Below are 112294 nucleotides of genomic sequence, written 5' to 3'. Positions count from 1 at the left end.
GTCGGCGCAGGGCGGCAATACTCTGTGGCAATAACTGCTGTGCCAGGGGCGGCGTGCAGATGATCCGTAAGGGCGGAGCCTGATATTGCTTGAGACTGTTGGCCAGGCGCTGGACCGGCTCGAGCGCTTCATAGACGTGGGCGATCTGGACCTGCAACTCCCGCGCCTCACGCGTGGCCTGCAGGCGTCCACGCACGCTGGAAAACAGCATGAAACCCAACTGATCCTCGGCGTCGCGAAGAATGCCTTCGACTTCGGCCACAGGCAGCTGCAGCCATTCGGCCGCGGTGCCCAGGTGACCGGTCTGCAGGAGCGCCTGGATCACTTCGATATGACGTAAACGCATGCGTGAAGTCCATGTTCAGCAGGTGAGGGAGTCAGTGGCTGAATCCTAACTCAAGTGCGCGCATATGACTTCTGCTCATAACACGCGGTTATGAGGCGACGGTGGTTTCCGGCAAGCTTCCGACATAGGTATCGGGTTCGCGAACGATGGTGACGTCCGATTGCACCAGCAAAAACTGGTTGTCATCGAGCTTTTTGACGCGATCGCCAATGGCCAATTTGTAGGTGGTGACAGGCACCGAGCCAGCAAGGCCGTCTGCCGACGGGGTGGATTCCTGGAACTCATGCACGGAATAGACACGGCCTTCCGCGTCTCTTGCATGGAACTGACCGACGAGTACTGCTGCCATCTGCTTAGAACCTCTGGAGATAAATCACTCAATATGCGGCTCTGTAGACCGTGGTTGGGCGAGGTAAGTTTTCCTACAGGAAAAAAATAGCCAGGGGCGGCGTTTTCAGTCGCCCACTGGTTGAATCGTCATCTATAACTACAAGCTCTTTCCATCGGACAGTCGAGAATCTTCCATGAGCAACGTCTATACGATCGCCGTACTGGTCGGCAGCTTGAGAAAGGAATCGATCAATCGCAAGGTTGCGCTGGCCCTGGCCGACCTGGCGCCTGCCAATCTCAAGCTTACAATCGTCGAAATCGGCGATCTGCCGCTCTACAACGAAGACATCGATGGTGCTTCACCGCCGGCAGCCTACAGCACTTTCCGGCAACAAGTCAGTTCATCCGACGCAGTGTTGTTCGTGACCCCCGAATACAACCGTTCGGTGCCAGCGCCGATGAAGAATGCGATCGATGTGGGTTCGCGTCCCTATGGCAAGAGTGCCTGGAGCGGTAAGCCTGGAGCGGTGATCAGTGCTTCGCCGGGCGCTGTCGGCGGTTTTGGTGCCAACCATCACCTGCGTCAGTCCATGGTGTTTCTGGATGTGCCGTGCATGCAGCAACCGGAAGCTTACTTGAACGGTGCCGGCTCGGCATTCGACGAGGCGGGCAAGCTGTCCGAGACGGTCAGACCGTTTTTGCAAAAATTCATCGATGCCTATGGACAGTGGGTCGAGCAACACAAGAAGTAATGACGCTCATTTAGCCACGGAGTCTATCGCGAGCAAACTCGCTCCCACAGGGATCGTCGCCAAAAGGAGATCAAATAATGTGGGAGCGAGCTCGCTCGCGAAGAGGCCAGCCCAGACGCTACAAAACTCAGCCACTGCCAGGAACGTTAGGCCAAAGATCCGCCACCAGAAACAGCCGCTCGGCTTCTTCCCAATCGCCCTTGGCGTTTTCTGTGAGTCGCACCAGCAACTGCGCAGGTGCCAGTGGCTCCAGATCGCTGAGCCAGGCATTCAGCTGCTCAGTGTTCCAGGTCTGCTCCACCGGATAGTGCGCCGGTGCCAGCCAGGCATGGCGGGGCAGGGGTTGCCAGCGACCGAATGGACGCTGCACGACAAAGTCTGCCCAGTCCTTCTGATGCAGCCAGCTACCGCGCAAATGCTGTGGATGTGCGCCGTTCGGTGGCTCGGCCGGTCCCGGCCACGGATACAGCAAATAGCCTCCCAGCCACAAATGCGCACTGAACTGCTGGATATCCAGCACCGCCAATACTTCGCGACTCTCCGGGCGTGCCGAAATCGGCAATTGATGCTGGGTCAGATGTGCCAGTTTGCGGTCCAGCCGATCGTGGCAGCCGGGGCCGAGCCACTGCGCCGTGTCGTGTCCGTCGCCATTTTGCGGGCCAAGGTAAAGTTTGATCGCCAGTTCCAGATGATGCACGCCGTCGCGATCGCGCAGCAGCATGTCCAGCTCGCCCAGCGTGTGGCCTTCGCGGCGGATCGGCATGTTGGCAGCAATCAGGTCGATACCCGGCGCGTGCCGCACGGCGTATTGCCAGAGGCGTTCGTAGTACAAGCCCAAACGCCGGGTTCTGGCCTGCGCCAGCCAGTGCAACAAGTCATAACTGTCGCGATCGAGTTGCCTGAGCCATTGCTCCAGTCGCTCCGGCGCCTGCACCCAGTCGCTTCCGGCCAGTGGATGACGTTGCGGCCACGAGGTTTCCCCGAGCATCGGCGGAGCGAGGATGACCCACGCCAGATCGCGCACTTCCGGGTGGCGCAACTGGTGGGGTAACTGCAGCAAATCTGGAAATAGGATCATCTTGCGAGCATAGCCCTAAACATGAGTACATCCTTGTGGCTGAAAGGATTTTGTCTATCCTGCGCTTTCGCCCATAATCGTGTTTTTCGCCGCCGCGCAGGAACCCCATGGAGCAATTTCGCAATATCGGCATCATCGGTCGCCTGGGCAGTTCTCAGGTGCTGGATACCGTCCGCCGACTGAAACGGTTTCTGCTCGATCGTCACCTGCACGTGATCCTCGAAGACACCATCGCCGAAGTGCTGCCGGGTCATGGCTTGCAAACCTCGTCGCGCAAGATGCTCGGCGAAGTGTGTGACATGGTGATTGTGGTCGGTGGTGACGGCAGCCTGTTGGGCGCCGCCCGCGCGCTGGCCCGCCACAATATTCCGGTGCTCGGGATCAACCGTGGCAGCCTGGGCTTCCTGACCGATATTCGCCCCGATGAGCTGGAAGTCAAAGTCGCCGAAGTGCTCGACGGCCACTATCTGGTGGAAAACCGCTTTCTGCTGCAAGCCGAAGTCCGTCGCCACGCCGAGGCCATAGGTCAGGGCGATGCGCTGAACGATGTGGTGCTGCACCCCGGAAAATCGACGCGGATGATCGAGTTCGAGCTGTACATCGACGGCCAGTTCGTCTGCAGCCAGAAGGCCGACGGCCTGATCGTCGCCACGCCCACCGGTTCGACTGCCTACGCGCTGTCGGCGGGCGGGCCGATAATGCATCCCAAGCTCGACGCTATTGTGATTGTGCCGATGTACCCCCATACCTTGTCGGGTAGGCCGATCGTGGTCGATGGCAACAGTGAGCTGAAAATCGTCGTGTCCAAAGATATGCAGATCTACCCGCAAGTCTCCTGTGACGGGCAGAACCACTTCACCTGTGCGCCGGGTGACACCATCACTATCAGCAAGAAAGCCCAGAAGCTGCGGCTGATTCACCCCCTCGACCACAACTATTATGAAGTCTGCCGGACCAAGCTCGGCTGGGGCAGTCGGTTGGGTGGTGGAGGCGATTGATGCTCGATCCCGCGCGTAGCTACGACCTGATCGGTGACGTGCACGGTTGCGCTCTGACCCTTGAGCACTTGCTCGACCGGCTCGGTTATAAAAAACACGGTGGCGCCTGGCGGCACCCGTCGCGCATGGCGGTGTTCGTCGGCGACATCATCGACCGCGGCCCGCGGATTCGCGAAGCGCTGCACATCGTTCATGACATGGTCGAAGCCGGCCAGGCGCTGTGCATCATGGGTAACCATGAATTCAACGCCCTCGGCTGGAGCACACCGGCGCCTCCGGGCAGCGGCAAGCAGTTCGTGCGTGAACACACCCCGCGCCATGCCCGCTTGCTGAACGAAACCCTGACCCAGTTCGAAGACCATCCGGCTGACTGGCATGACTTCCTGCAATGGTTCTATGAGATGCCATTGTTCGTCGATGCCGGGCGTTTCCGGGTGGTGCATGCCTGCTGGGACTCGGGACTGATCGAACCGCTACGATCACTGTTCCCCAACGGTTGCGTCGACGAGCACTTCCTCCAGACCTCCGCGGTGCCGGGCAGTTTCGCCTGCACCGTGTTCGACCGCTTGCTGCGCGGTACCGACATGCGCTTGCCTCATGGTCAGACCATGACCAGCGGCGATGGCCTGACGCGTTCGTTTTTCCGCACCAAGTTCTGGGAAGACGACCCGCAAACCTACGGAGACATTGTGTTCCAGCCTGACGCCTTGCCCGAACCCGTGGCCCTGACGCCGCTGTCGTCTACCGAAAAAAACACCTTGCTGCGCTATGGCATCGATGAGCCTTTGTTGTTCGTCGGCCACTACTGGCGCAGTGGCAAGCCGGTGCCGATCCGGCCGAACCTCGCCTGTCTGGATTACAGCGCCGTGCTCTACGGCAAACTGGTCGCCTACCGTCTGGACCAGGAAACCCGTCTCGACCCGCACAAATTTGTCTGGGTCGATGTCGAGCGTCCGGAGGTGCTGCGATGAGTGCCGTTGCCGTTTTACGTCTGCCGCTGGCGGCGGACTTGAGCGGGTTCGTCAAACTGTTGCAGCGCATGCAGGTGCCGCATCGGGTCAGCGAAGAGGCGGGTGAGCAGGTGCTATGGGTGCCGGCCAACATCAGCGAAGACGTGCGCTCGTTGTACGAACGCTTCCCGGCCGGCGATCCCGATCAACAGCTGGACATTCCGGTGGCGAAAACCATCAAGCGCCCAAGTTTCGTCGAGCAACTGCGCCACGCCAAGGCGACAGCGTTCGTGTTGCTGCTGAGTCTTATAGTCGGCGCGGTGACGCTGCTGGGCGAAAACCTCGACACGATGCGCTGGCTGACCTTCCTCGATTTTCGCATTGTCGGCGAGTACATCCATTTCGTGCCCTTGGCCGACAGCCTGGCGGCGGGGCAGTGGTGGCGTCTGGTGACGCCGATGCTGATTCACTTCGGCATCCTGCACCTGGCCATGAACGGCATGTGGTATTGGGAGCTGGGGCGGCGCATCGAGTCGCGCCAGGGCAGTATCAACCTGATCGGCCTGACCTTGCTGTTCGGCCTGGTCTCGAACTACGCCCAGTTTGTTTTCAGTGGTCCGACCTTGTTTGGCGGGTTGTCCGGCGTGCTGTACGGCCTGCTCGGGCATTGCTGGATCTTTCAGCTGTTGTCGCCAAACCCGGCTTATCGCCTGCCGCGCGGCGTGCTGGTGATGATGCTGGTGTGGCTACTGCTGTGCCTGTCCGGGCTGGTCTCGATGATCGGCTTTGGTGAAATTGCCAATGCGGCCCACGTCGGTGGGTTGCTCGTCGGATGCTTGACCGGTTTGTTGGGCGGTTTGTACAACCGCCGTAAACTGGCCGCCTAAATTAGTGATGTAAGCGCGGAGCCCTTGATGTCCTCTTTTAACGAAATGATCCAAAACATTACACCCGATATCTACCAGAGCCTGAAACTGGCGGTGGAAATCGGTAAATGGTCCGACGGTGGCAAACTCACCGCCGAACAACGCGAACTGTCGCTGCAAGCGATGATCGCTTGGGAAATCCAGAACCTGCCTGAAGACCAGCGCACCGGTTACATGGGCGTGCAGGAGTGCGGTTCCAAGTCGATCACCGTGCCGAACATCCTGTTCAAGTCGGATGCCGTCCATTGATCGAGATTGGCCGCGGTGCAATCAGCAAAATGTCGGCGCGCCTTGACGGGCCGAACGTGCAGTACGCGTTTCGTCTGGATGACGTCGAGGTCCCGGTCAATCCATTGATCGGCACCACGGTGCGTCTGGAGTACCTGGGGGCGATTCACTGCTCCCATTGTGGACGCAAGACTAAAACCAGTTTCAGCCAGGGTTATTGCTACCCGTGCATGACCAAACTGGCCCAGTGCGACCTCTGCATCATGAGTCCGGAGCGCTGCCACTATGAGGCTGGCACCTGCCGAGAGCCGGAGTGGGGCGAGAAGTTCTGCATGACCGATCACATCGTGTATTTGTCCAACTCTTCGGGGGTGAAGGTCGGGATTACCCGCGCCACTCAACTGCCTACCCGTTGGATCGATCAGGGCGCCCGTCAGGCGTTGCCGATCATGCGCGTTTCGACCCGTCAGCAATCGGGCTTCGTCGAAGATCTGTTCCGCAGTCAGGTGGCAGACAAAACCAACTGGCGTGCTTTACTCAAGGGCGACGCGGTGTCGGTGAATCTGGCCGAGGTTCGCGATCAACTGTTCGACAGCTGCGCCGAGGGTTTGCAAGGTTTGCAGGAACGATTCGGCCTACAGGCAATCCAGACTATTGCCGATGTAGAAACGCTCGAGATCCGCTATCCGATCGAGCAATACCCGGCGAAGATAGTCAGCTTCAACCTGGACAAGAACCCGATTGCCGAAGGCACGCTGCTAGGGATCAAGGGTCAATACCTGATCTTCGACACCGGCGTGATCAACATTCGTAAATACACGGCCTATCAGCTCGCCGTGCATCAGTAAGGACTCCAGCATGCGCACCGAACAACCGAAGATGATCTACCTGAAAGACTATCAGGCGCCTGAGTACCTGATCGACGAGACGCACCTGACCTTCGAGTTGTTCGAGGACCACAGCCTGGTCCATGCGCAACTGGTAATGCGCCGCAATCCTGAACGTGGCCCGGGCCTGCCGCCGCTGGTGCTGGATGGCCAGCAGCTTGAATTGCTGTCGGTCACCCTGGCCGACAGCGAGTTGACCGCCACCGACTATCAATTGACGGACAACCATCTGACCCTGCACCCGACCAGCACCACCTTCACGGTCGACACCAGCGTCAAGATCCATCCGGAAACCAACACCGCGCTGGAAGGCCTGTACAAATCCGGCACGATGTTCTGCACCCAGTGCGAGGCCGAAGGCTTCCGCAAGATCACCTATTACCTCGACCGTCCGGACGTGATGAGCACGTTCACCACCACGGTGGTTGCCGAGCAGCACAGCTATCCGGTGTTGCTGTCCAACGGCAACCCGATTGCCTCAGGTCCCGGCGAAGACGGCCGGCACTGGGCGACCTGGGAAGATCCGTTCAAGAAGCCTGCCTACCTGTTCGCGCTGGTGGCCGGTGATTTGTGGTGCGTCGAAGACACCTTCACCACCATGACCGATCGTTCCGTGGCGCTGCGCATTTATGTCGAGCCGGAAAACATCGACAAGTGCCAGCACGCCATGAACAGCCTGAAGAAGTCGATGCGCTGGGACGAAGAGGTCTACGGTCGCGAGTACGACCTGGACATCTTCATGATTGTCGCAGTCAACGACTTCAACATGGGCGCCATGGAGAACAAGGGCCTCAACATCTTCAACTCCAGCGCCGTGCTGGCCCGCGCCGAAACCGCCACCGACGCCGCGCACCAGCGGGTCGAGGCGATCGTTGCGCACGAGTACTTCCATAACTGGTCGGGCAACCGCGTGACCTGCCGCGACTGGTTCCAGTTGTCGCTCAAGGAAGGCTTCACCGTGTTCCGCGATTCCGGTTTCTCCGCCGACATGAACTCGGCCACCGTCAAGCGCATCCAGGACGTGGCGTACCTGCGGACCCACCAGTTCGCCGAAGACGCAGGTCCCATGGCCCACGCTGTGCGCCCGGACAGCTTCATCGAGATTTCCAACTTCTACACCCTGACCGTGTACGAAAAGGGTTCGGAAGTGGTCGGCATGATCCACACCTTGCTCGGCGCCGAAGGCTTCCGTAAAGGCAGCGATCTGTACTTCGAGCGTCATGACGGCCAAGCCGTGACCTGTGACGACTTCATCAAGGCGATGGAAGATGCCAACGGCGTCGACCTGACCCAGTTCAAACGCTGGTACAGCCAGGCTGGCACACCGCGCTTGGCGGTCAGCGAGTCCTACGACGCGGCGGCGAAAACCTACAGCCTGACGTTCCGCCAGAGCTGCCCGGCAACCCCGGACAAGGTTGAGAAGTTGCCGTTCGTGATTCCGGTGGAATTGGGCCTGCTGGACGCCAAAGGTGCGGCCATTGCGTTGCGTCTTTGCGGTGAAGCCAGCGCTCAGGGCACCTCACGGGTTATTTCGGTGACTGAAGCCGAGCAGACTTTCACCTTCATCGACATCGCTGAACAGCCATTGCCTTCGTTGTTGCGTGGCTTCTCGGCACCGGTGAAACTGAGCTTCCCGTACAACCGCGATCAGCTGATGTTCCTGATGCAACACGACAGCGACGGCTTTAACCGCTGGGATGCCGGTCAGCAACTGTCGGTGCAGGTCCTGCAAGAGTTGATCGCCCAGCAGCAGAAGGGCGAAAAACTGGTGCTGGATCAGCGTTTGATTTCTGCCTTGCGCACCGTGTTGTCGGACGAAACGCTGGACCAGGCCATGGTCGCGGAAATGCTCTCGCTGCCGGGCGAGGCGTATCTGACCGAAATCAGCGAAGTCGCTGACGTTGACGCCATTCACATCGCTCGCGAGTTTGCTCGCAAGCAATTGGCAGAAGGTTTGTTCGAGGCGTTGTGGCTGCGTTATCAGGCCAATCGCGATCTCTCGAAGAAAACCCCGTATGTGGCTGAGGCCGAACACTTCGCTCGTCGCGCGTTGCAGAATATCGCGCTGTCGTACCTGATGCTCAGCGGTAAACCGCAAGTGTTGACGGCGACGCTGGAGCAATTCGAGACGAGCGACAACATGACCGAGCGCCTGACGGCGTTGGCGGTGGTGGTCAATTCGTCGTTCGAAGAAGACAAGGCTACGGCACTGGCGAGTTTTGCCGAGCACTTCAAGGACAACCCGCTGGTCATGGATCAGTGGTTCAGTGTTCAGGCGGGCAGTGTGTTGCCCGGTGGTCTGGAGCGGGTCAAGGCGTTGATGCAGCATCCGGCGTTCAACATCAAGAACCCGAACAAGGTGCGGGCACTGGTCGGCGCGTTTGCCGGGCAGAACCTGGTCAACTTCCATGCGGCCGATGGTTCGGGGTATCGGTTCCTGGCGGATCTGGTGATCGAGTTGAACGGGTTTAATCCGCAGATTGCCTCTCGCCAATTGGCGCCGCTGACTCGCTGGCGCAAGTATGACGATGCGCGTCAGGCGTTGATGAAAGGTGAGCTGGAGCGGATTCGTGCTTCGGGTCAGTTGTCGAGCGATGTGTTTGAAGTGGTCAGCAAAAGCCTGGCCTGAGTTGGGGCTTGTTTCCGCAGGGGTGTATATCCATTTCTGCGGTAACGGCCACTTAGGGTTTCAAACGAGGTCCGAAGGTGCTCAAGTCCAGAGAATGGCTGGAGGGTAAGGCAGTGAATGCCCACGTGTCGACGGATCGGGTGCTCAAAGCCGCGAAAGTCAAAAGACCTTGAAGGGCTGGCTGTAAGAGCCACAGCATTACACGGTGAATGGGGGTTTGCGGGTTTCTTGATCGGTGTCAACCGCATGGCCAGGCGGGCTCTGTAGTCTCAAGAGACCGACAGCCAGTGCGCTAACCCCAATGTTCGCCGTAGCGCGGGTTGCCTTGACTCAAGGCGAAAACACCATGATCTATCCGCTGATTCTGACCTTGCACCTGTTTGCCGCGCTGATCTTCATCGGCACGGTGTTCTTCGAAGTCCTGTTCCTGGAAAGCATCCGCAAACAGTTACCCGCCAAGGTGATGCTGCTGGTGGAGCAGGGCATCGGTCGCCGGGCTCGCTCGCTGATGCCGTGGGTGCTGCTGGTGTTGTTCGGTGCGGGGCTGGGCATGGTCTGGTTGCGTTATCTGCCAGCCCTTGCCTCACCACTGGCCTCATCGTTCGGCACCTTGCTGGCGTTGAAAATCGCGGTGGCCGTGAGCGTGCTGCTGCATTTCCTGGGCGCCATGTTTTTGTTCAAAAGCGGCCGAATGAACCCGCGCTACCTTCACTTCATCCATGGCAGCCTGTTTTGCCACATGGTCGTTATCGTGCTGCTGGCCAAGGGAATGTTTTACCTGACGTGGTAATCGAGTCTGACCGGTGGTCCGTTGTGCAGACACTTCGCTTGCGCTTGATGCAAATCAAGGAGCATTGATGGTCAGACCCGCAGACTGAAGATCCGCAGCCAGTCTCGGAGACCGTCATGCTCGATTTATTTCACAATCCCGGCGAGTTGATCGCTCGGTGCGATCAAGGCGTGCTTGACCCCAACTGTCATGCCGACACGCAAAAATTTCATGACGGTATTGGCTCTCTGGATCTGCTTCGTGCACTGCGCGTCAGCCGCCAGAAGTGCCGTCCGCTGTCCCTGAACGTGCAGCTGCCTTCCAGCCTCAAGCCGTCTTCATGTTCCCCGCGCGATATCGCCGGCGAGCACAACGGTATCGAGCAGTACCTTCAGCACCTGGAGCGTGAAATCGACCTCGTCGGTTGTCACCTGGGTGCGGAGCAACGGGTCGAGCAGTTTCATCTGGGGGGCGGAACACCAACGGCTGCCCATCTGGAGCGGCTGATGAATTATCTGCGTGGCCGGTTCAACTTTCTAGAGCATGAGTGCGGCGACTACAGCGTCGAGGTAGACCTTCACCCTACCGACTGGTCGACCATGGGGTTGCTGCGCGACCAGGGATTCAATCACGTCAGTATCGGCGTTCCGGACATCGACTCCGACTGTGACAGGTCGGTGGTCTGCTACCAGAACCCGGCGCCGATCCAGTCGCTCATGGATGCCGCGCGCACCTTTGGCTTTCGATCCATCAACGTTGATCTGGGCTTTGGCCATGCCTGGCAGACGCCAGACAGTTTTGCGCTGAAGTTGGCGAGCATTATCGAGCTGGAGCCGGACCGGCTGATGGTGTTCGACTATGCCCGGCCACCACGCCGCTATCGGCCGGTACGCGGTGACAACGTCAGAGAGCTGTGCAGCCAGGGCGATAAAGGCGCGATGCGCCAGATCTGCTTTGAGCAACTGATGTGCGCGGGTTATCACTACATCGGTCTGGGGCAGTTTGTCCGGCCTGATGATGATCTGGCGGTCGCCCAGGAGCGAGGCCGGTTGCGCCGTACCTGTGAGGGTTTCTCCCGTCACGGCTATTGCGATCATGTTGGATTCGGTTTGGGCGCCATCAGCCAGATCGACGATTTGTACACGCAAAACACCCACGAGATTAAACGTTACCAGCAGCAACTGGACATGAAGCAATTGCCGACGTGCCGAGGCTGGCGCTTCGAGGCGGGGGATCAGATCAGGCAAATGGTCATGGAGCGTCTGGCGTGTGATCAGGAGCTGGATATCCGCGCCATCGAGAGGCGCTATGGGCTGGTTTTTTCAAAGTACTTCTCCGCTGTCTGGCCATTGCTGGAGCAATTGAGTCGGGATGGGTTGATTGAATTGTCAGACCGTTTCATCAGCATTCTTCCCGCCGGTCGGCCGGAAGTGGATGCTATCTGCAACCTGTTTGAAAAGGATTTGGGCGGTGCGAGGCATTAACCCCATTGCGAGTTGATCGATCATGAACACGACATTTGATTTCAATCGCGCCTTGGTCGAAAAGTACGACCGCCCGGGGCCGCGCTATACCTCTTACCCCACGGCGCCGCAGTTTCACCAGGCGTTTGCCGTTGACGACTATCAGCGTGCCGCCCGTGACAGCAATCAGGTGGCCGCGCCGAAACCGCTGTCGGTATACATCCACATCCCGTTCTGCAAAAGCCTTTGTTACTACTGCGCCTGCAACAAAATCATTACCCAGAAAACCCATCGCGCCGTTGAGTACCTGAAGTATCTCAAGCGTGAAATCGCGATGCAGGCGGCCTTGTTCGACAGCTCCCGCAAACTCACTCAGTTGCACCTGGGGGGCGGCACGCCGACCTATTTGACCAGCGAACAGCTGGCGGACTTGATGGACTGCCTGCACCAGGCGTTCAACATGGATGACAGCGATGACCATGAGTTTTCCATCGAGGTCGACCCGCGCACCATCAGCACTGAGCAGATCCAGTCGTTGCGCCAGTTGGGCTTCAATCGCCTGAGTTTCGGCGTGCAGGATTTCGACCCCGACGTGCAGGCAGCGGTCAATCGCCAGCAAAGTGAAGAGCAGATTTATGCGCTGGTGGCGGCGGCGCGCGAGGCGCAATTCAAGTCGATCAGCGTCGACCTTATCTATGGTCTGCCACTGCAAACCGTGAACAGTTTCGACGTCACCCTCAGCAAGATCATCGCGCTGCGTCCGGACCGGATTGCCGCCTACAGCTACGCGCATCTGCCGGAGATGGTCCGCGCGCAACGGCTGATTCGTCCCGCCGACATGCCGCCACCGGAGCGCAAGCTGGAACTGCTCGAGCTGACCATCCGCCGTCTGACCGAGGCCGGTTACGTCTATATCGGCATGGATCATTTCGCCTTGCCGGATGACGAGCTGGCGCTGGCCCGGGCCAATGGCACGCTGCAGCGTAACTTTCAGGGCTATTCCACCCATGCCGACTGCGATTTGATCGGCCTTGGGGTGTCGTCGATCGGCAAGGTCGGCGACAGCTACAGCCAAAGCGTCAAGGAGCTTTCGCAGTACTACGCCCGTATCGATCAAGGGTTGTTGCCGGTGCATCGCGGTTACCGCTTGAACGCCGACGACCTGCTGCGCCGCGAGGTGATCAGCGACCTGATGTGCCATGGCCGTATCGCGTTCGACAAGTATGAGGCGCGTCATGGCATTCGCTTCACCGAGTACTTTGCCGAGGCGCTGGCGCAGTTGGGCGAGCATGTGCGCGATGGGTTGCTGCAGATTCACCGCGACGAATTGGTGCTGTTGCCACAAGGGCATTTGATGATGCGCAGTGCCGCAATGGCGTTTGATGCCTATCTGGGTGGTGAACAAAAAGGCCAGTTTTCACGCACGGTCTGAGACAGCGTGTGCTCTATGGACTCAAGTTGATCTCAATCAAGGGCAGGGGGCGCAACGCTCCCTAACATGACCGAAAGCCCTTTCGAAATCAGCGAACCCATGACAATCCATCAGCCTTCGATACACGCCAACCTGCGCGCCTGGGGCGTCGGGCTGGTGGTTCTGCTGATGCTGATGCTCGCCACCTTCGAAGGAGCGCAGGCCAAGCAATACGGTGACATCGAGCAGCAGCGCATCGAAAAAACCTACCCTCAGACCGATTCCGTTTCCGCCCCCGAAGGCCGGTTCAAGGTGCGCACGCTGTCCGCCGCCGGCAAGGTCATCGGTTATGTGTTCCAGAGCCTGGACGTGGTGGATATTCCGGCCTACTCAGGCAAACCGATCAACACCCAAGTGATTCTCGACACGACCGGCATGATTCAGGATGCCTATGTGCTGGAACACCACGAGCCGATTCTGCTGATTGGCATTCCTGAGGCAAAACTTCACGGGTTCAGCGCCAAATACAAAGGGATCAAGGTCAGCCAACGGGTTGTCGTCGGCCATTCCAGTGACCCGAATGCGGTCACCGTCGATGCGATTGCTGGCGCAACGGTCACGGCGATGGTGGTCAACGAGGTCATCATGCGCGCGGCCCACGATGTCGCCGTATCTCTCAAGCTGGTCGAGGACACGGGCGGTGTGGCGCGCAAGCCCGCCACCGTGCGCCAGGACTTTTTCGAGCCCGCCACCTGGGAACAACTGACCGGCAACGGCGCCATCCGCCGCTTGAACCTGACCCGTGGCCAGGTCGACGCCGCCTTCAAGGGCACCGAAGCTGAAGGTGTCGACAACGCCCGTGCCGATCAGGTTGATGAGACCTTTATCGAGTTGTACACCGCCGACTTGAATCCACCGACCATCGGCCGCGCGCTGCTGGGCGACAATCAATATCGCTTCCTCATGCAAGACCTAAAGCCAGGCGAGCAGGCCATCGTGGTGCTGGGTCGTGGGCTGTTTTCCTATAAAGGCTCGGGGTATGTGCGCGGCGGGATTTTCGATCGGGTGCAATTACGCCAGTTCGGGAATGTCATCAGCTTTCGCGACATGGACCATCAGCGGCTCTCCGACGTGTTTGCCAAGGGCATGCCGGAATTTACTGAAATGTCGATTTTCATTGTGCGCGAACCAGCGAAGTTTGATCCGGGTTCGCCCTGGTCCCTGGAATTGCTGGTGCGTCGTCAGACCGGGCCACTCAGTGGCACGTTCAGCAGCTTCGAACTGCCTTATCAATTGCCCGAGCCGTACCTTGAACGGCCACTGCCCAGCGCCGAAGAACTGGCCGCCATCGAGGAAGCCAGCCGGCCGATGTGGTTGACCATCTGGTATCAGAAACACTTCCAGATCGCCGTACTCGGGGCTGCGTTGCTGCTGCTGACGGCCATCCTGTTCCTGCAAGACAAGTTCACCCGCCGGCCGCATTTTCTGCACTGGCTGCGCCGTGGTTACCTGGTCTTTACCGTGGTATTTATCGGCTGGTACGCGCTGGGGCAGTTGTCAGTGGTTAATGTCCTGACCTTCGCCCATGCGCTGTTCGATCATTTTCGCTGGGAGCTGTTTCTCACCGATCCGCTGATTTTCATGCTTTGGGTTTTCGCCGCCGCGAGCATTCTGCTGTGGGGGCGTGGCGTGTTCTGCGGCTGGCTGTGTCCGTTTGGCGCCTTGCAAGAGTTGATCAACGAGGCCGCGCGCAAGCTGAAAATCCCTCAATACGAACTACCGTTCGCGGTCCATGAACGGCTGTGGGCGATCAAATACATCATTTTACTGCTGCTGTTCGGCATCTCCCTGGAATCGATGTCCACCGCCGAACTGTTCGCCGAGGTGGAGCCGTTCAAGACTGCCATCACCCTCAGGTTCGATCGCCAGTGGTGGTTCGTGCTCTACGCGGTGGCGCTGCTGGTCATCAACCTTTTCACGCGCAAAGTCTATTGCCGCTACATCTGCCCCTTGGGTGCGGCGCTGGCGATTCCGAGCAAATTTCGCCTGTTCGACTGGCTCAAACGCCGCAAGGACTGCGGCACACCCTGCCAACTGTGCGCCAAGGAATGCGAGATCCAGGCAATTCATCCCGATGGCCGGATCAATGCCAACGAGTGCCACTACTGCCTCGATTGCCAGATGACTTACCAGAACGACAACAAGTGCCCGCCGCTGATCAACAAGCGCAAGAAGCGCGGCAAAGCGGCACCCGCTCCTGTGCAACTGATACCTGTCGTGGAAGTGACCGCTCTGGAATGAACCCCGCGAGCGCCTGTCCGCAGTGACCGTTTTTATCCCTTCAAGGAAAACACCTGATGAACGACACAGAATCCAAAAAAGTAGCTGAAGTGCCGGAATCGTCCGGCCTCAGCCGCCGCGGTTTCCTCGGCACCAGCGCGGTGACCGGCGCGGTACTGGCTGGCGCTACAGCCCTTGGTGGCGCAGTGTTCACCCGTGAAACCTGGGCGGCTGCGGCCAAGGACGCGCAATCGAAAACCCACGTCGGGCCGGGCGAGCTGGACGAATACTACGGTTTCTGGAGCGGCGGCCATCAGGGCGAAGTGCGGATCATGGGCATTCCGTCGATGCGCGAGTTGTTGCGTGTTCCGGTGTTCAACGTCGATTCCGCCACCGGTTGGGGCCTGACCAACGAAAGCAAACGGATCATGGGCGACAGTGCGCATTTCCAGAATGGCGACTGCCACCATCCCCATTTGTCGATGACCGACGGCAAGTACGACGGCAAATACCTGTTCATCAACGACAAGGCCAACAGCCGCGTTGCGCGTATCCGTCTGGACATCATGAAGTGCGACAAGATGCTCACCGTGCCCAATGTGCAGGCGGTTCACGGGCTGCGCCTGCAAAAAGTGCCGCACACCAAATACGTGTTCGCCAATGCCGAATTCGTCATCCCGCACCCCAATGACGGCAGCACCTTCGATCTGCAGGACAAGAACAGCTACACCATGTTCAACGCCATCGATGCCGAGAAAATGGAAATGGCCTTCCAGGTCATCGTCGACGGCAACCTGGATAACACCGACGCCGACTACACCGGCAAGTATGCCGCTTCGACCTGCTACAACTCGGAGAAGGCCTACGATCTGGGCGGCATGATGCGCAATGAGCGCGATTGGGTAGTGGTGTTCAATATCCAGCGCATCGAAGCGGCAATCAAGGCCGGCAAGTTCATCACCCTGGACGGCTCGAAAGTGCCGGTGGTCGACGGTCGAAAAACCGAGGGCAAGGACAGCGCGTTCACGCGTTACATCCCGGTGCCGAAGAACCCCCACGGCCTCAACACCACGCCCGATGGCAAGTACTTCATCGCCGCTGGCAAACTTTCGCCGACCTGCACCATCATCGCCACCGCGAAGCTGGACGATCTGTTCGACGACAAATTCAAGGACCCGCGCGACGTGGTGGTCGGTGAGCCGGAGCTGGGTCTGGGCCCGCTGCACACCACCTACGACGGCCGCGGCAATGCCTACACCACGCTGTTTATCGACAGCCAGGTGGTGAAGTGGAATGTCGAAGAAGCCATTCGCGCCTACACCGGCGAGAAGGTCAACTACATCAAGCAGAAACTCGACGTGCAGTACCAGCCGGGCCACAACCATGCGTCGCTGACTGAAACCAGCGAAGCCGACGGCAAATGGCTGATGGTCCTGAGCAAATTCTCCAAAGACCGCTTCCTGCCGACCGGCCCGTTGCACCCGGAAAACGATCAGTTGATCGACATCTCCGGCGAGGAAATGAAACTGGTGCACGACGGTCCGGCCTTTGCCGAACCCCACGATTGCATCATGGCCCGCCGCGACCAGATCAAGACCAAGAAAATTTGGGACCGCAACGACCCGTTTTTCGCCGAAACCGTGGCGATCGCCGCCAAGGACGGGATCAAGCTGGAGACCGACAACAAGGTCATCCGCGACGGCAACAAAGTGCGCGTCTACATGACCTCGATGGCCCCGGCCTATGGCCTGCCGGAGTTCACCGTCAAGCAGGGCAACGAGGTCACGGTGACCATCACCAACATCGACCAGATTGAAGACGTGACCCACGGCTTCGTGATGACCAACCATGGCGTGAGCATGGAAATCAGCCCGCAGCAGACCGCATCGATCACCTTCATCGCCGACAAGGCTGGCCTGCATTGGTACTACTGCAGCTGGTTCTGCCATGCGCTGCACATGGAAATGGTCGGCCGCATGAAGGTCGAGAAGGCCTGACCGTTGCCCATCGACAAGAGCGAAGCCATGACTGATAGCAAGGGAAACCCGGTGAAGGTCATTGCGCTTGCGCTCCTGTTGATGTCCGGCAGTGCGCTGGCGGTGCAACCCGTCACCACGCTGCCGTTGACGGTGGACGCCGATCAACGCTGGCACCTGCCGGCAGGGGAATACCGTGGCTCGTTCAGCGTTGATCAACCGATGCAGATTGTCTGCGAGCCGGGCGCGGTATTTCAGGGCGAGGGGCAGGGTAACGGGTTGATCATCAGTGCGCCGGATGTCGGCATCGAGGGCTGCACCTTTCTGGACTGGGGGCACGACCTCACGGCCATGAATGCAGCGGTGTTTATCCAGCCCAAAGCTCATGGCACGGTGATTAAAGGCAATCGCCTGCAAGGTAAGGGCTTCGGTATCTGGGTCGACGGTACGCAGGATGTGAGCCTGATCGACAACCGCATTCAGGGTGATCCGGCGATGCGCTCGCAAGATCGCGGCAACGGCATTCATCTGTATGCGGTGCACGGCGCCAAGGTCATTGGCAACCAGGTGCGCGACACTCGCGATGGCATTTACATCGACACCTCCAACGGCAACCTGCTGCAAGGCAATACCCTGGAAGACCTGCGCTACGGCGTGCATTACATGTTCGCCAACGATAACCAACTGATCGGCAACACCACCCGCCGCACCCGCACCGGCTACGCCCTGATGCAAAGCCGCAAGCTCACGGTGATCGGCAACCGTTCCGAACAGGATCAGAACTACGGGATCCTGATGAACTACATCACCTATTCAACCTTGCGTGACAACTTCGTCACTGACGTACGCGACGGCTCGACCGGCGACAGCATGATCAGCGGTGCCGAGGGCAAGGCGTTGTTCATCTACAACTCGCTGTTCAACAGCATCGAACACAACCACTTCGAGCACAGCGCCGTGGGCATCCATCTCACCGCCGGCTCGGAAGATAACCGCATCGCCGACAACGCTTTTGTCGGCAACCAGCGGCAGGTCAAGTACGTCGCCACCCGCTTGCAGGAATGGTCGGCGGATGGCCGGGGCAATTACTGGAGCGATTACCTGGGCTGGGACCGCAACAACGATGGCCTCGGCGATATCGCCTACGAACCCAATGACAACGTCGACCGTCTGCTGTGGCTGTATCCGCAGGTGCGGCTGTTGATGAACAGCCCCGGCATCGAGTTGCTGCGCTGGGTGCAACGGGCCTTTCCGGTGATGAAATCGCCGGGGGTGCTGGACAGTCATCCGCTGATGAAGTCATCCACTCAAACCCTGACCCAGGAGCCCACTTCATGAACGTCATCGACCTACAAGGAGTGAGCCAGCGCTATGGGCAGGCCACCGTGTTGCATCAGCTCAACCTCAGCCTGGCGGAAGGTGAAGTGTTGGGTTTGTTCGGGCACAACGGCGCGGGCAAGACCACCAGCATGAAACTGGTGCTTGGCCTGCTCCAGCCCAGCGAAGGACAGGTCAGGGTGTTCGGCCGTTTGCCCAGCGATCCCCACGTGCGGCGCCTGCTCGGTTATCTGCCGGAGAACGTGACGTTTTACCCGCAGCTGAGTGGTCTTGAGACCTTGCGTCATTTCGCGCGACTCAAAGGTGCCGCCTCCGCTCAGGTGGACGCGCTGCTCGAGGAAGTCGGCCTGGCGGGGGCGGCGCATCGGCGGGTCAAGACTTACTCCAAAGGCATGCGGCAACGCCTGGGGCTGGCGCAAGCGCTGCTCGGCGAGCCGCGTTTGTTGCTGCTCGACGAACCGACCGTGGGACTCGATCCCATCGCGACCCAGGACCTGTATCGCTTGCTCGATCGCCTGCGCAGCCAAGGCACCAGCATCATTCTGTGTTCTCACGTATTGCCGGGCGTCGAGGCGCATATCAACCGCGCCGCGATTCTGACCCAGGGTCGCCTGCTGGCCCTCGGCAGTCTCCACAGTTTGCGTGAGGAAGCCGGGTTGCCGACGCTGATTCGCGCCAACGGCCTGAAGCACGCCGGGCCCTTGCAGCAACGCTGGAACAACGCCGGGCACGTCACCGAACGCTGGGGCGTCGAAGGGCTTGAAGTGGCCGCGCTCAATGGCAACAAGCTCAGGCTGTTGCGCCAGCTACTCAATGAAGACGAACCGGCCGACGTGGAAATCCATCAGCCGTCTCTGGAAGATATTTACCGCTACTACATGAGCCGGGCCGGTGCGGCGCCGATCGGGGAGGCCGTATGAACGCTGTCTGGAACATGGCCCGCAAGGAATTCAGCGACGGTTTGCGCAATCGCTGGTTGTTGGCGATCAGTGTGTTGTTCGCGGTGCTGGCCATCGGCATCGCCTGGCTGGGCGCCGCGGCCTCCGGGCAATTGGGATTCACCTCGGTGCCGGCCACCATCGCCAGCCTTGCCAGTCTGGCGACGTTTTTGATGCCGTTGATTGCGTTGCTGTTGGCCTATGACGCCATCGTCGGCGAGGACGAGAGCGGCACGTTGCTGCTGTTGCTGACGTACCCGTTGGGTCGCGGGCAGATTCTGCTGGGCAAGTTTGTCGGTCACGGGTTGATCCTGGCGCTGGCGACGCTGATCGGTTTCGGCTGCGCCATGCTGGCCATCGCCGTGCTGGTGGACGATGTCGAACTGAGCCTGCTGCTCTGGGCCTTTGGCCGGTTCATGGCGTCGTCGACGTTGCTCGGCTGGGGTTTTCTGGGGCTGGCCTATGTGCTGAGCAGTGTGTCCGCCGAGAAGTCCACGGCGGCCGGGTTGGCGCTGGGTGTGTGGTTTTTCTTCGTGCTGGTGTTCGACCTCGCGCTGCTGGCGCTGTTGGTGCTCAGCGAAGGGCAGTTCAACCCGAAAGTGCTGCCCTGGTTGCTGCTGCTCAACCCCGCCGACATCTACCGCCTGATCAACCTCTCCGGTTTTGAGCCCGGCGCCAGCACCGCGGGTGTGCTGACGCTGGGCAGCGATTTGCCGATGCCGGGCTCGATGCTCTGGCTGTGCCTGTCGCTGTGGGTGGCGGTGCCATTGGGCTCGGCCTGGCTGTTGTTTCGTCGCCGGGCGACATGAATTTCCACTTTGATAGTTTTGGAGTAGTTGACGATGAATACGTTTTATCTGACGACGGTGCGCGCGGTGGCGGGCCTGATGATGTGTCTGTTGCTGACGGCCTGTGACAACCCGGCGCAAGCCACTTACAGCGACACTGCCGCAGCCTTTCATCCCAGTGATGAATGCCATGTCTGCGGGATGATCATCAACGGATTCCCCGGGCCCAAGGGCGAAGTGGTCGAGCGGGCCGGGGTCAAGAAGTTCTGCTCCACAGCGGAAATGATTGGTTGGTGGTTGCAGCCGGAGAATCATCATGGCGATGCAAAACTGTATGTCCACGACATGGGCCACAGCCCGTGGAACGCGCCGGATGATGCCCACCTGATCGATGCCAAAGACGCGTTCTACGTGGTCGGTACCCAACTCAAAGGCGCCATGGGCGTGGTGCTGGCGTCGTTCTCCAGTCGCGAGGCTGCTGAAAAGCTTGCCGCTGAACAGGGCGGTCGCTTGCTGCGCTTCAGCGAGATCACTCCGGCGCTGCTGCAGCAACACTAACGACGTCGAAATAATCTGATCGCCGTCAAGTCGTTTTTTCTTCTCCTGCTCAAAGATAGTGCTTGCTACGTCCCCAGTGCTGGCATCCGCGATGCCCAGGAGAAAATGATGAAAACCGAGTTTCAGGATCGTTTGGCGGTGGTCACGGGTGCCAGCTCCGGGATTGGCCTGGCACTGTGCGCCGCGCTGTTACCGCGCGGGGTCAAGGTGCTGGCGATGTCTCGGACCCTCGGTGAATTGCCGGCCTTGCAGCAGATCTACGGCGAGCGGTTGCAGTGGTTTGCCGGGGACGTCACGAGTCAGCAAGACCTGCGCGAGTTGGCCGAGCGTGCTGCGGCGATTGGGCCCGTTGACTATCTGGTGCCCAATGCGGGGATCGCCGAAATGGCTGACAGCCTGGATATGCAGGCCTTTCAGCGCCAGTGGGCGGTCAATGGCGCCGGGGCGTTGAATACGCTGGCGGCGTTGCGGGGTGAATTGGCGAGTCCGGCTTCGGTGGTGTTTGTCGGGAGTTTCCTGACTGGTTCGAGCTTTCTGGGGTTGGCTGCGTGCATTGCCAGCAAGGCTGCGCTGGCGGCTCAGGCACGGACGCTGGCGGTGGAGTTTGCGAGCTTTGATGTGCGCATTAATCTGGTCTCGCCGGGGCCGACTGCTACCTCGATGTGGGACAACCTGGGGTTGAGCGAGGGGGAGCTTGGCGATGTCGCCGACACGCTTGGTAAACGTCTGTTACCTGGTCATTTTCTTGATGCGTCGGCGGTGGCTAATGTGATTCTGTTTCAGTTGTCGCAGGGGGCGCGGGGTGTTTATGGTCAGGACTGGAAGGTCGATAACGGTTACACCTTGGGCTGAAGGGTAAATATTTACGCTCGGCGTACATATCCGTTTCTGCGGTAGCGGCTGCTATTGGTTCCGCTTTTACAGCGGGTCACTTGGAAAAGCGCCAAGTAACCAAACGCTCGTGCCCCTGACGTCCGGTGCCTCGCCTAGGCTCGGCATGCCCTCGCTCCGGTCCTGCTCCGTGGGCCCGCCGCCATCGGCCATCCATGGCCGGGGGCGGCTACCGCGGCATCCTTGCCGCGGTGCCCACTGCGCAGAACCTCCGCTCGGCCTTCCGACGGGGCAGATCAAGATCAAAAGCCAAAGCGAGGCGGCCTGATAGCCGACCTGATGTCTGTCAAGGTCATCGGCGGTAGACCCCTATGTCATGCCCGCCAAAAATCCAACTGTGGGAGCGAGCCTGCTCGCGAAGGCGGACTTACATTCAACATTGATGTCGACTGACAGGGCCTCATCGCGAGCAAGCTCGCTCCCACAGGGGAAATGCGTACGCTTGAAGAGACGGGCCGGTCGGTAGGCGGCCTCGCGCTTCAAGATCAAAAGCCAAAGCGAGGCGGCCTGATAGCCGACCTGATGTCTGTCAAGGTCATCGGCGGTGGACACCTATGTCATACCCGCCAAAAAATCCAACTGTGGGAGCGAGCCTGCTCGCGAAGGCGGACTTACATTCAACATTGATATCGACTGACAGGGCCTCATCGCGAGCAGGCTCGCTCCCACAGGGGAATGCGTACGCTTGAAAAGACAGGCCGGCCGGTAGGCCGCCTCGCAGTGCTTTTGCGGTAGTCGCCCCCTCGAGAGGCCGAGTGGAGGTTCTGCGCAGTGGGCAACCCGGCATGGATGCCGGGTTAGCCGCCCCCGGCCATGGATGGCCGATGGCGGCGGGCCCACGGAGCAGGACCGGAGCGAGGGAATGGCGAGCCTAGGCGAGCCACCGAACGAAAGGGGCAAAAGCGCTTTGGTTACTTTCGCGCTTTTCGAAAGTGACTCGCTGTAAAAGCCATCCCTTTCAAGGTCTTTTGACCTTGGCGGCCTTGAGCACCCTATCTGTCGACACGTGAGCATTCACTGCCTTGCCTTCCAGCCATTCCTTGGGTTTAGGCACCTTCGGACCTCGTTTGCTTTTGGCGACGGATTTGGGCGGGATGTTTTTAGCCAGCGCCAGCAAGTGCTGAGCCAGCCCTCCTGAGCGGATCGGGATGGCTAAGTGCTCTGGCGGCAAGGCGATCTGCAGGCCCTCGTAACCGCTGCGTACCTGTACCGTCAGGTGGAAGATCGATGCTTCCCAATCTTCAGGCTGGGTCTGGCGATGAGCCTGTTCGACGCTGCGCTTAAGCACGGACAAAACGTTATAAGCCAACACAGCGGACGCAAATCCAAGCAGGGCGGCCTTGGGGCTGCCCAAGGTTTCGATCTCACTGTCCAGCACCGATTCCAGACGCTGGAACATCCCTTCAATACTCCAGCGCCGACGGTACAAATCGGCGATTTGCACCGCGCTGATGGTGGCGGGCAAGTTGCTCCAGAACAGCAGCGTGGTGTCGCCGGATTCGGTGGGATTTCGCAGGTTCAGTTCGACACGCCGCCACTGGCGCCCACCTTTTACTTCGATGATTTGCTCGCGCACGCTGCCGGTTTCGACCGCGACAGGCTCCTGCCATTCGCTTTCCTTGAGCAGGCGTGGATGCTTGCTTTGTTCGCGGATGATGAATGAGGCCCCGGTCTCTTCGCAGGCCTCCATGACCGGGAGCGTGCAGTAAAGTCGATCAGCCATCCACAGTTGACCCGCGCGGGCCTTTTCCAGCAAGGGCAGCACGCTGACGCGCTCGCTGGCATAGGCATCTTCACAGGGCTGAAGGTCGACGACCTGGTCCAGATCAGGGTCATAAACCACAACGGAAAAACCAGGCCGGGCGGCACCGCGTTCACGGCGCAACGCGCCCAGACGTTTTTCGCTGGAAGGCAGGTGGTTGCCGTCAACCACCCGCAGTTGCCAGCCAGGCAAAATGGCCGAGCAGCCCAATTCTTCAATCGTCGGAGCCAGGCGTTGCGCACTGCCGACTACCAACGCACGCAGCAGCGCGGGCTCCGTGCGGCTGACCTTGTCATAAAGCGCCGCCAAGCTGACGGGAAGATCTTCCATCTGCCGCGCCGCGGCATGTAGCGAGGGTCGCAAACCCAGTGAAACGAGGGACATCAGCTCAATAATGGTCGAAAACAAAAGCTCGCGCGGGTACTGGCGCTGACGATGTTCTTCGAACACCTGATCAACCCACTCTGCCGCAACGGCCTGCTCCAAAACCAATTTGGCCATGACACTGGCCGGCGCTTTTTTCTCGAACCGCGCTAAAACTTCTGCCCACATCGTCTCGCCGTCCTGACTGGAGTTTTGAGGATTTTATCAAAGACCTTGAAAGGGATGGCTGTAAAAGCGAAACCAATAGAAGCCGTTACCGCAGAAACGGATATACACCCCAAGACTTAGTGCGAAGTCCCCTCAGCAAACTCAATCTTGTTCCCCACGTTGTACTTGCCCGAAGGCTTGTTCATCGGAATGCGTTTGATCTCCTGGAGGGTGTTGCTGTCGTAGACGATCAGCGCACCGTCTGTGGCCCAAATGCTCAACAGCAGGAAACGGCCATCCCGGGTGAACTCAACATGAGCGGCGGTTTTACCGGGCATCGGCCGCAAGGTGTGGGCGACTTCGAGGGTCTGCTTGTCAATCAGGTGGATCGCATCGTTGTCGGGCCCGAAGAACACGTCGCTCCAGGCATACCGAGAATTGACGTGACTGCGCATGAAAAATCCCGGCCCCAGGGTCGGAATTTCCTTGATCAGCTTCCAGGTCTTGAAGTCGATGACCGAGATCAGCCCCTTGCTGATATTCGGCGTGGCAAACACCCACTCACCGTTGCGTTTCCAATAAGTCCCCGAGCCCAAATGCGGCATGCCCGGCAGCGGGATGTCGGTGATCACCTGGCCGCTGTCGAGGTCGATCACCTGACCGCCCTGGGCCTTGCGCGACGTCGCCAGCAGCTGTTTGTAGTCCGGTGAAAAAGAGAAATCGTCGAGAACATCCCCGGCAGGTATCCGCCGTGGTTCGAAATCCGGAGTGCCGGCCCAGGGCAGTTCCCAGACTTCCTTCACGTCCTTGAGCGCCACGATGAAACTGTCCCGCGGCGGGGCGGAGTAGACGGCGCTGACCCTTGACGCGGTACCGTCCTGACCGATCGTGGGAATGGTTTTGACCAGCGACAGATCGCGGGCATCGAGCACCACCACGTTGCCGGGCAAGTAGTTGCCCACCAGCACCCAGCGTCCATCCTTGCTCACCGCCAGATTGCGAGTGTTGAGGCCAGCGCGAACCTCGGCGATCAGTTTCAGGTTGTGCAAGTCATACAGGCTGATCCAGCCGTCACGGGAGGCGAAGTAGACGAAGCGCCCGTCCGGCGAGAACTTCGGCCCGCCATGCACGGCGAAGTGCGAAGCAAACCGCGCCAGCACCTCAAAGCGGTCACCGTCGAGGATGTCGATGTGATGGTCGCCGGCTTCCACCACCACGAACAGGTTCAGCGGGTCGGCGCCATGCTGGGGCGTGGAGGGCAGTTTGCTGAGGTCCGCGAGCATCGAGTGACTGCCGAGAATGTCGTCATTGCTCCAGGTGGGCGGAGTGGCGGGCGGTTGCTGAAGGTAATCCACCAGCGCGTCGATCTGCGCGGGGCTGAACACATTGGCATAGCCGGCCATCTGGCTCGCGGGGCGGCCGTTCTGGATCACGCTGCGAATTTCATCGGGTTTGATCCGGCTGAGACTTTCCGGCAACAACGTCGGCCCCGCACCGCCGAGACGGTTAATGCCGTGACAACTCTGGCAATGCTGCCGATAGTTTTCCGCGGCGTGTTCAAGTGCCGGAACCGCTGCGCCGGCATGCGCCGCACTGACCCATAACACGTGGGCAAGGATCATTCGCCTCATATCGCCACCTTGGCGTGGCGTTGTAGTGCTTGGGCCGGGTAAAGCCGTGCCGGGTATTCCATCTGTTGTACGGCAAACAGATCGACCACTGTACCGATCACCGTCAGTGTCGGAATGCCCGGTGGACAATCCAGCGCCAGGGTCGGTAATTGGTGCAGCTTGCCACGGGCGACGTGCTGGTCGGGACGCGTGCCATTGCTGATCAAGGCCGCCGGCGTATCGGCTGACAGCCCGGCTTCGATCAAACGCTGAGCGATAATCCCCAGGTTCGACAAGCCCATGTAAAACACCAACGTCTGGCTACTGTCGGCGAGGCTGCTCCAGGGCAGCGACAACTCTCCATCGCGTTGCAAATGGCCGGTGATGAACCGGCAGGAATTGACCAGGTCGCGGTGGGTCAACGGTATGCCTGCGTAAGCGCTGCAGCCGGAAGCGGCGGTGATGCCCGGCACCACCTGGCAATCAATACCGCGTTGCAGCAGGTACTCCAGCTCCTCGGCGCCGCGACCAAAAATGAACGGGTCGCCGCCCTTGAGCCGGACCACGCGCTGCCCTTGATCGGCGAGGTCGGCGAGCAGTTCATTGATCTGTTCCTGGGGCAGGCTGTGGCAGCCGCTGGCCTTGCCCACGTAATGGCGGGCGCAGGTCAGGGGAATCAAGGTCAGCAGTTCGGGGCTGATCAGCCGGTCATAGACCACGGCGTCGGCCTGCATCAACAGGCTCCAGGCGCGCAGGGTCAGCAGACGTGGATCGCCGGGGCCGGCGCCGACCAGGGCAACTTCGCCCGGCCGGAACGGGGACTCAAGTGTGGCCGGTATAGCAATCGATGGAGGCATGGGACGTCCTTGGTGCTTCATCAGGTTGGCCGGCCCAGCCTTTTGTCAGGTGGTTGGCCGGACGGGCTATTCAGTGGGTGATGCAAGGGATGGTGGGTAATGGCGGTACCCCGATTTCGTCATCGCTGAGGTGGCAGCCAGGGTCCTGGCCCCACAAATCACCCTCGGCCCAGGCGCGGGTTCGGGTGTTGCCGTTGCAGATGGGTAACCAGCGGCATTGCGCGCAACGGCCACCGACGGCGCGGGGATGTTCACGCAGACGCAACAGCAGGGCATCCGGCTGGTCCAGCCACAGTGTGCGGAAGGGTGTGCGCCGGACATTGCCCACCGAGTGCTGCCACCAGTAGGTGTCCGGGTGCACTTCGCCGGTGTTGTCGATGTTGGCAATGCCGCTACCCGACGCGTTGCCACCCCAGGCGCGGAGCATGTTTTCCAGGCGCGGGTAATGCTCGGGAAGACGAAGGCCTGCCCATTGCAGCAGGAGAATGGCGTCGGCATCGTTGTTGCCGCTGACAAAATCGCTGTCGCGGCCCTGTTGGATGTCGTCCCAGGCGTGTTCGAAGATCAGCGTCATGGCCTCGCGGCTCATCTGCTGGTGTGCGTCGAGTTTGCGACTGCGTTTGCCGCGACCGCTGTAGTTGAGGTGCGACAGGTAAAACTTTTGCACGTCGTACTCGCGCATCAGCGCCAGTAATTGGGGCAGCTGCGCATGGTTCTCCTGGGTCAGGGTGGTGCGCAGCCCGACGCGAATACCCTGTTCGCGACAGAGCCGGATTGCCTGCATGGAACGGGCGAAGCTGCCTTTGAGCTGACGGAATGCATCATGGGTTGCTTCCAGGCCATCAATGCTGATCCCGACGTAGTCGAAATTCGCCGCGCTGATCTGCGCGATGTTCTGCTCATCGATCAGCGTGCCGTTGGTGGACAAGGCCACAAAGAAACCCTTGGTCCGGGCGTAGGCGCTGAGCACAAACAAATCCTCGCGCAACAGCGGTTCGCCACCGGAAAGAATCAACACCTTCACCCCGGCATCGTGCAGGTCATCGATCACGGTCAGCGCGGCGGCCGTATCCAGTTCGTCGCGAAAGACACTGTCGGCCGAGGTGGCGTAGCAGTGTTTGCAGGTCAGGTTGCAGCGCCTGAGCAGGTTCCAGATCACCACCGGCGCCCGGTTACTGCCCGGTGGACTGGTTCTGGGCGCAGGCGCCTGGCCGGCCAGCGCACGCAGGTATTGGCTGATCCTCAACATGCAACTCTCCTTGAGTCAGGGTGTGTTCAGCGCGACACGGGCGGCAAGCGCAAGCCGGTTTTTTTCAGGATGCGGCTGCTCACCAGCATCTCGTCGGCACCACACGCGTCGCCCAGCAAGTAGCGCAGGTGCTCGCGGTAGCTGTTGATTTCATCGCTGCTGCGGCCATGAACCATGGCGAACAGGTTGTAACGCCAGTCGGTTCGGCGCGGACGGCGATAGCAGTGGCTGACGAAGGGTTGCGCGCCGATCAGCGCGCCGAGGCGCGGCATGTCGGTGTCGCGCACATCCCAGACCGTCATGCCGTTGTGGCGATAGCCCAGTCGGTAGTGATTGGGCACGGCGGCGATCCGCCGAATCGCGCCCTCGGCTTGCAAGCGCTTGAGTAGATCCAGGGTGGCTTCGATGTTCAGCCCCAGCTGTTCGGCGAGCCACGCCCATGGGTCTTCCAGCAGCGGCAGACCGGCCTGGGTCAACACGATCAGACGCTGGACGAGGGTGTCTTCAGGCCGGGAAATACAGACCGACATGGTAGGTCTCCTCTTTGGGCAGGTTGAGCAGCGACAGGCCGGTCAGGGTTTCGATGTGGTGCAGGGTCTCGGCCAGGTCATGTTCAGTTGCGCAGGCGAGCACGAACCACATGTTCCAGGCGTGCTCGCGTCGATAGTTGTGCGCCACTTCAGGCAGGCCATGCAGTTGCTCGGCGACGTCTTCAAAACGTTCTTCCGGGACCGCCAGCGCGGCGAGGGTGAAGGCTCCGCCCAGCCGTTCGATGTCGAACATCGGGCCGAAGCGGGTGAGCACGCCGTCATCGAGCAAGGCATGCAGTCGTTCGAGCAGTTCAGTGCTGCTGGTCTCCATTTCGGCGGCCAATACCCGCCAGGGGTGACGCACCAGCGGCAGGCCCAGTTGCAAGCGGTTGATCAGCCGACGGTCGAGGTCATCCATGGGTCGGTGCTCCTGTTCGCGAGGGCGCAAAACGTCCGCCGCACTGCTTGAAGACCTGGATGCTGAACAGCAATTGATGGGGCAGGTCGCTCAGCAGCTGCTCTTCCAGCAATGCCTGGATCTGCGCCTCCACTTGGTCACGTTGACGCCCGTGCACCATGCAAAACAAGTTGTACCGCCACTGCGGTAAGCGCCGGGGCCGCTGATAGCAGAGGTTAATGCCGGGTGCTCGCCCCAGTCGCTGGCCGACTTCGTCGATCAGCGCGTCGGGAATGTCCAGCACCAGCATGGCGTTGGCGGTAAAGCCCAGTGCGCGATGGTGCAGCACCAGGCCGATACGGCGGAACAGCCCTTGCTCGCTCCATTGGCGCATTTGCTCGAGCACCTGGTTTTCGTCGGTGTTTATCCGTTCGGCGAGTTCCTGATAGGGGCGCGCTACCAGCGGCAATCCGCCTTCGAGGTGCCGGCGCAGCGCCAGCGCTTGTTTGGGGCTCAATCCGGGCTTCATGATTTTTCTCCCAGGGCAAAACCGAGGTCGATGCGGTAGGCGGTCAACATCGGCAGGTCCAGTGGCATGAGGCCGGTGTCGTTCTCAAGTTCCTTGAGCACACGGTCGATGTGTTGGCGATCAGGGGCGGTCAGCACAAACCACAGGTTGTAGAAATGCTCCCGTGCGTAGTTGTGATTGACCTCCGGGTACTGACTGACGCGATCGGCCACCTGTTGCAGGCGTTCGGCGGGCACGGCGAGGGCGGCGAGGGTGCTGGCCCCGGCGCGGCTGTGTTCGAACACCGGGCCGATGCGTGAGAGGGTGCCGGCCTGATCCATTTCTTCCAGGCAGGCCATTACTTGCGATTCGCGGCACCCGAGAATCCGCGCCATCTCCTTATACGGTGACGGGCACAGCGGCATGCCGTGCTGGAAGCGCTCGATCAGTTGGCGGCTGAGCAGTTCAAGGTCCATTTCAATACCCCATTTTTTGCGCGCGACTGCTGAAGAAGATGCCGCTCGGCGCACTGGCGGGCAGGGTGCTCAGCAGCTTCAGGCGGTACGGATCCCAGACTTGCACCTGATCGCCATCGCGTAACGACAGCCACAGTTGGTCACCGCGCGCGGTGAATTCCATGTGCAGCACCGCCGGCCCCGGCTTCAGATCCGCGACTACGGCATGGGTTTCGGTGTCGATGACCTGAACCCGATCGTTGTCCGGGTAGGCGAAATTGACCCATAGCTGCCGACCGTCCGGGCGCGACGTGACGAACACCGGTTGACCAGCGACCGGGATCACAGCGGTCTGCTGCCAGGTGCGTGAATCCATCACCAATACCTGGTGACGGCCAACGGCGGGCACGAAGGCCTGGTTGTCGGCAACGGCCCAGCCTTCCAGGTGCGGCATCTTGTAGACCGGGAGTTTCACCTGGCCGCGTCCGTAATCGCCGAGTACCCGTTGCACACCGCGCTCTGGATGCCAGAGGTCGAGTTGGGCCATGCCGTCTTCACCGAACAGGCCGGCCATGTAAAAGCGCCCATCGGGAGTTATCAGGGCGTCGTAGGGTTGCTCACCGATGCCGGTGAAACGGTTGATCTGCGGCGTGCTGCCCTGACTGAAATCGGCGGTCCAGATCTCGCCGGTATCGAACAGGCTGAAGACAAAACGTTGCCCCGGCGCGTCGACCAGGCCGACCACCCGGGAGCGCTTGGTGCCATCGGCCAGGGGCGTGGCCGGAATATCGGCCACCTGTTGCAGGGTGTCGGCATCGAACACCTTGACCCCACCGGGCACGTAGTTGGACACCGCGATCAACTTGCCGTCCTGACTGATGGCGCCGCCAATGCTGTTGCCACCCTGGATGACACGATGATCGATACGCCGGGTCAGCAAATCGATTTTGCTCAACCCGCCGTCGCGCCCGAACACATAGGCGTAGCGCTGGTCACGGGAGAACACCACCGAGGCATGGGACAGGTCGCCGAAACCCTCGAGTCGGGCCAGCGCGGTGTGGGTGTCGCTTTCGATGATTTGCACGCTACCGGTGGCGCGCTCCACGACCACGCCCAAGTCGCCGGTGCCGCGCAACGGTGGTTGAACGCAAGCGGACAACAACAGCCCGGTCGCCGCTGACAGCAGGATTGAACGGATCATGGAGCGGGATATCCCTGGAGAAGAAAATCGACCAGCCAACGGATGTCGTCGGGGCTGAGCAACGGGGCCCAACCGGGCATCGCGGTGCCGGGCCGGCCTTGGGTGACGGTGGCAATCAGGTTGTCCCGTGACTTGCCGGCCAGCGCTGCGCGCGTTAGTTCGGGACCCAGCCCGCCGGTCAGGTGCAGCCCATGGCAGGCGCCGCAGTCCTGGGTCAGCAGGTGTTCGAGTTGCGCCTGACGCTGGGCATCCGCAACCGCGGTTGCGCAAATGAGGAGGAGGGCCGCCAGAATCACAGCGTGTCGATAAACCATCATGACGCCCTCCAGGCGGTTATTTGAGTGTCAGTACCCAGGTCGCAAGAACTTTTGCTTCTTCATCCGTTACCGGGTTGGCCGGCATTGGCATCGGGCCCCAATTGCCTTGTGTGCCGTTCTTGATGCGCCCCGCCAGGGTATCCACGGCCCCGGGTACGCCAGCGTTCTTGGCCGCCACATCCTTGAGCGCCGGGCCGACAATCTTGGTGTCGATGGAATGACAGGCAGCGCAGGGTTTGCTCTTGAACAGCTCCAGCGCGTCTTGCGCCATGGCCGGCTGCACGCTCAGCGCAGCGGTCAGGGCGAACAGTGAGAACAGTGAGAACAGTGAGAACAGAGTATTTTTCATGGTGTTTCCTTGCATTGATGGAGCTCAATAGATGTCGTGTTGGGTGTTGTAGACGTTGAACTTCCCGGTGGGTGTGATCAGTCGTTTGTCCTTGATGACTGACTTGAGCTTCAGTGTTTTGTCGTCGATCACCACCAGCGCCGATTCGTCTGCCTGGCCGCTCCACACGGAGAACCAGACTTCATCGCCGGCTTTGTTGTATTCCGGTTGCACGACGCGCATGGCGCCTTGCTTGATGCCGGCGTATTCGGCAATGGGCAGCACGGTGTAGCCGGCGTCGAGTTTGTCGAGGTTGAACACCGCCACCGATTGGCTGAGTTTTGTATCCGGGTTGAGAGTGGTGTCGACGTACAGGTGGCGAGAGTTGGGATGGGTTTTGATAAACAGCGATCCGCCGCCCTGGCCCTTGAGCGAGGCGACCTGCTTCCAGGCGTATTGCGGGTGTTTGGTCGGGTCGGTGCCGATCAGCGAGATGCCGTCATCACCCAAATGGCTGGTGGCCCAGACCGGGCCATAGGTCGGGTGGTTGAAGTTGGCGCCGCGCCCCGGGTGAGGGGTTTTGCCGACGTCCACCAGCGCAGTCAACTTGCGCTCCTTGGAGTCGATCACGGCGACCTTGTTGGAGTTGTTGGCGGCGGTCATGAAGTAGCGGTGCGTGCTGTCCCAACCGCCGTCATGCAGGAACGGCGCGGCATCGATGTAGGTGACAGTGAGGTTTTTGATGTCCTGGTAATTGACCAGCATGACCTTGCCGGTTTCCTTGACGTTGACGATGAACTCCGGCCATTCGTGGGAGGCGATGATCGCCGCGACCCGGGGTTCCGGGTGATATTCCTGTTTGTCGACGGTCATACCGCGGGTCGAAACGATCTGTTTCGGCTCCAGGGTTTCGCCATCCATGATGGTGAATTGCGGCGGCCAATAAGAACCGGCGATGGTGTATTTGTCTTCGTAGCCCTTGAACTTGGAGGTCTCGACCGAGCGCGCCTCGATGCCCACTTTGACTTCGGCGACCTTGGTCGGCTCGACCGGCCACAGGTCGATCATGTCGATCCGCGCGTCTCGACCAATCACCAGCAGGTAGCGACCCGAGGCAGAGATCCGCGAGATGTGCACCGCGTAACCGGTCTCGATGAGTTTGACGATTTTCTTGCTGTCCCCATCGATCAAGGCGATCTTGCCGTCATCGCGCAACGTCACCGAAAACAGGTTCGGCAGGTTGAGTTTGCTCAGCTGTTTCTTCGGACGGTCCTCGGGTTTGACCAGCACTTTCCAGGTTTTCAGCGTCTCGGCCATGCCCCATTCCGGCGGCGTTGGCGGCGTGTGCTGAATGAACTTGGCCATGACCGTGATCTGATCCTTGGTCAGCGCATTGGACGTCCCCCAGTTCGGCATGCCCGCCGGCGAGCCGTAGGTAATCAAGGCTTCCAGAAACGGTTGCCCACGGTTCTGGGTAATGTCCGGTGTCAGCGGTTTGCCGGTGGCCCCTTTGCGCAGCACGCCGTGGCAGCCTGCGCAGCGCTGGAAGTAGATTTCCTTGGATGAGTCGAACTCGGCCTGGCTCATGTCGGGAGCGCCAGCGGTTTTGACCATGGGCGGATTGGCCGCAGCGGCGGCGGGCTCTTCAGCGCTGGCGGCATGACTCACCGCCAGGGCCAGTGCCGAACACAACGTGGTGAGCGTCAGGGCAAACGTTTTTCTATTGCTGATCAGCATTCCATTTCTCCTCAGGCAAGACCTTTGCGATGTGCTGAAACGGCAGCGCAGAACGCAGGTTCTTAGTGCCGTGCAAGGCTATGCCCGAGCAGGCCAATGTTCGCTTGACGACGATCAAGTTTGCCGGCCATCTCACTTGCCAGGTTGTCGCAGGGGCCCGTAGCGTGTTCCTTGAATCCGCTTTTGGAACAGGCAGCTCATGGACCGTACCCAGTCTTGCGAACACCCGATCGAACCCTTCTACCAACCGCTGAATAATGAGGAGGCGCTGTTCGAACAAGCCTGGCGACACGGCATGCCGGTGCTGATCAAAGGCCCGACGGGGTGTGGCAAAACCCGTTTCGTCCAGCACATGGCCCATCGGCTGAAACTGCCGCTGTACACCGTGGCTTGCCACGACGACCTGAGCGCGGCCGACCTGATCGGCCGTCACCTGATCGGTGCCCAAGGCACCTGGTGGCAGGACGGACCGCTGACCCGCGCGGTGCGTGAAGGCGGCATCTGTTATCTCGACGAAGTGGTCGAGGCGCGTCAGGACACAGTGGTCGTACTGCACCCACTGGCCGATGATCGTCGGGAGCTGTTCCTGGAACGCACCGGCGAAGTGCTGAAGGCGCCGCCGTCCTTCATGCTCGTGGTGTCTTACAACCCCGGTTACCAGAACCTGCTCAAAGGCATGAAACCCAGCACCCGCCAACGCTTCGTCGCGATGCGCTTCGGCTATCCGCCGGTGGCCGATGAAGAACGTATCGTTGCCCGCGAGGCTCAGGTGGACAGCGCGCTGGCGGCGCAAGTGGTGCGGCTGGGGCAAGCGCTGCGCCGGCTCGATCAACATGATCTGGAGGAGGTCGCCTCAACGCGACTACTGATTTTTACCGCGCGTATGATCCGCTCCGGCATGAGCCCGCGTGAGGCGTGCATGGCCTGCCTGGCCGAGCCGCTGAGTGATGATCCGCTGACCGTTGCCGCGCTGATGGACGTGGTTGATGTCCACTTCGGTTGAGTCAACGGGCGTTTCGCAACGCCACTTGCCGGGCGATCTGGCGATGTGGTTTTTCATTCTGGCCGAGCTGTCGGTGTTCGCCATCCTGATCCTGACGTTCGCCGTGACCCAGGCGCTCAAGCCGCAGATGTTCAGTGAAAGCCGTCTATTGCTGAACACCTCCACCGGCTTGGCGATGACCCTGAGCCTGCTCACCGCGGGGCTGTTCGCCGCGCTGGCTCAGGAGCACGTCAGGCGCTCACGGTCCCGTTACGGCGCCGTCTTCCTGCTGATGGCGTTGCTCGCCGCCAGTGTCTACGTGGTGTTGAAACTCACGGAATACCGGCACTTGCTGGCCTCGGGGCTGGGCATGGAGCACAACACGTTTTTCACGTTGTACTGGATTCTCACCGGTTTTCATTTTCTCCACGTAGTGCTCGGCATGGTCATTCTCGGATGGCTGGCCGAGCGCTGTCGCCGTGGCCTGTACGACGCCAACACGCGCAGCGGGTTTGAATCCGGCGTGTTGTATTGGCACATGGTCGATCTGATCTGGGTCATGCTTTTTCCGCTGGTCTACGTGCTGAGTTGACGAGGTTCTCATGACTGTTTCCAGGGTTTTGCTCGTCTGTTGGGCGGCGCTCGCGACGTTAAGTGTGTGCACCGTGGTGCTGGCACAGGCCGGTGCGACGTGGTTGCTGTCGATTGCCATTTTGTTGGTGGCGGTCGGCAAGGCGTGGCTGATCACCGACGGCTTCATGGAGATGCGCCATGCGCCGCGACTGTGGCGGCGGTTGATGTTGAGCTGGGCGTTGGTGTTGGCGGTGGTTGTGGGGTTGACGCTGGTGTTGGTCGGTTAATTAACCTGCAATAACTCATGCGTGATGTTTGTCGGTCGGGTTCAAGCGCTGGACCTCGGCAAAAATCTCGGTGATCGGTCGGCGCGGCTGACGTTTGTGCAGGGAGCGGACCTGTGCGCTCATGCGCAGCAGTTCTTCACTTGGCTTGGCCCATTGTTCCTTCGGTAACGGCTCGGACCATTGGCGCATCACTTCGGGTAAGGCGTGCGGGGCCATTTTCTGGAGGCGGCGGACTTCCCATTCGGTCAGGTGGTTGGGAATCGTCCATAGGGTCATGACGTGGTACAGGTACCAGAAGAAGCCGGACACTCGACCACGTTGGCCGTCGCGGATTTGCTGGTGCATGCGGGCGCGGGCGTTGTGGAAAGTGTGCAGGCCTTCGTGGGGCGGGTCGTCGGGGCCTTGCAGGTCTAGCGGGTCCTGGATGGATTTGAGGTCGTGTATTTCGTATTCCATGTAGCCGCGGATCGCTTCCCAGTGGCTGATGGCCAAGGAAAGACCGAAGCAGGGAAATTCGACGCTGGTCAGGGTCTCGCCGTGCTGGAAGCCGATGCCCATGCCGTACTGGCGGTGGATGCCGTATTGGGTCGCGCCTTGGGCTTCGATGACCCAGGCGGAGAGGGACTCCCAGGGGACGAAGACGGGGTCGGTGGCGTCTTCGGGCATGAAGCAGACTTCGCGGCGTTGGCGGTTGAAACGGGTGGGGATGATGGCGGCGCGTTTGTTGTGGGTGTGGCGCCAAGTGCAGAGGAGGATCGCCAAGGCAGAGAAGCCGGTTATCAGGGCTATTCCGTAGGCCTCATTGAAAACCCCTTCTATGGCATGAGAAATATCGTCCCACCCCATGCCGAACACAAAGAACATGAAGCCGCCAAATAGAGGTATCAAAAATGCGATCGAGAAGGCACCACTGAATGGTCCTCCTAATATGAGCTGCCATGAAAACACTTGGGGCGATCCCAAGCCAAAGTCCATGTACACGTCATTCATTTCCCCGATATGCGGACCATGCGGCGGCATCGCTGTCGGCAGTGGCAACGGCGCGAGATAAGTGATTTCCCCACTTAGAAACGGCTCTACATCTCCGGCTTTTCGGGGTTGCTCAAGGTGCGGCGCAGGCATCGGCTTATCAAGGTTGTGCGGCATGGTCGGCCAACTCCAGCAAATGGGTTTCAACCAGCAACATGGGCGGATGCTCGGTAACGGATTGAGGGGCCAACGCCGGAAAGCGGCCGTCGCCCCGAGGGTTCAGGCGGATGACCCGAATGTGGGAAACCCACGCGCCGTTGGCGTTCAAGGTCTGGATACAGACCGCCAGCTCCAACGTTTCGGACGCCGGCGTAAATTCAGCATCAGGGTCCAGCGGGTATTGCAGGCATAACACCAACCGATCTGGCTCTGCTTGCACGATGCGCAGGCTGTTTGCGACTTCCTCACTGATGACGTCCTTGCGCTCGCGCGGTACACCGCGACTGTGGAGGGGAACGGATATGCGGTGAGCGCCGATCCCCAGGCGATGAGCCGGTTGACCGCTCAGGGGCGGCTGAAAATCATTGAGCTTGAGCCCTGGCAGCACCAGATGGATGTCTTTGGGCTTGGCCTTTAACAGCAGATTTTTCAGCCAGGCGTCATGCTTGTTCGGACCCAGTTGCGTATACGGGGCGTGAAGCAAATAGGCCAGATAACGCTGATATTCATCCAGCGTATGGTTGCCGCGTGTCTCGGTGTCCAGGCTCCACGGCGTGGTTTTCAGCCATTTGTCATGGGCGCTGAGGTTGTATCGGTTGAACAGCCAGGTGCCGCCCAGTTCCAGCACGGTGAACAACGCACCGGCCAGGTTGAAGCGGAAAAACACGGTTGAGAGACGGGTACCCGCAGCGGCCCACGCGGCGGTTCTTGCAGCAGTGTTTTTTGCGATCAACACGTTAAACGCAGCACGACCGGTGTGACTCAAACCATAGGCATTGACGGTCGTCATGCCAGCCGCCCCTGCAGTCGCGAGCGCTGCACTATTCTGTGCTGCAGCATTCCCGCTACGTGTCGCCTGCTGCCAGTTCTGGTGGTGGTTGATGAGGCTGACCATTGAAGATGCAAAACCAAAAAGGTAGGTAAAGAAACCCAATCCAACATGCAGCTTCCCCATCTGCACATGCACATTCTGCAAGGCATGGTGTTGAAGACCCGCGACGAGTGCAGTGCTACGTGCCTTCAACGCGGTGTCGGAAAGACTTTGGGCCGCGGTGAACCCGGCTACACCAGTAGCCACCAAGGCGCTGGCAAAGGGAACCCAAGTTCGTTTGTCTTTAGATTGTCTTGTTAGCTCACGGGTGACCTGTACCAAATTCACACCCTGCACCAAAAACACCAACAACCCCATCCCCTCGCTTCTGATCAACTTCGCATTCGGCACACTCTGAACCCCCAGCCGAATATCCTTCAACAAACTCCGCACCTCCCGCTGTTGCGCCGGCGGAAACACCACCGTCACTCCCGCCCGAGCCTGCGTTGCGCCGTACAGGCGCGCCGACTGATCCGGCAACTCCGCAATCGGGCTCAGCGCGCCCGCCAAACGGCCTTCAAGTAGCGTCAACTCCGCACGCACCCGAACGATTTCACCCTGCAACTCCACCGCCCTCGGCGTTTTATGCCCTTGGCGGTTTTTGTTGTGGGTGAGCTGGTTACGTTCGCGGGTCAGGGTTTTCAGGTAATCGCGCTCCCTGAGCAGTTCCTTGAGGTTGGTTTGCAACGCCGCGTGTTCTGCCGGGCTGGCGACAGTAAAGGTCACGCCGGTTGTTTTTGCCGCATCGAGTATCCGCCCCGACAAGGCTTTGGGCAGACGACTGAACAGCTCGTCTAGGTCGGGGATTTTCTCTGCCGACAGGTCGAACCCTTCCAGCGCCCGGCTCAGGCCCAGGTTCAGCGCCGGGCTGAGGCTGTGCTGGGCCGCGTCCGCGACAGCGCGGGTATGCTCGGGCAGGTCGTCGAGGGCTGGCAGGTGCGCTTGTTCGATTTTCTGCAGCTCGCCCAACCAGTGCGGCAGGTTGTTGAACACCCCCATGCCGGCGTTGAACAACGTGGCGTATTGCGCGGCCCGTTCTGGCTGAAGACGCAGGGGCAAGGTGTAGAACAGTGGCCGGGTCAGTTCGGGGTGTTTCTCCAGATAACCGAGGAGGGTTTCGCTGGCGTGGTCACTGCGGCAGATGTCCTTGAGGCAGGCGTATTCGGCGGTGAAGGCCTGGTGGAGTTGCTGTTGATCCTGCGCGTCGTAGTACCAGGCCGAACGATGGTAGCGACCGGCACATACCATCATCGTACGGTCAGCGGTGATGCGTTCGAGCAAGCGGTTCCAGCGGCCAAGGTCGTCGCGATGCTGAAACAGCGCCGCGTCCATGGCGGGGCGGTCGATGAAATCGTTGACCCCGCGTTTGCCACTGAAGCTGGAACCTTCGAGCACATCGATGATGCGTTTGTTTTGCTCTTGGCCGAGTTTTATCAAGGTATCGAGGTGACGTTCGACGAAATCGTCGGGGGCAACCTTGAAATGTTGGCGAGCGTAGTAACGGCGGTCTGCCTCGTCACTGGCGCGGCTGTGGGCGGTGAAGTCGGGTGCGGCGCCCTGGTACTTGGCGAATTTGAACGCTTCGGCATGGGCTTCTTTGCGCAACTGCTCCAGTTCCGGTGGCACCGGTACGCCCGTAGGCTCGACCTTGCCGCCCTTGTTCAGGTAGTCGAGCAAGGCTTTGCGGGTGTGTTCCCGATCCGGTTCGGGCAACTGTTCCAGATCGCCAAAAAGCACCTGGACCGACGGATCGTTGCTGGCCTCGGCCAGGTTGCCGATATCGGCCGGACTGAGCTGGCTCAGGGACTCGATAAAACAGGCCAACAGGTAATCGCGTTCGTTATGGTCGGCATTGCTCCAGTCGTCGACCCAGCCGACCACGGTGTCCTGATATTCGGCCAGATCACGCAATACGCCGAGGTCGTCGTGGACCACGAGAAACAGGGTGTCGTCCTGATAAGCCGGGCGCACCCGCCCGAGAAACTCGCCAATGTGCGCCTCGCGAAAGCGCCGAGGCTGTTCCCACAGATACGGTTCACGTTCGTGCGCGGGGGCATCGCTGACGTGCACCGTCGGCATTAGAACGGCGTCCGGCGGCGACTCGGTGTCCTGTTCAGCGCGGTCTTGCGCGGCTTGCGCCTGCCGGGCCGGATCGGTCGCAATCTCCGCCAGCCACTGCTTGCCTTGCGCGACCGTCAGCAGATGCTCGCCACCGGTTTGGCAATGCACCGGGCCGAGATCGACGGCCTGCATGAAGTGTTCGCGTTCCTCGCGGCTGTCAGTGACTTGAGCGCATTTGGCCACCGTCCACTGCACTTCGGCGAAGCTCACATGCAGCGTGCTGCGTCTTGAAAACACCAGCGCAGGACGCTCTTCGATGGGCGTGCGCTGATCGTCGGCAACCTTGGCGCCCTTGTGCAGCAGGGCGCTGACCAGTCCGTTAAGTACTTGATACTCATGCAGATGGCCGGTCACGCTGTCGATAACGTACAACCAGCCATCGCGCAGCATGCGAATACCCAGCGGGCGGGTCGTCAGGGCATACGGCAGCTTCAGTTCGGCACTCGGGTCGAGGGGCTTTTCCACCAGCCCATAACGCAAGGGCAACAACTGCACATGGGTTTGCCGCAAAGGGCAGGCACCGGGTGAGCCGATGGCGGTTTTGGAGGCGGCGGCCGCAGCAAGGTTGGCAGGGTGGGTCATGGGCGGCTCCCTTGACTGGCCCAGCGCTGGGCCAGGTCGGCGGCCAACGCGATGCGCTCGCCGGGGGATTGCAGCGACGGCGTATGCAGCAATCGGTTGATGTGCGGGTGCTGATCGAGTGATGAGCCATCCAGCCAGGCCATGATGTTGGCGTAGTGGAGAAGCTCAGATTGGCCGCTCAAGCCCAAGGCGCCGGCGTCGGCCTCCAGTTGTTCAAGCATTGGCCAACGCTGAGCCACGGTTTCGCCGCCATGGCGTTCGGGAAAGTAGTTGAGCAAATGAGCGTCGAGTTCGAGCAACGCGCGGCGCCGATCAACCCGGTCCAGCGCTGCATTCAGTTCAGGGCTCAGGCGATAGGGCGTTAGCAATTCAGGGCACTCGGCCAGCCGGGGTTGGTGCTGTTGCCAATTAACCTCGACACCGTCGGCGGTTACCACACAGGACAGAGGCCCAAACAATCGCTGATCGCCGCTGCCAAACAGTGCCTGCGCCACTGCCGCATCGGCCAGGCGCAGGACCACCGGCAGACCTTCGGGCAATTCAACGGTCAGCAGTTTGCGTAAGTGTTGGGCGACGTCATGCGCAGGAGCGGTGCTGAACAGCATCACGCCCCACTCTTCGTGCGCCTGTTGCAGATAGAACTGAAAAATCGGTTCGTCAGGTTGTTCGATCGCCACCAGCAGCGGTGAGATATCCCGCAGCGCAGTGAACGGCGCACAGTCATACAGCGCAACGGAGCTCGCACCGGGGTCCAGTTGTTTCAAGCGCTCCGGCAAATTGCTCAAGGTCGCGCCGTCCAGCAACAGGAAAGCCTGTTGCTCGCTCCAGGGCAGGTTTTCAGGCAGAGAGGTCGAGAGGTTCATGCTTGGGCGGCCTCACAAATCAGGCAGCGCGAGGCGCGGGTTGAAATCAACGCATGGCGTTGCTGGACCGCATCGAACGTCACTTTCAGCAGGGGCAAGGCTCCCGGCATCAGAGGCTCGGCGGGTAGACCCACGGTCGGGGCGCCGCCCACTAGAATCGGTACGCTGCTGAAAATGCCTTCCGGCCCCAGCGTCAGCCAGTGACCGCCAGCCTGGACTGACAGGCGCGCTCCGCCATCGATGACGACTTGCTGCCCGGCGCCCAGGTGAATTTGGTGGGTGGCATTGAGCAGGTGATTGGTGGTTCGGACGTGGCGGTCGCCGTGAACCAACAGATGATCGTCCTGTTTGAGTTCCGTCAGGCAGTTGCCGTGGGTCAGGTGCTGTTCTTCGCCACGCAGGTCATGGCTGGCGATACCGCCGACCACCACGGTGCGTTGGTTATCGACTTGAATGCGTTCATCATTGAGCACGAGTTGGACGAAATCGCGCTGGGCACGCAGGGCAATTTCCTCGGCGCCTTGTCTGTCCTCGATGCGCAACTCGTTGTAGCCGCCACCACCGGGGCTGCTCTGGCTACGGAAAATGCTGCGGGTGTGCTCAGCCGGCAGATCCAGTGGCACGGGGGTTGAGGCGTTGGGCATACAGCCAAGGACGAAGGGTTTGTCGGGGTCGCCGTCGGTGAATCCCACCAGCACTTCCATGCCGACCCGCGGGATCAGCACGCCGCCATAGCGGTCATGGGCCCAACCGGTAGCGACCCGAAGCCAGCAGCTCGATTGTTCGTTGTGCTGACCCTCTCGGTCCCACGGCAGTTGAACCTTGACCCGACCGTATTCGTCGCAGTAGATCTCTTCGCCGTGCGGGCCTGTGACGATGGCATGCTGGTTGCCCGTTATTCGCGGCTTGGCGTGTTCAAGAGCCGGCCTGAATAGGACGTCCCAAGGTGTCGCGATGAAGTGGTTACGGTAGCCCTGACTGAAACCGTCCTGCGGACTGGCATCGGTGATCGACTCCTCAAGCACTTGGGGTTGCAGGCCAACATGTTCGACTTCAGTCAGAAGCCACAGGCCATTCCAGTCAGCGCGGGGGTGTTTGGACATGTCGACGAAATGGCCGCAGCGCATGGCGCACTGATCGCTGCGCCCTTCGGCTTGCTGGTAATCGGCACGGTGGCGTTCCAATGCCCGATTGGCCAGATGTTTACCGCGATCACGATGAGTGAACTGCCCTGGGAAGGCATAGTCCTCCTTGGCGCGAAATTCGAGGACCTGAAGGTCGTGGGGAAAACCTTCAATGTCGAGTTTGAAATCGACCTGCTTGGCATCGCTGAGCATCCACATGTCCCTGTGTCTATTTGAAGGCACGGGACTTTGCGTGGATCGACTAAATGGCGCAGTCAGACGAATCGATATTTAGCGTAGGACGCTTCCGGTAATCCGGATCGAGGGGAACACGTTCCTTAGCCACAGCTAAGGCGACCGGCTTCTTGAAGCGAATACCCGACCTAAACCATCTGACTTTCTTGATCGCCATCAAGCAGGTTTCAACCCTTCGCTTCCTATGATGGACGGGCCTAGCAAAGAGGAAGCGACCATGTCAGACACCTTCACCAAAGGCATGGCCAGGAATATTTACTTCGGGGGAAGCATCTTCTTCTTCCTGATATTCCTGGCTTTGACCTATCACACGGAACAGACCTTTCCAGAGCGCAGCAATGAAGCGCTGTTAACCAAATCAGTCGAGCGCGGCAAGTTAGTCTGGGAGCAAAACAATTGCATCGGCTGCCACACGCTGTTGGGCGAGGGCGCCTACTTCGCGCCTGAGCTGGGTAACGTGTTCCAGCGGCGCGGCGGAGAGGCGGGCTTCAAACCCTTCCTGCATGCCTGGATGAAGATGCAGCCACTGGGCGTACCGGGCCGTCGCGCGATGCCTCAGTTCAAGTTGAGTGACCAGGAGGTGGATGACATCGCCGAGTTCCTCAAATGGAGCTCGAAAATCAACACCAATGGCTGGCCGCCAAACAAGGAGGGCTAAGCGATGAGCATTGCTAATCCGCATCTGAAATTCGCCTCGCAATCCGTGGCCAAACCGTACTTCGTGTTTGCTCTGATTCTGTTTCTCGGTCAGATACTGTTCGGTTTGATCATGGGCCTGCAATACGTGATCGGAGACTTTCTCTTTCCGATCATCCCCTTCAACGTGGCGCGGATGGTGCACACCAATCTGCTGATCGTCTGGATATTGTTCGGCTTCATGGGGGCTGCCTACTACCTGATTCCGGAAGAGGCCGACCGCGAACTGCACAGTCCGAAGCTGGCAATCATACTGTTCTGGGTGTTCGCCGCCGCTGGCGTATTGACGATCCTCGGTTACTTGCTGGTGCCTTATGCCGGCTTGGCCAAGCTGACCCACAACGAGCTGCTGCCGACCATGGGTCGAGAGTTCCTCGAACAGCCGACCATTTCCAAGATGGGCATTGTGGTGGTCTGCCTGGGCTTTCTCTACAACATCGGCATGACCTTGCTCAAAGGGCGCAAGACCACCGTCAGCATGGTCATGATGACCGGGCTGATCGGGCTCGCGGTGTTCTTCCTGTTCTCCTTCTACAACCCCGGCAATCTGGCCCGCGACAAGTTCTACTGGTGGTGGGTGGTGCATCTTTGGGTTGAAGGTGTGTGGGAACTGATCATGGGTTCTATGCTCGCTTTCGTACTGATCAAGATCACCGGGGTAGACCGCGAAGTCGTGGAGAAATGGCTCTACGTGATCATCGCCATGGCGCTGATAACGGGGATCATTGGTACCGGTCACCACTTCTTCTGGATCGGTGCACCTGAGGTCTGGTTGTGGGTCGGTTCAATCTTCTCGGCACTCGAGCCGCTACCCTTCCTGGCGATGGTGATATTCGCCTTCAGCATGGTCAAGAACCGTCGGCGGGACCACCCGAACCGCGCGGCCACGTTGTGGGCCAAGGGCACCACGGTCACCGCCTTCTTCGGCGCTGGCGTCTGGGGTTTCCTGCATACCCTGGCACCGGTCAACTTCTACACCCATGGTTCGCAGTTAACGGCGGCTCACGGTCACCTGGCCTTCTACGGTGCTTACGCGATGATTGTGATGACCTTGATCAGCTATGCCATGCCGAAACTGCGAGGGCTCGGCGAGGCAGCGGACGAGCGTTCGCAGCAACTCGAGATCTGGGGCTTCTGGTTGATGACCCTGTCGATGGTAATGATCACGCTGCTGCTCACCGCTGCCGGTGTCGTGCAGATCTATCTGCAACGCTGGCCGGTGGATGGCGTCGCGTTACCGTTCATGGCCACTGTCGATCATCTGCAAGTGCTGTTCTGGGCTCGTCTGGGCGCCGGTCTCGGTTTCTTCGCAGGGCTGCTCTGCTACCTGTCCAGCTTCAAGCGGCGGGTGCCAGTGGGGATCACTGCGACTGCCGCATCCGCTGTTCGTTCGTGAGTCAATAACCACCTGAAGGAGGACGGCCCGGCTGGTACAGCGGGCCGTTTCACATTGGTTTTCAGAGGAAAAAAACCATGGCCTTTACCGTCGAACTGGAAGAGTGGGTTGGCAGTGTCTGGCATCGCTTTATCACCCGGCGCGCCAGCCCGGACTTCCCCGAAGCACGCGTCGAACTGGCCAGCCAGCAACGCCCGCTGGCGCTGCTGTTTCGCGCCATGGGCGGCGCCAATGGCATCGGTGTCGAAGCCGCCAGCGACCGCGATCTGCTGTTGCGACGCAACGTGCTGCAACAGATCGCCGGCACCTGCAAACAAGTGCCCTTGGCGTGGTGTGACGAGACGAACCTTCGTCTGCCGTCGAGCCTCGCGGTGTTTCCTGAAGTCGCATTGAACGAGGAACTCTATCGTTGGCTCGCGTTATTGGCAGCCCAGGCCGGCCAGATGCGGCACTGGGGGCGGGACAATCAACGCTGGACGCAACAGCTGTTGCGGCGCTATCCCGCGTTGCGTGCCCGGTACAAACGTTTGGTCGATGCCCATCTGCAACTACGCCCGGATCCGGCAACATTGAATACCGGCGAAGCGGCCCTGGAGCGGGCGTTATGCCAGGCGCTACGCGAGCCCGGCAGTGTCGAACATTTTCCCCGCAGCGAACGGGCCGCATGGCCGCTGCCGCTGTGGTTGTACCCGCCGCAAAACCTCGCCAGCCCGCAGGCTGCCGACCTCGGTGACGAGTCGGAAGAGTCGCTGACGACCCCGCCCGGTGAGCAGAAAGGCGGAAGCAAACGCGCCAAGCGAATCGATGAAGGCAGCCGTGACGGCGGGTTGTTGATCGTGCGCCTGGAGAACCTGTTCAGCTGGACCGAACACGTGGACCTGGATCGCTGGTCAGACGACAGCGAAAACCCTGACGCCGCCAGAGTCGCCGAGGACCTGGACGAGTTGAGCCTGTCGCGCACCCGTCTGCGCAAGGGTGGCGGCCTCAAGCTGCACCTGGATTTGCCGCCGGCCGATGTCGACGATATTCCCCTGGGCGAGGGCATCAAGTTGCCGGAGTGGGACTATCGCAAACAGCAGATGCAGGACGCCTTCGTCAATCTGCAAATGATGGTGCCCCGCGACTGTGAGGCTCAGCCATTGCCGCCACGGCTGAAGGCTTCGGCGCACCGTCTGCGCCGCCAGTTCGAGCACCTGCGCAATGACCGCCAATGGTTACGCCAGCAACCCCAAGGGTCTGAACTGGACATGCAGGCCTGGCTGGATTTTCACGTTGAACGCGAGCATGGCCAATGTGCGGAACGTGGTCTGTTCATGGAACAACGACAGACACGCCGCGACCTGGCGTGCCTGTTGCTGGCCGACGTGTCGATGTCCACCGACGCCCACTTGAACGATGAGCATCGGGTGATTGATGTGATCCGCGACAGCTTGCTGCTGTTCGGCGAAACCCTGTCGGTGCTCGGCGATGATTTCGCCCTGTACGGGTTTTCTTCGCTGCGTCGTCATCAAGTACGCATGCAAGAACTCAAGTCTTTCACCCAGCGCTATGACGACAACACCCGAGGTCGCATTCAAGGGCTCAAACCGGGATATTACACACGCATGGGCGCCGCCATTCGCCAGGCCACCCAACTGTTGGGCAAGAGCAAACGACGCAGCAAACTGTTGCTGCTGCTGACGGATGGCAAACCGAATGATCTGGATCTGTATGAGGGGCGCTACGGTGTCGAAGACACCCGCGAGGCGGTGCTGGAGGCGCGGCGCCAAGGGTTGACGCCGTTCTGTATCACGATTGACCGCGAGGCCGGGGATTACCTGCCTTATATGTTCGGCGCCAACGGCTACACCTTGATCCGCCAGCCCGAACAATTACCCCTGCGCTTGCCGCAGTTGTACCGTCAGCTGACCCAACCTTGATGCCGACTTCCCTTGTAGCAGCAGGCTGCGCCAGCTGCAGGGGAGATGCGTGGGATTGAAAATGGCGGTGTGGCTCAGGAAATGCTGCGTGGCAGCCAGAAAAACATTGTCACGCAGAAGAGTGCCAGGCCGATGCAGAACCACATGAATCGGCGCAGACGACGCTGCGCCGCATGTGCGGCCATTGCCGGCAGGGGCATGCCGCATTGGCGACACTCGGATTCCTGCGGTGGGTTGGCGTGTTGGCAATACAAACAGACGGGCATGTCACTCACTCGAACTGTTCCAGGCGCAGACGATCGAGAATGGCGATCTGGCGGCCGTCCTGGGTGATGATGTTTTCATCGATCAGGCGACGGATGATCCGCGAAAAGGTTTCCGGCTGGATCGACAGATGCCCGGCAATCAATTGCTTGGCCATCGGCAGCTCGAATTGGCTGTCAACGGTTTGCTGGCGCACCAGTTGCGTCAGCAAATAGCGCACGACCCGGTGGGTGGCGTTTTTCAGTGACAGGGTTTCGATTTCGTTGACCCGTTGATGCAAGCGAACGCAGAGTTTGCCGAGCAGCGCAAAAGTCAGCCGACTATTGCTCTGCAGCAGGCGCATGTAGGTGTTGTTGGATAACCGATAGAGCTGAGTCGGGCAGATCGCTTCGGCCGAGGCCACATAGTTCGGGGTGTCCATCAGCATCATCGCCTCGGCGAAGGTTTGCCGATCGCTGATCACCTCGAACACTTTCTCCTGCCCATCGGGTGTCAGTCGGTAGATTTTCACCGCTCCGGCAATGATGAAATAAAACGAGTCTGCCGGCTCACCCTGACGGAACAACGGTTCGCCTTTGTCGATGCTTAACAAGTGGCTGGTACTCATCAATTCATCCAGCTGTTCTTCGTTCAACGGCTCGAACAAGTGATGACTGCGCAGAATCTGGTGATGGACGCGATGAAGCACCATAAGAATTCATCCTGAAGGTTGAGGAGGGGGGCGATCAAGTCAAACGAGGCCCAGCGAGACGCCGCTGTCCAACGCCAGAACCGAGGTCAACACCACAAACCAGGCCAGTGGCTGGATGACTTTTTTCATGACAACTCCTGGGGATCGAGAAGGATCAAGGTTTCTTTGATTGCTGAAAGCTTGAGCAAGACGCGGGCCATGCCTGGAGGCCCTTGTTTATTGGGGTAGACAGATAAGAGGGTAAAAACGACCACGAGGTTTAGGGTTTAATTAACCATTAAAGGGTCATTTGTACCCTGAATGGATCTCTTCGATGGCGCGCGGGGCTTGGCACCGGCGCGGATCAGCATCGGGGCACGCCCCTTGCACACTTGATCTGCGACAAAGGCAATTGATCGCCAATACCCGATCATTGCCCCCGGACTTACTTCGACGCGTGCGGGTTAGCGTCAGGTCAGCAGCAAGGTAAAGGAGTGGCTTTATGCAAGTGCTCGACCGCCGTAAAGCGATGGCAATCGCGCCGTTGTTACGTTTGGCCTTTCGGCCATTTTTCCTCGCAGGCTGCCTTCTGGCGGTGCTGGCCATTCCGCTCTGGCTGGCCGCCTTCAGTGGTGCGCTTTCCGGCTGGCAGCCGGCGGGTGGCTGGCTGGGCTGGCATCGACATGAATTGTTGTTCGGGTTCGGGTTGGCGATCATCGCGGGTTTTCTACTGACGGCCGTGCAGACCTGGACCGGTCGTCCCGGCATCAGCGGGCGACCACTGGCCGCGTTGGCGTTGCTGTGGTTGTTGGCGCGCGTGGCCTGGCTGGTCAATGCGCCGTGGCCGGTGCTTGCGGTGCTGGAATTGGCGTTCCCGCTGGCGGTGGCCGCGCTCATGGGTTTCACCTTGTGGAAGGTGCGGCAGAAACGTAACTACCCGATTGCGGTTGTGCTGCTGTTGTTAGCGGCGGCCGACGGGTTGTCCCTGTACGGCCTGGTTGAAGGTCATGAAGGCTGGCAGCGTCAAGGCGTGCTGACCGGCCTCTGGCTGGTGGCGGCGATGATGGGCTTGATCGGCGGGCGCGTCATTCCGTTCTTCATCCAGCGCGGCCTCGGCAAGGTCGATGGCGTTACTCCCTGGCCGTGGCTGGATTGGCTGCTGCTGATTGGCTCGCCCCTCGTGGCGTTGTTATATGCCGCCGGACCTGCGCTTGACCCCAATCTCTGGGTCGGCCTGTTGTTCGCCGTGTTGGCCGCTGGGCATCTGGTGCGCCTGGTTCGCTGGCATGACCGCGCCCTCTGGCGCGTGCCGTTGCTGTGGTCGTTGTACCTGGCTTATGCCTGGTTGGCGGTGGCCTGTCTCGGAATGGCGCTGTGGCATTTCGGCGTGCCGATCAACCCGAGTCTGGCGGTGCATTGCCTGACGATCGGCGCCATGGGCGGCCTGGTGTTGGCGATGATTGCGCGGGTCAGCCTGGGGCACACCGGCCGCGCGCTGGAACCACCGTCGGGCATGACCCTGGCGTTCATTTTGCTCAACCTGGCGTGTCTGAGCCGGGTCGTGTTGATCCTGTTCTTTCCCCTGCCTGCGTTGTGGCTGGCCGGTCTGTGTTGGGCGCTGGCGTTTGCACTGTACGCCTGGCGTTATGGGCCGATGCTGCTGCGGGCCCGGGTCGACGGTCATCCAGGCTAAGCAAATGAACTGATGGAGGCTGCCGGTGTTATATCCCTTTTTACTGGTCACCCACTTGCTGGCGGCGATTGCCTTCATCGGCACGCTGTTTTTCGAAGTGGTGATCTGGCACCGCGCCCGCCAGCAGTTGACGGATGCCGCGCAAACGACCGCAGATCAAGCGATTGCAGTGCGTTCGCGCAAGGTGCTGCATGGCGTGGTGTTGCTGTTGTATGGCGCCGGCATCAGCCTGGCGTGGCAACACCGTGGTGTATTGAGTCAGCCGCTGGCCAGCAGTTTTGGCACGTTGCTGAGCCTGAAGATCATCCTGGCCCTGAGCATCATCGGCCATTACTTCCTGCTGGCGTATTGGCTGAAAAGCGCACGACTGACCTCGACCCGCGCCAGCTGGATTCGTCGCAGCATTCTCGGACACATGGTGTTGATCGTGATCCTGGCCAAGGCCATGTTCTATTGGCACGGTTGATCGCACGGCCATCCCTGACAGACAAAACCCGCGTCAACCGATGGGCTGGCGCGGGTCGGGTGTGAGCGGCAATCGATCAATGACGACGGTTCAAGGCGTTAACAAACAACACGTTGTTCTCCAGATGGATGTGTTGCATCAGGTCATCTCGAAACTCCAGCAGCCCACGATAAAGGGCACGCCAGGTGTTACAGGCATCGGGCGGCGGGGTGATGTTGTTGGTCAGCGCGAGCAGTTTTTCGAGGGCTTCGCCATGTTGATCATGTTCAAAGCGCAGCACCTGGATCGGCGGCGCGGCCTGAGGGCCGATGCCCTGTTGCAGCATCGGGAAGAGCACTTGTTCTTCCTTGAGCATGTGGCCTTCGAGTTCTTGTTGCATGTCGGTCAGCAGATCGGCCAGGCCGTTGGGGCAGCTGCTGCGCGCACCATGGACCTGTTCGACGCGACGGGCCAGGCGGATCAGTTCCGGCAGTTGCTCGCGATGGCGGGCGTGGTAGCGCGCCAGAAGGTGGGCGATCAACAGCTCCGACGGTTCGCTGCGCCAGTCGTGTTGGGTTTCGCCGGTGTCTTGCAACCGGTGCAGCGCATCGGCAATCAGGACCGGATCGAGGTCTTTGCTGGCGGCCGCTTCACGCAGGCTTTTATGCCCGCCACAACAGAAGTCCAGTTTGAAAGTGTGGAAAATCCGCGTGGCGCCGGGAATGTCGCAGGCCAGTTGGCCGAGGCTTTGTTCCAGTAGGGTCAGGCTCATATGGGTTCCTTGTTTGGATTTCAACGGTTCCCCTGGCTCATTGCATCCGGCATGCCATATTTAACGTATTGAAAAATATGGCTTAATTTTTAGTTGTGGTGATAGACACCCGGACGCTTTAGGGTGAATCCAACCATAGAGGGTAATAACTACCATGCTGCGTGAAAGCCTGGCGGCCGACCTTATTGTCGAGTTGCCCAATGCTGTGCGGTTGCAACGACTGGTCCAGACCCTGCGCGAGTACTTCAACAGTGGCGCCGTGGGATTGCTGCGTCTGGATGACGACAGTCTGAGGCCGGTCGCGACGGTGGGGCTGGTGCATGAAGCGTTGGGCCGCCGGTTTGTCATCGCCCAGCATCCGCGGCTGGCGGCGATCATGGCGTCGCGCGAACCCACCTGGTTCGAGCCCGACAGTCGCCTGCCGGATCCCTATGACGGCTTGCTCGACAATCACGCCGGCGAACCGATGCCAGTGCACGACTGCATGGGCGTGAGCCTATACGTGGAGGGGCGGATCTGGGGCGCGATTACCCTCGATGCGCTGCACGCCGGGACCTTCGACAGCCGTGCGCGGGAAGAACTCAAGCGCTGCACCTTGCAGATCGAAGCCGCCGTGCGAGTCACCCGGCTTGAGCAGGAAAACCGTAGCCTGCGCTTGTCCCGCAGCGATATTCAAGACGTGCGGCGGCCGGCTGATGAAGGTGAAATCCTCGGGCAGAGTGAGGTGCTGCATCAGTTGCTCAATGAACTGGACGTACTGGCCGACTCCGAACTGCCAGTGTTGCTGCTGGGCGAGACAGGCGTCGGCAAAGAGCTGTTCGCCCGGCGCTTGCATCGTCTGTCGCGCCGCAGTCATAAGCCGCTGGTGCAGGTCAATTGCGCCGCGTTGCCGGAGTCTCTGGCAGAGAGTGAGTTGTTCGGTCATGTCAAAGGTGCGTTTTCCGGCGCCACCAGTGACCGTGCCGGACGTTTCGATGCCGCCAACGGTGGCACGTTGTTTCTCGATGAAGTCGGTGAATTGCCATTGGCCGTGCAAGCGAAGCTGCTGCGCACCCTGCAGAACGGCGAGATCCAGCGCCTCGGCGCCGACAAGCCGCTGCATGTCGATGTGCGCATCATCGCCGCGACCAACCGGCACCTGCCGGACAGCATCCGCGACGGCTTGTTTCGGGCCGATCTGTATCACCGGCTCTCGGTGTATCCGGTGCCGATCCCGCCGCTGCGCGAGCGGGGCAACGATGTGTTGATGCTGGCCGGGCATTTCCTTGAACTCAATCGGACGCGGCTCGGTCTGCGCGGTTTGCGTCTGTCGCCGGCGGCCGAGCGAGCGCTGCTGACGTACAGCTGGCCGGGCAACGTGCGGGAGCTGGAACATGTGATCAGCCGAGCCGCGTTGAAGCAGCTCAGTCGCGGCACCAGTCGTACGCTGATCATGACGCTGGAGCCCGAGATTCTGGATCTCGACAGTGCCATGGGCGGGCAGGGCGCTGAGGTCGAAAGTCCCCTGGACGATACGACTGATACGCCGTTCCAGCCCTTGGGCGAAGCGGTTGACGATTACCAGCGCAAGAAAATTCTTCAGGCCTTGAGCTTGTCCGGGGAAAACTGGGCCAGCGCCGCGCGGATTCTGGAAGTCGATCCCAGCAACCTGCACAAACTGGCTCGGCGTCTGCGCCTCAAATAAGGCGGGGTGTGCTCAGTGTTGATGGTGGTCAAGGTGGTCTTGCGCAGTGCATCGCACACTGGGCAGAACCTTTTTGGAGATCACCGTCATGCCTCTTTCCCTGGCACAGATGCGCCGCAACTACACCCTTTTTGGCCTGCAAGACGAGTCGGCGCTGGACGACCCGATGGCGATGTTCCGGCAATGGATGCAACTGGCCCGCGACACCGAGCGCGCGCCTGTCGAAGCCAACAGCATGGTGTTGGCGACGGTCGACAGTGAAGGTCGCCCACACTGTCGGGTCCTGCTGCTCAAGGGCTTGAGCGATGAAGGCTTCACATTTTTCGGCAATTATCAGAGTGACAAGGGCCAGCAACTGGCCGTTAACCCGCATGCCGCCATGACCTTTTTCTGGCCGGGGCTGGAGCGTCAGGTGCGGATCGAAGGCCAGGTCTCCAGGCTCGACCCGACGCTGTCGGATGCGTACTACGATTCCCGCTCACAGGACAGTCGCCTGGGCGCCTGGGCTTCGCCGCAAAGCCGGCCGTTGGCCAATCGGGCCGAGCTTGAATCGCTGTTGATACAAATCACCCAGCGTTTTGCCGGCAAGACCGTGCCGCGGCCCGAGCATTGGGGCGGCTACTGCCTGCACCCTGAGCGTCTGGAATTCTGGCAGGGTCGCGCCGACCGCTTGCATGACCGTCTCGATTACCGTTTGCGCGATGGCGCATGGCAACGCAATCGCCTGGCACCTTGAGCCCCATTGCGCAAAACCCGCAGCGATGGATAACAATGTGGGAGCGAGCTTGCTCCCACAGGTTTTGTGTGCCCGACACAATCTTCTTATGTCCCTGACGAGGTACCTCCTTGGAGGAATAGGCTCGCTCGCCATTCCGGTTCAGGCTTTGTCCCATACCCTCATTTACGGGAAGGCTTGGATATGGCCCATCTGGCGCAACGCACGTTTGAACCCCTGAACATTGCCGTGCTGACCATCAGCGATACGCGCACCTTTGACACCGACACCTCGGGGCAGACCCTGACGGATTTGCTGCAAACGGCCGGGCATGTATTGATCGATCGTGATCTGGTCACGGACGACATTTATCAGATCCGCGCCAAGGTCTCTCTCTGGATCGCCGACCCTCAGGTTCAAGTGATACTGATGACCGGCGGCACCGGTTTCACCGCGCGCGACAACACACCACAAGCGGTCCTGCCGTTGCTGGACAAACACGTGGAAGGCTTCGGTGAATTGTTCCGTCAGGTGTCCCTGGCGGAAATCGGCATGTCCAGTCTGCAGTCACGGGCGTTGGCCGGCATGAGCAACGGCGTGCTGGTGTGCTGCGTTCCGGGTTCGCCGGGCGCGTGTCGAACCGCCTGGAACCAGATCCTGCTCGAACAATTGGACAGCCGCACCGGCCCGTGCAATTTCGCCCCGCATTTGAAACCGCAAGGGCAACGGGTCATCGACGCCTGCGAGCCCCGCTCATGACCGGCCGGGTGTGTGACCTCGGCCACCTGATACCCGTGGACGAAGCCATCAGCCGTCTGCTGGATCAGGCACCGCCACCGCCCTTGGCGCAAAAGATCGGTCTGGATCAAGCCTTGGGGCGGGTGCTGGCGGCGGACATTCATTCCCCCGTCAACCTGCCGGCCTGGGACAACAGTGCCATGGACGGTTACGCACTCAGGGCCGCAGACCTGCCACCGGACGGAGGTTGTTTGTCTATTGGCGGGCGAATCGCGGCGGGTGACGCGGCGTGCTCACCCTTGCTCGCGCAGCAGGCGGTGCAGATCTTTACCGGTGCGCCATTGCCGCCGGGTGCCGACACGGTGGTCCCGCAGGAACGCTGCCGGATCGATGGCGAACGCGTCTGGTTCCCGCCCGTAAGCGCTGGCGATCACGTGCGCAAGGAAGGCGAGGAGGTTCGCCGGGGAGACCTGTTGCTCAAGGCCGGCAAGCGGCTGCGCGCGCAGGAAGTGGGGTTGCTGGCCGGCGCAGGTATCGCGCGGGTCGAGGTCTACCGCCCGCTGCAGGTGTGCTTGCTCAGCAGCGGCAATGAACTGCGTGAGCCGGGCGACTCATTGGAGCCCGGGCAGATTTACAACAGCAATCGCTACTGCCTCGCGGCGTTGTTGAGCGGCTGGGGCGTCGAGGTGCACGACTATGGCGTCATGGCCGATGAGTTGGCCGCCAGCCGGCATGCCTTGAGCCTGGCGTCCTCGGAATGCGACCTGCTGTTGAGTTCCGGCGGCGTCTCAGTCGGTGAGGAAGATCACCTCAAACAGGCCATCGAGGAGCTCGGCAGTCTGGATTTCTGGCGGCTGGCCATTCAGCCGGGTAAACCGCTGGCCTTCGGCGAAGTGGCCGGCAAACCCTGGATCGGTATGCCGGGCAATCCTTCGGCGGCGCTGATTACCGCGTTGGTGGTGGTGCGTCCATTCCTGCTCAGGGCCCAGGGCGTGAAAGACGTGTTGCCGGTGCCAATGGCCGTGCCCGCCGGGTTCGACTGGTTACAGCGTAACAAGCGTCGGCAGTACCTGCGGGCTCGGCTGACCCCGGGCGCTGACGGCCAGTTGAGCGTGGAGCTGCACCCTCAGCAAAGCTCGGCGATGTTGACTGCCGCGTGTTGGGCCGACGGGCTGGCGGTGATCGAGTGCGAGCAGCAAGTGCTCAAGCACGACAACGTGATGTTCCTGTCCTTTGCTGACCTGATGCATTGATGGCAATTGATTGCCGTCAAGGCTCTGCCTGCCGGTCTCGCTAGACTGGCAGCGCCTTTTTCGATCGCTGCGCCACTGGCATCGATTGAGGGTCGAGACGCGTTTTTCCATGAGGATTACCCATGCAACTGGTCTGCCCGGCAGGGAACCTGCCTGCGCTAAAAGCGGCGGTGCGCCAAGGCGCCGATGCCGTCTATGTCGGTTTTCGCGATGACACCAATGCCCGGCATTTCGCGGGGCTGAACATGGACGACAAACAATTCGATGCGGCGGTCGCTCACATCCGTCAGCATCAACGCAAACTCTACGTCGCGGTCAACACGTACCCGCAACCCAAGGGCTGGGAGCGCTGGCAGCGGGCGGTTGATCGTGCCGCCGATTTCGGCGTGGATGCATTGATCGCCGCCGATCCCGGCGTGCTCAACTACGCCAGCCAGCGGCATCCGCAGCTGGCGTTGCACCTGTCGGTCCAGGGTTCGGCAACCCATGCCGCGGCCCTGGAATTTTACGCGCAGCGCTACGGAATTCGTCGCGCGGTGCTGCCTCGGGTGTTGTCGTTGGCGCAAGTGCGTCAGGTCGCCGCGAGCAGCCCGGTGCCTATCGAAGTCTTTGGTTTCGGCAGCTTGTGCATCATGGCTGAAGGGCGCTGCCATCTGTCTTCCTACATCACCGGCGAGTCGCCGAACCTCTGTGGCGTCTGTTCGCCCGCCAAAGCGGTGCGCTGGAGCGACGACGCCGACGGCTTGAGCGCACGGCTCAGTGAAGTGTTGATCGATCGTTACACCCCTGACGAACCCGCCGGTTACCCGACCCTGTGCAAAGGCCGCTTCCTGGTCGGCGGCAAACGCTTTCATGCGCTGGAAGAACCCACCAGCCTCGACACCCTTGACTTGCTGCCGGAATTGACGGCCATCGGCGTTGAAGCAGTAAAAATCGAAGGCCGGCAACGCAGTCCGGCCTATGTCGAACAAGTCACCCGCGTCTGGCGCGCGGCACTGGATGCCCATCGTGGCTCGCCGGGCAGTTTTCGGGTCAAGGAGGAATGGCGCCGGGTGCTGGCCGGTTTGTCCGAAGGCAGCCAGACCACCCTGGGTGCTTACCATCGATCATGGCAATGAGGGAGGCGACATGAAGCTCAGCCTGGGACCGGTCCTGTTTTATTGGGACAAAGAGCAACTCAGCAACTTTTACGCCGAGATGTCGGCCTTGCCCCTGGATGTGATTTATCTGGGGGAAACCGTGTGTTCGAAACGCCGGGCCTTTTCACTGGATCAATGGCTGGGTCTGGGGCGCGAGTTGCAGGAGTGCAGCCAGGCACAGTTGGTGATCTCCAGCCTGACGCTGATCGAAGCGGCCTCCGAACTTTCCAGCCTGCGGCGGCTCTGCGACAACGGCCAATTGTTGGTGGAGGCCAACGACATGGGCGCGGTGCAGTTTCTGGCCGAGCGCAAGCTGCCATTCGTGGGCGGCCCGGCGCTGAATTTGTACAACGGTCATACGCTGGCGCAACTGCTGGACTGCGGGATGACCCGTTGGGTGCCACCGGTGGAATGCTCGGCGGCGTTGATTGGCGATGTGCTCGAGCAGGTGCGCGAACTGGGCCGTGAGGCGCCGGAAGTCGAGATCTTTGCTTACGGGCATTTGCCGTTGGCCTATTCCGCACGCTGCTTCACCGCTCGGGCGGAAAACTTGCCCAAGGACGACTGCCGGTTTTGCTGTCTCAACTACCCCGACGGCCTGCCGTTGACCAGTCAGGAAGGGCAGGCGTTGTTCACCATCAACGGTATTCAAACGATGTCGGCCGAGGTGACCAATCTGCTGGCGGATTACACCGGGTTGTTGGCCTGTGGCGCCGACCTGTTGCGTCTGAGCCCTCGCGCTCAGGGGATGGCCGAGGTCATTGCCGCCTATCAACGGGTTCGTCTGGGCGAGACACCGCCGCTGTTCGTCGACGGTTGCAACGGCTACTGGCATGGTCAGGCCGGCATGTTGCGCGTCGAGGAGGTTGGCCTGTGCTGAATCGTAAAAAGTGGTTGTTGAAAGGCGCCGACCGGTTGTTGCCGTTGGTGCGCCGGGTGCCTTTTGCGGTGCAGCGTCTGGCGTTGCAGCAGGCGCTGAATCGTTGCCTTGCCGAGCCGTTACGCGATGGTGAATTTGAAGTGCTGCGAGGGCGTTGGTTGTGCTTGCGGATCCCGGACCTGGGTTTGTCCTGGTTCCTGACGCTGACCCGTCAAGGGTTGCGAATTGCCGAACACGCCACGGCGCATGTGACCATCAGCGGTAACTGGCGCGAGTTTTTACTGCTGGCCAGCCGTCAGGAAGATCCGGATACGCTGTTTTTTCGCAGGCGTTTGGTGATTGAGGGTGATACGGAGTTGGGGCTGGCGCTGAAGAACTTGATCGACAGTCTTGATCCCGATGTTCTGCCTGTTTGGTTGTGGCGCAATCTGGAGCGGGCCGGGAAGGGGTTGGCGGCGCAGTAGAACCTGCGACCCCGATCGACTGTGGGAGCGAGCTTGCTCGCGATAGCGGTGGAACAGTCGACATCAATGTTGAATGTACCGCCGGCATCGCGAGCAAGCTCCCACAGTTTTGAATTTCGTTGTCCCTTAGGCCATCGTTTCCTGCCGGCTTTCATGCTGCCGAGCATCACTCGCAATCAACTGCTTGATCCCTTCAAACAACTCATCCCCCTGCGCCTCCGTGCAGTCCTCGCCATAACGCTTGCGCAACCCGTAATGGCTAAGAATCAAGTGCACATCAGCATGCAGCCCATGCTGCTTCAAACAGTTTTCAACGCATTGCAGCGGACACCCATCCAACGCAAAAATCCGCCGTCCCGAACGCGCCTTGTTGACCAGCGCCGCCACATGCCCGCCGACCCCGACGATGCAGGACATTTCAGCCAGGCCGCTGCGATCAAGCCGCACGGCCAAGGTGTTGGCCAGTTGGGCGACGTTGGAGCAGCCTGAGCAGGAGTAAATCAGAGGCAAGGTTGAACGGGGCATGAGCACTCTCCATGGATGGACTTCTTCAGTGTGCAAGGCCGTTGGCATTGCGCATTGACTGCGGTCAATTGCGTCTATTGGTATGCCGCGAGATCCTCTTCGGCGAGGATGCTGATGTTGCGTCGTTCCATCGCGATCAGGCCGCTGTCCACCAGACGGTGCAAAATCCGCGAAAAGGTTTCCGGCTGAATACCCAACTTCGAGGCGACCAGGCGTTTGGACACCTGCAAGACAATCAAGCCGCTGATCGGGTTGCGTTCCTGGAACAGAAAATTGATCACCCGACGGCTTGCACTGGCCATGGTCAAGGTGTCGATGTCGCGCAGACGCAGGTGCAAGTGAACGCTCATGCTCGCCAGGATGGCCAGGCAAACCTTCGGCTGGTCTTCCAGGGCGTTGCGGTAATGGCTGCCCTCGATACTCACCAGCACGCTGTCCTTCAGCGCCGTGGCGCTCACCGGGTAGAGACGGGCCTGGCTGAACAGCAGGGCTTCGGCAAAGGTCTGGCCCGGCTGAATGATCTCCACCAGGTTTTCCTGACCTTCGCCCGTGAGCCGATACAACTTGATCTGGCCGCTGACCAGCAGGAAAAAGCGCTTGGCCGGGTCCCCTTGGTGCATGAGTGTGCTGTGACAGGCCAGGCGCTTGAGCATCGCCAGGCCGCAGACTTCCTCGAAGATTTTCTCCGGCAGTTGGCTGAACAGATGGTGACGGCGCAACGTTAAAACGATGGAAGGGTGGGTCAGCATGGCGTACCTCCGCTGACGCTCATAGTAGAGAGCGCCGGCCGGATGACCTATGCCTCTGCCGGCCTACCTCCAAAGAGGCATGCCCGTCAGCCGGCATTGCGCAGATGCTCCATGGCCCACACCGCCGCCTCTACCCGCGAGCGCAAGCCGAGTTTGTGCAGCAGGTTTTTGACGTGAACCTTGACCGTGCCTTCGGTGATGCCCAGCTTGTGCCCGATGACTTTGTTGCTGAAGCCGCTGGCGATGGTTTTCAGCACCTGGCGTTCACGCTCGGTCAGTTCCACCACGGTCTGGCGCTGCGGTGAGCGCAGCGCCTGGGCCATGACCTGGGTCAGCCCCGGGCTGATCACCAATTCGCCGTTCAAGGCATTGCGGATGTACTGAATCAACAGTTCGGGTTCCATGTCCTTGAGCAGATAGCCGTCGGCATCCAGACGCAATGCGTCGCGAATATCGTCTTCGGCATCCGAGACTGTGAACAGCAGCACCTTGCCGGTGTAGTGCATCGCCCGTAATTGGCGCAGGGTTTCAATGCCATTCATCTGCGGCATGTTGTTATCGAGCAACACCAGGTCCGGTTGCAGCGGCTCGATCAGTCCGAGCGCTTCTTCACCGTTGCTGGCTTCGCCGACGATCAGGAAATCATCTTCAAGTTCGAGCATCTGACGCATGCCGTGACGCATCATCGGATGGTCGTCGACCAGCAGGATTTTGTGTTGCAGGGACGGGATCATGTGACGCTACCTTCTGTTTGCTGCCCGAGAAACTCCGGTTGGAATTCCAATTGGACGCGGGTGCCTTGCGGCTCCCTGGAGACTATTTCGAGTTGACCGCGCAAGCTGCGGGCCCGCTCATCCATGATTTTCAGGCCGTGGTGTTCCCGTTGGTCGACGTTGCCGCTGAAGCCACGCCCGTCGTCTTCGACGATGAGCCTCACGGTTTCACCGTCCTGACGCAGTTGCAGCCAGGCGTTTTGCGCATGGGCATGGCGCAGGCAATTGGAAAGCGCTTCTCGGGTGATCTGCAAAATGTGGATTTGCTCGCTGGCCGATAATTGAAAGGCCAGTGCGTCGACATGCAGGTGCACCTGAAATTCGCCGCGACGGGAGAACTCCTCGGCGGTGTCCTTGAGTTCCTGCACCAGCCCCGCATCGTGAATCTGCAAGCGAAAGGTGGTCAGCAACTCGCGTAACTGGCGGTAGGCATTGTTCAGCCCCTCGCGCAATTCGGCGGTGACGTTTTCCAGGGTTTCGACCGGTTCGCCACGGCGCATCAGCGTTTGCAGGCGGCTGACTTGCAGCTTCATGTAGGACAGGGCCTGGGCCAGTGAATCGTGCAACTCGCGGGCAATGATCGTGCGTTCGTCGAGCAACAGCAGGCGATGATCCTGTTCCCGTTGACGCTTGAGCGACAGCGACGTGCCGATCAGGTTGGCCAGGGCCTGGATCAGCTGGGTTTCCCAGGCTTGCGTCGGATGCCCGTCGACAAAATGTGCCTTGAGTTCGCCCAGTTCACTGCCCTGGTTACTGATGCTGAACGTTTGTGGACTGGCCTTATGGTGCTTCTGGCACGTGGCGCAGTCGCTGCTGGCACAGACTTCCCGGATGTTCGCGCCGTGGAGGGCGAGCAACTGCTGGGCCGGTGCCTGCAATTGTCCTTGCAGACACAGCGACAGGCGCAAGCCGGGCAAGCGTTGCTGGAAGCGTCGAATCAATTCATCCAGCCCTTCGGCATTGGCCAGGCGTGTGGCCAGGCTGCGGCTGCTTTGGTACAGCAACTCGAGAGCGGCATTGGCTTGTTGCAGGTTCAGGGTTTTTTGCTGGACCTGACTCTCAAGGGTGCGATGCGACTCTTCGATCGTCTCGGCCATGGCGTTGAAACTCGTGGCCAACTGGCCCAGCTCGTCCTGGGACTGATGGTTGACCCGCACCTTGAAATCGCCGCGACGAAAGCGCTGGGTCGCGTCCACCAACTCTTTCAAGGGCGTGATCACGCCGCACTGCAGTTCGTAGAGCCCAAGCAGCAGGACGATCATGGTGGTGAACAAGGCCAGGCCCTGTATCACCTGTTGCCAGCCTTGCTTTTGTTCGCTTTCGTGCTGCAACAGGTTGACGAACTGGTTCAGTTGTTCAACGAAGGGCAGGGACTGGGCCTGAAAATAGGCGGCATCGCCGCGCTCCAGTGCCGGGCGCAAGTCCTCGTTCCAGTGTTGCTGGATTTGCCCGTAGCTGATTTGCAGGGCGGCGGTCGGACCATCTTCCAGCACCGCCTTGAGTGGCTGGCTGTTGAGGCGGGTTTGCAGGCTGTCGCTGATGGCGATGATTTCTTCGCCGGTTGCACCCGCTGCCAGTTTCCAGCTCAGGTGGTAAGTCTCCATGCGCACCGAGCCTGCGGTGTTGATGGCGGCCGCATCGCCCTGGCTGAACCAGGCGATCAGTCCGGCGCTCAACGAACTGGCGAGGGCGAGCACGGCGATCAGGATCACCGCCAGCCCGGCGCGAGCGGGCAGGGAACTGCGCAACCAGCGCACCATCAGCGCAGGTCCGGGGAAAAATCAGGAAAACCGAGCATGTGCAGCTCCAGGATGGGTTTTGCCGCCGATCCCGGGCGCGCTACCTCTAAAGAGTTGTCGACTGATCCTTGTCAGCAAAAACCTTGGCCGAAAACCTTAAGACGCTGATAAACCAAAGGTTTTAGGGTTTCCCTGTACTACCTCCTTAGAGGTAGACCGCACAAGCATAGGCCTATGCCCCCTAGGGCTTCGTTGACATGGATCAAGTTTTTGCGGGGTTGGCCTCTCTAGTCTGCCGCCATGGCTAATTGACTGGAGAGCATTTGTGAACCAACCGCGTGTACGACAAGGCTTGGTGCTGGGCATGAGCACGCTGGCCTTCACGGTCTGTTTCATGGTCTGGATGATGTTTGCCGTGCTCGGGGTGCCGATCAAGGACTTGCTCCAGCTCAACGAAACCCAGTTCGGCCTGCTGGCCGCGACCCCGGTACTGACCGGCTCGCTGGTGCGTTTGCCACTGGGTCTGCTGACCGACCGTTTTGGCGGGCGCAGCGTGTTCTTCCTGCTGATGCTGTCCTGCGTTGCACCGCTGTACTTGATCAGCTACGCCACCGCCTACTGGCAATTCCTGGTGCTGGGCCTGTTCGTCGGCCTGGCCGGCGGCTCGTTCTCGGTCGGAATTGCCTACGTCGCGAAATGGTTCGACAAGGAAAATCAGGGCTTCGCCATGGGCATCTTCGGTGCCGGTAACGCCGGGGCCGCGGTGACCAAGTTTCTCGCCCCGGCACTGATCGCTGCCGGCAGCTGGCAGCTGGTGCCGAAAGTCTTCAGCGCGATCCTCTTTATTACTGCGCTGTTGTTCTGGTTTTTCAGCGCCGAAAACAAGGACCACCGCAGTGCCACCGGCGCCACCTTGCGTGAGCAATTGAGCTCGCTGAAGGATCCGGCGGTGTGGCGCTACTGCCAGTACTACTCGATCGTCTTTGGTGGTTATGTCGCCCTCGCGCTGTGGATGACCAAGTACTACGTGCAGGAATACGGTTTCAGCCTGCAAAGCGCGGCGCTGCTGGCGGCCTGTTTTTCCCTGCCCGGTGGCGTGCTGCGTGCGGTCGGCGGCTGGATGTCGGATCGCTGGGGTGCGCAAAGCGTGACCTGGTGGGTGTTGTGGGTCAGCTGGATCTGCCTGTTCCTGCTCTCGTATCCCCAGACCCAGCTGCAAGTGCAAACGATCAACGGCCCGGTGGATTTCCACATCGGCCTCAATCCCGCGCTGTTCACCGTGCTGCTGTTCGTCATGGGCATCGCCTTCGCGTTCGGCAAGGCCTCGGTCTTCAAATACATCGCCAACGACTACCCGAAAAACATGGGCGCCGTGTCCGGCATCGTCGGCCTCGCCGGTGGCCTGGGCGGTTTCGTGTTGCCAATCCTGTTCGGCGCCCTGGTGGACCTCACCGGCGTGCGCTCTTCCTGCTTCATGTTGATGTACGGCGTGGTCTGGGTCTCCCTCACCTGGATGTACTTCAGCGAAATACGCAAAAGCGCGGTGCTGGGTAAAGCGCCGCTGCTGACCCCGTCCCCGATTTCCAGCATTGCCCTAGGAGAAGAACATGTCCGTTCTGCAAAAGCCTGACAAAGGCCCGGTCATTCATGACTGGCGCCCCGAGGACCCAGCATTCTGGGGAAGTAGCGGCAAACAGACCGCCACGCGCAACTTGTGGATTTCCATTCCTGCGCTGCTGCTGGCCTTTGCGGTATGGATGGTCTGGAGCACGGTGATCGTGCGTTTGAACGCCATCGGTTTCACCTTCACCACCGACCAGCTGTTCTGGCTGGCGGCATTGCCGGGGCTGTCCGGGGCGACCTTGCGCGTCTTCTATTCCTTTATGGTGCCGATCTTCGGTGGCCGTCGCTGGACGGCCCTGAGCACCGCGTCGCTGTTGTTGCCCTCGATCTGGATGGGCTTCGCCGTGCAGGACCCGAGCACCTCCTACAGTGTGTTCGTGTTGATTGCCTTGCTCTGCGGTTTCGGTGGCGGCAACTTCGCCTCGAGCATGTCCAACATCAGCTTCTTCTATCCCAAGTCGCAGCAGGGCACAGCCCTTGGCCTCAACGCCGGGTTGGGTAACCTGGGCGTCTCGGTGATGCAGTTCTGTGTACCGCTGGTGATTACCTTCGGCGTGTTCGGCTTCATGGGCGGCTCGCCGCAAGCTCTGCCGGACGGCGGCCAGTTGTGGTTGCAGAACGCCGGCTTCATCTGGGTACCGTTCATTGTTTTGGTGACGGTGCTGGCCTGGTTCGGCATGAACGACTTGTCCAGTGCCCGCGCTTCCTTCAGCGAGCAGGCCGTCATCTTCAAACGCAAACACAACTGGCTGATGTGCTGGTTGTACCTGGCGACTTTCGGTTCGTTCATCGGTTTCTCCGCCGCGTTTCCGTTGCTGATCAAAACCTCGTTCCCTGATGTCATCGCGTTGAAATTCGCCTTCCTCGGCCCGTTGGTGGGTGCGCTGGTACGCCCATTGGGCGGCTGGCTGGCGGACAAGCTCGGCGGCGCGAAGGTGACCTTGTGGAACTTCGTGGCGATGATCGTGATGGTCTTCGGCGTCATGCACTTCCTGCCGCAGAACGGCTCGGGCGGCAACTTCTACGGCTATCTCGGCATGTTCATGCTGCTGTTCATTACCACTGGCATCGGCAATGGCTCCACCTTCCGCATGATCCCGGTGATCTTCCGCACCCAGCATGAAAAAGCCTCGGCCGGCAAACCACCCGCCGTGCGCGAACAAGCGCTGAAGAATGCCGGCAAAGAGTCAGCCGCCGTCCTGGGCTTCAGTTCGGCCATGGGCGCCTTCGGTGCGTTCTTCATTCCCAAATCCTTCGGCACTTCGATGGCCCAGACCGGCGGCCCGGAGATGGCGTTCTACATGTTCGTCGGCTTTTACCTGAGCTGCATCGTGGTGACCTGGTGGTGGTACGCGCGCAAAGGCGCCGCGACACCCTGCTGAGCCGAGCTGCATCCAACTATTGCGTGGGCGGGGCACAGACTCCGCGACAAAGCCTGAGAGGACTACACCGTGAGTCATTTACTGGATCAATTGCGGTTTTTCAACCGTAAGCAAAACGAGTTTTCCGACGGTCATGGCGAGACCCGCAAAGAGTCTCGCGACTGGGAGAACGTCTACCGTTCACGCTGGCAGTACGACAAGATCGTGCGTTCGACCCACGGGGTGAACTGCACCGGTTCCTGCTCGTGGAAGATCTACGTCAAGAACGGCCTGATTACCTGGGAAACCCAGCAGACCGACTACCCGCGTACCCGTAACGATCTGCCGAACCATGAGCCCCGTGGCTGCCCGCGTGGTGCCAGTTACAGCTGGTACATCTACAGCGCCAACCGGCTCAAGTACCCGAAAATCCGCAAGCCGTTGCTCAAGCTCTGGCGCGATGCGCGGCAGACCATGGCGCCGGTGGAAGCCTGGGCCAGCATCGTCGAGGACAAGGCCAAGGCCGACTCCTATAAAAGCAAACGCGGCATGGGTGGCTTCATTCGCTCCAACTGGGAGGAAGTCAACGAGATCATCGCTGCGGCCAACGTCTATACGATCAAACAATACGGCCCTGACCGGATCGTCGGCTTCTCGCCGATCCCGGCCATGTCGATGGTCAGCTATGCCGCAGGTTCGCGTTACCTGTCGCTGATCGGTGGCGCCTGCCTGAGTTTCTATGACTGGTACTGCGACTTGCCACCGGCCTCGCCGATGGTTTGGGGCGAGCAGACCGACGTGCCGGAATCGGCCGACTGGTACAACTCCAACTACATCATTGCCTGGGGCTCCAACGTCCCGCAGACCCGCACCCCCGACGCGCACTTCTTCACCGAAGTCCGTTACAAGGGCACCAAGACGGTCGCGATCACTCCGGATTACTCGGAAGTCGCCAAGCTCACCGACCTGTGGCTGAACCCTAAACAAGGCACCGATGCGGCGCTGGCCCAGGCGTTCAACCATGTGATCTTCAAAGAATTCCACCTGGACAAACCGAGCGCTTATTTCACCGACTATGCCAAGCGCTTCACCGATTTACCGGTGCTGGTGCTGCTCAAGCAAATGGTCGACAAGGCACCAGGCGCCGGTTACCAGCCGGACCGCTTCCTGCGCGCCAGTGACCTGACCGACAACCTCGGCCAGGAAAACAACCCGGAATGGAAAACCATCGCCCTCGATGTCAGCGGCGAACTGGTGTCCCCTCAAGGCTCCATCGGTTATCGCTGGGGCGAGAAGGGCAAGTGGAACATCCTGCCTCGTGAAGGCGGCGAAGGCCGTGAGATCGATCTGAAGCTGAGCCTGATCGGCGATGACGTCGCCGAAGTGGCGTTCCCGTATTTTGCCGGCGAGTCCCACGAGCACTTCCAGCACGTGGCCGGCGATGCCGTGCAATACCGCCGCGTGCCGGTGCATAACGTGGTGCTGGCGGACGGCAGCGTGGCCAAAGTCGCCACCGTGTTCGACCTGTCGGCCGCCAACCTGGCCATCGACCGCGGCCTCGGCGGCGAAAACGTCGCCAAGGATTACGACGACGCCTCGGTGCCCGGCACCCCGGCGTGGCAGGAGCAGATCACCGGCGTCAGCCGCGAGAAAGCCATCCAGATTGCCCGTGAGTTCGCCGACAACGCCGACAAGACCAAGGGTCGCTCGATGATCATCGTCGGCGCGGCGATGAACCACTGGTACCACATGGACATGAACTACCGCGGGCTGATCAACATGCTCATGCTCTGCGGGTGTGTCGGCCAGACCGGCGGCGGTTGGGCGCACTACGTTGGCCAGGAAAAACTCCGTCCGCAATGCGGCTGGCTGCCCCTGGCGTTCGGCCTGGACTGGAACCGTCCGCCTCGCCAGATGAACGGCACCAGCTTCTTCTACGCCCACAGCTCGCAATGGCGTCACGAGAAAATGAGCATGCACGACGTGCTCTCGCCGCTGGCCGATAAATCGCAATTCCCCGAGCATGCCCTGGACTACAACATCCGCGCCGAACGCGCCGGCTGGTTGCCCAGCGCACCGCAACTCAACACTAACCCTTTGCACATTTGCCGCGACGCGGCTGCGGCCGGCATGGACCCGAAAGATTACGTGGTCAAGTCGTTGCAGGACGGTTCGCTGCGCTTCTCCTGCGAACAGCCGGACAGCCCGGTCAACTTCCCGCGCAACATGTTCATCTGGCGTTCCAACCTGCTGGGCTCCTCGGGCAAGGGCCACGAGTACATGCTCAAGTACCTGCTGGGCACAAAAAACGGGGTAATGAACGAAGACATTGGCCAAGTCGGCGATTGCAAACCTGAAGAAGCCGAATGGGTGGACGAGGGCGCCATCGGCAAGCTTGATCTGGTCACCACACTGGACTTCCGCATGTCCTCGACCTGCGTCTATTCCGACATCGTGTTGCCAACGGCGACGTGGTACGAAAAAGACGACATGAACACCTCGGACATGCACCCGTTCATTCACCCGTTGTCGGCAGCGATCGACCCGGCATGGGAATCGCGTTCCGACTGGGAAATCTACAAAGGCATCGCCAAGGCGTTTTCCAGCATGTCCGAAGGGCATCTGGGCGTTGAGAAGGATCTGGTGACCATCCCGCTGATGCACGACAGCGTCGGCGAACTGGCCCAACCGTTTGGCGGCACCGACTGGAAAAGCGACGGCGTGGCACCGGTGCCGGGCAAGAACGCACCGAACCTGCATGTGGTGGAGCGTGACTACCCGAACATCTACAAACAGTTCTCGTCCCTCGGGCCATTGCTGGAGAAACACGGCAACGGCGGCAAAGGCATCAACTGGAACACCGAAGACGAAGTGAAATTCCTCGGTGAACTCAATCACAAAGAAGGCGATGCCGGTATCAGCCAGGGTCGGCCGAAAATCGACACGGCCATCGATGCGGCAGAAGTGATTCTGTCCCTGGCGCCGGAAACCAACGGCCAAGTCGCCGTCAAGGCCTGGGCCGCGCTGTCGGAATTCACCGGTATCGACCACAGCCACCTGGCGCTGTCCAAGGCCCACGAGGCGATACGGTTCCGCGACATTCAGGCACAGCCGCGCAAGATCATTTCCAGCCCGACCTGGTCGGGTCTCGAAGACGATCACGTCAGCTACAACGCCGGGTACACCAACGTTCACGAAGGGATCCCATGGCGCACCATCACCGGTCGCCAGCAGTTCTACCAGGATCACCCTTGGATGCAGGCGTTCGGCGAGCAACTGATGAGTTATCGGCCGCCGGTCAACACCCGCACCATCGAAGGGGTGAAGGGCAAGCGCAGCAACGGCCACAAGGAAATTGTCCTGAACTGGATCACCCCGCATCAGAAATGGGGCATTCACAGCACCTACAGCGACAACCTGCTGATGCTCACCCTCAGCCGTGGCGGGCCGATTGTCTGGCTCTCGGAGAACGATGCGAAAAGCGCCGGTATAGAGGACAACGACTGGATCGAGTGCTTCAACATCAACGGTGCATTGACCGCCCGTGCGGTGGTCAGCCAACGAGTCAAGGACGGCATGGTGATGATGTACCACGCCCAGGAACGGATCGTTAACGTGCCCGGCTCGGAAACCACCAAGACCCGTGGCGGCCACCACAACTCGGTCACCCGGGTTGTGCTCAAGCCGACCCACATGATCGGCGGCTATGCGCAGCAAGCCTACGGTTTCAACTATTACGGCACGGTCGGTTGCAACCGCGATGAATTCGTCGTGGTGCGCAAAATGTCCAAAGTCGACTGGCTCGATGGTTCGTCCGGCGATGACCTGCCGCGTCCCCTGCCGACCGATATCGAGGAGAACTGAGATGAAGATTCGCTCACAAATCGGCATGGTTCTGAACCTGGACAAATGCATCGGTTGTCACACCTGTTCGATCACCTGCAAAAACGTCTGGACCAGCCGCGAAGGCATGGAATACGCCTGGTTCAACAACGTCGAATCGAAACCCGGGATCGGCTACCCGAAAGAATGGGAAAACCAGGACAAGTGGAAGGGCGGCTGGATCCGCAACGCCAACGGCACGATCAACCCGCGCATCGGCGGTAAGTTCCGCGTGTTGGCGAACATTTTCGCCAACCCGGATCTGCCGAGCCTCGACGACTATTACGAACCGTTCGACTTCGATTACCAGCACCTGCACACCGCGCCGCTGGGCGAGCATCAACCCACCGCGCGTCCGCGCTCGCTGATCTCCGGCAAGCGCATGGAGAAGATCGAGTGGGGCCCGAACTGGGAAGAAATCCTCGGCACCGAATTCGCCAAGCGTCGCAAGGACAAGAACTTCGACAAGATCCAGGCGGACATTTACGGCGAGTACGAAAACACCTTCATGATGTATTTGCCGCGCCTGTGCGAGCACTGCCTCAACCCGACGTGTGCAGCAGCTTGCCCGAGCGGGGCGATCTACAAGCGTGAAGAAGACGGGATCGTCCTGATCGACCAGGAGAAATGCCGTGGCTGGCGGATGTGCATCAGCGGCTGCCCGTACAAGAAGATCTATTTCAACTGGAAAAGCGGCAAGTCCGAGAAATGCATCTTCTGCTACCCGCGTATCGAAGCCGGGATGCCGACCGTTTGCGCGGAAACCTGCGTCGGGCGCATTCGCTACCTCGGTGTGTTGCTGTATGACGCCGACCGCATCAGCGAAGTGGCGAGCACCGCCAATGAGCAGGATCTGTACGAGAAACAACTGGAGATCTTCCTCGATCCAAATGACCCGGCGGTGATCCGTCAGGCTCTGGCCGACGGCGTACCGCAGTCGGTGATCGATTCAGCCCAACGTTCCCCGGTCTACAAAATGGCCGTGGACTGGAAACTCGCACTGCCGCTGCACCCGGAGTACCGCACCTTGCCGATGGTTTGGTACGTGCCGCCACTGTCGCCGATCCAGAACGCTGCCACTGCCGGCACCGTCGGCATGAACGGGGTGATCCCGGACGTCGACAGCCTGCGTATTCCACTGAAGTACCTGGCCAACCTGCTGACGGCGGGCGATGAAAAACCGGTCAAGCGTGCGCTTAAACGCTTGTTGGCGATGCGCGCCTACAAACGTTCCGAGCAAGTCGACGGCGTTCAGGACCTGCAAGTGCTGAAGGATGTCGGTTTGAGCGTGGCCCAGGTCGAGGAGATGTATCGCTACCTGGCGATCGCCAACTACGAAGACCGTTTCGTGGTACCGAGTGCCCACCGTGAAGACGCCATGAGCGACGCCTTCGCTGAGCGTTCCGGGTGTGGCTTCAGTTTCGGCAGCGGCTGTAGCGGCAGCTCCGACACCAACATGTTTGGCGCCAAGAAAGCCAACCGCCGCGACATCCTGAAAACCGTCCAGTTATGGGAGGAATGAGCATGCAAATTCTCAAAGTGATTTCGCTGCTGCTCGATTACCCGACCGAGACATTGATTGGCGGTCGCGACGAACTGGAGCAAGCGATCATCCAGTCACGGGAAATCAGCCCGACACAGCGCGGTGCGTTGTTCGAATTGTTGGAGTTGATCTGCGGCAATGACCTGATGGACGGGCAGGAGCACTACGGTGCGCTGTTCGGTCGGGGGCGCTCGCTGTCGCTGCTGTTGTTCGAGCATGTGCACGGTGAGTCCCGTGACCGTGGTCAGGCGATGGTCGACATGATGGCGCAATACGAAGAAGCCGGTTTTGCCATCGGCGTCAAGGAGCTGCCCGATTACATCCCGCTGTACCTGGAGTTCCTGTCTACCCGCGAAGACATCGAGGCCCGCGAGGGCCTGGCGGATGTTTCGCACTTGCTGGCCTTGCTCGCTGCACGTCTGGAAGAGCGCGAAAGCGCCTACGCCAGTTGCTTCCGGGCGCTGCTGCAAATTGCCGGCGCCGAGCCACATCAGGCGGTCGCCGACTTGCGGGCGCAGGTCGCGGCGGAACCTCGCGACGACTCCCTCGAAGCCCTCGACAAGATCTGGGAAGAGGAGGCCGTGGACTTCCTCCAGGCCGAACAGCAGGACCGTTGCAGTTCGCTGCCTAGCGCACCGGGCAAGGCCCGTGAGGAAAGCGCAGTGCCGTTGCACTGGGTGGATTTTCAGCATGAAGGGTTGGCCGCCGTGCCAGCCAAGGAGGTAGGCAATGTCTAAATGGAACCTGTTGTTGTTCGGGGTCTATCCCTACGTCGCCCTGGCGATTTGCCTGATCGGAAGTTGGGCCCGCTTCGACCTGTCGCAATACAGCTGGAAAGCAGGTTCGAGCCAGATGCTCAACCAACGCGGCATGCGCGTGGCGAGCAACCTCTTCCACATCGGTGTGTTGTTCGTGCTGGCCGGACACTTTGTCGGCCTGCTGACCCCTGCGTCGATTTATCACCACGTGATCAGCACTGAGAACAAGCAGTTGCTGGCAATGGTCTCGGGCGGGTTCTTCGGTCTGCTGTGCCTGATCGGCCTGCTGATGCTGGTCAACCGGCGGCTCAGCGACCCTCGGGTTCGCGCGACTTCCAGCCCTTCGGACATCCTGATTCTGCTAGTGCTGCTCGCGCAGTTGCTGCTCGGTCTGCTAACCATCGTCGCGTCTACCGGGCACATGGACGGCTCGGTAATGGTGATGCTCGCCGATTGGGCGCAGAACACCGTGCTGTTGCGTCCGGTGGAAGCAGCGGCGGCCATCGCGCCGGTCGGGTTGATCTACAAGTTGCATGTGTTCCTCGGTTTGACCCTGTTTGTGCTGTTCCCCTTCACCCGTCTCGTACACATGATCAGTGCACCGATCTGGTACCTGGGCCGCCGTTATCAAATCGTTCGTCAGAAGTACTGAGGAGACAATCATGTCAGGTGGATGTGGATGTGGTGGTGGTAACGGGGGCAGCGGTGGCTGCGGTTCTTCAAAAAAAGCGGAGGCTGTTCTCGACATCGCGCCGGTCGCAGAGGCGCAGTTTGAAGCACTGCCGGTTGAGCCCGCAGTGGCCGATGACGCCCCGGCGCAGTTGATCGCCAGCAGTGAACAGGAGTGGCCGATCATCAGCGTCAACGAGGTGTCGATCACCCCGGAAGCGATGGCCCAGGAGCTGCAATATCACCCGGCCGAAAGCCGCGAGGAGGCGGTCTATCTGGCCGCCAGGGCGCTGGTAATCCGCGAGTTGTTGCAGCAGCGCATCACCGAACTCGGTGTGTCGCTGGAGATCGGCGCCGGTGAGAACGAAGAAGAAGCGGCCACGCGCTTGCTGCTCGAACGTGAAGTGCACGTGCCGCAGTGCGATGAGGAAACCAGCCTTCGTTACTACGAGAACAATCGCGGACGCTTCCACAGCGCGCCGTTGCTGGCGGTGCGGCACATCCTGCTGGAATGTGCGCCAGATGATGTCGAGGCCCGCGAGCTGGCGCATGGTCAGGCGGAAGTCCTGCTGCAGCGACTGGAGGAATTCCCTGGCAGTTTCGCCGAACTGGCCGTGAAATATTCAGCCTGCCCGTCGAAATCCCAGGGCGGTTCTTTAGGACAGATCAGCAAGGGCCAGACCGTGCCCGAGCTGGAGCGTCAGCTGTTCACTCTGGCACCGGGCCTGGCCAGCAAACCGCTGGAAAGTCGCTACGGCTGGCATGTGGTCAGTGTCGATCAGCGGATCGAAGGCATGCCGTTGCCCTACGAAGTGGTGTCGACGGCGATCCGCACGCAGTTGCAGCAAGGCGTCTGGCAGAAAGCGCTGGTGCAGTATCTGCAAACCCTGATCGGTGCAGCCGATATTCGTGGCATCCACTTGCAGGGCGCCGACTCACCGCTGGTGCAGTGAGCATCGAGGCAAACCGGGAGAAGTGATGAACGCTGTGATGCAGGATGGTTTTGGGCGGCAGATCGACTATCTGCGGATGTCGGTGACGGACCGCTGTGATTTTCGCTGTGTGTATTGCATGGCGAAAAACATGACGTTCCTGCCACGTCAGCAGGTGCTCACGCTGGAGGAATTGCAGCGTTTGGCGACGCTGTTCGTTGGCCTGGGTGTACGCAAAATCCGTCTGACTGGCGGCGAGCCGCTGATCCGTCCCGGCATTGTCGGACTGTGCCGCAACATCGCCGCCTTGCCCGGTTTGCGCGAACTGGTGATGACCAGCAACGGCTCGCAACTGGGCCGTCTGGCCCGGCCGTTGGTCGACGCCGGGGTCAAGCGCATGAACATCAGCCTCGATAGCCTGGACGGGCAGAAGTTTCGGGCGATCACCCGTAATGGCGATCTCGATCAGGTGCTCAACGGTATTGAGGCGGCGCGGGATGCGGGGTTCGAGCGGATCAAGCTCAACTGCGTGGTGATGAAGGGACGCAACTTCGATGAAGTCCAAGCGTTGGTGCAGTACGCCATCGACCAGCGCATCGACATCAGTTTCATCGAGGAAATGCCTTTGGGCGACGTCGGTCGTTCCCGGGGCGAATCGTTCTGTTCCAGCGACGAAGTGCGCACGCTCATCGCCAGCCAGCATCGGTTGCTCGACAGCACCGAGAACAGCGGCGGACCGGCGCGCTATGTGCGTCTGGAACGCCATCCCGAGACCCGGATCGGTTTCATTTCACCCAACAGTCACAACTTTTGTGGCAGCTGTAATCGGGTGCGGATGACTGTTGAAGGGAAGCTGTTGCTATGTCTGGGGCAGGACGATGCCCTGGATTTGCGCGGATTGCTGCGGCGTTATCCGTTGGATGATCAGCCGGTGATCAATGCGGTGCAGAAGGCCTTGCGCGGGAAGCCGCTGCGGCATGATTTCAGTCCCGACGGGGAGGTGCAGATTGTCAGATTCATGAACATGAGTGGCGGTTGATTCGGGGGGCAGTGTTCTGATCCGAAATCTACCCCTCACCCTAACCCTCCCGAAACGTCGGACCGCCCCAGAGGGGCGAGGGGACTGATCGAGTTGTTCTTAGAGTTACATCGACCTGAAAGACCGAGTCGAACTCAGGTATAGAAGCACATAGAGATCTGCTCCCTTTCCCCCTCTCCCCTCTGGGGAGAGGGGTGGATTTCAGATCCGAGTGTTTATCCCCGACCTTTCAACAGTTTCCCTTTGCCGCCTTAGGGCGGTTTTTTGTCCGTCAATTCTTGATATCGATCAATTGCAGATCAGCACTTTATCCGTAGCCTTCACTGCATGTTGTGGTTTTAAGTTTGATTAAGTCTATATGTAGTGTCTGGAGGCCAAATGCAGAGCACGCTGATCGCAGTAGGATGTAACCGCTTGCACAAACGCGATGGCAGTCAGGTTGCCTTCGATGCCGACAAAATCCGTCAGGCATTGATCGCCGCCGGCAAGGCGACGGGGGAGTACGGCGAGGTTGAGGTTGAAGGCTTGCTTAACGCGGTATTGGCCAGGCTTGAAGGGTTGCCGAGGCTGCATGTCGAGCAAATCCAGGACCGTGTTGAACGGGTGTTGATGGACGCCGGATATTTCCTCGCCATGCGGGCCTACATCGTCTACCGCGAACAGCACGGACGCTTGCGCCGCGACCGGCGGACCATGGTCGAGGTGGCGACCTCGATGAACGAATACCTGGACCGTGAAGACTGGCGAGTCCAGGCCAACGCCAATCAGGGCTATTCCCTGGGCGGTCTGGTGTTGAACGTGTCGGGCAAGGTCACCGCCAACTACTGGCTGGACGAGGTGTACAGTGAGGCCATCGGCCAGGCCCACCGCGAAGCGGATTTGCATGTGCACGACCTCGACATGCTCGCCGGTTACTGCGCGGGCTGGTCGCTGCGCACCCTGTTGCACGAAGGGCTCAATGGCGTGCCCGGGCGAGTCGAAGCCGGTCCGCCGAAGCACTTGAGCAGCGCCCTGGGGCAGATGGTGAATTTCCTCGGCACCCTGCAAAACGAATGGGCCGGCGCCCAGGCGTTCAGCTCGTTCGACACCTACCTGGCGCCCTATGTGCGCAAGGATCAACTGAGTTTTCAGGAGGTGCGCCAGGCGATCCAGGAGTTCATCTATAACCTCAACGTGCCGTCGCGCTGGGGCACTCAGACACCGTTCACCAACCTGACCTTCGATTGGGTGTGCCCGCAGGATTTGCGTGAGCAGATCCCCGTCATCGGCGGTGAGGAAATGCCGTTTGCCTATGGCGACCTGCAAGTCGAAATGGATTTGCTCAATCGTGCCTACATCGAGGTGATGCAGGCCGGCGATGCGAAAGGGCGGGTGTTCACCTTTCCGATCCCGACCTACAACATCACCCACGACTTTCCGTGGGACAGTGAAAACGCCGACCGCTTGTTCGAGATGACTGCGCGTTACGGCCTGCCGTATTTCCAGAACTTCCTCAATTCGGACCTGCAACCCAATCAGGTGCGCTCGATGTGCTGCCGCTTGCAGCTGGATGTTCGCGAGTTGCTCAAGCGTGGCGGCGGCTTGTTCGGCTCGGCGGAGCAGACCGGATCGCTCGGCGTCGTCACCATTAACTGCGCGCGGCTGGGTTATGTGTTCAAGGGGGATACCAGCGGTTTGCTGCAGCGTCTGGACACACTGATGGAACTGGCGATGGAGAGCTTGGAGGTCAAGCGCAAGGTGATTCAGCACCACATGGATGCCGGTTTGTACCCGTACACCAAGCGCTACCTCGGAACCCTGCGTAACCACTTCTCGACCATCGGCCTCAACGGCATGCATGAAATGCTGCGCAACTTCACCGGCGACGAGGAGGGTATGCACACCGAGCACGGCCGGCAGTTTGCCCTGAAGATGCTCGATCATGTGCGCGCCACGTTGCTGCGTTTCCAGGAGGAAACCGGCCACATGTACAACCTGGAAGCGACGCCGGCCGAGGGCACGACCTATCGCTTTGCCAAGGAAGACCTCAAGCGCTATCCCGACATTCTCCAGGCTGGCAGCGTGCAAGCGCCGTATTACACCAACTCCTCGCAACTGCCCGTGGGCTACACCGAAGACCCTTTCGAGGCGCTGGAACTTCAAGACGAACTGCAATGCAAATACACCGGCGGCACGGTCTTGCACCTGTACATGGCCGAGCGGATTTCTTCGACCGAAGCCTGCAAGCAACTGGTGCGCAAGGCCCTTGGCCGTTTCCGCCTGCCGTACCTGACCGTGACTCCGACGTTCTCGATCTGCCCGGTGCACGGCTACCTCGATGGCGAGCATGAGTTCTGCCCCAAGTGCGACGAAGTACTGCTGCTGCGAGAACAGAAGCTCGGCACCGTTCATTGATTTCGATCCACTCAACTGCAAGGAGCTTCACCATGACTGCATCGCAAACATTGCCCCAGGCCCAACGTCAACGCTGCGAAGTCTGGACTCGGGTAATGGGCTATCACCGCCCTGTGTCGGCGTTCAATCCGGGTAAACAGTCGGAGCATCGCGAGCGGGTGCACTTCACTGAAGGCGCGGCATTGGCCGGGCGCCAATGAGTCGAATGCTTCGGGTCGGGGGCATGGTGCCCCTGACCACTATCGACTATCCGGGACAGCTCGCCTGCGTGTTGTTTTGCCAGGGTTGCGCCTGGCGTTGTCGTTACTGCCATAACCCGCAGTTGATCCCGCCTCGTGGCACAGACGAAGTGGATTGGCGGCGGGTGTTGGCGTTTCTGCAACGGCGTCAGGACCTGCTCGATGCGGTGGTGTTCAGTGGCGGAGAGCCGACCTTGCAGGACGGTTTGCTCGGCGCCATGGATGAGGTGCGGGCGATGGGTTTTCGCATCGGTTTGCACAGCGCCGGCATCAAACCCGCAGCGTTCGCCAAGGCACTGACCGGGGCCGATTGGGTCGGTTTCGATGTCAAGGCGTTGCCCGAGGATTGCCAGGCGATCACCCGGGTCGAGGGCAGCGGAACGGCCAACTGGCGAAGCCTTGAGCATCTGCTGGCCAGCGGTGTCGACTACGAATGTCGCACCACCGTGCATTGGCATTTGTTCGAGCCGGCGCGTCTGCTGATCCTCGCCAAGCGCTTGAGTGAACTCGGCGTCAAACGCTTCTCCGTGCAGTTGGTTCGCACCGAGCGGATGTTCGATCCGTTGCTGCCGAGTGTTTCGGCACAAGCCTTGCTTCCTGAGCTATGGGAGGCCATGCGCGAATTGTTTCCAGCCTTCGTGTTACGGGGGTAACCGAGGCTGCGGATCAGCGTTTAACAGAGACATCCACCATTAGGTTTTCAAATGCGCTGCCTCACGGGCGGGTATTAAACAGGGAGCATTTGATATGGCCAAATTAACGACGGCACAACGTATCGTCATCGGCTTTGCCATCGCGCCGTTGGCATTGATGGGCATGGCGTTTTACGCGTTGCACGATCTGGCAACGCTCAAGGAACAGGCGGTAGTAATCGTCAAGCAGGACTGGCCGAAGATCGATCCGATCATGGTCATTGCCACCGGCGTGCGTGATAACGCCAGGAACACCCGGGATCTACTGATCGATAAAGACAATCAGCAGGTGCAGCAGTCAATCGACGCCACCAAGAAACGGATCACTCAGGCACTCGAAACGCTTGAACCGTTGTTCTATTTGCCCGAGGGCAAAACCGCTTATGCCGCGCTGAAGAAGAATCGCGAAGCCTACGTGGCGGCGTTCACTCAAGTGCAGGTGTTGATCCGGCAAGGGGCCTTCGATGACGCCATGGCACAGCTGAAACAAAAGGTCGTGCCGGCCGAGCGCGAGGTTTATAGCAGCCTGGATCAGTTGATGGTGCTGCAAGGCAAAATATTCGCCGATCGAGAACAGGCGGCGCAGGAACTGTACAGCGATGCTCGGCGCAATATGCTCGGGTTGTTTGTGTTCTGCGTGGCGCTGGTCATTGCCGCGGCGGTGATCGTCACGCGCAGTGTGACCCGTCCATTGGGCGGCGAGCCGGATGATGCCGCACGGTTTTTGAGTCAGATCGCTCAAGGCGACCTGACGATTCAGGTGCCCGTGAACTCAAGTGTCGGCGGCAGCGTGATGATGAACATGCATCAGATGCAGCAAAGTCTGAATGCCATGGTCAAGCACATCGCGACGTCGGTGGACCAGGTGGCCAGTTCCTCCGAAGAGCTGAGTGCGGTCAGCAGCCAGACCAGCAGCAACCTGCAATTGCAGGGGCTGGAGATCGAGCAGGCGGCCACCGCAGTGAACCAGATGACCGCTGCGGTCGACGAAGTGGCGCGCAATGCGGTGAGCACCTCTGAGGCCTCGCGGCAATCCGAGCAAACCGCGCAGCGCGGGCGTGAACAGGTTCAGGAAACCGTGGTTTCGATCGGCGCACTGGCCGATGGCGTTACCGACACCTCACAGCGCATCGAGCAACTGGCGGGCCGGGTGCAGGACATCAGCAAGGTGCTGGACGTGATTCGCAGCATCGCCGAGCAGACCAATTTGCTGGCCCTCAACGCGGCCATTGAAGCGGCCCGTGCCGGGGACGCCGGTCGAGGTTTTGCCGTGGTCGCCGATGAAGTGCGCGCTCTGGCTCATCGCACTCAAGAGTCCACCCAGGAAATCGAGCAGATGATTGGCAACATTCGCCTCGATACCGGCCATGCGGTGACGGCCATGCAAAGCAGCAGCAACCTGGTGCGGGCCACCCTGGAAGTGGCGCAACGCTCTGGCGATGCATTGGATGAAATCACCCGGTCAATCTCGCAGATCAACGAGCGCAACTTGATGATTGCCAGTGCCACGGAGGAGCAGGCATTGGTGGCGCGGGAGGTGGATCGCAATCTGATGGGGATTCGCAATTTGTCCGAGCAGGTCTTGCTGGGGGCCCAACATACTCACACGGCGGGTCACGATTTGGCCCAGATGGCAGGGGCGCTGCACCAGACTGTGGCGCGTTTTAAAGTCTAGGTGATTCGGGGTGGTGGTTGTGGATGAGGGTGCTCAGGACCAGCCCCAGAACTGCAACCACCAGCCGAACCCTACCAAGCCGATGGCGAGCAACAGGCAAGTGCTGCCAGCGTAGCGACGAGCCTGGGGAATGCCTTCGCGATCCAGCCGTTTCCATCCCAGCAGCAGGCTCCAGCCCATCGCGGCCAATAACAGACAGGCCCTGGCCGGTTGTACCCACTCCAGCAACAGCCCTTCGTAGCGCAGCAATTTCACCGTTGTGGCCGACAGCCCGAGAAACAATCCCGCACCACCCAAGGGCGTGAGTGTCAGCGCCAGGGGCCAATACAGTGCAGGATCTTGCGCCAGTCGAGCCGTCAGCCGCAGAAGGATCATCAGCACCGTGCCCAACACCATCGAACTCAAACTCAAGTAAGCGACGATGCTGAAACCGTCGAGCCAACTGAAGCTGTCGTTGAGCTGCGGGTAATGGGTGAGCAGCCACCAAGGCGCGTTGTCCTGCAGCGCCCAGAGTTGGTCGTGCTCGACCAGCCATTGGGCGAGTGTTTGTTTGAGGGCGATGAACCATGGGCTGACCGTCCACTGAAATGCGCCCATGGCCAGGCCGATCACACCGAACAGCAGTAAGCGCGCGTCCCACGGTGACAGCGTCTGCGCCGTTGCGTGAAGAATCTCTTGGTTGCTGGAACGGGCGATCAGCTGGACTGCGCCGCGTTGGCCGCTGCAACGTCCGCAGGCATGACAGTCACTGGCGCCTTGCATACGACGGATATCGAGCAAGGGCGCGCAGTTGGGCGGCGGCAGGCGTGGCGCGGCATTGTCCATCCAGCGTTGTTCGTCGACTTGAAAATGCACGGGCGCCAGGCGGGCGAGCAGGGCGAAGACGCCGCTGACCGGGCACAGGTAACGGCACCAGACCCGCTTGCCCCGGGCGAACAGCAGACCGACGGCGACCGCCGCGACAGTCGAGGCACCCAGAATCAACAACGCCGCTTGGGCGTAGTCATAGACGCTGATCAACTGGCCGTAGAGGGTCGTCAGGCAGAACGCCAGGGTTGGCCAGCCGCCCCAGCGCAACCAGCGCGGTACACCCAACCCTTTGCCGTAATGGCTGGCCCATTCGCTGAGTGAACCTTCCGGACACAGAACGCCACACCAGAGTCGGCCGAACAGTACGATCGACAGCAGCACGAACGGCCACCAAATGCCCCAGAACAAAAACTGCGCGAACAGGGTCAGGTTATCGAGCAGCCGTGCCTGGCTGTCCGGCAGCGGCAACACCGCCGGGATCACCAACAACAACGCGTAGAACAGTACAACGGCCCACTGCACGGCACGAATGAGACGCGCGTGACGACGCATGCCGTCGCCCAGGCGCTGCAGCCATTGATTGCGGCGACTCAGCTCAGGCATGGGACTTTTTCCGCAGCACGTTGACGCAGCCAACCGCCGACGATCAGCCAATAACCGGCCAGCACCAGTAACGTCATGCCGCTGGGCGTCGCACGATAACCGGCAAAACCTGCGAGAAAACCACCCGGTCCATGGCTGTCGCTGAGCACGGCACTGCTGTCCCAAAGCGCATCACCAACGAGGCTGTACATCACCTCCGGTAAATCCATGGCGAGTAATTGACCGCCAATTCGCTCGGTGCCGCTGACCAGCAATGCCGCGCCGAGTACCAGCAAAACAGCTTCGCTGATGGCAAAGAATCGCTGCCACGAAATGAACCGGCGACTGCTGTGCAGCAGGGCGATGGTCAGCGCCGACAGCACCAGTCCCATTGCGCCGCCGATGGCAAACAAACCGAGCTGCGGACCTCGCAACTGAGCACCGGCGCCATAGAGAAAGACCACCGTTTCACTGCCTTCGCGGCTGACGGCGAGCATGGCCAGCAGTAGCAGACCTGCGCCACCTTGCCGGGCCAGGTGGCTATCGGCGTGTCGTTGCAAATCGTGCTTGAGCGTGCGCCCGTGGCGGTGCATCCAGCCGACCATTTGCACGATCAGCAGGCTGGCAACCAGCGCAAGTGCAGCCTGGAACCATTCACTGGCTGAGCCGCTCATGGCCTCACCGGCAAACAGAATCAACACCGCCAGCAGGCCCGAAAGCATCAACCCCAGCGCGACGCCTGCCCACAAGTACTTCGCCAGTCGATCGCCCTGATGCTGCTGGCTGACCCAGGCCTGGAGAATGCCGATCACCAGCAGCGCCTCGACGCTTTCGCGCCAGACAATGAACATTGATTGATTCATGAAAACTCCGTGTTTGAACGGGTTATTTCGCGAGGATGCCGCCCTCGGGCAGTTGTGGATTGAACTCGTCGAAGAAGGGGTAGTGGCCAGGTCTGAGGGGATGAATCACTACGAAAGTCGTCACGCCCGGCGACAGTACTTTTTCAACCCGCAACGGTGTGCTCTCGAACTCTGCTGGCCCCTGACCGATATTCTTCAGGATGATCTTGAAGCGCTGTCCGGCCGGCACCTCCAGCAGGGCCGGAGTGAAGTGACCATCGCGCAGATTGAGTTCATAGCTCGGTAATTCGGCATAAGCCGTGAACGGCGCAACTGCACCGGCAAGCATCAGCCAGGCAATCTGCAGGCGCTTCATTCAATAGCCGCCTTTTTTACCAATGCCGGCGTAAATGAACTCGTAGTGCAATTCGCAGCGTTCAAACCAGGGAGCCACACCGGTTTCCTTATCGGTATGGCGGCCAAGGGACCCATGACCGCCGGGCGGCAGGACGGTGAAGGTCAGCTGATATTTACCTGGACCGAGCAGCTTTACATTGTCGCCATAGTGCGGACCGTCATTGGCGACCATGGCGTGGAAATCGCCTTTGAGTTCGTTCTCGTTGCCCTGTTTTTTCAGGTTGAACGAGACATTGAGGTAAGGGACGAAACTGCCTTCCTGAAAGCCCTGTCGATTGTCCGCCGTGGCACGAATGTCGGCTTCCAGATGCACATCGGAATCCGCGGTGGCCCGCATCATGCCGGCAGGTGCCATCTCGATCGGCTGCAAATACACCGCCCCGACTTCTAGTCCCGGACACAACTGAGGTTCCCCGATCGGGTATTCCTTGGCCTGAGCCAACGGTGTGAGCAAGAGCAGGGCGAGTGACAACGAAAAGGTCGTACGCATGATGTCTTCCTGGGCACTAACGAGTAGGAGCCCGAGTGTAGGAAGCTTTTCTGCGAACAATAATGATTGTTATCAAGTTTCCAGCGATTAAGCCTATGACTGGGAACGCTTTCGAAACCGCTCGGCGCGGTCGACGCTGTCGCTCATCTGCGCAGCCGCGTGAATCGTCAGAGGATGCTGGGTGAAACCGGGTCTGGGTGAAATGTAGGCGGCCATTTCGCGGGCGACGGCTAACTGTTGATCCGAACCTTGTGTCAGTAACGCGATGACCAGATTTTCCAGGGCAATCACCCGGACGCGAAGGTGGACCAACTCTGCATTGGTCAATTCGGGGGGAGAGGAAAATGCTTCAGCGTCGAGTGATTTTTCCGCGCCCTCATCATCCCAGGTCGACAATCGAACAGGGCTTTGGTCTCCGGCAGGTGTTTTTTTACCAGGCATAAGAAGCTTCTCCAGGTGTTTTTATGTGGCTGCCCAAGGACCGGAAAACGCTATGCCGTAGCCGAGTTCCCGGCAGGACAAGCTTAGCCGTACCTTGATCCGTATCAAGGCCACCTTTGCGCGAGCGATGTAGGTTGGAGGCACATCCTAGAGGCAAACCGGGGATCGACATGGCCAAGAACTTTCCCATCAGCCCCAAACATCCCGAGCGCATTTGCTGGGGCTGCGACAGATACTGTCCAGCCAATTCCCTAGCGTGCGGCAATGGCTCCGACAGGACAATGCATCCGGCCGAAATGATCGGAGATGATTGGTATCTGCATGGGGACTGGGGCATTGAACCGTTGATCGCGGTAGAAGACGTGACGGACGATCCCGGCCGGAAGGGCTGAGCAACCCCTGGAAACATAGAAACCACCTGACGGAATTTTTTTTGAAATCAAGGGGTTGCCAGCCTCGGGAAATCAGTACATAATTCACGCCATCGAAAGCACTTACCGCTGAAAAAGCTCAATGTTTTCAAGGAGTTAGATCACGAATCTTACTCCAAGTTTGTACGCGTCTGGTGTTGTGCTACATGACATTAGATGTTTGAGGCCGAGTAGCAAAATGGTTATGCAGTGGATTGCAAATCCACCTACGCCGGTTCGATTCCGACCTCGGCCTCCACTTTAAACAAGCTCCGTAGATCTATGATTTACGGAGCTTTTTTATTTGCGCTGTCCTGCAAGATTTAGTCTTGAAAAGGTCAGTCGCGAACTTGCTTCACCGGGGCGGGATGTATATATTTCCCCCTCTGCTGCACAGGCGTCAGAACTGCCAGATCGTTATTTGACAGTCTTCAGACTGCTTCACCGCGCTACCGCCCGAATGGCGAAACTGGTAGACGCATGGGACTTAAAATCCCCCGCTCGTAAGGGCGTGCCGGTTCGATTCCGGCTTCGGGCACCATCTAAAATCAAGGGTTTGCGAGCGAAAGCTGATGCAAACCCTTGTTTGTTTCTGGCTTGCTTTTTTTCAGCCCACGGCAGTTATTGATCCCGACCGCTAACCCCTGGATTAGCGCCGCGTCGATCTTCGCCAGAAGGGTTGCCGTCATCGACGAGCCTTCTCTCTGCCAAGACATTTTGAAGGGCCTGGCGGGCTGCAGGATCGAGCTGATGCTCTCTTTCTTTGAGTTCAAGCAAGATAGGGCTGGACCAAGTGCGATAGGTTTTCTCAGCAATACGAATAGGTGTCATCTGTCTCCTCCTTGATCAAGGCCCGCCAACGCAGCCGGCGCAATTTCGATTCGATAGAACCCTAGTCGAGAAATCTGTTTGCCGCCAAAAATGGCAGGGTACCAGGGGCACCTCGCGGGTGCCGTTATTGGGTTCGTGATGGAGTGCAATACTCGATTTCATCCCTCATTTGCCCAGACGCCCGTAGCAGACGTGCGCCGCACATAATCGGAAAAATCCCGCGCCGGCCGACCCAGCGCACGCTGTACGCCATCGGCAACCGGTGTATTACGGCCATCAAGCACGGTGGTGAAGAGATACAGCACCAGGTCGATCAGTTGTGCAGGAAGTTCTTCCTGTTCCAGCGCCTGACGATAAGCCTCCGGCGGCACTGCGGCGAAACGGATTTCGCGTTTTGTCGCATGGGCGATTTCATTGACGGCTTCGGCAAACGTCAGCGCTCGCGGGCCCGTCAGTTCATAGAGTTGGCCCGCGTGTTCTGGTTTGGTCAGCGCCTCGACCGCGATCTCGGCGATGTCTTCTGCATCGATGAAGGGCTCTGCGATATGACCGACGGGGAGGACCAGTTCCCCTTGAAGGACAGGTCCCAGGAAGTGCGCCTCGCTGAAATTCTGGAAGAACCAGCTGGCCCGCAGGATAGTCCAGTCGACTCCGCTGTCCTGGATGACGCGTTCGGCCTGTTCTGCTTCGACCTCGCCGCGCCCCGATAGCAGCACCAGTTTGCTGACACCGCTTTTGACCGCCTGATCGGTGAATGCCTGAACGGTTTCCAGCGCGCCAGGGACAGCGAGGTCTGGTTGAAAGGAGAGGTAGACCGCGTGAATGCCATCAAGCGCAGCTTCCCAGGTAGCTTGATTTTCCCAGTCGAAGGGTGGGGTTCCCCCGCGGGAACCCAAGCGGACAGGCAAGCCGGCAGTTTCCAGTCGTTGGGCAATTCGCCGACCGGTTTTGCCAGTCGCGCCGAGAATCAGGATGTTCTCTTGAGTGGTTTTCATCGCGTTCATCTCCATCGGGTTAATGTGAGTGATGCTCACGTTAAAAAGATGATAAACCCTCACGTTATGCCGTCAACCGACAGAACCCTGGAAACCGACGTATGGAAGCTACCTGTTGAGCGGTGCTAAGGTGAGCCTATGTCATGTTTATTGAACGGGAAGTGCACCCATGCCCAAGAAAATTCCTGAGGTGCTCGAGCCCCTTGTTTCAGAGCCGACTCGGCGCAACCCCACACAACAACGCAGTCGAGAACGGCAGGAGCGAATTCTGACCGTGGCGACTCAACTGATCGCGGCCAAGGGCAGCGATCAATTAAAAATGAGTGAAATTGCCGAGCGGTCCGAGATATCGATCGGATCGCTTTACCAGTACTTTCCCGACAAGAGTTCGGTGATTCGGATGCTGGCCGAGCGCTATAACGCCGAAAGCCGTCGCTGTATTAAAGAGGCGTTGGGAGCGGTCGAGGACGCGCAAGGACTGCGAGTAGCCTATTCGGAGCTGCTCGATCAGTATTACGAGATCGTTTTTGCTACGCCGGCGATGCGGGATATCTGGTCCGGGATGCAGGCAGACAAACAGCTCCTGGCGCTGGAGCTGCAGGAGAGTCGTCTAGCAGGTGGGTTATTGGCCGACGCGATGCTTCGTGTGTATCCAGGCGGTGATGCGCAGCAGGTTCGTGAATCCGCGTTTCTGATCTGGCATCTGGGGGAGGCGACTATGCGGCTGGCCATCTCATGTGCACCCGAGGAGGGGCGCGGTCTGGTCGAGGCCTTCAAACGCATGTCGTTGCGCGAAATCATGGCGTCAGCGGCCGGATCGAGTGAGTGCGATTCAGCCGCCGAAGCCGTCAGCTAAACGAAAGGCTGACCGGTAAAACCACGAGGCAATCGTTGCCGTCCTTCCATGGCGGTGAGCCGTTCTACCCAGGCCGCACGCCAGTCAATGGCCGTGTGCGTAACTTTGGCTTTGCGTGCGGCGCGGCGTGCAGCGTTGCGCTGGTCTTTGCGCGCATCCTTGAACGCGTCGGTTTCGCGGCAGCTTCTGCATTTAACCCGGGTAAGTTCGCTGGTTGAGACGAGTTTGCTGCCTTTGTGACCGCAGGCCAGATGCCCGCCGACTTTGAAGTGAGTAACCATCAGACGCCTCCTTGGTGACGTGTAATCGTTTGACCTCCAGCGTACGGCGACGTTCGTTGCTAGCGTAACGGGCAAAAAAAGGCCCGCGTGCGGGCGGGCCAGGGGATTCTTCAAAGGAGTCCGGTCAATGTAGAGCCTGAGATGTGAACGCCGTGTGAAATGGACTGCTTAGCCATAAAAAAGCCCAGCACCAGGCCGGGTTGGGGATGTACCAGGAAGCGATCAGGCAGGGACGCACACGGTGACAACAATGTCGCCGTTCATGCGTCCTAAATCAGGCCGTATCCTTGAAGGTCTCCAGATCGAGTCATCTGAACCGCGGCAGGGGCGGGTCGACAGGTTTGAGCGACGACAGCGTATTGCGAATCAGTGGCGCGTCTTTCTCGATATCATTCAGACGATCACGAATTCTGAGGGCCGTCGGGTGACCGCCTTGATGATCGACCCAGTCGGCGATTTCCTTGCACGCCGCTGCCAGGCGAGCCTGACGGGAGTCGAGCAGAGTGAGCAAAGTGGTGATGGACTCTTTTTCGGACATGGCAAACACCTCCGTTCAAGAAACCTGTATTTGGCAGCAAAAAGCCCGCTGGGAGCGAGCTTTCTGCCGATGGGGTCGCTGTTCCTTCAGCTTTCTCAGTATAGACCCGTAAAAGGCAGGTGACCTTAGCCTTGTCGGGCCGTCACTTGTGACCTGACATTCAACTGCCAGCATTCACGTTGGGCATCGTCTTCACGATCGAAACCGTCACCGATGAAGCCGTGGGTTCGAGTATCGGCGATGCGGTACCAAACGGCGGCGTCCGGTGGTGGATGGCTGGTTTCTCCGTCTCGGCGGCCATGGATGATGATCTTATTGCAACGTTTAACAACGAAAATGTCTTCCATGGCGCCACCGCAGCTGATTCGTGTTCAGAACAACTATAGAAGCCATTTGCGATCGTGCAAAAAATAGACGGGTCAGTTCGTCGCCTCAGCCATTGCGGCCCTCATTTCCAAAAACACCGCCAGCCCGACTTCCTCCGGTCTGAGCCCTTTGCGCGCTCGTGGCCTGGGCAGCTCAGACAACGCACCCAGAAGAAAACCATCAAGCACCGCCGGGTGGATGTAGCACTTGCGGCAGACTGCCGGGGTGTTACCCAGCTGTTTGGCAACGTTCTTGACCATATCCACCAAATGCCGTTTTGCATCCGACTCGGGTTCCCACTGCAGTTTCCGCAAAACCGCCAACGCCAACGCGCTGCCAGCCCAGGTGCGGTAGTCCTTGGCAGTGAAGTCGGCGCCGGTGAGGGTTTGCAGGTAGGCGTTGACGTCGGAGGAACTGACGGTGTGCCGCTCACCGTTTTCATCCAGGTACTGAAACAGGTTTTGCCCGGGAATTTCCAGGCAGCGTTTGATGATCCGCGCCAGGCGCCGGTCTTTCACGGTGATTTGATGCTCGACGCCGCTCTTGCCGCGGAACTGGAACAGGATCGCACTGCCGTTGACCTCGACGTGACGATTGCGCAGGGTGGTCAAGCCGTAGGAGCGGTTGTCCCGAGCGTACTGGGTGTTGCCGACCCGGATCAGCGTCGCATCAAGCAAGGTGATGACCGTGGCCATGACCTTGTCGCGGCTGAAACCGGGAGCCGCCAGCAGTGCTTCAAGCTGTTTGCGCAGTTTCGGCAGCGCCAACCCAAAGTCCCGTAAACGTGAGTATTTGTCGGCATCGCGTACTTCTCGCCAGCGCGGGTGATAACGGTATTGCTTGCGACCTCGGGCATCACGGCCGGTGGCTTGCAGATGTCCGCGCGGGTCGCCACAGATCCACACATCGGTATAGGCCGGGGGCACGGCGAGGGCGTTGATGCGGTTGATCTCATCCTGGTCGGTGATGCGCTGACCCGCAGGGTCGTAATAACAGAACTTGCCGCGCAGTTTCTTGCGGGTGATGCCGGGCTGGGTGTCATCGACGTAATGCAGGTCGAATGGCAGCACATCGGGCAGCGCGATATCGGACATGGCGGTAGTCCTTGGCGACGGATCAGGGGCCGTTACAGCCATTGACCGCACACCATTGCAGTCGTGCCAGCGGATTTATGCCAGCACCGCCACCGCCTTGATCTGTGCCCAGAGTTGCTGACCGGGGTGCACGCCCAATTGGTCCCGGGAGTAGCGGGTAATCCGCGCCAGCAGCGGTGTGCCGCCGGCGTCAAGACGGATCAGCACGTGGGCGGCGTTGTCCGCACCCATTTCACTGATCACGGTGACCGGCAGGCGATTGAGGATGCTGCTTTGCTCGACGCTTTGCAGGCTCAGGCTGACATCCCGCGCCTGAACCTTGCAGCGCAGCGCCTGACCCAGGGCCATCGGTGAGTGAGCCACTCGAATGTTCAGGGTCGTGTCGGGCAGTTGCAGGGTCAGCAATTGGTAGTCGGCGTCATAGGCACTGACGTGCCCCTCGATTACCACGCCGGCGTCGTCGCCCAGCGCCAGGGGCAGGTCCAGACGGGCCAGCGTTTCGCCAATAGCGCCGCTGGCCAGCGCCTTGCCATTGCTGAGCAGAACGAGGTGATCGGCCAGCCGCGCGACTTCATCCTGTGAGTGGCTGACGTACAGCACCGGGATGTCCAGTTCATCGTGCAGTCGTTGCAGGTAAGGCAGGATTTCGTTTTTTCGTTGGCTATCCAACGCCGCCAGCGGCTCGTCCATCAGCAACAGTTTCGGGCTGGTGAGCAGGGCGCGGGCGATGCCGACTCGCTGCCGTTCTCCGCCGGAAAGGTGCTGCGGATGGCGATCCAGCAAATGGCCGATCCCGAGCAGTTCGGTCGCGTGAGCCATGTCGACCCGCCGCTGTTGGCGAGGAATGCGCTTGAGGCCGAACTCCAGATTGGCCAGCACCGACAGATGGGGAAACAGGCTGGCTTCCTGGAAGACGTAACCCAGCGCACGTTTGTGTGGCGGCACGAAAATCTTCTTGTCGCTGTCCTGCCAGACTTCGTCGTTGACCTGGATGAAACCCTGCTCGGCCTTCTCCAGGCCGGCGATGCAGCGCAGGCAGGTGGTCTTGCCCGAACCGGAATGACCGTAAAGGGCAGTGACGCCGCGGCCGGGCAATTGCAGATCCACTTCCAGGGCGAACCCCGAATACCTCAGTTTCAGACGCGTATGGATCATCGATCAGCTCCAGCCCGCTTTGGTTTTACGGCTGGAGTAAAGCGCCAGCAACACAATAAAGGAGAACACCAGCATCGCCCCGGCCAGCCAATGGGCCTGGGCGTATTCCATGGCTTCGACGTGATCGTAGATCTGCACCGAGACCACGCGAGTCTTGTCGGGAATGTTGCCACCGATCATCAGCACCACGCCGAATTCACCCACGGTGTGGGCAAAACCGAGAATGGCAGCGGTGATGAAACCGGGGCGGGTCAGCGGCAGGATCACGCTGAAAAACGTGTCCCAGGGATTGGCGCGTAAGGTCGCGGCCACTTCCAATGGGCGAGTGCCGATGGCGGAAAAAGCATTTTGAAGGGGCTGGACCACGAATGGCATCGAGTAGAGCACCGAGCCGATCACCAACCCTGCAAAACTGAAAGTGAGGGTGCCGAGTCCCAGTGATTGGGTGAAGTGGCCGACAAACCCGTTAGGGCCGAGCGCCAGCAACAGATAGAAGCCAATCACCGTCGGCGGCAGCACTAGGGGCAGGGCGACAATCGCCCCGACCGGGCCGCGCAACCACGAGCGGGTGCGCGACAGCCATAACGCAATCGGAGTGCCGATGACCAGCAGGATAACCGTCGTCAGCGACGCCAGTTTCAGGGTCAGCCAGATGGCGGAAAAGTCGGCACTCGATAGCGTCATTTAGAGTTGGTAACCGTAGGATTTGATAATTGCGGCGGCTTTCGGACCTTTGAGGTACTCAACCAGCGCCTTGGCAGCCGGGTTGTCCTTGCCTTTGTTGAGGATCACCGCGTCTTGTTTGATCGGGTCGTGCATGCTGGCTGGAACGATCCAGGCCGAGCCGCCGGTGACTTTGCCGTCTTTGTAGATCTGCGACAAGGCCACAAAACCAAGTTCGGCGTTGCCGGTGGAGACGAACTGGTAGGCCTGGGTGATGTTCTGGCCTTCAACGATCTTGGCTTTGACCTTGTCGGTCAGGCCCAGCTTGGCCAGCACCTGAGTAGCGGCCAGACCGTAAGGCGCCGCTTTCGGGTTGGCGATGGACAAATGCTGATACTGGTTGTCGCTCAACACTTTGCCCTTGGCATCGACGTAACTTTCTTTCGCCGACCACAGCGCCAGGGTGCCGACGGCGTAGGTGAAGCGCGAGCCCTTGACCGTATCGCCTTCGGTTTCGAGTTTTTGCGGGGTGGTGTCGTCCGCCGAGAGGAACACTTCGAACGGTGCGCCGTTCTTGATCTGGGTATAGAACTGGCCGGTGGCACCAAAGGAGGTGACTAGTTTATGCCCGGTGTCTTTTTCGAAATCGGCGGCGATCGCCTGAATCGGTGCAGTGAAGTTGGCGGCGACGGCGACCTGGACTTCATCCGCCTGGACGGACCCGAAAGCGAACACTGCAAGCAGGGTTGCCAGGCAGGTGGGGGCAAAACGTGAGGCACGAATGGTCATGAAACGGCTCCGTGGTAGGCAAGTGCAGCAAGGGGGTGAATCGCTATATAGTGGAATATATAGCGAAATGCCTGCAAACGGAACGTGCGAAATGCGCGTTGTTGAGGTGACGCGTGAACCTGCAGCTGCCGAAGGCTGCGTTCGGCAGCAGTCGTGGAAACAGACACCGCGGTCTTTCAGGTTAATGGTGGCAGCTGAATTTACGACCGCTTCGCAGCCGAACGCAGCCTTCGGCAGCTACAGGGCCGTGTTTAGTGACGAAGCAATTTCGCCAATCCTTCCTCTGCCAGACGCCGGGTCAACTCAGCCGTGGTCATTTCAACGCCCAGCGTGAATGCCTGACCCGCCCACAGATTGCTGAAATCCGCTTCCCCCTTGGCCCGCAACGGCATCAACGCACCACCCGCCAGCGGGAAGGCCGGTGCTTTGGCGCTCATCGGCCCGAGTTCGCGCATCACCCGATTGAGAATTCCGCGCGCCGGGCGTCCGGTGAAAATGTTAGTGACGGCCGTTTCACTTTCCTTGGCCGTGCGCAACGCCTTGTGGTGAGAAGCGCTGACCTTGGCCTCTGGCGTGAACAAGTACGCCGTACCGACTTGTACCGCCGAAGCCCCCAACAGGAAAGCCGCCGCGACGCCTCGTGCATCGGCAATCCCGCCGGCAGCAATCACCGGCACTTTCACCGCATCGACAATCTGCGGCACCAGCGCAAAGAGGCCCACCTGGCTGCTCAGGTCATCACTGAGAAACATGCCCCGATGGCCACCGGCTTCGTACCCCATGGCGATGATCGCGTCACAACCCTGCTGTTCGAGCCAGATGGCCTCTTCGACGGTGGTGGCTGAGGAAAGGATTTTCGCTCCAGTGGCTTTCACGCGATCCAGCAGGGACTTTTCCGGTAGGCCGAAGTGGAAACTCACGACTTCGGGCCGAAACTCTTCGATCACTTCGCAGGCCGCGCTATCGAACGGCGCTCGATTGGACACCGGCGTCGGCGCGTCGAAGTCCACGCCAAGTTCCCGGTAGTAAGGTTCCAGTAGATGCTTCCAGTCTCGAGCGCGGTGCTCATCGGTGGCGGGTGACTGATGGCAGAAGTAGTTGACGTTGATCGGGCGCTGAGTGTGTTGGCGAATCGTTTTCAGCTCCTCGCGCAACTGATCGATGCTCAACATGGCGGCAGGCATCGAGCCCAGGCCGCCGGCGTTACTGGCTGCGATAACCATGGCCGAACCGGTCGCGCCGGCCATGGGCGCCTGGATGATCGGCAGTTCAATGCCGAGCAGGTCAAGAATGCGAGTGTCTGGCCATTTGCTCATTTGAAAGGTTCTCCGACGTCATAACAGGGCAGGGACGGTAGGACCGTTTTTGTATCAGCAATGACTGACATAAGGCCAGTCGAGTTTTCAGTTCGTGTGCCACTCTTGGCTTAAATTCGAGTACGGTGAAATGTTGCTATGTGTTATTTCAACTGCACGACAACTGAGTGATTCCATCTGGAGGCAGCAATGTTCCAAGGCATTTTGATCGACAAAGACGACAGCGGTTACCGGGCCACACTGCAAGAGATCAATGACGATCAACTGCCCGAGGGCGATGTGACAGTGCGTGTTGCGTACAGCACGCTGAACTTCAAGGATGGCCTGGCAATCACCGGCAGCAGCCCGGTGGTGCGAAAATTCCCGATGGTGCCGGGGATCGATCTGGCAGGGACTGTCGAAGTCAGCGAGCATCCGGACTACAAGGTCGGTGATCAGGTTGTACTCAATGGCTGGGGAGTTGGCGAAGGACATTGGGGCGGACTCGCGCAGAAGGCTCGCTTGAATGGCGACTGGCTGATTCCGCTGCCCAAGGCATTCACCACGGCACAAGCGATGGCCATCGGCACGGCGGGTTACACGGCGATGCTGAGCATCCTGGCACTGGAACATAATGGCGTGACGCCCGAGCAGGGCGACGTATTGGTCACCGGCGCCAATGGCGGTGTAGGCAGTTTCGCCATCGCACTGCTGAGCAAGCTCGGCTATCGGGTGGTCGCGTCCACCGGCCGCACCTCCGAACACGATTACCTCAAGCAACTAGGCGCCAGCGAAATCATCGATCGCGCCACGTTGTCCGAGCCGGGTAAACCTTTGGCCAAGGAGCGTTGGGCGGCGGTCATCGACTCGGTCGGCAGCCACACTCTGGCCAATGCCTGTGCCAGCACGAAGGCCAACGGCACTGTTGCCGCGTGTGGCCTGGCGCAAGGCATGGACTTCCCGGCTTCAGTCGCACCGTTCATTTTGCGCGGCGTGACCCTGGCCGGGATCAACAGCGTGACCCAACCGAAAGCCAAGCGAGTATTGGCCTGGAATCGTCTGGCCAAGGATCTCGACTTCGCCTTGCTGCCGCTGATCAGCCACGAAATCGGCTTGAGTGAAGCGATCGACGCCGCTTCGCGGTTGCTCGCGGGGCAATTGCGTGGGCGGGTTGTGGTGGATGTGAATCGCTGATTACAGGGCTTCACGCTCCAGCAATTGCCGTTTGCGTTCTACACCCCAGCGATAGCCGGACAGGTTGCCGTCGCTGCGCACCACGCGGTGGCACGGAATTGCAACCGCCAGAGTGTTCGCGCCACAGGCTTGAGCCACGGCGCGCATCGCTTTTGGTGCGCCGATTCGCTGGGCGATATCGGCGTAGCTGGCGGTGCAGCCAACAGGAATCTCCCGCAGGGCTTGCCAGACCCGTTCTTGAAAAGCGGTGCCACGAACATCCAGCGGCAAGTCCAGGCCCAGGGCCGGCGCTTCGATAAAACCCACAACCTTGGCGATCAGCTGCTCGAAACTGTGATCGGCGCCAATCAGATTCGCACGCCGAAACTTGTCCTGCAGATCGCAGACCAATTGGTGCGGATCATCGCCCAGCAGGATCGCGCAAACTCCCCGTTCACTCTGCGCCACCAGAATCGCCCCCAGGGAACACTGGCCGACGGCAAAACGAATGTCGTTGTTCTGGCCGGCTGCGCGGTAATCACCGGGTTTCATGCCCAATAGTTGATCGGCTGCTTCATAAAAACGGCTGTTGGAGTTGAAGCCAGCGTCATACAGCGCGTCGGTCACTGAGCCGCCATCCGCTAGACGTTCACGGACTCTGCGCGAGCGATGGGCGGTAGCGTAACCCTTGGGCGTCAGACCGGTAACCGCTTTAAACACCCGATGGAAGTGAAAGCTGCTGAGGCCGGCAGCCAAGGCCAGTTCGCTTAGTACAGGCAGATTTTCCGCGGTTTCAATCTGGCGGCAAGCGGCAGCCACGGTCGCGGCATGTTGCGCGGCGATGTCGCTTTGATCCTTCGCGGCTCGTTTGCTAGGGCGATAACCCGCCGCCTGCGCCTGCTCGGCGGTGTCGAAGAATTCGACATTCTGCGGTTTCGGCAAACGCGCCAGACTGCTGGGGCGGCAGTAGATACCGGTCGTTTTCACCGCGTACACAAACTGTCCGTCTGCCCGGGGATCACGCGCAACGACGGCGGCCCAGCGAGGGTCGTTCTCGGTGGCGATCTTTGTCAAATGGCTTGTCATGGCTTCATGTCCTGACCTGTTTCATTCAGATTAACCAGCTGACGGGATCGCTGCACCCCGGGTCTTGCGGTCGAATTCGAAGGCTTCATCCGGCGGTACGAAAGGTGAAGTTGATCCGTTGCTCGCCCAGTCGCGGGTGTTGGCCGTCCTTGATCGGCAAGACGCCGTGATAACGCAAGCGATCCACACCGCCCCAAACCACGATGTCGCCATGTAACAGCGGTACCCGCTGGCTTTTATCGCTGCGCTCGAAGCCGCCGAACAAGAACATCGCCGGCAATCCCAACGACACTGAAACAATGGGCGCAGCGTAGGAAACTTCGTCTTTGTCCTGGTGCAACGACATCTTGGCTCCGGGAACATAACGGTTGATCAGGCAGGAATCAGACACGAAATCCGCAAACCCCGCTTCCCGCGCCGCCGTTTGTGCCAGTTCGAAAAACACCTCGGGCATTTTCGGCCAGGGTTCTCCGGTCAGCGGATCATGGCGGGTATAGCGATAACCGCTGCGGTCGGTGGTCCAGCCCAGCGTGCCGCAACTGCTCAAGGCGACCGACATGGTAAAGCCCCCGGGCGTGATCATCTGTCGAAACGGTGCAGCCGCCAGAACCACGTCCAGTGCGGGCAGCAACTGATCCAGCCAGGGCAGGGCAAAGCCTCTGAGGACGCAGGATTGTTCGCCGATCCGATCGAGCCTGGGTTGCTGCTCGGGTTCGGCGTCGGCAAACAAGTCGAAGGTGGTCGGGTTCATGGGGTCATAACGCGTCGTGAAAGATGATTCCAAGGGTATGCCGTTTTCCACTGTGCAGGCGACTCACGCCGTGGCGCAGGGTGACCCGGTAATAGCCACGAACGCCTTTTACCGGTCGTTGGTTGACGGCAAAGATCAGCGCGTCACCTTTCTTCAGGCCGATGACCTGGGGGCGCGACTGCATCCGCGGGCGCTGTTCCGTCAGCACGAACTCGCCACCGGTGAAATCGTCCTCGGGCTCTGACAGCAGAATCGCCACTTGGAGCGGGAAGACGTGTTCGCCGTACAGGTCCTGATGCAAGCAGTTGTAGTCCTGTGGTCCATAGTGCAGCAACAACGGCGTCGGGCGTTCCTGACCGGCGGCATGGCAGCGCTCGAGGAACGCTTCGTGCGTTTCAGGGAAACGGGTCGGCAGGTCCATGTGCTCGTACCAGCGATTGGCTATCGGCACCAGCCTGGGGTAGAGCGCACTGCGCAAATGGGCGACGACATCCGGCAACGGGTACCTGAAGTATTTGTACTCGCCACGGCCAAAGCCGTGACGAGCCATGACCACTTGCGAGCGAAACGGTTCGGGGCGGGCATACAGTGCGCTGATTTCCTCGCACGTATTGTGGCTTAAAAGCGACCTGATGATCGCGCAGCCATCCTGATCGAGTTGCTGTTGCAGTGTGGCCCAGTCCAGTCCATCGAGAAATGGCTCGTTCATCGCTGCGACTCACGATCAAGCAATTGCCGTTTGCGCTCCAGCCCGCGTTCCAGCGTTGCCAGGTCATCACCGAGCAACAGCGCGCACAGACCTTCGGCGCTGAATGCGAGCAGCAAGACGCCAAGGCTGGAACTGCCGCTGATAATGCGAATCGAGGAAGCACACATGTTCTGACTCCTTAACCAAAGGTTGAGGTGGCCAGTCTAGGGCGCGGTGAGAGGGTGATCACTCCGGCGCTTGCGGTCGAATTTCAGACGGGGGAGCAGACGTCCTTGTTGTCGCTCCGGATCCCGTTACAGTGCTTTGCTGACGCTGATTTCGCTGATGACGTCTTCGCTGGAACCATGAATGGCGTCCAGCGCGGCCTTGGCTTCTTCTTCGGTGCCTTTTTCAAGCTGGGCAAATTCGAAGCGACGCTCACCGTTGAGTTTGTATTTGATGACGTATTTGGTCGTTTGGGCCACGGTCATAGCTGCCTGGTTCTCGTGCTGGGTGTCACTCAGCTCAGTTTCGTGCTGGAGCGGCGGATGATCTTGATGGTGTGAGTCAGGGTCGGTGTGCGAGTCACGCTGATCGGCCGGCGGTTGACCGTGTCGATGGTGATGTTCCAGAAACCGGTGCTCGGTGCAGTAATCCGCGCCGGGAAAGTGTCGAATGCACCGCCGTGGTAAGTGTGGCGACCGCCATTCTTGAAGCTGCGGAAATTGGCGTCGTTCATCAAGCGGATGTTGCATGTTTGGGAGCATTGAATGACGACGATGTCGTCTTCGTTGAGGTGCTCGCGTTGGTGGATAAATTTCATGAGGCGCCTCCAGAAGGGCTTTTTCTACAAAATCAAAACGATAGCATGGGCGATTGGCGCAGTTTATCAGCCCGAACGGGTTATTATCCGGTCGTCGAGGTCCGCTTTGACAATTAAAAACAGTTATTCGGAATTCTATGAGCGATAAACGCAGCAAGCCTCGGAGAAAAACAGCATTTGTACTGTCGGAGTGTCTTTATCGGAGGTGTTGTATGAAGTGGGGTGTGCTGATCCTGCCTATGGCGTTAGCGATGAGTGGCTGTGCGAGTGTCTCGGAGATCAATGAGTCGCTGCCCACCATGAGCGTGATTTCAGGCAAGAAACCTCACGAGTACGCGCAATGCCTGACCGAAAAACTGGCCAGCAGCCGGGGAGCCCTGCAAGTCGAGCCGCACAAGGACGGTGTGCGAGTCATCGTGCCGCAGAAGTTCTCCTCAGGCCCGGCCGCGGTATTTGATATCGAAGACCGATCCACGGGCAGCAGCATCAAGTTGCATGAGCGCATCTCCAATGTGCCGTTGCGCCCAATGGATGTGCGCAATGCCGCTACTGCGTGCATTTCCGGCTGATAGACTGTCGCGAGTCAGCACCGATGCCGCCAAAGCAGCGCTTTGGCGGCATTGTCATTTCTGGAGTCGAGCATGAAGCGAGAGCAGGTACGGGAGTGCCATGCAGAGGGTCACATTTCTGCCACCCACGTCATTCAAAATCCGGCGAATCCGGGAGAATGGATTGTGTTTTTCAAGAAAAGCGCCGGGCGCAGCTATTTTCTGGTGGATGATAACGATGAAGTCGAATCCTTCAGTCGTCTCGACGATTTGATCGAGACGGTGCGCGGCCTCGGGATCAAGTTCGCCGAAATTCACATGTAGGGCTGGGGCGCCTTACTTGCAGACCACCACGACACTGCGGTTCTTGTAGTTACCGACGTCGACGCCCAGGGTCTTGTCGCTTTCCTGGGTCGAAGGTGTTCCGTCGGTACCGACGATTCGATAACCGGTGCCGGCGCAAGAGGCATCGGCTTTTTCATAGCAGGTCGCCCAAGAGTTGGCTTCCCCGGAGCAATCAATGGCCAGGCCTTGTTCGCCGTTGTTCAGGTAAGTCGTTTCGGAAGTGGCGCAGCCGCTCAGGGCCAGTACCGCAATCAGTGGAAAAAATTTATTCATGTCGTTGTCGTCGTCAGGATGATGGGGCTGAGTCTGTGACAGCGCTGGCATCAAAAGGTTATAGCGAATGGCCACTTGGTTGCAGGCAATCACAAAAAAGCCCTGCGCGAGCAGGGCTTGGGTCGAGTCGGGTGCTTCTCAGGACTTGTCCTTGCCGCGACGCTTCGGGGCTGGGTGTTCGAGCTCCAATACGGATGCCACCTCAATCGCCGACGCTTCGGTAGGGAATGGCCCGGCGATATTTTCGCCGCCTGCGCTGTCTACCCACCACTGGCCGTCTTTTGCCTGATTGATCAGGAACCCGTTGACACTTTTTGCTTCCGACATCTATCTGCCTCGTTGACTGGTTCAATCGCGCAATGATAGCGCCAAATGCACTCAACCGGTGCTGATGGTGTAGGGTTGTGCGATTCGTGGCCGTGCAGATCTGATGGTCTGTGCTATCTATAAAGGCTGCGGAGCTATCTCGGGAACTATCCGCGAGAATATTTCTCTATGATGGCATCGGTTAGCCAGTGCGGGGCATTGTAAGGTGCACGCCGCCTGATTAGACTGCGCCGAAACTCGTACACACAGCCCTATCAAGGACTTTTATGATCAAGAAATGCTTGTTCCCAGCAGCCGGTTACGGTACTCGCTTCCTGCCAGCGACTAAAGCCATGCCCAAAGAAATGCTGCCGGTGGTAAACAAGCCACTGATCCAGTACGGCGTCGAAGAAGCACTGGACGCTGGGTTGACTGAAATCTCCATCGTCACCGGTCGCGGCAAACGCGCTCTGGAAGACCACTTTGACATCAGCTACGAGCTGGAAAACCAGATCAAGGGCACCGACAAGGAAAAATACCTGGTCGGTATCCGTAAACTATTGGACGAGTGCTCGTTCTCCTACACCCGTCAGACCGAAATGAAAGGCTTGGGCCACGCGATCCTGACTGGCCGCCCACTGATCGGTGACGAACCGTTCGCGGTAGTGCTGGCGGACGACTTGTGCGTCAACCTCGAAGGCGATGGCGTCCTGACCCAGATGGTCAAGCTGTACGAGCAGTATCGCTGCACCATCGTTGCGATCCAGGAAGTGGATCCGCAGGAAACCAACAAGTACGGCGTGATCTCCGGCGAGCTGATTGCTGATGATTTGTACCGCGTTCGCAACATGGTCGAAAAACCAGCCCCGGAAGACGCACCGTCGAACCTGGCGATCATCGGTCGTTACATCCTGACGCCGGATATTTTCGAGCTGATCAAGCAAACCGAGCCAGGCAAAGGTGGCGAGATTCAAATCACCGACGCCCTGATGAAGCAGGCGAAAAACGGTTGCGTGATTGCCTACAAGTTCAAGGGCAAGCGTTTTGACTGCGGTGGCGCTGAAGGCTACATCGAGGCCACCAACTTCTGCTTCGAGAACTTCTACAAGACTGGCAAGGCTTACTGATAGCCTTTGACCCACTTGTATTGAAAAGCCACCTTCGGGTGGCTTTTTCATTTTCCGTCCCCATATCGTTTGCAGCGCTTGCCCAACGGACGTCTGCGGGTATGCTTGTGGACTGCCGAGGAGATTGAAAATGGCCTACGATTTTGACCTTTATGTGATTGGCGCTGGTTCCGGCGGTGTGCGGGCTGCGCGTTTTGCTGCCGGTTTTGGCGCGAAAGTGGCTGTGGCCGAGAGCCGCTACCTGGGTGGCACTTGTGTGAACGTCGGCTGTGTGCCGAAAAAGCTGTTGGTCTACGGCGCACACTTCGCCGAAGACTTCGAGCAGTCGAAAGGTTTTGGCTGGACGCCGGGCGAAGCGAAGTTCGATTGGGCGACGCTTATCGCCAACAAGGATCGCGAGATCAATCGCTTGAATGGCATCTATCGCAACCTGCTGGTTAACAGCGGCGTGACCTTGCATGAAGGCCACGCCAAGATCGTTGATCCGCACCGGATCGAGATCAATGGCGAGCGCTACACCGCCAAAAACATCCTGATTGCTACCGGTGGATGGCCACAGATTCCGGAGATTCCGGGGCACGAACACGCGATCAGCTCCAACCAGGCGTTTTTCCTCAAAGAACTGCCCAAGCGCGTTCTGGTGGTGGGCGGTGGTTATATCGCCGTCGAATTCGCCGGGATCTTCCACGGCCTGGGCGCCGAGACCACGTTGCTTTATCGCGGTGAGCTATTCCTGCGTGGCTTCGACGGTGCAGTGCGCAAGCACCTGCAGGAAGAACTGACCAAGCGCGGCATGGACCTGCAGTTCAACGCCGACATCGAACGTATCGACAAGCAGTCCGATGGCAGCCTGAAGGTGACGCTCAAGGATGGCCGTGTGCTGGAGGCGGATTGTGTGTTCTACGCCACGGGTCGACGCCCGATGCTCGACAATCTTGGGTTGGAAAACACTGGCGTCAAACTCGACAAGAAAGGTTTCGTCGAGGTCGACGAGCAGTATCAGACCGCCGAACCGTCGATCCTGGCACTTGGCGATGTGATCGGTCGGGTTCAGCTGACGCCGGTGGCGTTGGCGGAAGGCATGGCCGTGGCGCGACGTTTGTTCAAACCTGAGCAATATCGCCCGGTGGATTACAAGATGATCCCGACCGCAGTGTTCAGTTTGCCGAACATCGGCACGGTCGGTTTCACCGAGGAAGAGGCCCGGGAGGCCGGTCACGATGTGGTGATCTTCGAAAGCCGCTTCCGTCCAATGAAACTGACCCTGACCGAATGCCAGGAGCGCACCCTGATGAAACTGGTGGTGGACGCCAAGACCGACAAGGTTCTTGGCTGTCACATGGTCGGTCCGGAGGCTGGAGAAATTGTGCAGGGCTTGGCGATCGCCTTGAAAGCGGGTGCCACCAAACGCGATTTCGATGAAACCATCGGCGTACACCCGACTGCCGCCGAAGAGTTCGTCACCATGCGCACGCCGGTCGCGGGTTAATCGTCCTTTTGGGGCTCTGATGCGTCTGGCGCTGTCGCAATGACGGCCGCCAGGCGCACGCTCTCATCGAGGCTCGCCTGAGTCTTGAACAACTCAATTTCCAGCGCTTTGTTTATCTGCGACTGCTCATCGACGCTCTGTTTCAGCGACTGGCTTTCCAGCAGGGCAGCGCGCAAGCGTTCCTGGAGGAGGGTGCGTTCGCTGTCGATACGGTTGACCTGTTCCAGCAGTTGATCCTGTCGAGCGTTGGTTTGCTTGAGTTGATCCTGCAGCAGGCTCAACTCTCGCAGGGTGCCGCGGTTCTCCGTTAGCAAACGCTCATTGTCGCGGTGCAGTTGCGTGATCTCATCCTGACGCACCAATGCGCTCTGCTGGGCCTGGCGCAATTCCATCTGAATCTGCTGCACCTGGCTTTCGTGGCGACGTTGCTCCTGCTCGCGCTGTTCTTTGACTGCGTTGCGATAGTGTTCCAGTGCGTCACGAGCATGTAGGTGTTTCTCTTCAAGGGAGCGGATCTGCTCGTCCTTGTCTTTCAAGCGTAATTCGAAATCGGCCAATGCCTGGTTCAGCCCGGCGTTGCGGGTTTGCTCGGTCTGCAAGATGGAGCGGGTTTCTTGCAGTGCCTCGGATTCCTGAGTCAGTGCCAGGCTTTGAATCTCGTACTGCTGATGCAATTCGCCATTGGCTTGTTGAGCTTCCTTCAGCTGTATTTCCAGCTCTTTTCGCTGCTGATCGAACTGCGCGCGTGCCTGATCGATGGGCTCCTGAGCCTGCTCCTTGAGTCTTTGTGCCAACCGCGAGACCAGGCCTGCCAGCTCATCATCAATAGGTTCCGGCAGCACTTCGGCGCGCTCGACGCCGTCATCCAGCTCCTTCAAATAGCGATGAATCGTGGTTTTCGAGCCCGTATTGCCCATCTCGATCCGTACCGCATCAATGCTTGGATTTTCGCCGCGAGCCAAAATTGCCAGGCGTGCTGCCTGGACCACTGCTTTGTTTACGCCGCCACGAGCCATGAGCTCTCCTACGATTTCGTACTGTGGTACATACCACTTAAGTACACAATGTACCACGCCGCATGAAAACTTAAAATACGACAAGTATTCATGCGGGATATACTGGTATTACCCCGTGTGATGGGTCCAGTAACGCGTTTTCACCCGCCAAAGCGGTACGTTTTAGAGAGTTGAGCCGATGACTGAGCTGGATCGTTACCTGCAAGCCGCCACCCGCGACAACACCCGTCGCAGCTACCGGGCGGCTATCGAGCATTTTGAAGTCAGTTGGGGCGGCTTCCTGCCGGCGACCAGCGACAGCGTCGCGCGCTACCTCGTCGCTCATGCGGGTGTGCTGTCGATCAATACCTTGAAGTTGCGTTTGTCAGCACTGGCGCAATGGCACAACAGTCAGGGTTTTCCTGACCCGACCAAGGCGCCGGTGGTGCGCCAAGTCTTCAAGGGCATTCGCGCGCTACACCCGGCTCAGGAGAAACAGGCCCAGCCATTGCAGCTTCAGCATCTCGAGCAGGTGGTTGCCTGGCTGGAGCGGGAGGCTACAGAAGCAAAGGTTCAAAATGATCAACCTGCACTCCTGCGGGCCAGGCGAGACACGGCGCTGATCCTGTTGGGCTTCTGGCGCGGCTTTCGTAGCGATGAGTTGTGCCGGTTACAGATCGAGCACGTGCAAGCGGCTGCCGGCTCAGGCATCACGCTCTATTTGCCGCGATCCAAGAGTGACCGCGAAAACCTCGGCAAGACTTACCAGACGCCTGCGTTGCAGCGTCTGTGCCCGGTGCAGGCGTACATCGACTGGATCACCGAAGCCGCGTTGGTTCGTGGACCGGTATTCCGGGGCATCGACCGTTGGGGCCACCTGAGCGAGGAGGAGCTGCACGCCAACAGCGTGATTCCGTTACTGCGCCAGGCGCTGGAGCGTGCCGGCATCCCGGCCGAGCACTACACCAGTCACTCCTTGCGGCGCGGCTTTGCCACCTGGGCGCATCAGAGCGGTTGGGACTTGAAGTCGTTGATGAGTTACGTGGGCTGGAAGGATATGAAGTCCGCCATGCGCTATGTTGAAGCCAGCCCGTTTCTCGGGATGACACCGCTCGCGGAAAAAACCATTGGCGCTGCTAAGTAAGTTTTCTTCTATTAATACGTTCGGCTAATAGCGAAAACCAATGAGCAGCATGAGCTTTGCCAATGAGCCATCCGGCAATCGAGTCGGTAGGATTCACTCCATCAACTTCTCAACCAAACTTTTCAACCCTGACGGAGAGTCATCGATGCCTATCATCAACAGCCAAGTTAAACCGTTCAAAGCTACCGCCTACAAAAATGGCGACTTCGTACAAGTGTCGGACGCTGACCTGAAAGGCAAGTGGTCTGTGGTGTTCTTCTACCCAGCCGACTTCACCTTCGTTTGCCCGACCGAACTGGAAGACCTGGCTGACAACTACGACGCATTCCAGAAGCTGGGCGTCGAAATCTACAGCGTTTCCACCGATACCCACTTTGCCCATGCTGCCTGGCACAACACTTCGCCAGCCATCGGCAAAATCCAGTACACCATGATCGGCGACCCGACTCACGCCATCTCCCGCAACTTCGACGTGCTGATCGAAGAAGCAGGTCTGGCTGACCGTGGCACCTTCGTGATCAACCCTGAAGGTCAGATCAAAATCGTCGAGCTGAACGACGGCGGTGTGGGTCGTGACGCTTCCGAACTGCTGCGCAAAATCAAGGCTGCTCAGTACGTCGCTGCTCACCCAGGCCAGGTTTGCCCAGCCAAGTGGAAAGAAGGCGAGGCCACTCTGGCTCCGTCCCTGGACCTGGTCGGCAAGATCTAAGTCTGTGAAAAAAGCATCACCAGGGCGGGTTTCCGCACCTAAGTAAGCTGCAACCGCCCTTTAAAAAACGCCCGGGCGAGATTCGCTCGGGCGTTTTTTTTCGAATCGACTTTTTACAAAATCAAGGAAATCGCCCGTATGTTGGACGCCAATCTTAAAGCCCAGTTGAAGTCATACCTGGAACGGGTCACCCAGCCGATCGAGATCATTGCATCCCTCGACGACGGTGCGAAATCCCAGGAAATGCTCGCATTACTGAAAGACGTTGCCAGTCTTTCTACCCAAATTACCTTGCTCGATAACGGTGACGATGCACGTAAACCATCGTTCTCGATCAACCGCCCGGGTGCCGATATCAGCCTGCGTTTCGCCGGCATCCCGATGGGCCACGAATTCACATCCTTGGTGCTGGCCTTGCTGCAAGTCGGCGGTCACCCTTCGAAAGCCAGCGTCGATGTGATTGAACAGATCCGTTCGCTCAAAGGCGAGTTCAGCTTCGAGACTTACTTCTCGCTGTCCTGCCAGAACTGCCCGGACGTGGTCCAGGCGTTGAACTTAATGGCCGTGCTCAACCCGAACATCCGCCACGTCGCTATCGACGGCGCGCTGTTCCAGGCCGAAGTCGATGATCGTCAGATCATGGCCGTGCCAAGCGTTTACCTGAACGGCGTGAACTTCGGCCAAGGCCGCATGGGCCTGGAAGAAATCCTCGCCAAAATCGACACCAGCGGTATCGAGCGTCAGGCCGAGAAGATCAGCGCCAAAGAAGCGTTTGACGTACTGGTCGTCGGTGGTGGCCCGGCCGGTGCTTCTGCCGCGATCTACGCAGCCCGTAAAGGCATTCGCACTGGTGTGGCAGCCGAACGTTTTGGTGGGCAGGTGCTGGACACCATGGCCATCGAGAACTTCATCTCCGTGCAGGAAACCGAAGGGCCAAAACTGGCTGTGGCGCTGGAAGAGCACGTCAAGCAATACGACGTCGACATCATGAACCTGCAACGCGCCGACAAGTTGGTGCCGGGCAAGAACGGCGAGCTGCACGAAATTCACTTCGCCAGCGGCGCGACCCTGAAAGCCAAGACTGTGATCCTGGCGACCGGTGCGCGGTGGCGTGAAATGAACGTCCCGGGTGAGCAGCAATACCGCAACAAAGGCGTGGCGTACTGCCCGCACTGCGACGGACCGCTGTTCAAGGGCAAGCGCGTGGCGGTGATTGGCGGCGGCAACTCAGGCGTCGAAGCGGCCATCGACCTGGCAGGTATCGTGTCCCACGTAACGCTGCTGGAGTTTGATGTTCAGCTGCGCGCCGATGCGGTCTTGCAGCGCAAGTTGCACAGCCTGCCGAACGTCACCGTCATCACCAGTGCGCAAACCACTGAGGTGATGGGCGACGGTCAGAAAGTCAACGGCCTGCGTTACAAGGATCGCCAGTCGGACGAACTGCGTAGCATCGAGCTGGAAGGGATCTTCGTGCAGATCGGTCTGTTGCCCAACACAGACTGGCTCAAAGGCACCATCGAGTTGTCGCCTCGCGGTGAGATCATCGTCGATGCCCGCGGTGAAACCTCGATGCCAGGTGTGTTCGCAGCCGGTGACGTGACCACCGTGCCGTACAAGCAGATTGTGATTGCGGTGGGCGAGGGCGCCAAAGCCTCCCTGAGCGCATTCGATCACTTGATCCGGACGTCGGCCCCGGCATAAAACCCGACGCTGAAAACACAAAACCCCATGATCGCTCATGGGGTTTTTTGTGTCTCACACTGATCGTACCCGCGCTCTGCGTGGGAATGCAGTCCGCGTCCCTTTTTTTTACATTGGAGCAGGCTGAATGATTTCAACCCAGTAAGCATCCGGGTCCTTGATGAACGCCAGGCTCTTCATGCGGCCGTCATCCAGGCGTTTCTGGAAATCGCAGCCCAGCGCTTCGAAGCGCTCGCAGGCAGCGCGGATGTCTGGCACCGAGATGCAGATGTGGCCAAAACCGCGCGGGTCAGTGTTGCCGTTGTGGTAGGCGAAATCAGCGTCGTTCTCGGTGCCGTGGTTGTGGGTCAACTCAAGAATGCCGGGGATCGACTTCATCCACTCGGTGCGAGCAGCGGCGTCGGCCGGGATCTGGCTTTTCTCAACCAGCGCAAGGAAGTACAGGCTGAACTCGGCTTCCGGGAAGTCGCGTTTTTCTACCAGCGAGAAACCCAGGATGCGCGTGTAGAAATCCAGGGACTTGGTGATGTCCTTGACCCGCAGCATGGTGTGGTTGAAGACGAACTTCTGGGTGGCGGTGTCAGGTTGGGAAGTCACGCCTGGGAAGGTGTTCAATTCGTGCAGGCTCATGGGCCCTCCGGAAAATAAGTGGGGCTAACGAATGGCGACAATGATACGCAAGGGCTCGGGCATCACCAAACCCAAACCGTCGGCTATTGCCTGACAGACGGGCGAGGCTCAAACTTTACGGTTCTATCCGTGAGTATTCATCGCAATGACTCGATTCTGTAAATCGACCTTCGTCCTGTTTGGTGTGCTTTCAGCGATTGCCTGCGCTCACGCAGACGAGCCAATCGTGACCTGGCCCAACGGCTGGGAGGTCGAATCCGTCCCGAAAGATGACACCAACACCCAGGTGTTCCGCCAGCGCGCGGTGAAAAACGATCAGGGCGGCACGCCGGTGATGGTGATGGAGTTGACCATGACTCAGGTGGAAAGCGGTCATCGGGTGGATCTGCAAGGCGTGTTGCTGGAGATGCGCAAGTCGGTGCAGAAGGACTTCTTTCAAGGCGGTTATCAAAGTGTCTGCAACAAGATTCATCCGACCACCTTGAGCCGCTTATCAGCGCTGGAAACTACCTGCACGATCACGCAGAACGGAAGGCATGTGCTCTCTCAAACATTGGTTGCCGCCGTGGATGCCGATAAGGCCTATGTTCTTTCCTACGCGGGGCAGGCAGAGGTTTATAAGGCAAGCCAGGATGAAATAGAGGCAGCTCGTAACAGCTTGAAACTTTAGTTAAGGATTTCAATGGCCGCCGGTTTCAGCGCATTCTGAAATTTTTTAGATACCCAAAGGGATTAAACCCAAAGTTATTCAACAAGTAACGAGTTAATCGGCGTCAATCGTTGCATTTAGAAGGCGTCCATGAAAAAGCCCTGCATTGGCAGGGCTTTTTTTGTCACCGCGAGTGCTTAGCCGCGCAGCCAGGAATCAACGGTAGCTGCACCGTATTGTTCCTTCCAGGCTTTCAGGCCGCGGTGGTTGCCACCCTTGGTTTCAATCAGTTCCCCGGTGTGCGGATTCTGATAAACCTTGACCACGCGAGCGCGGCGGGTTTTAGGCGCTGTTGCCTGTTGCAGGCCGGATTTTGCCGGGTTCGGATCGAGAATGGCGATGATGTCGCGCAGGCTCTTGCCGTAGGTTTTCATCAGCCCCTGGAGCTTTTCTTCGAATTCGATTTCTTTCTTGAGCCCGGCATCGTTCTTCAGGGATTCCAGCTGTTTAAGCTGCTCTTGAAGGGCCTTTTCAGCTGCACGAAATTCAGCGAGTCTGGACAATATCTTTACTCCAATAGTGTGTTTGGCTGATACCAACCGCAAACAAAGCTATAAGCCAAGAGCCTTGAAGCGACTCGGTGATAGTGGCTCACCTGCCAATCTTGCGCAGGCATGAAAAATTGTAGTAGTTAATTGGCCAAGAGTAAATCCTGTCTTTTTCTTCATGTAACAACAGTAGTATTTTGATTCAAATGGGTGAACGGTCTCCTTGTCTCGTCGCTTAGAGCCGCTAGTTAATGGTGACTTAATGCGTTAATGAACTCTGCGCCGGGCATCGGCCGGCCGAACAGATAACCTTAAGTTGGCTCTTGGCGCGTGTGCCGCTCAGCGGTAGTTCAGACCTTCGGCCAATTTGATAAAAGCCAGCGCTGCAGGTGATGACTGGCGCTGGTCCAGCACCGCCAGACCAACCTGACGTGAGACCGGAGGCGACAGTGGTTTTTTCACGTAGCGACTGTCGAGGTCGTCGGGCAATGAGCCTTCAGCGACGACCGTCAGCGCATCACCTCGGCCAACGGTATCCAGCGTACTCAGGAGTTGCGAGCAGCGATAACGAATGTTCGGTGTGAGCCGGGCGGCGCTGAACAGTCGCGACACCAGGTCCGAAGAACCGGCCTCGGTCAACACAAAGGGGTCGTTACACAAATCGCTCAAGCTCAGGCTGTCGCGGCGGGCCAGTGGATGATCGACGGGCAGCAGCGCGACCATTTGGTCTTCGATCAGCGCAAAGGTGTCGAACCGATCCTCGGGCAACACCACAAAGCCGATATCGATACGCCGCTCCTCCAGCCACTGGATCACCTGCCGGTCCGGGCCTTCGTCTATATGGACCTCGATGCCCGGGTGAGCCGCGCGGTAGTGCTGAAGGATCAGCGGCAGCAGTTTGATTGATGAGGTCGGGCCGAACGAGCCGATGCGCAAGGTGCCGCGTTTCATCCCGCGAGCATCGGCCGCTTCCTGGCGCAAGGTGTTGGCCAGGCCCAGCATCGCCCGGGCACGCGTCAAAAGCTGTTGGCCGATGTCGCTGAGTTCGACCTGGGACTGATGCCGACGCAGCAGCTCCACGCCCAATTCCTGTTCCAGCGACTTGAGGGCGTGAGAAACCGCGGATTGGGAAATCCCCAAGCGATTGGCTGCCGCGGTAAAACCGTGAAGCTCGGCTACCAGAGAAAAAATCTCCAGTTGGGTAAGGGTCATGAGTGTTTACTCATTTTACGATGACAGAGTATTAGTCGAATGATACGCCATCTCCCCGAAATCTTGGTCTGGAAACCTATGACAACCTGTGAGCAAAGCCTGTCCAACCCTTCGCAAGTGCCGGTTTATCTGAAACTGGCCGCAGTCACCATGATCTGGGGCGGCACCTTTGTCGCCGGGCGTTTTCTGTCTGATAGTCTCAGCCCCTTGTTTGCCGCCAGCCTGCGATTCTTGCTGGCCAGCGTGGCGTTGGCGGTATTTCTGCTCCTGGCCCGCGTGCCTCTCGCCCGGCCCAGTCCCAGGCAATGGCTGCAATTGGCGCTGCTGGGTTTATTCGGGATCTTCTTCTACAACCTGTGCTTCTTTTATGGCTTGCACTACATCAATGCCTCGCGGGCGTCATTGATCGTGGCGTTGAACCCGGCGGTGATCGGCCTGGCATCATGGTTGTTATTCAAGGAGCGCTTGAGCCGAGTGAAAGTCATCGGAATCGCGATCTGTATTGCCGGGGCGGGCCTGGTGATCGTCAGCCGTAACCCGCAATTGTTGACTGGCAATCCCGATGCCTGGATCGGCGATCTGTTGATATTCGGCTGTGTTCTGGGCTGGGGCGTTTATTCGCTGTTCTCCAAAGATCTGAATCAAACCCTGGGACCGGTGCAAACGGTGACGTACTCGATTCTGTTGGGCACGCTGATGCTGTGGGTGACCAGTGCTGTTCGCGGTGAGTTGAGTGTTGCTGCACTTGCCAGCCTCGGGCCAAAGCAATGGTTGAGCCTGATGTACCTGGGCGTATTGGGCTCGGCGCTGGCTTACATTGGTTATTACGACGGCATTCGCAAAATCGGCGCGACGCGCTCAGGCGTGTTCATCGCCCTGAACCCGCTGACCGCGGTGATCCTCGGTGCGCTGCTGTTGGGTGAGCAGTTGACCCTGGCGATGTGCCTGGGAGGAGGGCTGATCCTCGCGGGGATTTTCCTGTGCAACAAACCCCTTGCGCGAGCAGGGAAAAAGGGGATTTGATACAGAAGGCGGACAAACCTATTTACGCTGTGTAGAATCGGGTTACGCATACAAGAATAATCGTCTTCTGGCAGCAGAAGCCTCGCCCGCAAGAGCCTTGGGTCGACAATGAAGAGTTTCGGGTTTCAATTGATCTACGGTGACTTCCTCGCCCGCAGCGTGCGGGGCATCTCCTGCGCGCCACCCGCCGGTCTCAGCATTGCTAGCAACTAACGATTCGTTAATTGACAAGAAAATGATGAGGCGCCAACCATGGCAGATTTATACGAAAACCCAATGGGCCTGATGGGCTTTGAATTCATCGAGTTCGCATCGCCGACCCCGAACACCCTGGAGCCGATCTTTGAGATCATGGGCTTCACCAAGGTCGCGACCCACCGATCCAAAGATGTGCACCTGTATCGCCAGGGCCAGATCAACCTGATCCTCAACAACGAACCTCACAGCGTCGCTTCGTACTTCGCGGCCGAGCACGGTCCGTCGGTGTGCGGCATGGCGTTCCGCGTCAAGAATGCTCAGCAGGCGTTTGCCCGAGCCCAGGAGCTTGGCGCCCAGCCGATTCACATCGAAACCGGCCCGATGGAACTGAACCTGCCGGCGATCAAAGGCATCGGCGGCGCGCCGCTGTACCTGATCGACCGTTTCGGCGAAGGCAGTTCGATCTACGACATCGACTTCGTGTTTATCGAAGGCGTTGACCGCAACCCGGAAGGGGCGGGGCTTAAAATCATCGACCACCTGACCCACAACGTGTATCGCGGTCGCATGGCCTACTGGGCCAACTTCTACGAGAAGCTGTTCAACTTCCGCGAGATCCGTTATTTCGACATCAAAGGCGAATACACCGGCCTGACCTCCAAGGCTATGACCGCGCCGGACGGCATGATCCGCATCCCGCTGAACGAAGAGTCGTCCAAGGGTGCCGGGCAGATCGAAGAATTCCTGATGCAGTTCAACGGCGAGGGCATTCAGCACGTGGCCTTCCTGTCCGATGACCTGATCAAGACCTGGGATCATTTGAAAAGCATTGGCATGCGCTTCATGACCGCGCCGCCGGAAACCTATTACGAAATGCTCGAAGGTCGTTTGCCGAACCACGGCGAGCCGGTTGATCAACTGCAATCGCGCGGCATTCTGCTGGACGGTTCGTCCGAGTCGGGCGACAAGCGTCTGCTGCTGCAGATCTTCTCCGAAACCCTGATGGGCCCGGTGTTCTTCGAGTTCATCCAGCGTAAAGGTGACGATGGTTTCGGCGAAGGCAACTTCAAGGCGTTGTTCGAATCCATCGAACGCGACCAGGTTCGTCGTGGCGTGCTTTCCACCGACTAAGCCGTTTCAGATGTAAAAAAGCCCGGTCAGCAGCAATGCTGGCCGGGCTTTTTCGTGTCGGTCCTACATCGATTTGCGTCGATGCCGGACCAGGTGTTTGAACCCTTCGAACACCAGCACAACCACTGCCAACCAAATCGGGATGTAGGTCAGCCACTCACCGGCCTTGATGCTTTCCCCCAGCAGCAACGCAACGCCGAGCAACAGCACCGGCTCGACATAGCTCAACAACCCGAACAGGCTGAACGGCAATAGCCGGCTGGCGATGATGTAGACCACCAACGCCGAAGCGCTGATCACCCCGAGCAACGGGATCAGGAGTGACAGCCACGGATGTTGATCGAACACGCCGAAACCCTGTTCGCCGCCCTGAACGAACCAGAACGCCACCGGCAGCATCAAGGCCATGTCCACCCACAAACCACCAAGATTATCTGTGGCCAGCCACTTGCGCAGGATGAAATAGGTTGGATATCCGACGACGACCAATAACGTCGCCCAAGAGAATCCGCCCACTTGATACAGCTCATTGAGCACACCGAGAGAGGCGAAAAACACGGCAATCTTTTGCAGGTAGGACAACCGCTCGCCATAAGCGATCCGCCCCGTCAGAACCATGGACAGCGGTAACAGGAAATAGCCCAGTGACACGTCAAGGCTATAGCCGTTGAGCGGCGCCCACATAAATAGCCAGAGCTGAAGGCCAAGCAGCGTCGAGGAAACGATCAGGCCGGCGAGTAACTTGGGTTTGCCGCCCAGTAGGCGAAGGATGGCGACCGCGCGTTTCCATTCACCGGAGACCACCATGAACACGGTCATGCACGGCAGGGTCAGCAGCATCCGCCAGCCGAAAATTTCTACACCGCTCAAAGGCGTGAGCAGCGAGGTGTAGTAATACATGACGGCAAACAGCACCGAGGCTGAAACCGATAGAGCAATACCTTTAGACAAACTGTCCTCGCGAAGTTGAACGTTAAACGGGTGCGGAGGATACGTGGTTTTCTCGTTGAATATTGTCCGATCGATCAACACCGACCCACTGTGGGAGCGAGCTCCCACATGGAAAGTGTATTCATTTAGCTATTGCGTGGTTTACGCCCTGACACAAAGTGGCTCACATCATTGAACCCCGGCGTCGACGCATGCCCTGGCGTCACCAGCGAATCAATGAACGCTTCATCCTCCGCCGTGATCTTCACCGCCTGAGCCTTAGTGTAGGCATCCCATTGTTCTTCGGTACGCGGGCCGACGATGGCTGAGGTGACAGCGCTGTTGTTCAGCACCCAGGCGATGGCGAATTCGACGATGCCCACGCCACGCCCTTGCGTGTACTGCTGGATCTGCTGAGCAATGCGCAATGATTCGACGCGCCATTCGGTTTCCAGAATGCGTTTATCTGCGCGGCCGGCGCGGCTGTTGGCATCCGGCTTCACGTCTGGCGCGTACTTACCGCTGAGCACGCCGCGCGCCAGTGGGCTGTAAGGCACCACGCCCAGGCCATAATTTTGCGCGGCGGTGATCTGCTCGGTTTCCACCTGACGGTTGACGATGTTGTACAGCGGCTGACTGATGACAGGCCGGTCGACGCCCAGTTGATCGGCCACACGAATCACCTCGGCGATGCGCCAGCCACGGTAGTTCGACAGACCCCAATAGCGGATTTTGCCCTGGCGGATCAAATCGCCGATGGCCGACACCGTGACCTCCAATGGCGTGTTGTGGTCTTCGCGGTGCAAGTAATAAATGTCGAGATAATCGGTGCCCAGGCGTGTCAGGCTGGCGTCGATGCCATTGAATATGTGCTTGCGGCTCAAACCGTTGCGGTTCGGCACTCCGTCCACCGGGCCGAAACCGACCTTGGTCGCCAGTACCCATTCGTGACGGTTACCGGCAATCGCTTCGCCGACGATCTCTTCGGAGCGGCCGTTGGTGTAAACGTCTGCGGTGTCGATGAAATTGATGCCCTGGTCCCAGGCCTTGTCGATGATCCGCAGGGAATCTTCGGTGCTGGTCTGTTCGCCGAACATCATGGTGCCCAGGGTCAGGGTGGAAACCTGTAAACCCGAATGACCCAGCGTGCGATAGCTCATGACGAAATCCTTTTACCGGTGGGAAAGCCTCAATCAAATACCAGAACAACCGCACGGGGCAAACTGAAATATTGAACACCCCGTGCCGATCAACCTTAAACTCGCAACGTCCGCGTCATACGCAACGCCAACAAGCTCCCGCACACAATCACACCCGCCAATAAATAAAGCGCCGCATCAGTCGACCCGGTGCTGTCCTTGACCCAACCCACCAGATACGGACTCAGGAAACCCGCCATCTGCCCCATGGAGTTGATCAACGCCAAACCACCCGCCGCAGCGCCCGCGCTGAGCAGTGCAGTCGGCACTGGCCAAAACATCGGCAGGCCGGTGAGGGCGCCCATGGTGGCGATGGTCAGGCCGAGGATGGCGATGGCGGGGTTGGCGGCGAAGTTCACGGCGATCAGCAAACCCACCGCGCCCATCAACATCGGCACCACCAAGTGCCAGCGGCGTTCTTTGCGCAGGTCGGCGGAGCGGCCGACCATTAACATGAACAACGCCGCCAGCAGGTACGGAATCGCACTGAGCCAGCCGATCACCAGGTTATCGCTGAAGCCCAGGTTCTTGATGATCGACGGCAGCCAGAAATTGATCGCGTAAACGCCGCTCTGGATGCAGAAGTAGATCAGGCCAAACGCCCAGATTGCCGGGTTCTTGAACACCGCCAGCAGCGAGTCGGTGGTGGTTTTCGGTTTGTTGGCCAGGTCTTCAGCGTGGTCGGCTTCCAGCACCGAGCGCTCGAACGGCGTGAGCCATTTGGCATTCGCGTAACTGTCGCTGAGCAGGAAGTACGCCAGCGCGCCGAGGATGACGGTCGGGATACCTTGCAGCAGGAACATCCACTGCCAGCCGGCCAAGCCACCTTGCCCGGCGCCGAAGTGGTTGAGGATCCAGCCGGAAAACGGGCTGCCGAGCAGGCCGGACACCGGGATCGCTGACATGAACAGCGCCATGATGCGGCCACGGCGGAAGGTCGGGAACCACTGCGAAAGGTAAAGCACCACGCCCGGAAAGAACCCGGCTTCGGCCGCGCCGGTGAACAGGCGCAGGGTGTAGAACTCGGTCGGTGTGGTGACAAACAGCAAACAGGTCGAGAGCGAGCCCCAGACGATCATCATCAGCGCGATCCAGCGGCGCGGGCCGAACTTGGTCAGGGCCAGGTTGCTCGGCACGCCGCATAGCACGTAGCCGATAAAGAAGATCCCGGCCCCGAGGCCGTACACGGTTTCGCTGAACTTCAGTGCGTCGAGCATCTGCAGCTTGGCAAATCCAACGTTCACCCGGTCGAGGTAGTTGAACAGGTAGCAGATGAAGATGAAGGGAATCAAACGCAGGGTAATACGTTTGTAGACGGCGTTTTTCTCGTCAACGATGGCCTGGGTAGCGGCGGCGCTCTGGGACATGGCGGCTCTCTCTTTATTATGATTTTTTGCGATGCAAAGGGTAACGTTGATCGCCCAGTGAGTCTCGGCCACCCCTTGGGTCGTTGTCTTTGTGCCTGAGCACAGGGTTTGCAACCAAGGCCTGTGCGGGTGAACAATCCGCTCATCACGCTTTCAAGGATCACCGCTATGTTCGAACTCGATCACGACCTGGCCCAGGACATCGTCGA

Annotated in this window: 113 protein-coding genes, 2 tRNA genes and 2 pseudogenes (2 of these 117 running past the window's edge); 61 read left to right on the top strand and 56 right to left on the bottom strand. The window is 59.5% G+C overall.

What is annotated here, in order from left to right; all coding sequences use genetic code 11:
- Positions 1-346: the beginning of a LysR family transcriptional regulator gene (locus ACYZT7_RS18835; RefSeq protein WP_462037741.1), read on the bottom strand. 548 nt of this gene lie to the left of the window's left edge; 346 of the gene's 894 nt are visible here — the first part of the coding sequence; the start codon lies at positions 344-346; the stop codon falls past the left edge of the window.
- An 88-nt stretch (positions 347-434) separates the two neighbouring features.
- A complete protein-coding gene (locus tag ACYZT7_RS18830; RefSeq protein ID WP_449644615.1) occupies positions 435-695 on the bottom strand; it encodes a hypothetical protein in 261 nt (86 codons plus the stop codon).
- 175 nt (positions 696-870) lie between these two features.
- Between ACYZT7_RS18830 and ACYZT7_RS18825 the strand changes: the two genes are divergently transcribed.
- Entirely contained in the window at positions 871-1428 is a 558-nt protein-coding gene (locus tag ACYZT7_RS18825) for an NADPH-dependent FMN reductase (RefSeq protein WP_462037740.1), read from the top strand.
- A gap of 127 nt (positions 1429-1555) precedes the next feature.
- Here ACYZT7_RS18825 and ACYZT7_RS18820 read toward each other — a convergent pair whose 3' ends face one another.
- Positions 1556-2506, bottom strand: coding sequence for a DUF1853 family protein (locus ACYZT7_RS18820; RefSeq protein WP_462037739.1), 951 nt, complete (start codon positions 2504-2506; stop codon positions 1556-1558).
- Between the two features lie 107 nt (positions 2507-2613).
- On the opposite strand from ACYZT7_RS18820, the gene ACYZT7_RS18815 reads away from it, so the two are divergent.
- The 16 genes from ACYZT7_RS18815 (at position 2614) to ACYZT7_RS18740 (ending at position 21497) form a co-directional block, all read left to right on the top strand.
- Positions 2614-3504, top strand: a complete 891-nt coding sequence (locus tag ACYZT7_RS18815; RefSeq protein ID WP_010459816.1) for an NAD(+) kinase — start codon at positions 2614-2616, stop codon at positions 3502-3504.
- Positions 3504-4475: a metallophosphoesterase gene (locus ACYZT7_RS18810; protein WP_462037738.1), complete on the top strand. Its 972-nt coding sequence runs from the start codon at positions 3504-3506 to the stop codon at positions 4473-4475. The genes ACYZT7_RS18815 and ACYZT7_RS18810 overlap by 1 nt, the downstream gene beginning before the upstream one ends.
- Positions 4472-5341, top strand: coding sequence for a rhomboid family intramembrane serine protease (locus tag ACYZT7_RS18805; RefSeq protein WP_462037737.1), 870 nt, complete (start codon positions 4472-4474; stop codon positions 5339-5341). The genes ACYZT7_RS18810 and ACYZT7_RS18805 overlap by 4 nt, the downstream gene beginning before the upstream one ends.
- A 27-nt stretch (positions 5342-5368) precedes the next feature.
- Entirely contained in the window at positions 5369-5629 is a 261-nt protein-coding gene (locus ACYZT7_RS18800; RefSeq protein ID WP_449644620.1) for a YeaC family protein, read from the top strand.
- Complete coding sequence (locus tag ACYZT7_RS18795) at positions 5626-6456, top strand: DUF2797 domain-containing protein (protein ID WP_282380204.1); 831 nt, start codon at positions 5626-5628, stop codon at positions 6454-6456. Before ACYZT7_RS18800 ends, ACYZT7_RS18795 begins: the two co-directional genes overlap by 4 nt.
- Before the next feature lie 10 nt (positions 6457-6466).
- Positions 6467-9124: an aminopeptidase N gene (gene pepN / locus ACYZT7_RS18790; RefSeq protein ID WP_462037736.1), complete on the top strand. Its 2658-nt coding sequence runs from the start codon at positions 6467-6469 to the stop codon at positions 9122-9124.
- A 346-nt stretch (positions 9125-9470) separates the two neighbouring features.
- Positions 9471-9914: a CopD family copper resistance protein gene (locus tag ACYZT7_RS18785; protein ID WP_462041827.1), complete on the top strand. Its 444-nt coding sequence runs from the start codon at positions 9471-9473 to the stop codon at positions 9912-9914.
- 116 nt (positions 9915-10030) lie between these two features.
- A complete protein-coding gene (locus ACYZT7_RS18780; RefSeq protein ID WP_462037735.1) occupies positions 10031-11377 on the top strand; it encodes an oxygen-independent coproporphyrinogen III oxidase in 1347 nt (448 codons plus the stop codon).
- A 22-nt stretch (positions 11378-11399) separates the two neighbouring features.
- On the top strand, positions 11400-12788 hold the full coding sequence (gene hemN, locus ACYZT7_RS18775; RefSeq protein ID WP_462037734.1) for an oxygen-independent coproporphyrinogen III oxidase: 1389 nt from the start codon (positions 11400-11402) through the stop codon (positions 12786-12788).
- A gap of 66 nt (positions 12789-12854) precedes the next feature.
- Positions 12855-15068 (top strand): transcriptional regulator NosR, encoded by a 2214-nt coding sequence (gene nosR, locus ACYZT7_RS18770; protein WP_462037733.1) that lies wholly within the window; start codon positions 12855-12857, stop codon positions 15066-15068.
- Between the two features lie 53 nt (positions 15069-15121).
- Complete coding sequence (nosZ, locus tag ACYZT7_RS18765; protein WP_462041826.1) at positions 15122-17044, top strand: TAT-dependent nitrous-oxide reductase; 1923 nt, start codon at positions 15122-15124, stop codon at positions 17042-17044.
- A 27-nt stretch (positions 17045-17071) separates the two neighbouring features.
- Positions 17072-18361, top strand: a complete 1290-nt coding sequence (locus tag ACYZT7_RS18760) for a nitrous oxide reductase family maturation protein NosD (protein ID WP_462037732.1) — start codon at positions 17072-17074, stop codon at positions 18359-18361.
- Positions 18358-19281, top strand: a complete 924-nt coding sequence (locus ACYZT7_RS18755) for an ABC transporter ATP-binding protein (RefSeq protein WP_462037731.1) — start codon at positions 18358-18360, stop codon at positions 19279-19281. The genes ACYZT7_RS18760 and ACYZT7_RS18755 overlap by 4 nt, the downstream gene beginning before the upstream one ends.
- A complete protein-coding gene (locus ACYZT7_RS18750) occupies positions 19278-20108 on the top strand; it encodes an ABC transporter permease (RefSeq protein ID WP_033062172.1) in 831 nt (276 codons plus the stop codon). The genes ACYZT7_RS18755 and ACYZT7_RS18750 overlap by 4 nt, the downstream gene beginning before the upstream one ends.
- A 33-nt stretch (positions 20109-20141) precedes the next feature.
- Positions 20142-20645, top strand: a complete 504-nt coding sequence (locus tag ACYZT7_RS18745) for a nitrous oxide reductase accessory protein NosL (protein WP_462037730.1) — start codon at positions 20142-20144, stop codon at positions 20643-20645.
- Positions 20646-20753: 108 nt separating this feature from the next.
- Entirely contained in the window at positions 20754-21497 is a 744-nt protein-coding gene (locus tag ACYZT7_RS18740; protein ID WP_462037729.1) for an SDR family NAD(P)-dependent oxidoreductase, read from the top strand.
- Between the two features lie 997 nt (positions 21498-22494).
- Here ACYZT7_RS18740 and ACYZT7_RS18735 read toward each other — a convergent pair.
- The 12 genes from ACYZT7_RS18735 to ACYZT7_RS18680 form a co-directional block, all read right to left on the bottom strand.
- Complete coding sequence (locus tag ACYZT7_RS18735) at positions 22495-23799, bottom strand: IS4 family transposase (protein WP_462037728.1); 1305 nt, start codon at positions 23797-23799, stop codon at positions 22495-22497.
- A gap of 167 nt (positions 23800-23966) precedes the next feature.
- Positions 23967-25460 carry a cytochrome D1 domain-containing protein gene (locus ACYZT7_RS18730; RefSeq protein WP_462037727.1) on the bottom strand — a complete coding sequence of 498 codons (1494 nt, stop codon included), beginning with the start codon at positions 25458-25460 and terminating at the stop codon, positions 23967-23969.
- Complete coding sequence (gene cobA, locus ACYZT7_RS18725) at positions 25457-26296, bottom strand: uroporphyrinogen-III C-methyltransferase (RefSeq protein ID WP_462037726.1); 840 nt, start codon at positions 26294-26296, stop codon at positions 25457-25459. The genes ACYZT7_RS18730 and cobA overlap by 4 nt, the downstream gene beginning before the upstream one ends.
- Before the next feature lie 70 nt (positions 26297-26366).
- The gene (nirJ, locus tag ACYZT7_RS18720) at positions 26367-27545 is read right to left on the bottom strand and encodes a heme d1 biosynthesis radical SAM protein NirJ (RefSeq protein WP_462037725.1); all 1179 of its coding nucleotides are present in this window, start codon (positions 27543-27545) and stop codon (positions 26367-26369) included.
- A 26-nt stretch (positions 27546-27571) separates the two neighbouring features.
- The gene (gene ahbB, locus ACYZT7_RS18715; protein WP_462037724.1) at positions 27572-28075 is read right to left on the bottom strand and encodes a siroheme decarboxylase subunit beta; all 504 of its coding nucleotides are present in this window, start codon (positions 28073-28075) and stop codon (positions 27572-27574) included.
- Positions 28050-28493, bottom strand: a complete 444-nt coding sequence (locus ACYZT7_RS18710; protein WP_462037723.1) for an Lrp/AsnC family transcriptional regulator — start codon at positions 28491-28493, stop codon at positions 28050-28052. The genes ahbB (ACYZT7_RS18715) and ACYZT7_RS18710 overlap by 26 nt, the downstream gene beginning before the upstream one ends.
- Positions 28486-29001, bottom strand: a complete 516-nt coding sequence (gene ahbB / locus ACYZT7_RS18705; RefSeq protein ID WP_462037722.1) for a siroheme decarboxylase subunit beta — start codon at positions 28999-29001, stop codon at positions 28486-28488. The genes ACYZT7_RS18710 and ahbB (ACYZT7_RS18705) overlap by 8 nt, the downstream gene beginning before the upstream one ends.
- Entirely contained in the window at positions 28998-29456 is a 459-nt protein-coding gene (locus tag ACYZT7_RS18700) for an Lrp/AsnC family transcriptional regulator (protein ID WP_462037721.1), read from the bottom strand. The genes ahbB (ACYZT7_RS18705) and ACYZT7_RS18700 overlap by 4 nt, the downstream gene beginning before the upstream one ends.
- 1 nt (position 29457) lies before the next feature.
- Positions 29458-30636, bottom strand: coding sequence for a cytochrome D1 domain-containing protein (locus tag ACYZT7_RS18695; RefSeq protein ID WP_462037720.1), 1179 nt, complete (start codon positions 30634-30636; stop codon positions 29458-29460).
- The gene (locus ACYZT7_RS18690) at positions 30633-30950 is read right to left on the bottom strand and encodes a c-type cytochrome (RefSeq protein ID WP_462041825.1); all 318 of its coding nucleotides are present in this window, start codon (positions 30948-30950) and stop codon (positions 30633-30635) included. The genes ACYZT7_RS18695 and ACYZT7_RS18690 overlap by 4 nt, the downstream gene beginning before the upstream one ends.
- Before the next feature lie 19 nt (positions 30951-30969).
- Positions 30970-31302, bottom strand: a complete 333-nt coding sequence (locus tag ACYZT7_RS18685; protein ID WP_462037719.1) for a c-type cytochrome — start codon at positions 31300-31302, stop codon at positions 30970-30972.
- 24 nt (positions 31303-31326) lie between these two features.
- Entirely contained in the window at positions 31327-33018 is a 1692-nt protein-coding gene (locus ACYZT7_RS18680) for a cytochrome D1 domain-containing protein (RefSeq protein ID WP_462037718.1), read from the bottom strand.
- 199 nt (positions 33019-33217) lie between these two features.
- Between ACYZT7_RS18680 and ACYZT7_RS18675 the strand changes: the two genes are divergently transcribed.
- The 3 genes from ACYZT7_RS18675 to ACYZT7_RS18665 are packed head-to-tail and all read left to right on the top strand — an operon-like array spanning position 33218 to position 34860.
- On the top strand, positions 33218-34021 hold the full coding sequence (locus ACYZT7_RS18675; RefSeq protein WP_046046542.1) for a CbbQ/NirQ/NorQ/GpvN family protein: 804 nt from the start codon (positions 33218-33220) through the stop codon (positions 34019-34021).
- Positions 34005-34592, top strand: coding sequence for a cytochrome c oxidase subunit 3 family protein (locus tag ACYZT7_RS18670; protein ID WP_462037717.1), 588 nt, complete (start codon positions 34005-34007; stop codon positions 34590-34592). Before ACYZT7_RS18675 ends, ACYZT7_RS18670 begins: the two co-directional genes overlap by 17 nt.
- Positions 34593-34602: 10 nt before the next feature.
- Positions 34603-34860 (top strand): cytochrome C oxidase subunit IV family protein, encoded by a 258-nt coding sequence (locus ACYZT7_RS18665; protein ID WP_462037716.1) that lies wholly within the window; start codon positions 34603-34605, stop codon positions 34858-34860.
- Positions 34861-34875: 15 nt separating this feature from the next.
- On the opposite strand, the gene ACYZT7_RS18660 is transcribed toward ACYZT7_RS18665, so the two are convergent.
- The 4 genes and pseudogenes from ACYZT7_RS18660 to tssI form a co-directional block, all read right to left on the bottom strand.
- Positions 34876-35724 (bottom strand): hypothetical protein, encoded by an 849-nt coding sequence (locus ACYZT7_RS18660; RefSeq protein WP_462037715.1) that lies wholly within the window; start codon positions 35722-35724, stop codon positions 34876-34878.
- Between the two features lie 265 nt (positions 35725-35989).
- Complete coding sequence (locus ACYZT7_RS18655) at positions 35990-39622, bottom strand: toxin VasX (RefSeq protein WP_462037714.1); 3633 nt, start codon at positions 39620-39622, stop codon at positions 35990-35992.
- Positions 39619-40485, bottom strand: coding sequence for a DUF4123 domain-containing protein (locus ACYZT7_RS18650; protein ID WP_462037713.1), 867 nt, complete (start codon positions 40483-40485; stop codon positions 39619-39621). The genes ACYZT7_RS18655 and ACYZT7_RS18650 overlap by 4 nt, the downstream gene beginning before the upstream one ends.
- Positions 40482-41801: pseudogene (gene tssI / locus ACYZT7_RS18645) on the bottom strand (type VI secretion system tip protein TssI/VgrG); the annotation flags it as partial. The pseudogene tssI and the gene ACYZT7_RS18650, both read right to left, overlap by 4 nt.
- Before the next feature lie 280 nt (positions 41802-42081).
- Here tssI and ACYZT7_RS18640 point away from each other — a divergent pair.
- The 3 genes from ACYZT7_RS18640 (at position 42082) to ACYZT7_RS18630 (ending at position 45875) form a co-directional block, all read left to right on the top strand.
- Positions 42082-42522 carry a c-type cytochrome gene (locus tag ACYZT7_RS18640; RefSeq protein WP_458512398.1) on the top strand — a complete coding sequence of 147 codons (441 nt, stop codon included), beginning with the start codon at positions 42082-42084 and terminating at the stop codon, positions 42520-42522.
- 3 nt (positions 42523-42525) lie between these two features.
- Positions 42526-43956 carry a cbb3-type cytochrome c oxidase subunit I gene (locus ACYZT7_RS18635; protein WP_462037712.1) on the top strand — a complete coding sequence of 477 codons (1431 nt, stop codon included), beginning with the start codon at positions 42526-42528 and terminating at the stop codon, positions 43954-43956.
- A 77-nt stretch (positions 43957-44033) separates the two neighbouring features.
- Positions 44034-45875 carry a nitric oxide reductase activation protein NorD gene (locus tag ACYZT7_RS18630; protein ID WP_462037711.1) on the top strand — a complete coding sequence of 614 codons (1842 nt, stop codon included), beginning with the start codon at positions 44034-44036 and terminating at the stop codon, positions 45873-45875.
- A 74-nt stretch (positions 45876-45949) separates the two neighbouring features.
- Here the strand turns inward: ACYZT7_RS18630 and ACYZT7_RS18625 are convergent, their stop codons facing one another.
- Together ACYZT7_RS18625 and ACYZT7_RS18620 are read right to left on the bottom strand one after the other, a co-directional pair.
- Positions 45950-46141, bottom strand: coding sequence for a protein DnrP (locus tag ACYZT7_RS18625; protein ID WP_462041824.1), 192 nt, complete (start codon positions 46139-46141; stop codon positions 45950-45952).
- A 5-nt stretch (positions 46142-46146) separates the two neighbouring features.
- Positions 46147-46830, bottom strand: coding sequence for a Crp/Fnr family transcriptional regulator (locus ACYZT7_RS18620; protein ID WP_282381557.1), 684 nt, complete (start codon positions 46828-46830; stop codon positions 46147-46149).
- Between the two features lie 481 nt (positions 46831-47311).
- Here ACYZT7_RS18620 and ACYZT7_RS18615 point away from each other — a divergent pair, with 481 nt between their 5' ends.
- Together ACYZT7_RS18615 and ACYZT7_RS18610 are read left to right on the top strand one after the other, a co-directional pair.
- Complete coding sequence (locus ACYZT7_RS18615) at positions 47312-48502, top strand: NnrS family protein (RefSeq protein WP_462037710.1); 1191 nt, start codon at positions 47312-47314, stop codon at positions 48500-48502.
- Positions 48503-48527: 25 nt separating this feature from the next.
- Positions 48528-48968 (top strand): CopD family copper resistance protein, encoded by a 441-nt coding sequence (locus ACYZT7_RS18610; RefSeq protein WP_462037709.1) that lies wholly within the window; start codon positions 48528-48530, stop codon positions 48966-48968.
- A gap of 76 nt (positions 48969-49044) precedes the next feature.
- Here ACYZT7_RS18610 and ytfE read toward each other — a convergent pair whose 3' ends face one another.
- A complete protein-coding gene (gene ytfE, locus ACYZT7_RS18605; RefSeq protein ID WP_462037708.1) occupies positions 49045-49719 on the bottom strand; it encodes an iron-sulfur cluster repair protein YtfE in 675 nt (224 codons plus the stop codon).
- A 154-nt stretch (positions 49720-49873) separates the two neighbouring features.
- On the opposite strand from ytfE, the gene norR reads away from it, so the two are divergent.
- The 7 genes from norR (at position 49874) to ubiT (ending at position 56592) form a co-directional block, all read left to right on the top strand.
- Positions 49874-51403, top strand: coding sequence for a nitric oxide reductase transcriptional regulator NorR (norR, locus tag ACYZT7_RS18600; RefSeq protein ID WP_462037707.1), 1530 nt, complete (start codon positions 49874-49876; stop codon positions 51401-51403).
- An 88-nt stretch (positions 51404-51491) separates the two neighbouring features.
- Positions 51492-52139: a pyridoxamine 5'-phosphate oxidase gene (pdxH, locus tag ACYZT7_RS18595; protein WP_462037706.1), complete on the top strand. Its 648-nt coding sequence runs from the start codon at positions 51492-51494 to the stop codon at positions 52137-52139.
- A gap of 183 nt (positions 52140-52322) precedes the next feature.
- Entirely contained in the window at positions 52323-52877 is a 555-nt protein-coding gene (gene moaB, locus ACYZT7_RS18590; protein ID WP_462037705.1) for a molybdenum cofactor biosynthesis protein B, read from the top strand.
- Positions 52874-54109 carry a molybdopterin molybdotransferase MoeA gene (locus ACYZT7_RS18585; protein ID WP_462037704.1) on the top strand — a complete coding sequence of 412 codons (1236 nt, stop codon included), beginning with the start codon at positions 52874-52876 and terminating at the stop codon, positions 54107-54109. Before moaB ends, ACYZT7_RS18585 begins: the two co-directional genes overlap by 4 nt.
- A gap of 122 nt (positions 54110-54231) precedes the next feature.
- Complete coding sequence (ubiU, locus tag ACYZT7_RS18580) at positions 54232-55227, top strand: ubiquinone anaerobic biosynthesis protein UbiU (protein WP_462037703.1); 996 nt, start codon at positions 54232-54234, stop codon at positions 55225-55227.
- A gap of 10 nt (positions 55228-55237) precedes the next feature.
- Positions 55238-56128, top strand: coding sequence for a U32 family peptidase (locus ACYZT7_RS18575; protein WP_462037702.1), 891 nt, complete (start codon positions 55238-55240; stop codon positions 56126-56128).
- Positions 56122-56592: a ubiquinone anaerobic biosynthesis accessory factor UbiT gene (ubiT, locus tag ACYZT7_RS18570; protein ID WP_462037701.1), complete on the top strand. Its 471-nt coding sequence runs from the start codon at positions 56122-56124 to the stop codon at positions 56590-56592. The genes ACYZT7_RS18575 and ubiT overlap by 7 nt, the downstream gene beginning before the upstream one ends.
- Positions 56593-56718: 126 nt before the next feature.
- Here ubiT and ACYZT7_RS18565 read toward each other — a convergent pair whose 3' ends face one another.
- The 4 genes from ACYZT7_RS18565 to ACYZT7_RS18550 form a co-directional block, all read right to left on the bottom strand.
- On the bottom strand, positions 56719-57117 hold the full coding sequence (locus ACYZT7_RS18565) for a putative zinc-binding protein (RefSeq protein ID WP_223430089.1): 399 nt from the start codon (positions 57115-57117) through the stop codon (positions 56719-56721).
- Positions 57118-57191: 74 nt separating this feature from the next.
- Complete coding sequence (locus ACYZT7_RS18560; protein WP_462037700.1) at positions 57192-57866, bottom strand: Crp/Fnr family transcriptional regulator; 675 nt, start codon at positions 57864-57866, stop codon at positions 57192-57194.
- 86 nt (positions 57867-57952) lie between these two features.
- Positions 57953-58600 (bottom strand): two-component system response regulator NarL, encoded by a 648-nt coding sequence (gene narL / locus ACYZT7_RS18555; RefSeq protein WP_462037699.1) that lies wholly within the window; start codon positions 58598-58600, stop codon positions 57953-57955.
- Positions 58597-60399 carry a HAMP domain-containing protein gene (locus ACYZT7_RS18550; RefSeq protein WP_462037698.1) on the bottom strand — a complete coding sequence of 601 codons (1803 nt, stop codon included), beginning with the start codon at positions 60397-60399 and terminating at the stop codon, positions 58597-58599. The genes narL and ACYZT7_RS18550 overlap by 4 nt, the downstream gene beginning before the upstream one ends.
- A 304-nt stretch (positions 60400-60703) precedes the next feature.
- Between ACYZT7_RS18550 and ACYZT7_RS18545 the strand changes: the two genes are divergently transcribed.
- The 13 genes and pseudogenes from ACYZT7_RS18545 (at position 60704) to ACYZT7_RS18485 (ending at position 77185) form a co-directional block, all read left to right on the top strand.
- The gene (locus ACYZT7_RS18545; RefSeq protein WP_462037697.1) at positions 60704-62008 is read left to right on the top strand and encodes an MFS transporter; all 1305 of its coding nucleotides are present in this window, start codon (positions 60704-60706) and stop codon (positions 62006-62008) included.
- The gene (locus tag ACYZT7_RS18540) at positions 61986-63383 is read left to right on the top strand and encodes a NarK family nitrate/nitrite MFS transporter (protein WP_462037696.1); all 1398 of its coding nucleotides are present in this window, start codon (positions 61986-61988) and stop codon (positions 63381-63383) included. The genes ACYZT7_RS18545 and ACYZT7_RS18540 overlap by 23 nt, the downstream gene beginning before the upstream one ends.
- 69 nt (positions 63384-63452) lie before the next feature.
- Positions 63453-67226, top strand: a complete 3774-nt coding sequence (locus tag ACYZT7_RS18535) for a nitrate reductase subunit alpha (protein WP_461998236.1) — start codon at positions 63453-63455, stop codon at positions 67224-67226.
- Position 67227: 1 nt separating this feature from the next.
- The gene (gene narH, locus ACYZT7_RS18530) at positions 67228-68766 is read left to right on the top strand and encodes a nitrate reductase subunit beta (protein WP_033059086.1); all 1539 of its coding nucleotides are present in this window, start codon (positions 67228-67230) and stop codon (positions 68764-68766) included.
- 2 nt (positions 68767-68768) lie between these two features.
- A complete protein-coding gene (narJ, locus tag ACYZT7_RS18525; RefSeq protein ID WP_008153588.1) occupies positions 68769-69524 on the top strand; it encodes a nitrate reductase molybdenum cofactor assembly chaperone in 756 nt (251 codons plus the stop codon).
- Complete coding sequence (gene narI / locus ACYZT7_RS18520; RefSeq protein ID WP_462037695.1) at positions 69517-70197, top strand: respiratory nitrate reductase subunit gamma; 681 nt, start codon at positions 69517-69519, stop codon at positions 70195-70197. Before narJ ends, narI begins: the two co-directional genes overlap by 8 nt.
- Positions 70198-70207: 10 nt before the next feature.
- The gene (locus tag ACYZT7_RS18515; RefSeq protein WP_462037694.1) at positions 70208-71167 is read left to right on the top strand and encodes a peptidylprolyl isomerase; all 960 of its coding nucleotides are present in this window, start codon (positions 70208-70210) and stop codon (positions 71165-71167) included.
- 25 nt (positions 71168-71192) lie between these two features.
- Positions 71193-72185, top strand: a complete 993-nt coding sequence (gene moaA, locus ACYZT7_RS18510; protein ID WP_462037693.1) for a GTP 3',8-cyclase MoaA — start codon at positions 71193-71195, stop codon at positions 72183-72185.
- A 378-nt stretch (positions 72186-72563) separates the two neighbouring features.
- Positions 72564-74579, top strand: a complete 2016-nt coding sequence (locus ACYZT7_RS18505; protein ID WP_462037692.1) for a ribonucleoside triphosphate reductase — start codon at positions 72564-72566, stop codon at positions 74577-74579.
- Positions 74580-74611: 32 nt separating this feature from the next.
- Complete coding sequence (gene nrdD / locus ACYZT7_RS18500) at positions 74612-74779, top strand: anaerobic ribonucleoside-triphosphate reductase (protein ID WP_008153595.1); 168 nt, start codon at positions 74612-74614, stop codon at positions 74777-74779.
- Entirely contained in the window at positions 74776-75471 is a 696-nt protein-coding gene (locus ACYZT7_RS18495) for an anaerobic ribonucleoside-triphosphate reductase activating protein (RefSeq protein ID WP_462037691.1), read from the top strand. The genes nrdD and ACYZT7_RS18495 overlap by 4 nt, the downstream gene beginning before the upstream one ends.
- A gap of 94 nt (positions 75472-75565) precedes the next feature.
- Positions 75566-76060 (top strand): annotated as a pseudogene (locus ACYZT7_RS18490) (MCP four helix bundle domain-containing protein); the annotation flags it as partial.
- A complete protein-coding gene (locus ACYZT7_RS18485) occupies positions 76049-77185 on the top strand; it encodes a methyl-accepting chemotaxis protein (protein WP_462041823.1) in 1137 nt (378 codons plus the stop codon). The pseudogene ACYZT7_RS18490 and the gene ACYZT7_RS18485, both read left to right, overlap by 12 nt.
- Before the next feature lie 33 nt (positions 77186-77218).
- On the opposite strand, the gene ACYZT7_RS18480 is transcribed toward ACYZT7_RS18485, so the two are convergent.
- The 5 genes from ACYZT7_RS18480 to ACYZT7_RS18460 all read right to left on the bottom strand — a co-directional run bounded on the left by ACYZT7_RS18480 (position 77219) and on the right by ACYZT7_RS18460 (position 80767).
- On the bottom strand, positions 77219-78598 hold the full coding sequence (locus ACYZT7_RS18480) for a 4Fe-4S binding protein (protein ID WP_462037690.1): 1380 nt from the start codon (positions 78596-78598) through the stop codon (positions 77219-77221).
- Positions 78586-79440, bottom strand: coding sequence for an FTR1 family iron permease (locus tag ACYZT7_RS18475; RefSeq protein ID WP_462037689.1), 855 nt, complete (start codon positions 79438-79440; stop codon positions 78586-78588). Before ACYZT7_RS18475 ends, ACYZT7_RS18480 begins: the two co-directional genes overlap by 13 nt.
- 22 nt (positions 79441-79462) lie before the next feature.
- Positions 79463-79795 (bottom strand): cupredoxin domain-containing protein, encoded by a 333-nt coding sequence (locus ACYZT7_RS18470; protein ID WP_223430077.1) that lies wholly within the window; start codon positions 79793-79795, stop codon positions 79463-79465.
- Positions 79796-80326 (bottom strand): iron transporter, encoded by a 531-nt coding sequence (locus tag ACYZT7_RS18465; protein ID WP_008153602.1) that lies wholly within the window; start codon positions 80324-80326, stop codon positions 79796-79798. It abuts the gene before it with no gap.
- Between the two features lie 93 nt (positions 80327-80419).
- Positions 80420-80767: a hypothetical protein gene (locus tag ACYZT7_RS18460; RefSeq protein ID WP_462037688.1), complete on the bottom strand. Its 348-nt coding sequence runs from the start codon at positions 80765-80767 to the stop codon at positions 80420-80422.
- A gap of 170 nt (positions 80768-80937) precedes the next feature.
- Between ACYZT7_RS18460 and ACYZT7_RS18455 the strand changes: the two genes are divergently transcribed.
- From ACYZT7_RS18455 to ACYZT7_RS18445, 3 genes are all read left to right on the top strand, one after another.
- Positions 80938-81159, top strand: coding sequence for a DUF3079 domain-containing protein (locus ACYZT7_RS18455; RefSeq protein WP_309673996.1), 222 nt, complete (start codon positions 80938-80940; stop codon positions 81157-81159).
- A 203-nt stretch (positions 81160-81362) separates the two neighbouring features.
- Positions 81363-81436: transfer RNA gene (locus ACYZT7_RS18450), tRNA-Cys, on the top strand.
- 195 nt (positions 81437-81631) lie between these two features.
- A tRNA-Leu gene (locus ACYZT7_RS18445) sits at positions 81632-81718 on the top strand.
- Positions 81719-81798: 80 nt separating this feature from the next.
- On the opposite strand, the gene ACYZT7_RS18440 is transcribed toward ACYZT7_RS18445, so the two are convergent.
- Positions 81799-82008 (bottom strand): hypothetical protein, encoded by a 210-nt coding sequence (locus tag ACYZT7_RS18440; protein ID WP_095129346.1) that lies wholly within the window; start codon positions 82006-82008, stop codon positions 81799-81801.
- A 158-nt stretch (positions 82009-82166) separates the two neighbouring features.
- Entirely contained in the window at positions 82167-83003 is an 837-nt protein-coding gene (locus tag ACYZT7_RS18435; RefSeq protein ID WP_462041822.1) for an NAD(P)H-binding protein, read from the bottom strand.
- A 169-nt stretch (positions 83004-83172) separates the two neighbouring features.
- Here ACYZT7_RS18435 and ACYZT7_RS18430 point away from each other — a divergent pair, with 169 nt between their 5' ends.
- Positions 83173-83859, top strand: coding sequence for a TetR/AcrR family transcriptional regulator (locus ACYZT7_RS18430; RefSeq protein ID WP_462037687.1), 687 nt, complete (start codon positions 83173-83175; stop codon positions 83857-83859).
- On the opposite strand, the gene ACYZT7_RS18425 is transcribed toward ACYZT7_RS18430, so the two are convergent.
- The 8 genes from ACYZT7_RS18425 to ACYZT7_RS18390 form a co-directional block, all read right to left on the bottom strand.
- Positions 83856-84140: a hypothetical protein gene (locus tag ACYZT7_RS18425; RefSeq protein ID WP_449643720.1), complete on the bottom strand. Its 285-nt coding sequence runs from the start codon at positions 84138-84140 to the stop codon at positions 83856-83858. The two genes, ACYZT7_RS18430 and ACYZT7_RS18425, sit on opposite strands and share 4 nt — an antisense overlap.
- Before the next feature lie 307 nt (positions 84141-84447).
- Positions 84448-84678 (bottom strand): hypothetical protein, encoded by a 231-nt coding sequence (locus ACYZT7_RS18420; RefSeq protein ID WP_010460746.1) that lies wholly within the window; start codon positions 84676-84678, stop codon positions 84448-84450.
- 125 nt (positions 84679-84803) lie between these two features.
- Positions 84804-85025: a hypothetical protein gene (locus ACYZT7_RS18415; protein ID WP_462037686.1), complete on the bottom strand. Its 222-nt coding sequence runs from the start codon at positions 85023-85025 to the stop codon at positions 84804-84806.
- A 72-nt stretch (positions 85026-85097) separates the two neighbouring features.
- On the bottom strand, positions 85098-86138 hold the full coding sequence (locus ACYZT7_RS18410) for a DNA topoisomerase IB (protein ID WP_462037685.1): 1041 nt from the start codon (positions 86136-86138) through the stop codon (positions 85098-85100).
- 75 nt (positions 86139-86213) lie between these two features.
- Positions 86214-87293: a molybdenum ABC transporter ATP-binding protein gene (gene modC / locus ACYZT7_RS18405; RefSeq protein ID WP_462037684.1), complete on the bottom strand. Its 1080-nt coding sequence runs from the start codon at positions 87291-87293 to the stop codon at positions 86214-86216.
- A gap of 3 nt (positions 87294-87296) precedes the next feature.
- On the bottom strand, positions 87297-87977 hold the full coding sequence (gene modB, locus ACYZT7_RS18400) for a molybdate ABC transporter permease subunit (protein ID WP_462037682.1): 681 nt from the start codon (positions 87975-87977) through the stop codon (positions 87297-87299).
- Entirely contained in the window at positions 87978-88745 is a 768-nt protein-coding gene (gene modA / locus ACYZT7_RS18395; protein ID WP_462037681.1) for a molybdate ABC transporter substrate-binding protein, read from the bottom strand.
- A gap of 251 nt (positions 88746-88996) precedes the next feature.
- Positions 88997-90061, bottom strand: coding sequence for an NAD(P)H-dependent flavin oxidoreductase (locus tag ACYZT7_RS18390; RefSeq protein ID WP_462037680.1), 1065 nt, complete (start codon positions 90059-90061; stop codon positions 88997-88999).
- A 189-nt stretch (positions 90062-90250) separates the two neighbouring features.
- On the opposite strand from ACYZT7_RS18390, the gene acuI reads away from it, so the two are divergent.
- On the top strand, positions 90251-91234 hold the full coding sequence (gene acuI / locus ACYZT7_RS18385) for an acrylyl-CoA reductase (NADPH) (RefSeq protein ID WP_462037679.1): 984 nt from the start codon (positions 90251-90253) through the stop codon (positions 91232-91234).
- Here the strand turns inward: acuI and ada are convergent, their stop codons facing one another.
- The 6 genes from ada to ACYZT7_RS18355 all read right to left on the bottom strand — a co-directional run bounded on the left by ada (position 91235) and on the right by ACYZT7_RS18355 (position 94561).
- Entirely contained in the window at positions 91235-92299 is a 1065-nt protein-coding gene (ada, locus tag ACYZT7_RS18380; RefSeq protein ID WP_462037678.1) for a bifunctional DNA-binding transcriptional regulator/O6-methylguanine-DNA methyltransferase Ada, read from the bottom strand. It lies immediately after the preceding gene.
- 85 nt (positions 92300-92384) lie between these two features.
- Entirely contained in the window at positions 92385-93050 is a 666-nt protein-coding gene (alkB, locus tag ACYZT7_RS18375; RefSeq protein ID WP_462037677.1) for a DNA oxidative demethylase AlkB, read from the bottom strand.
- 4 nt (positions 93051-93054) lie between these two features.
- On the bottom strand, positions 93055-93759 hold the full coding sequence (locus tag ACYZT7_RS18370) for a 2OG-Fe(II) oxygenase (protein WP_462037676.1): 705 nt from the start codon (positions 93757-93759) through the stop codon (positions 93055-93057).
- Entirely contained in the window at positions 93756-93926 is a 171-nt protein-coding gene (locus ACYZT7_RS18365) for a hypothetical protein (RefSeq protein ID WP_462037675.1), read from the bottom strand. Before ACYZT7_RS18365 ends, ACYZT7_RS18370 begins: the two co-directional genes overlap by 4 nt.
- A gap of 126 nt (positions 93927-94052) precedes the next feature.
- The gene (locus ACYZT7_RS18360) at positions 94053-94229 is read right to left on the bottom strand and encodes a hypothetical protein (RefSeq protein WP_282375787.1); all 177 of its coding nucleotides are present in this window, start codon (positions 94227-94229) and stop codon (positions 94053-94055) included.
- 29 nt (positions 94230-94258) lie between these two features.
- Positions 94259-94561 carry a DUF1883 domain-containing protein gene (locus ACYZT7_RS18355; protein ID WP_282375786.1) on the bottom strand — a complete coding sequence of 101 codons (303 nt, stop codon included), beginning with the start codon at positions 94559-94561 and terminating at the stop codon, positions 94259-94261.
- A gap of 212 nt (positions 94562-94773) precedes the next feature.
- Between ACYZT7_RS18355 and ACYZT7_RS18350 the strand changes: the two genes are divergently transcribed.
- Both ACYZT7_RS18350 and ACYZT7_RS18345 read left to right on the top strand, forming a co-directional pair.
- Positions 94774-95130 (top strand): hypothetical protein, encoded by a 357-nt coding sequence (locus ACYZT7_RS18350; protein ID WP_462037674.1) that lies wholly within the window; start codon positions 94774-94776, stop codon positions 95128-95130.
- A gap of 72 nt (positions 95131-95202) precedes the next feature.
- A complete protein-coding gene (locus tag ACYZT7_RS18345) occupies positions 95203-95433 on the top strand; it encodes a hypothetical protein (protein WP_462037673.1) in 231 nt (76 codons plus the stop codon).
- Between the two features lie 12 nt (positions 95434-95445).
- Here ACYZT7_RS18345 and ACYZT7_RS18340 read toward each other — a convergent pair whose 3' ends face one another.
- Together ACYZT7_RS18340 and ACYZT7_RS18335 are read right to left on the bottom strand one after the other, a co-directional pair.
- Entirely contained in the window at positions 95446-95727 is a 282-nt protein-coding gene (locus ACYZT7_RS18340) for a hypothetical protein (RefSeq protein WP_462037672.1), read from the bottom strand.
- A gap of 138 nt (positions 95728-95865) precedes the next feature.
- Positions 95866-96054: a hypothetical protein gene (locus ACYZT7_RS18335; protein WP_074876938.1), complete on the bottom strand. Its 189-nt coding sequence runs from the start codon at positions 96052-96054 to the stop codon at positions 95866-95868.
- Between the two features lie 266 nt (positions 96055-96320).
- Between ACYZT7_RS18335 and galU the strand changes: the two genes are divergently transcribed.
- Positions 96321-97160 carry a UTP--glucose-1-phosphate uridylyltransferase GalU gene (gene galU / locus ACYZT7_RS18330; RefSeq protein ID WP_129444518.1) on the top strand — a complete coding sequence of 280 codons (840 nt, stop codon included), beginning with the start codon at positions 96321-96323 and terminating at the stop codon, positions 97158-97160.
- A 130-nt stretch (positions 97161-97290) separates the two neighbouring features.
- Positions 97291-98649, top strand: a complete 1359-nt coding sequence (gene gorA, locus ACYZT7_RS18325; RefSeq protein WP_462037671.1) for a glutathione-disulfide reductase — start codon at positions 97291-97293, stop codon at positions 98647-98649.
- On the opposite strand, the gene ACYZT7_RS18320 is transcribed toward gorA, so the two are convergent.
- Complete coding sequence (locus tag ACYZT7_RS18320) at positions 98646-99665, bottom strand: DNA-binding protein (protein WP_462037670.1); 1020 nt, start codon at positions 99663-99665, stop codon at positions 98646-98648. The two genes, gorA and ACYZT7_RS18320, sit on opposite strands and share 4 nt — an antisense overlap.
- 178 nt (positions 99666-99843) lie before the next feature.
- On the opposite strand from ACYZT7_RS18320, the gene ACYZT7_RS18315 reads away from it, so the two are divergent.
- The 3 genes from ACYZT7_RS18315 (at position 99844) to ahpF (ending at position 103198) form a co-directional block, all read left to right on the top strand.
- A complete protein-coding gene (locus ACYZT7_RS18315; RefSeq protein WP_462037669.1) occupies positions 99844-100788 on the top strand; it encodes a site-specific integrase in 945 nt (314 codons plus the stop codon).
- 145 nt (positions 100789-100933) lie between these two features.
- A complete protein-coding gene (gene ahpC, locus ACYZT7_RS18310; RefSeq protein WP_008155117.1) occupies positions 100934-101497 on the top strand; it encodes an alkyl hydroperoxide reductase subunit C in 564 nt (187 codons plus the stop codon).
- A 138-nt stretch (positions 101498-101635) separates the two neighbouring features.
- On the top strand, positions 101636-103198 hold the full coding sequence (gene ahpF / locus ACYZT7_RS18305) for an alkyl hydroperoxide reductase subunit F (RefSeq protein WP_462037668.1): 1563 nt from the start codon (positions 101636-101638) through the stop codon (positions 103196-103198).
- A 108-nt stretch (positions 103199-103306) separates the two neighbouring features.
- Here ahpF and gloA read toward each other — a convergent pair whose 3' ends face one another.
- The gene (gloA, locus tag ACYZT7_RS18300) at positions 103307-103828 is read right to left on the bottom strand and encodes a lactoylglutathione lyase (protein ID WP_462037667.1); all 522 of its coding nucleotides are present in this window, start codon (positions 103826-103828) and stop codon (positions 103307-103309) included.
- A 145-nt stretch (positions 103829-103973) separates the two neighbouring features.
- On the opposite strand from gloA, the gene ACYZT7_RS18295 reads away from it, so the two are divergent.
- On the top strand, positions 103974-104498 hold the full coding sequence (locus ACYZT7_RS18295; protein ID WP_462037666.1) for a DUF4946 domain-containing protein: 525 nt from the start codon (positions 103974-103976) through the stop codon (positions 104496-104498).
- 176 nt (positions 104499-104674) lie between these two features.
- Here the strand turns inward: ACYZT7_RS18295 and ACYZT7_RS18290 are convergent, their stop codons facing one another.
- Together ACYZT7_RS18290 and ACYZT7_RS18285 are read right to left on the bottom strand one after the other, a co-directional pair.
- Entirely contained in the window at positions 104675-105040 is a 366-nt protein-coding gene (locus tag ACYZT7_RS18290) for a histone-like nucleoid-structuring protein, MvaT/MvaU family (protein ID WP_007900052.1), read from the bottom strand.
- Between the two features lie 324 nt (positions 105041-105364).
- On the bottom strand, positions 105365-106237 hold the full coding sequence (locus tag ACYZT7_RS18285) for a LysR family transcriptional regulator (protein ID WP_462037665.1): 873 nt from the start codon (positions 106235-106237) through the stop codon (positions 105365-105367).
- 78 nt (positions 106238-106315) lie between these two features.
- Between ACYZT7_RS18285 and ACYZT7_RS18280 the strand changes: the two genes are divergently transcribed.
- Both ACYZT7_RS18280 and hppD read left to right on the top strand, forming a co-directional pair.
- The gene (locus ACYZT7_RS18280) at positions 106316-107260 is read left to right on the top strand and encodes a DMT family transporter (protein ID WP_462037664.1); all 945 of its coding nucleotides are present in this window, start codon (positions 106316-106318) and stop codon (positions 107258-107260) included.
- A gap of 252 nt (positions 107261-107512) precedes the next feature.
- Complete coding sequence (gene hppD, locus ACYZT7_RS18275; protein WP_462037663.1) at positions 107513-108589, top strand: 4-hydroxyphenylpyruvate dioxygenase; 1077 nt, start codon at positions 107513-107515, stop codon at positions 108587-108589.
- A 63-nt stretch (positions 108590-108652) separates the two neighbouring features.
- Here hppD and rarD read toward each other — a convergent pair whose 3' ends face one another.
- The 3 genes from rarD to ACYZT7_RS18260 all read right to left on the bottom strand — a co-directional run bounded on the left by rarD (position 108653) and on the right by ACYZT7_RS18260 (position 112085).
- Positions 108653-109540 (bottom strand): EamA family transporter RarD, encoded by an 888-nt coding sequence (rarD, locus tag ACYZT7_RS18270; RefSeq protein WP_462037662.1) that lies wholly within the window; start codon positions 109538-109540, stop codon positions 108653-108655.
- 125 nt (positions 109541-109665) lie between these two features.
- Positions 109666-110679 (bottom strand): aldo/keto reductase, encoded by a 1014-nt coding sequence (locus ACYZT7_RS18265; protein WP_462037661.1) that lies wholly within the window; start codon positions 110677-110679, stop codon positions 109666-109668.
- A 95-nt stretch (positions 110680-110774) separates the two neighbouring features.
- The gene (locus ACYZT7_RS18260; protein WP_462037660.1) at positions 110775-112085 is read right to left on the bottom strand and encodes an MFS transporter; all 1311 of its coding nucleotides are present in this window, start codon (positions 112083-112085) and stop codon (positions 110775-110777) included.
- A 168-nt stretch (positions 112086-112253) separates the two neighbouring features.
- Here ACYZT7_RS18260 and ACYZT7_RS18255 point away from each other — a divergent pair, with 168 nt between their 5' ends.
- Positions 112254-112294, top strand: the beginning of a protein-coding gene (locus ACYZT7_RS18255) for a sugar diacid recognition domain-containing protein (RefSeq protein WP_462037659.1). 1093 nt of this gene lie beyond the right edge of the window; only the first 41 of its 1134 coding nucleotides appear in the window; it begins with the start codon at positions 112254-112256; its stop codon lies beyond the right edge, outside the window.

This window comes from Pseudomonas sp. RT4P38, from assembly GCF_054897765.1.
The sequence above is the reverse complement of the archived record's forward strand: the minus strand, read 5'-3'. Positions and strand labels throughout refer to the sequence as shown.

Coding starts and splice junctions, on each gene's coding strand:
- pdxH (WP_462037706.1), top strand. CDS start 51,492: ATGCCTCTTTCCCTGGCACAGATGCGCCGCAACTACACCCTTTTTGGC.
- ACYZT7_RS18680 (WP_462037718.1), bottom strand. CDS start 33,018: ATGCTGATCAGCAATAGAAAAACGTTTGCCCTGACGCTCACCACGTTG.
- ACYZT7_RS18655 (WP_462037714.1), bottom strand. CDS start 39,622: ATGACCCACCCTGCCAACCTTGCTGCGGCCGCCGCCTCCAAAACCGCC.
- pepN (WP_462037736.1), top strand. CDS start 6,467: ATGCGCACCGAACAACCGAAGATGATCTACCTGAAAGACTATCAGGCG.
- ACYZT7_RS18435 (WP_462041822.1), bottom strand. CDS start 83,003: ATGAAAACCACTCAAGAGAACATCCTGATTCTCGGCGCGACTGGCAAA.
- ACYZT7_RS18635 (WP_462037712.1), top strand. CDS start 42,526: ATGAGCATTGCTAATCCGCATCTGAAATTCGCCTCGCAATCCGTGGCC.
- ACYZT7_RS18515 (WP_462037694.1), top strand. CDS start 70,208: ATGTCAGGTGGATGTGGATGTGGTGGTGGTAACGGGGGCAGCGGTGGC.
- gloA (WP_462037667.1), bottom strand. CDS start 103,828: ATGAGCCTGCACGAATTGAACACCTTCCCAGGCGTGACTTCCCAACCT.
- ACYZT7_RS18625 (WP_462041824.1), bottom strand. CDS start 46,141: ATGCCCGTCTGTTTGTATTGCCAACACGCCAACCCACCGCAGGAATCC.
- ACYZT7_RS18420 (WP_010460746.1), bottom strand. CDS start 84,678: ATGTCCGAAAAAGAGTCCATCACCACTTTGCTCACTCTGCTCGACTCC.
- ACYZT7_RS18460 (WP_462037688.1), bottom strand. CDS start 80,767: ATGCCTGGTAAAAAAACACCTGCCGGAGACCAAAGCCCTGTTCGATTG.
- ACYZT7_RS18280 (WP_462037664.1), top strand. CDS start 106,316: ATGACAACCTGTGAGCAAAGCCTGTCCAACCCTTCGCAAGTGCCGGTT.
- ACYZT7_RS18315 (WP_462037669.1), top strand. CDS start 99,844: ATGACTGAGCTGGATCGTTACCTGCAAGCCGCCACCCGCGACAACACC.
- ACYZT7_RS18700 (WP_462037721.1), bottom strand. CDS start 29,456: ATGGACCTTGAACTGCTCAGCCGCCAACTGATCGAGCGCTTCCAGCAC.
- norR (WP_462037707.1), top strand. CDS start 49,874: ATGCTGCGTGAAAGCCTGGCGGCCGACCTTATTGTCGAGTTGCCCAAT.
- ACYZT7_RS18745 (WP_462037730.1), top strand. CDS start 20,142: ATGAATACGTTTTATCTGACGACGGTGCGCGCGGTGGCGGGCCTGATG.
- ACYZT7_RS18350 (WP_462037674.1), top strand. CDS start 94,774: ATGAAGTGGGGTGTGCTGATCCTGCCTATGGCGTTAGCGATGAGTGGC.
- ahpF (WP_462037668.1), top strand. CDS start 101,636: ATGTTGGACGCCAATCTTAAAGCCCAGTTGAAGTCATACCTGGAACGG.
- gorA (WP_462037671.1), top strand. CDS start 97,291: ATGGCCTACGATTTTGACCTTTATGTGATTGGCGCTGGTTCCGGCGGT.
- ACYZT7_RS18690 (WP_462041825.1), bottom strand. CDS start 30,950: ATGGTTTATCGACACGCTGTGATTCTGGCGGCCCTCCTCCTCATTTGC.
- ACYZT7_RS18495 (WP_462037691.1), top strand. CDS start 74,776: ATGAGTCGAATGCTTCGGGTCGGGGGCATGGTGCCCCTGACCACTATC.
- hemN (WP_462037734.1), top strand. CDS start 11,400: ATGAACACGACATTTGATTTCAATCGCGCCTTGGTCGAAAAGTACGAC.
- ACYZT7_RS18485 (WP_462041823.1), top strand. CDS start 76,049: ATGGTGCTGCAAGGCAAAATATTCGCCGATCGAGAACAGGCGGCGCAG.
- nosR (WP_462037733.1), top strand. CDS start 12,855: ATGACCGAAAGCCCTTTCGAAATCAGCGAACCCATGACAATCCATCAG.
- ACYZT7_RS18355 (WP_282375786.1), bottom strand. CDS start 94,561: ATGAAATTTATCCACCAACGCGAGCACCTCAACGAAGACGACATCGTC.
- ACYZT7_RS18260 (WP_462037660.1), bottom strand. CDS start 112,085: ATGTCCCAGAGCGCCGCCGCTACCCAGGCCATCGTTGACGAGAAAAAC.
- ACYZT7_RS18620 (WP_282381557.1), bottom strand. CDS start 46,830: ATGGTGCTTCATCGCGTCCATCACCAGATTCTGCGCAGTCATCACTTG.
- ACYZT7_RS18660 (WP_462037715.1), bottom strand. CDS start 35,724: ATGTTCTTTGTGTTCGGCATGGGGTGGGACGATATTTCTCATGCCATA.
- hppD (WP_462037663.1), top strand. CDS start 107,513: ATGGCAGATTTATACGAAAACCCAATGGGCCTGATGGGCTTTGAATTC.
- ACYZT7_RS18425 (WP_449643720.1), bottom strand. CDS start 84,140: ATGGTTACTCACTTCAAAGTCGGCGGGCATCTGGCCTGCGGTCACAAA.
- ubiU (WP_462037703.1), top strand. CDS start 54,232: ATGCAACTGGTCTGCCCGGCAGGGAACCTGCCTGCGCTAAAAGCGGCG.
- ACYZT7_RS18820 (WP_462037739.1), bottom strand. CDS start 2,506: ATGATCCTATTTCCAGATTTGCTGCAGTTACCCCACCAGTTGCGCCAC.
- ACYZT7_RS18730 (WP_462037727.1), bottom strand. CDS start 25,460: ATGAGGCGAATGATCCTTGCCCACGTGTTATGGGTCAGTGCGGCGCAT.
- ACYZT7_RS18455 (WP_309673996.1), top strand. CDS start 80,938: ATGGCCAAGAACTTTCCCATCAGCCCCAAACATCCCGAGCGCATTTGC.
- modC (WP_462037684.1), bottom strand. CDS start 87,293: ATGATCCATACGCGTCTGAAACTGAGGTATTCGGGGTTCGCCCTGGAA.
- ACYZT7_RS18615 (WP_462037710.1), top strand. CDS start 47,312: ATGCAAGTGCTCGACCGCCGTAAAGCGATGGCAATCGCGCCGTTGTTA.
- ACYZT7_RS18675 (WP_046046542.1), top strand. CDS start 33,218: ATGGACCGTACCCAGTCTTGCGAACACCCGATCGAACCCTTCTACCAA.
- ACYZT7_RS18575 (WP_462037702.1), top strand. CDS start 55,238: ATGAAGCTCAGCCTGGGACCGGTCCTGTTTTATTGGGACAAAGAGCAA.
- ACYZT7_RS18415 (WP_462037686.1), bottom strand. CDS start 85,025: ATGGAAGACATTTTCGTTGTTAAACGTTGCAATAAGATCATCATCCAT.
- ACYZT7_RS18560 (WP_462037700.1), bottom strand. CDS start 57,866: ATGCTGACCCACCCTTCCATCGTTTTAACGTTGCGCCGTCACCATCTG.
- ACYZT7_RS18505 (WP_462037692.1), top strand. CDS start 72,564: ATGCAGAGCACGCTGATCGCAGTAGGATGTAACCGCTTGCACAAACGC.
- modA (WP_462037681.1), bottom strand. CDS start 88,745: ATGACCATTCGTGCCTCACGTTTTGCCCCCACCTGCCTGGCAACCCTG.
- ACYZT7_RS18740 (WP_462037729.1), top strand. CDS start 20,754: ATGAAAACCGAGTTTCAGGATCGTTTGGCGGTGGTCACGGGTGCCAGC.
- ACYZT7_RS18825 (WP_462037740.1), top strand. CDS start 871: ATGAGCAACGTCTATACGATCGCCGTACTGGTCGGCAGCTTGAGAAAG.
- ACYZT7_RS18785 (WP_462041827.1), top strand. CDS start 9,471: ATGATCTATCCGCTGATTCTGACCTTGCACCTGTTTGCCGCGCTGATC.
- ACYZT7_RS18295 (WP_462037666.1), top strand. CDS start 103,974: ATGACTCGATTCTGTAAATCGACCTTCGTCCTGTTTGGTGTGCTTTCA.
- narH (WP_033059086.1), top strand. CDS start 67,228: ATGAAGATTCGCTCACAAATCGGCATGGTTCTGAACCTGGACAAATGC.
- modB (WP_462037682.1), bottom strand. CDS start 87,977: ATGACGCTATCGAGTGCCGACTTTTCCGCCATCTGGCTGACCCTGAAA.
- ACYZT7_RS18630 (WP_462037711.1), top strand. CDS start 44,034: ATGGCCTTTACCGTCGAACTGGAAGAGTGGGTTGGCAGTGTCTGGCAT.
- ACYZT7_RS18335 (WP_074876938.1), bottom strand. CDS start 96,054: ATGTCGGAAGCAAAAAGTGTCAACGGGTTCCTGATCAATCAGGCAAAA.
- ahbB (WP_462037722.1), bottom strand. CDS start 29,001: ATGAAGCCCGGATTGAGCCCCAAACAAGCGCTGGCGCTGCGCCGGCAC.
- ACYZT7_RS18285 (WP_462037665.1), bottom strand. CDS start 106,237: ATGACCCTTACCCAACTGGAGATTTTTTCTCTGGTAGCCGAGCTTCAC.
- ACYZT7_RS18735 (WP_462037728.1), bottom strand. CDS start 23,799: ATGGCCAAATTGGTTTTGGAGCAGGCCGTTGCGGCAGAGTGGGTTGAT.
- ACYZT7_RS18360 (WP_282375787.1), bottom strand. CDS start 94,229: ATGACCGTGGCCCAAACGACCAAATACGTCATCAAATACAAACTCAAC.
- ada (WP_462037678.1), bottom strand. CDS start 92,299: ATGACAAGCCATTTGACAAAGATCGCCACCGAGAACGACCCTCGCTGG.
- ACYZT7_RS18695 (WP_462037720.1), bottom strand. CDS start 30,636: ATGATCCGTTCAATCCTGCTGTCAGCGGCGACCGGGCTGTTGTTGTCC.
- ACYZT7_RS18665 (WP_462037716.1), top strand. CDS start 34,603: ATGACTGTTTCCAGGGTTTTGCTCGTCTGTTGGGCGGCGCTCGCGACG.
- ACYZT7_RS18685 (WP_462037719.1), bottom strand. CDS start 31,302: ATGAAAAATACTCTGTTCTCACTGTTCTCACTGTTCTCACTGTTCGCC.
- ACYZT7_RS18465 (WP_008153602.1), bottom strand. CDS start 80,326: ATGCGTACGACCTTTTCGTTGTCACTCGCCCTGCTCTTGCTCACACCG.
- ACYZT7_RS18320 (WP_462037670.1), bottom strand. CDS start 99,665: ATGGCTCGTGGCGGCGTAAACAAAGCAGTGGTCCAGGCAGCACGCCTG.
- ACYZT7_RS18440 (WP_095129346.1), bottom strand. CDS start 82,008: ATGACACCTATTCGTATTGCTGAGAAAACCTATCGCACTTGGTCCAGC.
- ACYZT7_RS18370 (WP_462037676.1), bottom strand. CDS start 93,759: ATGAACGAGCCATTTCTCGATGGACTGGACTGGGCCACACTGCAACAG.
- ACYZT7_RS18805 (WP_462037737.1), top strand. CDS start 4,472: ATGAGTGCCGTTGCCGTTTTACGTCTGCCGCTGGCGGCGGACTTGAGC.
- ACYZT7_RS18585 (WP_462037704.1), top strand. CDS start 52,874: ATGACCGGCCGGGTGTGTGACCTCGGCCACCTGATACCCGTGGACGAA.
- galU (WP_129444518.1), top strand. CDS start 96,321: ATGATCAAGAAATGCTTGTTCCCAGCAGCCGGTTACGGTACTCGCTTC.
- ahpC (WP_008155117.1), top strand. CDS start 100,934: ATGCCTATCATCAACAGCCAAGTTAAACCGTTCAAAGCTACCGCCTAC.
- cobA (WP_462037726.1), bottom strand. CDS start 26,296: ATGCCTCCATCGATTGCTATACCGGCCACACTTGAGTCCCCGTTCCGG.
- ACYZT7_RS18640 (WP_458512398.1), top strand. CDS start 42,082: ATGTCAGACACCTTCACCAAAGGCATGGCCAGGAATATTTACTTCGGG.
- moaA (WP_462037693.1), top strand. CDS start 71,193: ATGAACGCTGTGATGCAGGATGGTTTTGGGCGGCAGATCGACTATCTG.
- ACYZT7_RS18345 (WP_462037673.1), top strand. CDS start 95,203: ATGAAGCGAGAGCAGGTACGGGAGTGCCATGCAGAGGGTCACATTTCT.
- ACYZT7_RS18540 (WP_462037696.1), top strand. CDS start 61,986: ATGTCCGTTCTGCAAAAGCCTGACAAAGGCCCGGTCATTCATGACTGG.
- ACYZT7_RS18810 (WP_462037738.1), top strand. CDS start 3,504: ATGCTCGATCCCGCGCGTAGCTACGACCTGATCGGTGACGTGCACGGT.
- moaB (WP_462037705.1), top strand. CDS start 52,323: ATGGCCCATCTGGCGCAACGCACGTTTGAACCCCTGAACATTGCCGTG.
- nirJ (WP_462037725.1), bottom strand. CDS start 27,545: ATGTTGAGGATCAGCCAATACCTGCGTGCGCTGGCCGGCCAGGCGCCT.
- ACYZT7_RS18800 (WP_449644620.1), top strand. CDS start 5,369: ATGTCCTCTTTTAACGAAATGATCCAAAACATTACACCCGATATCTAC.
- ACYZT7_RS18830 (WP_449644615.1), bottom strand. CDS start 695: ATGGCAGCAGTACTCGTCGGTCAGTTCCATGCAAGAGACGCGGAAGGC.
- narI (WP_462037695.1), top strand. CDS start 69,517: ATGTCTAAATGGAACCTGTTGTTGTTCGGGGTCTATCCCTACGTCGCC.
- ytfE (WP_462037708.1), bottom strand. CDS start 49,719: ATGAGCCTGACCCTACTGGAACAAAGCCTCGGCCAACTGGCCTGCGAC.
- ACYZT7_RS18780 (WP_462037735.1), top strand. CDS start 10,031: ATGCTCGATTTATTTCACAATCCCGGCGAGTTGATCGCTCGGTGCGAT.
- nrdD (WP_008153595.1), top strand. CDS start 74,612: ATGACTGCATCGCAAACATTGCCCCAGGCCCAACGTCAACGCTGCGAA.
- ACYZT7_RS18475 (WP_462037689.1), bottom strand. CDS start 79,440: ATGAATCAATCAATGTTCATTGTCTGGCGCGAAAGCGTCGAGGCGCTG.
- ACYZT7_RS18430 (WP_462037687.1), top strand. CDS start 83,173: ATGCCCAAGAAAATTCCTGAGGTGCTCGAGCCCCTTGTTTCAGAGCCG.
- ACYZT7_RS18815 (WP_010459816.1), top strand. CDS start 2,614: ATGGAGCAATTTCGCAATATCGGCATCATCGGTCGCCTGGGCAGTTCT.
- ACYZT7_RS18410 (WP_462037685.1), bottom strand. CDS start 86,138: ATGTCCGATATCGCGCTGCCCGATGTGCTGCCATTCGACCTGCATTAC.
- narJ (WP_008153588.1), top strand. CDS start 68,769: ATGCAAATTCTCAAAGTGATTTCGCTGCTGCTCGATTACCCGACCGAG.
- narL (WP_462037699.1), bottom strand. CDS start 58,600: ATGATCCCGTCCCTGCAACACAAAATCCTGCTGGTCGACGACCATCCG.
- ACYZT7_RS18390 (WP_462037680.1), bottom strand. CDS start 90,061: ATGAGCAAATGGCCAGACACTCGCATTCTTGACCTGCTCGGCATTGAA.
- ACYZT7_RS18650 (WP_462037713.1), bottom strand. CDS start 40,485: ATGAACCTCTCGACCTCTCTGCCTGAAAACCTGCCCTGGAGCGAGCAA.
- ACYZT7_RS18550 (WP_462037698.1), bottom strand. CDS start 60,399: ATGGTGCGCTGGTTGCGCAGTTCCCTGCCCGCTCGCGCCGGGCTGGCG.
- ACYZT7_RS18265 (WP_462037661.1), bottom strand. CDS start 110,679: ATGAGCTATCGCACGCTGGGTCATTCGGGTTTACAGGTTTCCACCCTG.
- ACYZT7_RS18760 (WP_462037732.1), top strand. CDS start 17,072: ATGACTGATAGCAAGGGAAACCCGGTGAAGGTCATTGCGCTTGCGCTC.
- ACYZT7_RS18670 (WP_462037717.1), top strand. CDS start 34,005: ATGTCCACTTCGGTTGAGTCAACGGGCGTTTCGCAACGCCACTTGCCG.
- ACYZT7_RS18710 (WP_462037723.1), bottom strand. CDS start 28,493: ATGGATGACCTCGACCGTCGGCTGATCAACCGCTTGCAACTGGGCCTG.
- ACYZT7_RS18365 (WP_462037675.1), bottom strand. CDS start 93,926: ATGTGTGCTTCCTCGATTCGCATTATCAGCGGCAGTTCCAGCCTTGGC.
- ACYZT7_RS18340 (WP_462037672.1), bottom strand. CDS start 95,727: ATGAATAAATTTTTTCCACTGATTGCGGTACTGGCCCTGAGCGGCTGC.
- ACYZT7_RS18755 (WP_462037731.1), top strand. CDS start 18,358: ATGAACGTCATCGACCTACAAGGAGTGAGCCAGCGCTATGGGCAGGCC.
- ACYZT7_RS18480 (WP_462037690.1), bottom strand. CDS start 78,598: ATGCCTGAGCTGAGTCGCCGCAATCAATGGCTGCAGCGCCTGGGCGAC.
- ACYZT7_RS18750 (WP_033062172.1), top strand. CDS start 19,278: ATGAACGCTGTCTGGAACATGGCCCGCAAGGAATTCAGCGACGGTTTG.
- acuI (WP_462037679.1), top strand. CDS start 90,251: ATGTTCCAAGGCATTTTGATCGACAAAGACGACAGCGGTTACCGGGCC.
- ahbB (WP_462037724.1), bottom strand. CDS start 28,075: ATGTCGGTCTGTATTTCCCGGCCTGAAGACACCCTCGTCCAGCGTCTG.
- ACYZT7_RS18470 (WP_223430077.1), bottom strand. CDS start 79,795: ATGAAGCGCCTGCAGATTGCCTGGCTGATGCTTGCCGGTGCAGTTGCG.
- ACYZT7_RS18565 (WP_223430089.1), bottom strand. CDS start 57,117: ATGCCCCGTTCAACCTTGCCTCTGATTTACTCCTGCTCAGGCTGCTCC.
- alkB (WP_462037677.1), bottom strand. CDS start 93,050: ATGAACCCGACCACCTTCGACTTGTTTGCCGACGCCGAACCCGAGCAG.